At 36.4% G+C, this 115,343-nt stretch carries 101 protein-coding genes and 1 pseudogene (1 of these 102 cut by a window edge); 85 read left to right on the top strand and 17 right to left on the bottom strand.

Features of this window, described 5'->3' with window-relative positions:
• The 6 genes from WAX74_RS03850 to WAX74_RS03825 all read left to right on the top strand — a co-directional run.
• On the top strand, positions 1-1,138 hold the 3' portion of the coding sequence (locus tag WAX74_RS03850) for a glycosyltransferase family 4 protein (RefSeq protein ID WP_336496344.1). 101 nt of this gene lie to the left of the window's left edge; only the last 1,138 of its 1,239 coding nucleotides appear in the window; the start codon falls outside the window, past its left edge; its stop codon occupies positions 1,136-1,138.
• Positions 1,139-1,185: 47 nt separating this feature from the next.
• Entirely contained in the window at positions 1,186-2,310 is a 1,125-nt protein-coding gene (locus tag WAX74_RS03845; RefSeq protein ID WP_336496343.1) for a glycosyltransferase family 4 protein, read from the top strand.
• 11 nt (positions 2,311-2,321) lie between these two features.
• Entirely contained in the window at positions 2,322-3,506 is a 1,185-nt protein-coding gene (locus WAX74_RS03840; protein WP_336496342.1) for an O-antigen ligase family protein, read from the top strand.
• Positions 3,503-4,717, top strand: a complete 1,215-nt coding sequence (locus tag WAX74_RS03835) for a lipopolysaccharide biosynthesis protein (RefSeq protein ID WP_336496341.1) — start codon at positions 3,503-3,505, stop codon at positions 4,715-4,717. Before WAX74_RS03840 ends, WAX74_RS03835 begins: the two co-directional genes overlap by 4 nt.
• Positions 4,718-4,830: 113 nt before the next feature.
• The gene (locus WAX74_RS03830; protein WP_336496340.1) at positions 4,831-5,892 is read left to right on the top strand and encodes a sugar-transfer associated ATP-grasp domain-containing protein; all 1,062 of its coding nucleotides are present in this window, start codon (positions 4,831-4,833) and stop codon (positions 5,890-5,892) included.
• A gap of 545 nt (positions 5,893-6,437) precedes the next feature.
• A complete protein-coding gene (locus WAX74_RS03825) occupies positions 6,438-6,971 on the top strand; it encodes a hypothetical protein (RefSeq protein ID WP_336496339.1) in 534 nt (177 codons plus the stop codon).
• A 100-nt stretch (positions 6,972-7,071) separates the two neighbouring features.
• Here WAX74_RS03825 and WAX74_RS03820 read toward each other — a convergent pair whose 3' ends face one another.
• Positions 7,072-7,473, bottom strand: a complete 402-nt coding sequence (locus WAX74_RS03820; RefSeq protein ID WP_336496338.1) for a hypothetical protein — start codon at positions 7,471-7,473, stop codon at positions 7,072-7,074.
• Between the two features lie 229 nt (positions 7,474-7,702).
• Here WAX74_RS03820 and WAX74_RS03815 point away from each other — a divergent pair, with 229 nt between their 5' ends.
• The 11 genes from WAX74_RS03815 (at position 7,703) to dmpG (ending at position 19,762) form a co-directional block, all read left to right on the top strand.
• Positions 7,703-8,290: a YdcF family protein gene (locus tag WAX74_RS03815; protein WP_336496337.1), complete on the top strand. Its 588-nt coding sequence runs from the start codon at positions 7,703-7,705 to the stop codon at positions 8,288-8,290.
• 1,307 nt (positions 8,291-9,597) lie between these two features.
• Positions 9,598-10,371 (top strand): IclR family transcriptional regulator, encoded by a 774-nt coding sequence (locus tag WAX74_RS03810; protein ID WP_336496336.1) that lies wholly within the window; start codon positions 9,598-9,600, stop codon positions 10,369-10,371.
• Positions 10,372-10,383: 12 nt separating this feature from the next.
• Complete coding sequence (gene gucD, locus WAX74_RS03805; RefSeq protein ID WP_336496335.1) at positions 10,384-11,838, top strand: alpha-ketoglutaric semialdehyde dehydrogenase GucD; 1,455 nt, start codon at positions 10,384-10,386, stop codon at positions 11,836-11,838.
• Between the two features lie 120 nt (positions 11,839-11,958).
• Positions 11,959-12,906 (top strand): U32 family peptidase, encoded by a 948-nt coding sequence (locus WAX74_RS03800; RefSeq protein ID WP_336496334.1) that lies wholly within the window; start codon positions 11,959-11,961, stop codon positions 12,904-12,906.
• 69 nt (positions 12,907-12,975) lie between these two features.
• Complete coding sequence (locus WAX74_RS03795) at positions 12,976-14,124, top strand: 2-keto-3-deoxygluconate permease (RefSeq protein WP_336496333.1); 1,149 nt, start codon at positions 12,976-12,978, stop codon at positions 14,122-14,124.
• Positions 14,124-15,242 carry a UxaA family hydrolase gene (locus WAX74_RS03790; RefSeq protein WP_336496332.1) on the top strand — a complete coding sequence of 373 codons (1,119 nt, stop codon included), beginning with the start codon at positions 14,124-14,126 and terminating at the stop codon, positions 15,240-15,242. Before WAX74_RS03795 ends, WAX74_RS03790 begins: the two co-directional genes overlap by 1 nt.
• Positions 15,243-15,255: 13 nt before the next feature.
• The gene (locus tag WAX74_RS03785) at positions 15,256-15,591 is read left to right on the top strand and encodes a UxaA family hydrolase (RefSeq protein ID WP_336496331.1); all 336 of its coding nucleotides are present in this window, start codon (positions 15,256-15,258) and stop codon (positions 15,589-15,591) included.
• The gene (locus WAX74_RS03780) at positions 15,578-16,735 is read left to right on the top strand and encodes a UxaA family hydrolase (protein WP_336496330.1); all 1,158 of its coding nucleotides are present in this window, start codon (positions 15,578-15,580) and stop codon (positions 16,733-16,735) included. Before WAX74_RS03785 ends, WAX74_RS03780 begins: the two co-directional genes overlap by 14 nt.
• Before the next feature lie 95 nt (positions 16,736-16,830).
• Positions 16,831-17,712 (top strand): fumarylacetoacetate hydrolase family protein, encoded by an 882-nt coding sequence (locus WAX74_RS03775; protein ID WP_336496329.1) that lies wholly within the window; start codon positions 16,831-16,833, stop codon positions 17,710-17,712.
• 200 nt (positions 17,713-17,912) lie between these two features.
• Positions 17,913-18,755 (top strand): acetaldehyde dehydrogenase (acetylating), encoded by an 843-nt coding sequence (locus WAX74_RS03770; protein WP_413788925.1) that lies wholly within the window; start codon positions 17,913-17,915, stop codon positions 18,753-18,755.
• Positions 18,752-19,762, top strand: coding sequence for a 4-hydroxy-2-oxovalerate aldolase (dmpG, locus tag WAX74_RS03765; RefSeq protein WP_336496327.1), 1,011 nt, complete (start codon positions 18,752-18,754; stop codon positions 19,760-19,762). Before WAX74_RS03770 ends, dmpG begins: the two co-directional genes overlap by 4 nt.
• A gap of 410 nt (positions 19,763-20,172) precedes the next feature.
• Here dmpG and WAX74_RS03760 read toward each other — a convergent pair whose 3' ends face one another.
• The 4 genes from WAX74_RS03760 to WAX74_RS03745 form a co-directional block, all read right to left on the bottom strand.
• The gene (locus WAX74_RS03760) at positions 20,173-20,556 is read right to left on the bottom strand and encodes a carboxymuconolactone decarboxylase family protein (protein ID WP_336496326.1); all 384 of its coding nucleotides are present in this window, start codon (positions 20,554-20,556) and stop codon (positions 20,173-20,175) included.
• Position 20,557: 1 nt separating this feature from the next.
• Entirely contained in the window at positions 20,558-22,192 is a 1,635-nt protein-coding gene (locus WAX74_RS03755; protein ID WP_336496325.1) for a thiamine pyrophosphate-binding protein, read from the bottom strand.
• 12 nt (positions 22,193-22,204) lie between these two features.
• Positions 22,205-24,436, bottom strand: a complete 2,232-nt coding sequence (locus WAX74_RS03750; protein ID WP_336496324.1) for an EAL domain-containing protein — start codon at positions 24,434-24,436, stop codon at positions 22,205-22,207.
• A 936-nt stretch (positions 24,437-25,372) separates the two neighbouring features.
• Positions 25,373-26,260 carry a LysR family transcriptional regulator gene (locus WAX74_RS03745; protein ID WP_336496323.1) on the bottom strand — a complete coding sequence of 296 codons (888 nt, stop codon included), beginning with the start codon at positions 26,258-26,260 and terminating at the stop codon, positions 25,373-25,375.
• Between the two features lie 141 nt (positions 26,261-26,401).
• Here WAX74_RS03745 and WAX74_RS03740 point away from each other — a divergent pair, with 141 nt between their 5' ends.
• From WAX74_RS03740 to WAX74_RS03695, 10 genes are all read left to right on the top strand, one after another.
• Entirely contained in the window at positions 26,402-27,838 is a 1,437-nt protein-coding gene (locus tag WAX74_RS03740; RefSeq protein WP_336496322.1) for an MmgE/PrpD family protein, read from the top strand.
• 51 nt (positions 27,839-27,889) lie between these two features.
• Positions 27,890-28,927 carry a TRAP transporter substrate-binding protein gene (locus tag WAX74_RS03735; protein WP_336496321.1) on the top strand — a complete coding sequence of 346 codons (1,038 nt, stop codon included), beginning with the start codon at positions 27,890-27,892 and terminating at the stop codon, positions 28,925-28,927.
• Positions 28,928-29,028: 101 nt separating this feature from the next.
• Positions 29,029-29,532 (top strand): TRAP transporter small permease, encoded by a 504-nt coding sequence (locus WAX74_RS03730; protein WP_336496320.1) that lies wholly within the window; start codon positions 29,029-29,031, stop codon positions 29,530-29,532.
• On the top strand, positions 29,525-30,829 hold the full coding sequence (locus WAX74_RS03725) for a TRAP transporter large permease (RefSeq protein ID WP_336496319.1): 1,305 nt from the start codon (positions 29,525-29,527) through the stop codon (positions 30,827-30,829). The genes WAX74_RS03730 and WAX74_RS03725 overlap by 8 nt, the downstream gene beginning before the upstream one ends.
• A gap of 26 nt (positions 30,830-30,855) precedes the next feature.
• Positions 30,856-31,650, top strand: coding sequence for an enoyl-CoA hydratase/isomerase family protein (locus WAX74_RS03720; protein WP_336496318.1), 795 nt, complete (start codon positions 30,856-30,858; stop codon positions 31,648-31,650).
• Positions 31,651-31,670: 20 nt separating this feature from the next.
• The gene (locus WAX74_RS03715) at positions 31,671-32,825 is read left to right on the top strand and encodes a CaiB/BaiF CoA transferase family protein (RefSeq protein ID WP_336496317.1); all 1,155 of its coding nucleotides are present in this window, start codon (positions 31,671-31,673) and stop codon (positions 32,823-32,825) included.
• A gap of 52 nt (positions 32,826-32,877) precedes the next feature.
• Positions 32,878-33,807 (top strand): hydroxymethylglutaryl-CoA lyase, encoded by a 930-nt coding sequence (locus WAX74_RS03710; RefSeq protein WP_336496316.1) that lies wholly within the window; start codon positions 32,878-32,880, stop codon positions 33,805-33,807.
• 70 nt (positions 33,808-33,877) lie between these two features.
• Positions 33,878-35,044, top strand: coding sequence for an acyl-CoA dehydrogenase family protein (locus WAX74_RS03705; protein WP_336496315.1), 1,167 nt, complete (start codon positions 33,878-33,880; stop codon positions 35,042-35,044).
• Between the two features lie 14 nt (positions 35,045-35,058).
• Positions 35,059-35,343, top strand: a complete 285-nt coding sequence (locus tag WAX74_RS03700) for a hypothetical protein (RefSeq protein WP_336496314.1) — start codon at positions 35,059-35,061, stop codon at positions 35,341-35,343.
• A 306-nt stretch (positions 35,344-35,649) separates the two neighbouring features.
• Positions 35,650-36,915 carry an ATP-binding protein gene (locus WAX74_RS03695; protein ID WP_336496313.1) on the top strand — a complete coding sequence of 422 codons (1,266 nt, stop codon included), beginning with the start codon at positions 35,650-35,652 and terminating at the stop codon, positions 36,913-36,915.
• 565 nt (positions 36,916-37,480) lie between these two features.
• Here WAX74_RS03695 and WAX74_RS03690 read toward each other — a convergent pair.
• Positions 37,481-38,440, bottom strand: a complete 960-nt coding sequence (locus WAX74_RS03690) for a putative bifunctional diguanylate cyclase/phosphodiesterase (RefSeq protein WP_336496312.1) — start codon at positions 38,438-38,440, stop codon at positions 37,481-37,483.
• A gap of 73 nt (positions 38,441-38,513) precedes the next feature.
• Positions 38,514-38,639 carry a hypothetical protein gene (locus WAX74_RS03685; protein ID WP_336496311.1) on the bottom strand — a complete coding sequence of 42 codons (126 nt, stop codon included), beginning with the start codon at positions 38,637-38,639 and terminating at the stop codon, positions 38,514-38,516.
• 46 nt (positions 38,640-38,685) lie between these two features.
• Between WAX74_RS03685 and WAX74_RS03680 the strand changes: the two genes are divergently transcribed.
• Positions 38,686-39,561 (top strand): helix-turn-helix domain-containing protein, encoded by an 876-nt coding sequence (locus WAX74_RS03680; protein WP_336496730.1) that lies wholly within the window; start codon positions 38,686-38,688, stop codon positions 39,559-39,561.
• A gap of 394 nt (positions 39,562-39,955) precedes the next feature.
• Here WAX74_RS03680 and WAX74_RS03675 read toward each other — a convergent pair whose 3' ends face one another.
• Complete coding sequence (locus WAX74_RS03675) at positions 39,956-40,414, bottom strand: restriction endonuclease (RefSeq protein WP_336496310.1); 459 nt, start codon at positions 40,412-40,414, stop codon at positions 39,956-39,958.
• A gap of 227 nt (positions 40,415-40,641) precedes the next feature.
• On the opposite strand from WAX74_RS03675, the gene WAX74_RS03670 reads away from it, so the two are divergent.
• From WAX74_RS03670 to WAX74_RS03645, 6 genes are all read left to right on the top strand, one after another.
• Complete coding sequence (locus tag WAX74_RS03670; protein WP_336496309.1) at positions 40,642-41,253, top strand: NUDIX hydrolase; 612 nt, start codon at positions 40,642-40,644, stop codon at positions 41,251-41,253.
• 164 nt (positions 41,254-41,417) lie between these two features.
• On the top strand, positions 41,418-42,737 hold the full coding sequence (locus tag WAX74_RS03665; RefSeq protein WP_336496308.1) for an ABC transporter substrate-binding protein: 1,320 nt from the start codon (positions 41,418-41,420) through the stop codon (positions 42,735-42,737).
• Positions 42,738-42,800: 63 nt separating this feature from the next.
• A complete protein-coding gene (locus WAX74_RS03660) occupies positions 42,801-43,712 on the top strand; it encodes a carbohydrate ABC transporter permease (RefSeq protein ID WP_336496307.1) in 912 nt (303 codons plus the stop codon).
• Positions 43,709-44,566, top strand: coding sequence for a carbohydrate ABC transporter permease (locus WAX74_RS03655; protein ID WP_336496306.1), 858 nt, complete (start codon positions 43,709-43,711; stop codon positions 44,564-44,566). The genes WAX74_RS03660 and WAX74_RS03655 overlap by 4 nt, the downstream gene beginning before the upstream one ends.
• 332 nt (positions 44,567-44,898) lie before the next feature.
• Positions 44,899-45,558 carry an ABC transporter ATP-binding protein gene (locus WAX74_RS03650; protein ID WP_336496305.1) on the top strand — a complete coding sequence of 220 codons (660 nt, stop codon included), beginning with the start codon at positions 44,899-44,901 and terminating at the stop codon, positions 45,556-45,558.
• The gene (locus WAX74_RS03645; protein WP_336496304.1) at positions 45,555-46,877 is read left to right on the top strand and encodes an ABC transporter permease; all 1,323 of its coding nucleotides are present in this window, start codon (positions 45,555-45,557) and stop codon (positions 46,875-46,877) included. Before WAX74_RS03650 ends, WAX74_RS03645 begins: the two co-directional genes overlap by 4 nt.
• 355 nt (positions 46,878-47,232) lie before the next feature.
• Here the strand turns inward: WAX74_RS03645 and WAX74_RS03640 are convergent, their stop codons facing one another.
• Positions 47,233-48,105, bottom strand: coding sequence for a LysR family transcriptional regulator (locus WAX74_RS03640; RefSeq protein ID WP_336496303.1), 873 nt, complete (start codon positions 48,103-48,105; stop codon positions 47,233-47,235).
• Between the two features lie 188 nt (positions 48,106-48,293).
• Between WAX74_RS03640 and tcuA the strand changes: the two genes are divergently transcribed.
• The gene (tcuA, locus tag WAX74_RS03635; RefSeq protein WP_336496302.1) at positions 48,294-49,802 is read left to right on the top strand and encodes an FAD-dependent tricarballylate dehydrogenase TcuA; all 1,509 of its coding nucleotides are present in this window, start codon (positions 48,294-48,296) and stop codon (positions 49,800-49,802) included.
• A 92-nt stretch (positions 49,803-49,894) separates the two neighbouring features.
• Entirely contained in the window at positions 49,895-50,926 is a 1,032-nt protein-coding gene (locus tag WAX74_RS03630) for a tripartite tricarboxylate transporter substrate binding protein (RefSeq protein WP_336496301.1), read from the top strand.
• Positions 50,927-51,383: 457 nt separating this feature from the next.
• Here the strand turns inward: WAX74_RS03630 and WAX74_RS03625 are convergent, their stop codons facing one another.
• Complete coding sequence (locus tag WAX74_RS03625; protein WP_336496300.1) at positions 51,384-52,166, bottom strand: hypothetical protein; 783 nt, start codon at positions 52,164-52,166, stop codon at positions 51,384-51,386.
• Positions 52,167-52,410: 244 nt separating this feature from the next.
• Between WAX74_RS03625 and WAX74_RS03620 the strand changes: the two genes are divergently transcribed.
• The gene (locus WAX74_RS03620) at positions 52,411-53,076 is read left to right on the top strand and encodes a ribonuclease H family protein (RefSeq protein WP_336496729.1); all 666 of its coding nucleotides are present in this window, start codon (positions 52,411-52,413) and stop codon (positions 53,074-53,076) included.
• Between the two features lie 692 nt (positions 53,077-53,768).
• Here the strand turns inward: WAX74_RS03620 and WAX74_RS03615 are convergent.
• Both WAX74_RS03615 and WAX74_RS03610 read right to left on the bottom strand, forming a co-directional pair.
• Positions 53,769-55,034 carry a TRAP transporter large permease gene (locus tag WAX74_RS03615; RefSeq protein ID WP_336496299.1) on the bottom strand — a complete coding sequence of 422 codons (1,266 nt, stop codon included), beginning with the start codon at positions 55,032-55,034 and terminating at the stop codon, positions 53,769-53,771.
• On the bottom strand, positions 55,022-55,519 hold the full coding sequence (locus WAX74_RS03610; protein ID WP_336496298.1) for a TRAP transporter small permease: 498 nt from the start codon (positions 55,517-55,519) through the stop codon (positions 55,022-55,024). The genes WAX74_RS03615 and WAX74_RS03610 overlap by 13 nt, the downstream gene beginning before the upstream one ends.
• Positions 55,520-55,847: 328 nt before the next feature.
• Here WAX74_RS03610 and WAX74_RS03605 point away from each other — a divergent pair, with 328 nt between their 5' ends.
• The 18 genes from WAX74_RS03605 to WAX74_RS03520 all read left to right on the top strand — a co-directional run bounded on the left by WAX74_RS03605 (position 55,848) and on the right by WAX74_RS03520 (position 74,279).
• The gene (locus tag WAX74_RS03605; protein WP_336496297.1) at positions 55,848-56,876 is read left to right on the top strand and encodes a DctP family TRAP transporter solute-binding subunit; all 1,029 of its coding nucleotides are present in this window, start codon (positions 55,848-55,850) and stop codon (positions 56,874-56,876) included.
• A 93-nt stretch (positions 56,877-56,969) separates the two neighbouring features.
• On the top strand, positions 56,970-58,313 hold the full coding sequence (locus WAX74_RS03600; RefSeq protein WP_336496296.1) for an MmgE/PrpD family protein: 1,344 nt from the start codon (positions 56,970-56,972) through the stop codon (positions 58,311-58,313).
• Positions 58,314-58,334: 21 nt separating this feature from the next.
• On the top strand, positions 58,335-58,715 hold the full coding sequence (pcaC, locus tag WAX74_RS03595; protein ID WP_336496295.1) for a 4-carboxymuconolactone decarboxylase: 381 nt from the start codon (positions 58,335-58,337) through the stop codon (positions 58,713-58,715).
• 75 nt (positions 58,716-58,790) lie between these two features.
• Positions 58,791-59,723, top strand: a complete 933-nt coding sequence (locus WAX74_RS03590) for a hydroxymethylglutaryl-CoA lyase (protein WP_336496294.1) — start codon at positions 58,791-58,793, stop codon at positions 59,721-59,723.
• Positions 59,724-59,740: 17 nt separating this feature from the next.
• Positions 59,741-60,535, top strand: coding sequence for an enoyl-CoA hydratase/isomerase family protein (locus WAX74_RS03585; protein WP_336496293.1), 795 nt, complete (start codon positions 59,741-59,743; stop codon positions 60,533-60,535).
• 32 nt (positions 60,536-60,567) lie between these two features.
• Positions 60,568-61,728: an acyl-CoA dehydrogenase family protein gene (locus WAX74_RS03580; RefSeq protein WP_336496292.1), complete on the top strand. Its 1,161-nt coding sequence runs from the start codon at positions 60,568-60,570 to the stop codon at positions 61,726-61,728.
• A 971-nt stretch (positions 61,729-62,699) separates the two neighbouring features.
• Positions 62,700-64,040, top strand: coding sequence for an MmgE/PrpD family protein (locus tag WAX74_RS03575; protein ID WP_336496291.1), 1,341 nt, complete (start codon positions 62,700-62,702; stop codon positions 64,038-64,040).
• A gap of 32 nt (positions 64,041-64,072) precedes the next feature.
• Positions 64,073-64,600, top strand: a complete 528-nt coding sequence (locus tag WAX74_RS03570) for a PaaI family thioesterase (protein WP_336496290.1) — start codon at positions 64,073-64,075, stop codon at positions 64,598-64,600.
• A gap of 3 nt (positions 64,601-64,603) precedes the next feature.
• Complete coding sequence (locus WAX74_RS03565; RefSeq protein WP_336496289.1) at positions 64,604-65,449, top strand: fumarate hydratase; 846 nt, start codon at positions 64,604-64,606, stop codon at positions 65,447-65,449.
• Between the two features lie 12 nt (positions 65,450-65,461).
• The gene (locus WAX74_RS03560; protein ID WP_336496288.1) at positions 65,462-66,010 is read left to right on the top strand and encodes a Fe-S-containing hydro-lyase; all 549 of its coding nucleotides are present in this window, start codon (positions 65,462-65,464) and stop codon (positions 66,008-66,010) included.
• Between the two features lie 29 nt (positions 66,011-66,039).
• On the top strand, positions 66,040-66,954 hold the full coding sequence (locus tag WAX74_RS03555; RefSeq protein WP_336496287.1) for an NAD(P)-dependent oxidoreductase: 915 nt from the start codon (positions 66,040-66,042) through the stop codon (positions 66,952-66,954).
• A 20-nt stretch (positions 66,955-66,974) separates the two neighbouring features.
• Positions 66,975-67,649 (top strand): GntR family transcriptional regulator, encoded by a 675-nt coding sequence (locus tag WAX74_RS03550; RefSeq protein WP_336496286.1) that lies wholly within the window; start codon positions 66,975-66,977, stop codon positions 67,647-67,649.
• Between the two features lie 32 nt (positions 67,650-67,681).
• On the top strand, positions 67,682-68,743 hold the full coding sequence (locus WAX74_RS03545) for a tartrate dehydrogenase (RefSeq protein WP_336496285.1): 1,062 nt from the start codon (positions 67,682-67,684) through the stop codon (positions 68,741-68,743).
• A 105-nt stretch (positions 68,744-68,848) separates the two neighbouring features.
• Positions 68,849-69,700, top strand: a complete 852-nt coding sequence (locus WAX74_RS03540; protein WP_336496284.1) for an HpcH/HpaI aldolase/citrate lyase family protein — start codon at positions 68,849-68,851, stop codon at positions 69,698-69,700.
• Between the two features lie 56 nt (positions 69,701-69,756).
• A complete protein-coding gene (locus WAX74_RS03535) occupies positions 69,757-70,923 on the top strand; it encodes a mandelate racemase/muconate lactonizing enzyme family protein (RefSeq protein WP_336496283.1) in 1,167 nt (388 codons plus the stop codon).
• Positions 70,924-70,956: 33 nt separating this feature from the next.
• On the top strand, positions 70,957-71,649 hold the full coding sequence (locus tag WAX74_RS03530) for a class I SAM-dependent methyltransferase (RefSeq protein ID WP_336496282.1): 693 nt from the start codon (positions 70,957-70,959) through the stop codon (positions 71,647-71,649).
• Positions 71,639-73,087, top strand: coding sequence for an SLC13 family permease (locus WAX74_RS03525; protein WP_336496281.1), 1,449 nt, complete (start codon positions 71,639-71,641; stop codon positions 73,085-73,087). The genes WAX74_RS03530 and WAX74_RS03525 overlap by 11 nt, the downstream gene beginning before the upstream one ends.
• A gap of 19 nt (positions 73,088-73,106) precedes the next feature.
• Positions 73,107-74,279, top strand: a complete 1,173-nt coding sequence (locus WAX74_RS03520) for a CaiB/BaiF CoA transferase family protein (protein ID WP_336496280.1) — start codon at positions 73,107-73,109, stop codon at positions 74,277-74,279.
• Between the two features lie 300 nt (positions 74,280-74,579).
• Here WAX74_RS03520 and WAX74_RS03515 read toward each other — a convergent pair whose 3' ends face one another.
• Positions 74,580-75,068 (bottom strand): sigma-70 family RNA polymerase sigma factor, encoded by a 489-nt coding sequence (locus WAX74_RS03515; protein WP_336496279.1) that lies wholly within the window; start codon positions 75,066-75,068, stop codon positions 74,580-74,582.
• A 268-nt stretch (positions 75,069-75,336) separates the two neighbouring features.
• Here WAX74_RS03515 and WAX74_RS03510 point away from each other — a divergent pair, with 268 nt between their 5' ends.
• The 5 genes from WAX74_RS03510 to WAX74_RS03490 all read left to right on the top strand — a co-directional run bounded on the left by WAX74_RS03510 (position 75,337) and on the right by WAX74_RS03490 (position 84,929).
• Positions 75,337-75,789 carry a competence protein ComK gene (locus WAX74_RS03510; RefSeq protein ID WP_336496278.1) on the top strand — a complete coding sequence of 151 codons (453 nt, stop codon included), beginning with the start codon at positions 75,337-75,339 and terminating at the stop codon, positions 75,787-75,789.
• 340 nt (positions 75,790-76,129) lie between these two features.
• Complete coding sequence (locus WAX74_RS03505) at positions 76,130-77,191, top strand: GDSL-type esterase/lipase family protein (protein ID WP_336496277.1); 1,062 nt, start codon at positions 76,130-76,132, stop codon at positions 77,189-77,191.
• A gap of 104 nt (positions 77,192-77,295) precedes the next feature.
• Entirely contained in the window at positions 77,296-77,775 is a 480-nt protein-coding gene (locus WAX74_RS03500) for a metal-dependent hydrolase (protein ID WP_336496276.1), read from the top strand.
• 224 nt (positions 77,776-77,999) lie between these two features.
• The gene (locus WAX74_RS03495) at positions 78,000-80,081 is read left to right on the top strand and encodes a bifunctional metallophosphatase/5'-nucleotidase (protein WP_336496275.1); all 2,082 of its coding nucleotides are present in this window, start codon (positions 78,000-78,002) and stop codon (positions 80,079-80,081) included.
• A gap of 75 nt (positions 80,082-80,156) precedes the next feature.
• Positions 80,157-84,929: an endonuclease gene (locus WAX74_RS03490; RefSeq protein ID WP_336496274.1), complete on the top strand. Its 4,773-nt coding sequence runs from the start codon at positions 80,157-80,159 to the stop codon at positions 84,927-84,929.
• Positions 84,930-85,562: 633 nt separating this feature from the next.
• Here the strand turns inward: WAX74_RS03490 and WAX74_RS03485 are convergent.
• Together WAX74_RS03485 and WAX74_RS03480 are read right to left on the bottom strand one after the other, a co-directional pair.
• Entirely contained in the window at positions 85,563-86,894 is a 1,332-nt protein-coding gene (locus WAX74_RS03485) for an aspartate aminotransferase family protein (protein ID WP_336496273.1), read from the bottom strand.
• A 2-nt stretch (positions 86,895-86,896) separates the two neighbouring features.
• Complete coding sequence (locus tag WAX74_RS03480; RefSeq protein ID WP_336496272.1) at positions 86,897-88,621, bottom strand: sigma 54-interacting transcriptional regulator; 1,725 nt, start codon at positions 88,619-88,621, stop codon at positions 86,897-86,899.
• A gap of 178 nt (positions 88,622-88,799) precedes the next feature.
• Here WAX74_RS03480 and WAX74_RS03475 point away from each other — a divergent pair, with 178 nt between their 5' ends.
• From WAX74_RS03475 to WAX74_RS03450, 6 genes are all read left to right on the top strand, one after another.
• On the top strand, positions 88,800-89,957 hold the full coding sequence (locus WAX74_RS03475; protein ID WP_336496271.1) for an amidohydrolase family protein: 1,158 nt from the start codon (positions 88,800-88,802) through the stop codon (positions 89,955-89,957).
• Between the two features lie 19 nt (positions 89,958-89,976).
• Positions 89,977-91,359, top strand: coding sequence for an APC family permease (locus WAX74_RS03470; protein ID WP_336496270.1), 1,383 nt, complete (start codon positions 89,977-89,979; stop codon positions 91,357-91,359).
• Positions 91,337-92,518 carry a M20 metallopeptidase family protein gene (locus WAX74_RS03465; RefSeq protein WP_336496269.1) on the top strand — a complete coding sequence of 394 codons (1,182 nt, stop codon included), beginning with the start codon at positions 91,337-91,339 and terminating at the stop codon, positions 92,516-92,518. The genes WAX74_RS03470 and WAX74_RS03465 overlap by 23 nt, the downstream gene beginning before the upstream one ends.
• Before the next feature lie 8 nt (positions 92,519-92,526).
• Positions 92,527-93,870, top strand: coding sequence for a glutamine synthetase family protein (locus WAX74_RS03460; RefSeq protein ID WP_336496268.1), 1,344 nt, complete (start codon positions 92,527-92,529; stop codon positions 93,868-93,870).
• Between the two features lie 77 nt (positions 93,871-93,947).
• Positions 93,948-94,157 (top strand): hypothetical protein, encoded by a 210-nt coding sequence (locus WAX74_RS03455; RefSeq protein ID WP_336496267.1) that lies wholly within the window; start codon positions 93,948-93,950, stop codon positions 94,155-94,157.
• A 588-nt stretch (positions 94,158-94,745) separates the two neighbouring features.
• Entirely contained in the window at positions 94,746-95,627 is an 882-nt protein-coding gene (locus WAX74_RS03450; protein WP_336496266.1) for an NAD-dependent epimerase/dehydratase family protein, read from the top strand.
• A gap of 58 nt (positions 95,628-95,685) precedes the next feature.
• Here the strand turns inward: WAX74_RS03450 and WAX74_RS03445 are convergent, their stop codons facing one another.
• Positions 95,686-96,954: a S8 family peptidase gene (locus WAX74_RS03445; RefSeq protein WP_336496265.1), complete on the bottom strand. Its 1,269-nt coding sequence runs from the start codon at positions 96,952-96,954 to the stop codon at positions 95,686-95,688.
• 129 nt (positions 96,955-97,083) lie between these two features.
• On the opposite strand from WAX74_RS03445, the gene WAX74_RS03440 reads away from it, so the two are divergent.
• The 12 genes and pseudogenes from WAX74_RS03440 (at position 97,084) to hxlA (ending at position 107,611) form a co-directional block, all read left to right on the top strand.
• The gene (locus tag WAX74_RS03440; RefSeq protein WP_336496264.1) at positions 97,084-98,310 is read left to right on the top strand and encodes a helix-turn-helix domain-containing protein; all 1,227 of its coding nucleotides are present in this window, start codon (positions 97,084-97,086) and stop codon (positions 98,308-98,310) included.
• Positions 98,311-98,315: 5 nt separating this feature from the next.
• Complete coding sequence (locus WAX74_RS03435) at positions 98,316-98,447, top strand: hypothetical protein (protein ID WP_336496263.1); 132 nt, start codon at positions 98,316-98,318, stop codon at positions 98,445-98,447.
• Between the two features lie 348 nt (positions 98,448-98,795).
• The gene (locus WAX74_RS03430) at positions 98,796-99,800 is read left to right on the top strand and encodes a LacI family DNA-binding transcriptional regulator (protein WP_336496262.1); all 1,005 of its coding nucleotides are present in this window, start codon (positions 98,796-98,798) and stop codon (positions 99,798-99,800) included.
• A gap of 472 nt (positions 99,801-100,272) precedes the next feature.
• A complete protein-coding gene (locus WAX74_RS03425; protein ID WP_336496261.1) occupies positions 100,273-100,809 on the top strand; it encodes an SIS domain-containing protein in 537 nt (178 codons plus the stop codon).
• 9 nt (positions 100,810-100,818) lie between these two features.
• A complete protein-coding gene (allD, locus tag WAX74_RS03420; protein WP_336496260.1) occupies positions 100,819-101,829 on the top strand; it encodes an ureidoglycolate dehydrogenase in 1,011 nt (336 codons plus the stop codon).
• 94 nt (positions 101,830-101,923) lie between these two features.
• Positions 101,924-102,922 carry a TRAP transporter substrate-binding protein gene (locus tag WAX74_RS03415; protein ID WP_336496259.1) on the top strand — a complete coding sequence of 333 codons (999 nt, stop codon included), beginning with the start codon at positions 101,924-101,926 and terminating at the stop codon, positions 102,920-102,922.
• A 71-nt stretch (positions 102,923-102,993) separates the two neighbouring features.
• Positions 102,994-103,482, top strand: coding sequence for a TRAP transporter small permease (locus WAX74_RS03410; protein WP_336496258.1), 489 nt, complete (start codon positions 102,994-102,996; stop codon positions 103,480-103,482).
• Positions 103,479-104,753: a TRAP transporter large permease gene (locus WAX74_RS03405; protein ID WP_336496728.1), complete on the top strand. Its 1,275-nt coding sequence runs from the start codon at positions 103,479-103,481 to the stop codon at positions 104,751-104,753. Before WAX74_RS03410 ends, WAX74_RS03405 begins: the two co-directional genes overlap by 4 nt.
• Before the next feature lie 11 nt (positions 104,754-104,764).
• Positions 104,765-105,784, top strand: coding sequence for a zinc-binding alcohol dehydrogenase family protein (locus WAX74_RS03400; protein WP_336496257.1), 1,020 nt, complete (start codon positions 104,765-104,767; stop codon positions 105,782-105,784).
• 9 nt (positions 105,785-105,793) lie between these two features.
• Positions 105,794-106,118, top strand: a pseudogene (locus WAX74_RS03395) (mannonate dehydratase); the annotation flags it as partial.
• A 9-nt stretch (positions 106,119-106,127) separates the two neighbouring features.
• Positions 106,128-106,964: an SDR family oxidoreductase gene (locus WAX74_RS03390; RefSeq protein WP_336496256.1), complete on the top strand. Its 837-nt coding sequence runs from the start codon at positions 106,128-106,130 to the stop codon at positions 106,962-106,964.
• A complete protein-coding gene (gene hxlA, locus WAX74_RS03385; protein ID WP_336496255.1) occupies positions 106,964-107,611 on the top strand; it encodes a 3-hexulose-6-phosphate synthase in 648 nt (215 codons plus the stop codon). The genes WAX74_RS03390 and hxlA overlap by 1 nt, the downstream gene beginning before the upstream one ends.
• A 114-nt stretch (positions 107,612-107,725) precedes the next feature.
• Here hxlA and WAX74_RS03380 read toward each other — a convergent pair whose 3' ends face one another.
• The gene (locus tag WAX74_RS03380; RefSeq protein ID WP_336496254.1) at positions 107,726-108,535 is read right to left on the bottom strand and encodes an alpha/beta fold hydrolase; all 810 of its coding nucleotides are present in this window, start codon (positions 108,533-108,535) and stop codon (positions 107,726-107,728) included.
• Positions 108,536-108,793: 258 nt separating this feature from the next.
• On the opposite strand from WAX74_RS03380, the gene WAX74_RS03375 reads away from it, so the two are divergent.
• From WAX74_RS03375 to WAX74_RS03345, 7 genes are all read left to right on the top strand, one after another.
• On the top strand, positions 108,794-109,534 hold the full coding sequence (locus tag WAX74_RS03375; RefSeq protein ID WP_336496253.1) for a gluconate 2-dehydrogenase subunit 3 family protein: 741 nt from the start codon (positions 108,794-108,796) through the stop codon (positions 109,532-109,534).
• Between the two features lie 25 nt (positions 109,535-109,559).
• A complete protein-coding gene (locus tag WAX74_RS03370) occupies positions 109,560-111,272 on the top strand; it encodes a GMC family oxidoreductase (RefSeq protein WP_336496252.1) in 1,713 nt (570 codons plus the stop codon).
• A gap of 233 nt (positions 111,273-111,505) precedes the next feature.
• Positions 111,506-112,048: a peroxiredoxin gene (locus tag WAX74_RS03365; RefSeq protein ID WP_336496251.1), complete on the top strand. Its 543-nt coding sequence runs from the start codon at positions 111,506-111,508 to the stop codon at positions 112,046-112,048.
• A gap of 107 nt (positions 112,049-112,155) precedes the next feature.
• Positions 112,156-112,611 carry a TlpA family protein disulfide reductase gene (locus WAX74_RS03360; protein ID WP_336496250.1) on the top strand — a complete coding sequence of 152 codons (456 nt, stop codon included), beginning with the start codon at positions 112,156-112,158 and terminating at the stop codon, positions 112,609-112,611.
• Between the two features lie 234 nt (positions 112,612-112,845).
• Entirely contained in the window at positions 112,846-113,304 is a 459-nt protein-coding gene (locus WAX74_RS03355; RefSeq protein WP_336496249.1) for a nucleoside deaminase, read from the top strand.
• A gap of 99 nt (positions 113,305-113,403) precedes the next feature.
• Positions 113,404-114,105: a gamma-glutamyl-gamma-aminobutyrate hydrolase family protein gene (locus WAX74_RS03350; RefSeq protein ID WP_336496248.1), complete on the top strand. Its 702-nt coding sequence runs from the start codon at positions 113,404-113,406 to the stop codon at positions 114,103-114,105.
• Positions 114,106-114,259: 154 nt separating this feature from the next.
• Positions 114,260-115,258 carry a M23 family metallopeptidase gene (locus WAX74_RS03345; RefSeq protein ID WP_336496247.1) on the top strand — a complete coding sequence of 333 codons (999 nt, stop codon included), beginning with the start codon at positions 114,260-114,262 and terminating at the stop codon, positions 115,256-115,258.
• Positions 115,259-115,343: the final 85 nt, after the last annotated feature.

The raw sequence follows: 115,343 nt of genomic DNA, 5'->3' as shown, positions 1-115,343 counted from the left end.
AGGTTATGAGCCTACTATTTTTTGTGCAAATACTAGACATAATAGCGACTCTAGTATTCCCATACAAAATGGAACATACGAATTAAAGTATGCAGAAGGCATTCCTTATGCGTTTGTTAAGACTACTAAATATAAAAATGGCATAGAACGTATACGAAATATGTGGAATTTTTATAAAAATCTTTTTCCTTCTACAAATAAATATAGCAAAGAATTTGGTAAACCGGATATAATTTTGGCTTCAAGCGTGCATCCTCTTACTTTATTAGCCGGGATTAAAATAGCTAAAAAATATAACGTACCTTGTATTTGTGAAATAAGAGATTTATGGCCTGAGACTATTGTACAATACGGTTCTCTTAAAAAGAATAGTTATTTGGCTAGGCTTTTATACATGGGGGAGAAATGGTTATATAAGAAAGCAGACAAGCTGATTTTTACTATTCCAGGTGGAAAAGATTATGTGGAGGAAATTGGTCTTGATTCTTCTAAGGTTAGATATATAAACAATGGTGTAGATTTAGATGAGTATAATAAAAACAAAGAAGAGTTTGTTTATTCGGATGATCATTTGGACAATCCCTCCACGTTTAAGGTCCTTTATACTGGAAGTATGGGCGTTGCAAATGAACTAACATATTTAGTAAGTGCAGCGGAGGAAATTGAAAAAAGAGGGATTAACAATATTCAATTTATTTTGTTTGGCCATGGAAGCCAGAAAGAAAAATTGGAGAATTATGTAATAGAAAAAGGAATTAGTAATATAGTTTTTAAAGGTAAAGTTGATAAGAAACGAATTCCCAATATATTAAGTAAGTCTAATCTGAATGTTTTTACTGGAAAGCATATTCCGTTATATAAGTATGGGTTAAGCCTTAATAAACTATTCGATTATATGGCATCAGGTAAACCCACCTTGTCTAATATGGAAAATGGTTATGATATTTTATCTAAATATAATTGTGGGAAAACTGTAAAAGGTGGTTCTGTAGAAACCTTAGTAGAAGGAATCTTGGAATTCTACCATATGGAACAGGAAGAATATAACCGCTACTGCAGAAATTCATTATCTGCAATACAGTATTTTGATTTTAAAGTATTAACAGATAAATTAGAGGAAATTATTATTGAGAGTTAGATAATAATTTTTGTGCATAATGTGATGAAAACAAGGTGGTCGAAATTATGAGAATCTTACATGTAAATTCATATTACGGTGGTGGGATGTTATATAAAAATATATATGATCGACAAGTAAAAAATAACTTGCCTATTGATGTCTATGTTCCTACCCCTTACACTACCGATTTATCTCATTTACAGTTAGGGGAATACACGACTGTAAGAAAAAATCATAATAAATACGATCGTTATCTTTTTTATGTAAAGCATAAAAAGATATATAAAGATCTAATTAAAACCTTTAAAATCGAAAATTACTCTTTAGTACATGCTCATACTCTATTTTCTAATGGTTATATTGCTATGCAAATCAAAAAAAAATATGGCATTCCTTATGTGGTAGCTGTTAGAAATACAGACGTAAACCAATTTTTCAGAAGAAGAGTTTTACTACGCAATTTGGGTATTGAAATATTAAAAGAAGCAGATTGTATTATTTTTTTATCAGATTCCTATAAGCAGTATGTGGTAGATAAGTACATTCCGCAGAAAGATAAAGAAAATATTTTGCAAAAGGCTAAAATTATTCCCAATGGGATCGATCAATTTTGGTTTGATAATTTAGGGAAGCCCAAAATTCTCTCAAGTCAAAAAAGCTTAAATATAGTTTATATAGGTGCCATCAATAAGAATAAAAATTTACTAACCACTACGAAGGCACTTGAGATTCTTCAAGAAAAAGGATATGATGTAAAATTTACAGTTGTGGGTAGAGTTGGAGATGAACAAGTTCACGAGGAATTGATGAAGTTTTCTTTTGTTAACTATTTAAACCCACAGCCAAAGGAAAGCCTCTTAGAAATATATCGGACACACGATATATTTGTAATGCCGTCAATAACAGAGACTTTTGGTCTCGTTTATCCAGAAGCAATGAGTCAAGGCCTACCACTTATCTATTCAAAGGACCAAGGATTTGATGGTCAGTTTAAAGAGGGCGAAGTTGGGTATCATGTTGATTCTCTCGACCCTAAAATGTTAGCGGATCGAGTAATAGATATTGTGAACAACTACGAGGTCATATCGAAAAATTGCTTGGAATTGGTCGGAAATTTTAATTGGGATATACTACTGACTCTATATGATGAGGTTTATTCCAAAGCTTTAATAAAAGAATCCATTGAATAAGAGGAATGATTATGGTGCTAAATAAGTCAGATGATCAAAAAATAAGCATAGCAATAATGGCATCATTTGTAGTTCTTACTATACAATATTTTCTTTTGATTAATTTTAATTTAATTGGGACTTCAAATGGTTCAATAGTGCAGCTACTATCCAAGATACTTGTAGGAGTTCTTTTTTTGTATGCCTTGCCAGCAGTGTTAAAGAGAAGTTTACTGAAGTTTATAGGATTCTACTTTGTTGCTAGTCTTATTTTTATCTTAAATTATTTATTTTTCCCAAATAACCATCTGTATTTAAAGGGATTAATATTCCCGTTTTTCGGAATGTGTTTACCAGCGTTAGTTTACACACTAAGTCTTAGAGATTTGGATGTTTTTAAGCAAGTAATGAAAAAAGCAAGCTATCTTGTTTTCTTTTTTGGTGCTTTGTTAGGTTTAATCATTGTCTCAGGGAATGCTACAGCAGGATCGTATAGTATGGCTCTTTCCTATTATATGTTATTGCCAGCTATTCTTTTTTTGGACAGTTTAATAGATAAGTATTCCACAAGAGCTCTTCTTTTTTCTTTAATTTCAATTTTTGTCATCCTCGCATTAGGATCAAGAGGAGCATTATTATGTATTGTGGTTTTTGTCCTGTTAAAAATGGTTCGTGGAATTTTTAAGTTGTCCTATACTAAGGTGTTTTATAATCTTTTAGTTATCGTAAGTTTAGTTTTCTTAAGTCTAAATTTAGATAAATTGCTTAATATGTTATATGAAATTTTAAATAAATATGACATTAATAGTAGAAGTATCGAATTATTTTTAAGCGGAGAGGTACATTTGAGTGGTAGAGATTACATTTATGAAAATCTTGTTAAAGCTGTAATGGACAATCCCTTCTTTGGTCTTGGCTTTGGTGCAGATCGACGGATAATCGGTAAGGATGGAGGATATGCTCATAACCTTTTCCTCGAACTGGTTGTTAACTTTGGTATAGTAGCAGGAGGAATAGCTAGCATCATCTTCTTATTTTTATTAATAAGAAGTCTGTTTATAAAAGATATAAATAATTATCATTTAATAATTGTATGGATAAGCTTAGGCTTTGTCCATTTAATGGTAAGTAGTTCCTATATAACTGACATTAAATTTTGGATATTAATGGGATTGCTCATCAAATTAAACATAGAAACTGGTGACAGACTGACATGAAGACAAAGAAATTTCTCGTAGATTCACTTCTAAATATCATTTCAGCTGCTTTGCCATTGCTTGTTCTTCAGCTTATTTCCTATCCCTTAATCGCAAGGGTTTTAGGAGGCGAAGAATATGGAATGATTATTACCTTGATCAGCGTATTTACCGTTGTGAGTTTTCCACTAGGCAATGTGTTAAATAATATTCGATTATTGAAAGATAAGGAATACAAGGAAGCTAATGAAGAAGGAGATTTTAATCCTTTAATTTTAGGTTCCTCTTTTATAAGTATAGTTCTAATTATCACCGTTTCGTTGTACGTAGATTCTAGCTTAGATATTTTGGATTTAATTTTATTAAGCTTAATAACTGTTGGCTCATTATGGAAGGAATATTTAGTCGTAACCTTCCGTTTAGTTTTGAATTATAGAGGTATTCTATTAAATAATTTATTCATGAGTTTAGGTTACATAGTCGGTTCATTTATATTTTTGTACTTTGAAAGCTGGCAGTTGATTTATTTTATAGGACTTTTATTTAGTTTGGTTTATATTGTACGTCATACTAGTTTACACAAAGAACGGTATAAATTTTCTTCCTTATTTAAGGACACCGCTTCAAAAGGTATGTTATTGTATATCGCCAACCTATTAAAGAATATTCTTTCTTATGCGGACAAATTAATATTACTTCCATTACTGGGACCCGTTAGTGTAGCTATTTACTATAGCTCTACAATTTTAGGGAAAATAATATCAATGATGATTAACCCTGTGAACTCTGTAATTTTAAGCTATTTAGTTAAAGTGGAGAGTATCAGTTTAAAAAAAGTAATAAAAATGTTTAGTATTTCTTCCTTATTAGGACTGTTTGGTTATGTAGCTACCATATTGATAAGCCCCTACTTCTTAGAATTTTTCTATAAGGATTGGGCGGAACAGTCACTTGAATTGGTATATATCACTACAGCAACCGCTATTATAGGTGTCCTATCTACAGTACTTCAGCCCTTCAACATACGTTTTAATAAGATTTCCTGGCAAATATATATGAGTGGTCTCCATTTAATAGTTTATGTAGCTTCCTCTTTTTACTTTTTCAAAATAGGTGGATTAAAAGGTTTTACATTTGGAGTACTAATTGCCGCTGTTTTTAAATTAATTATGCAGTTAAGCGTATTTTTGCTTAACTATCGTAGAAACAACAGTACACATTCTAGTAGTTAAGGTATCTAATCCTAAGGAGATAGAATAAAATTAATAGGGCTTAGAAGTTAGGAACTGACTGTCGTTTTGTAATCAAAGCACCTTATTTGGTAGTCAGTTGACGGGAGGGTAACATGAAATTGAAGAGTAGAATATTACAAATTTATAGAGGAATTAAAATGAATAGAACTTTTATTCTTAAACAAAGAAAAAGTTCTGTTCCAACTGATTTGAAAAATAATATAAAATTAGCCAGAAAAGGTTTTTTGGGAGAATCAAAAACAATTTATAACTTCTCTAAAAATGAAATGAAATATTATTTATCTGATATTCAAAGGTTGCGAACTCGGTATATAAACGCACCATATTCCTTTATCTTGGATGAAAAAGTCGTTTTTGAATCTATGTATAAAAGCCGATTAAAAATTCCACAAAGTTTTTCTCTTATAAAAAAAGGAAAGCTAATTCCTCTGCATCAAGAATATAAGATGGAAAACATAAATGACTTGATTCGTTACTTAGACTCCAATGAGAAATGCGTAATAAAGCCAATTAGAAATGGTGGGGGTTACGGAATTCACATATTAAGTAAAATCGACAATGACTACTACGTCAATTCAAAACGTGTTACTTTTAATGAAATTTCTCGAATAGTTGAAGCTTTAGATGATTATTTTGTAAGTGAATTCATAACACAAGGTAAATTTGGGGCGTCTTTATATTCTGAAACTACCAATACCATAAGAATTGTAACTATGATAGATCCCGCAACTAATAAAGCATTTATTCCTATCGCAGTTCAAAGGATAGGCAATAAAGATTCTTCCCCTACTGATAATTGGACCCAAGGAGGACTTAGTGCCGAAATTGATTTGGAAACTGGCACACTAGGAAAAGGAGTCACTTATCCTAGAGAGGGGATTTTGACATATCATGATTATCATCCAGAAACCCAATCAAAGATAAGTAATGCCGTTATTCCTCATTGGGATATTATAAAGAAAGAAATTCTTGAAGCTGCTAATTTGTATCCATACATCTCTTACATCGGGTGGGATGTTGTTACAACTGACGAAGGTTATATGGTTCTAGAAGGAAATAATTTTACGGACGTAAATTTATTGCAGGTACACAAACCGCTATTAAAAGATGAAAGAGTTGTAGCTTTTTATAAAACACATGGAATAATAAAATGAATCTTTAAAAACAGAGATTGAATAGAATTCTTTGAAAGATATAGAATACTGGCTGTCGTTTCTTAGACAAGAATAAAATACCCTATTTTACAGCCAGTTGACAGTATTTGACCGAAGACATGCAAGTAGCGTCCTTGGATGGAAAAGTTTTATTTGAAATAGAAATAAAACAAGTAGCCGAAACTTGGTTTTCGGCTACTATTTTTGTTTATTTAGTAACAAATACTTATTCTATATTCTAATTCTTATCTAATAATTCTCAATTTAAAAAGAGTAGACTTATTTAATCTTGGTCCAGTTTGTTACAGGTCGAAAATCTTCTGTTTCTGATGATTTTCAATTAAATCGCAATAATTAAGGCTTCTCTCCTAGAAAGAAAGAGAATTACTTCAAAAGATAGATAATTCATACTATTTAAAATGTTTAAATTTGTCGATAAAATGTAAAAAGTGACTTTAAATAAAACTTTTTATCTATTACATTAGTAATGTGTTATTAACTATTTTTTAAAGTATTCGATTTAACTCATTAAAGGGGAGAAATATATGAAAATTTCTAATGTTTTTATTGATTTTCAAATTTTTTTAGAAGAAGGAACTTCTATTTTTAACGTGGTTGCAAAATGTTTAGTTTATATAGAGGAATTGAGTGAACCTATAAAAGTGGGAGAAGCATCGCTTTATATATTTAATCCGCAAAAGAGTTCTTTTTTAGATACTTGTATAGAAGGGAATTGTATTTCAGCAGATTTGAATACATTATTTATTAGTTTGCAAGATATATGTGAAATTGATGATATACCAGGAATGGTAGCGGCTTGTAATGATTTGTCAATAAAAGAAGAATGGCGGGAAAACGGATTGGGTCAAGGATTTCTAGAAAAAATAAAGAAACAGCTATCTTATTTAAATGTTCAGCTATTATTAGTAAAACTGTCTACCTTTATTTCTTCATCGTCTATTGAAAACTCAAAAGACGATTTAACAATAAATAATAGTTTCTATGAGTGTAAAAATGGAGAACAAGTAATAGTAACGTATAGATATTTAAATGATAGAAATATTGTTTTAGTTAAATGAAGTTAAAACCAGGATTTAAATACATAAACATAATATTTTATATATTATTTTCATTAATTCCTATAAGAAAGCCCTTTGCCTAAGCAAAGAGCCATTTATATTAATTCTTCAATTCGTGTTCCGTATGATTCTCCTGTTTAGCAGGAGAATCATTATTGTCTGCTTGTAACGATTCTTCCGATTCAGGCAACTTTTTTTTGTGTGATTTAGGGTAAGCTTTTTTCGATTCTGATTTTGAATTGTTGTCCTGGACGTTTTCGTTAAAATATTGAACACTTGTCATTGCACCTTCTTCAACCATGCGGTTGTCGTCTGGATCTTGTGGGTCGGAGAAGCCGGTTTTAGTTGCAAGGTTTGGTTTGTGTTTTTGGGAATCTATATAGGATTTTGCTTTTGTCTTCGTGTTTTTCATTTTCGTTTTCGAACTCTCTTTATTTATATACATAAGCGCCACGGCAGTTATTCCACCTAATAGAAATGCACGTTTGTTTCCTCTTTCCATTTCCAACACTCCCTTTTTTGGTTTTATATTATAATACCCACTTTTGATTTAAAGAAAACCGCATAAAAAATAAAAGAATTTTTTGTGGTCAGAATTGAATATTGTGTTTATATAAGACTTTGGTTGAGATTAATGAGTAAAGGTACTTTGTGACATTAATATTTGATAAACTTATTATTAACGAATTAACCAATAAGGACCCATAAAAAAAGGATGATGCTGTATAGCGATGTTAAAGAAAAAATGGATATTGTTTGTAGGGATACTGCTATTCATAGTGGTCTTTAACTCCGCTGGTGACTTTCTCGTTATTGATGAAAAACCAGTAAAATCCGATGTCATCATTGTTTTAAGTGGGGGTGATGGGCGTTTAGAAAAAGGTGTTCAGCTATATAAAGAAGGATATGCACCTTATCTAATGCTATCCAATGGTAGTGTTCAACAACTCTACGAACGGGCACTGGAGTTAGGTGTTCCAAATGAAGCTATTATAATGGAAGTGAAATCAGACAGTACTTTGGATAATGCTATTTTTTCTGAAGAGATCGTACGAAATCACAAGTTTGAGTCCGCTATTGTTGTTTCATCTGGTTTTCACATGAGAAGAGTTAAAATCTTATATGATAAAGTGTTTCAAAACAGCGGTGTACGGTTAACCTATGTCGCTGAAGATATGACTGCGTATAATCCTAAAATATGGTGGGCAGACGAGGTCAGTCGAGATAATACGTTTAGGGAATATATTAAGTTAGTTGGAAATTTAATTGGACTACATGGGTCGGATTCGAAGGAGTTTTTGAGGAAGTTTGATTTATGATAGATACGGTTCTCACGTTTCTGACTTTTACCTATTAAATATTATCTAATATATCTGCTTAAGAAGTAGCAGCAGTGTAACCGCTAATATAAAGTGAGCAGTTTTCCTCTTTAAAATTAACATAAAAAAGTTTGAATAAATTTAATAAAAGATGTTTAATCATTTTTAAGTGGGGTATATATAGTACAAGGCGGAACTACCGTAGGAAGGGACTGGTAAACTATGAGTTTACAAGGGACTCCAATGGATGATTTGCACAGCCTTTGCGGAAAATTTGTTTTACTGACGAAAGGTACTCTCGTCGGGAACCGATATATTTAGGTTTCGATCCAGCGTATTTTATCTGCAAGTGAAAGAAAAGTTTTTTGTGGAAGTGCACCTTAATGTCTGATGGTTCCATATCAGACGACAGAACTGCACTGACGAGATGAAGGTTGAAATTGTCAGTTACGGTTTAACTAAGCAACATTAACAAATTTTCTGAGTGTATTCCCTATTTAGGGAATGAAGAAAGCGTAGTCCTATAAGGATTACGCTTTTTTCTTTCCTTTTTTTGATCCTGTGTAAAAAACAGAATAGTGACTCATCACTGTGTTAGAAACAATTCTACACAGTTCTGACAAAAGACTACAATTAACTATTTTACCTTCTCTTGAAAAAGGAAGTAGCAGCCAATATTTTCGGGTGCATTCTTTATAAGATAGATCCTTACTTAGACTGTTTTTTCTATATCTAAGCAATTAGGTAAAAACGCTACATTAGAGACTACCATCCTTGAATCGTCCATAATTTGTTCCACACAACTATATATGCATCAAGTAGGGTACCTGGTTCCAGGGCAAGTAGAACCGGGTACCCGTTTTGGGGATGGTTGCTCTTAGGGGGAACTGATTGCTCTGGCCGATTATTTGGTTGCTTTTCCGGCATAATCGGTCGTATTTTGGATTGCTTTTTTCAAATAAAGGATGGGGTCGTGCCGCATTCACCAAAAAAAGTTTCATAATGATGAGTGATTTAAACTATACATAATAATGTACGGTATTTAGTTGATTGCGTGAGTGACTGGCACCAATAAAATTTTCAAGAAAGTATTGACAATAGATCTGTACAAGATATAAGATTATTCTGAAAACAAAAACTTTTTGGAACGGCGTTTTATATTGTAAAACAAGAGCTTCGTCGGGGTTAGAATTAACAATCAAAGGTTATTTAGGAAAATAAAGAAATTGAACTTTGGTGTAGAATGAAAACGGCGTTTTACATTATAAAACGAATCCTTTTTCTTTGAGTTTATAGGGGGGAAATCTATGCCAATCATACAATCCGTCACAAGAGCTTTAAATATTTTAGAATTATTTGATGAGCGTACTAGAGAATTATCTATAAAAGAAATCAGTAATAGAATGGATTTAAACAAAAGTACCGTTCACTCTCTTTTAAAAACATTAATGCATCACGGATACGTTTCACAAAACCATTCAACTAGCGAATATCATCTAGGTTGGAAACTTTATGAGCGTGGCAATTTAGTTACAAGTCAGTTAGATATACGTAAGTTGGCAAGAAGGCATTTAGAAGAATTAAATTCTCAAACAGATAAAACGGTTCATTTAGTCCAATTGATGGGGAAGGAAGCTATCTATATTGACAAAATTAATGGAAATGGATCATTAGTTGTTCAATCTCGGATTGGCAAAAGGGTTCATCTTCATTCATCAGCGGTTGGAAAAGTTTTAGTTGCAAATCTCACTGAGGATGATTTTGAAGGAATTTTTACTAAATATGATTTTGTTAAAAAGACCGATAATTCTATTTTAAGTTTAGAAGAATTTAAACTTGAGATGAATCGAGTTAGAAAAGAAAAGTATGCGATTGATAATGAAGAAAATGAAGAAGGAATTATTTGTTTTGCATTACCAATCAGAGACTATTCTAAAAAAGTTGTCGCTGCAGTAAGTGTCTCCACTCCAAAGGCGGTCTTTAATGAAGAGGTAGCCAATGTTAACAAGAGGTGTTTAAAAGTTTGTGCAACAAACATTTCGAAAGAATTAGGATTTATTTCAGATAACGAGAATGATTAGGAGATGGATAAAATGGCAGAGGTATTTAAAAACTTGATCAATGGGAAATGGAAAGAAAGTAGTAACGGCGAGCTAATGGAAAGTATTAATCCAGCAAATAGGCAGGAGGTAATAGGAATTCTTCAATCTTCTACAGCTGGAGATGTGGAAGAAGCGATTCAATCCTCCATAGACGCTAAAAGAGAATGGCGTAAATTGGGTCAATTTAATCGTGGGCAAATGTTATATCAAGTTGCAAATGAAGTAGAGCGTAATCTCACAGAAATTGCCGAGACACTAACGAAGGAAATGGGAAAAACACTTCCGGAGGCGATTGGAGAAACACAGCGTGGTATAGCTATACTTCGTTATTATGCATCAGAGGGCATGCGTAAAGATGGAGACGTAATTCCTTCATCGGATAAGGATGCATTGATGTTCACTAAGCGTACACCACTCGGAGTTGTGGGGATAATTACCCCATGGAACTTTCCCGTTGCTATACCTATTTGGAAGATTGCACCGGCTTTAGTTTATGGGAATACGGTAGTATTTAAACCAGCTTCTGAAAGTGCTGTCACTGCAGCTAAAATCGTACAATGTTTTGAAAAAGCAGGTATTCCTAAAGGGGTGCTAAACTTTGTTACTGGAAAAGGTTCTGTCGTAGGAAACACCATTATAAACAGTAAAAAAATCAATGGGATTACATTTACTGGATCTGAAGCTACGGGTAAGTTAGTTGCCAAGGCAGCAAGTGAAAATGGTGTCAAATTTCAACTGGAAATGGGCGGTAAAAACCCAGTCATTGTACTTAACGATGCTGATGTGAAAAGCGCAGTGGATGGAGTAATAAGTGGTGCATTTAAGTCTACTGGTCAAAAGTGTACGGCTTCAAGTCGTATTATTATCGAAGAGAGTATTTATGATGAGTTTAAGCAAGCATTAATAAAGGAAACGGAAAAAATTAAGGTTGATAATGGTATTACCGAAGATACTTGGATGGGCCCTTGTGCGAGTGAGAGCCAGTTAAATACGGTATTAGATTATATTAAAATAGGTCAAGAGGAAGGTGCACAGCTTATCTACGGAGGTAAGCAACTAAAAAATGCAAATTTGGCTGATGGCTTTTATGTAGAGCCTACAATTTTTGAAAATGTAGCTTCTCATATGCGGATTGCACAAGAAGAAATATTTGGCCCTGTTATTGCGTTGATCAAGGTCAAGGATATAGAAGAAGCAATCGATGTAGCAAATGATTCCGAATACGGTTTGAGTGCGTCATTGTATACAACCAATATTGGTGCAGCACTTACATTTATTGAAGATATTGAATCAGGATTAGTTCGAGTAAACGCAGAAAGTGCGGGAGTAGAGTTACACGCACCGTTTGGTGGCATGAAATCCTCAAGTACAGGTTCGCGTGAACAAGGTGAGGCAGCTAAAGAATTTTATACAGCGATTAAAACAGTTTTAATAAAAAGCAAGTAACAACAGCTAGAATTGTAATCTCTTTACATAGTAGGGAGATTACAATTCAAGTTTTAGATAAATAGCGTTTTAAATTTTCTGAATATTTTTTTAATTAAAATAATTGATGGGGTGTTTATTATGAATGAATCACAAAAACTACTAGAGAAACTTGGTTATCCAACTTCAGAGTTAAAGGACTTACCGACATCAACGAAAAGATTTCCTGATGGGGCGCAATACCGCGTGGAGATCCCTAGCGTCGAAGGTCCTGTAGCATTAAAAGAACTTTTAAAAGCTGTAGATGAATATGGTTTAACAATTCATCGTGTATCACAAGGAAGTGGAATTATGCTACAGACGGATGATGAGATCAAGGAAATGTGTCGGTTGACCGCTGAGCGTGGTATGGAACTTAGCTTGTTTGTGGGACCAAGAGGAACTTGGGATATTAGTGCAGGTCCTTTAACATCAGCAGGTAAATCACAAGCGTTACGTCATGAGGGAGTCGATCAATTAACATATGCGATGGAAGATTTGATTCGAGGTGCAAAGTTAGGATTAAAGGGGGCATTAGTTGCAGATGAAGGATTGTTATTGATGACAAAACATATGAAGGAGGAAGGTCTATTACCTAAAGACTTTGTGGTAAAAGTTTCAGTACAAATGGGTGCATGCAATCCAGTATCCGTTAAGTTAATGGAAGAAATCGGAGCAGATACTTATAATGTTCCGTCTAGTATGACACTCTCTAAATTAGCTGCTATTCGTCAAGCTACCAATTTACCAATAGATATATATATAGAAGTACCAGATAATTTCGGTGGGTTCTTACGATACTATGAAATTCCTGAAATCATTCGTGTGCTGTCACCAGTATATATTAAATTCGGATTAAAAAATCATCCGGACGTATATCCTTCAGGGAAGCAATGGGAGTCTACTAATATTTCCTTAGTTAGAGAGCGTGTGAGACGTGCATCCATCGGTATGGAAATGATCAATCGTTACTACCCAGATGCTATCACTTCTGAATTAGGGGCTGAAGGATTGGGCATTGCAGATATTTATGAAAGCGTTAACAAATGATAGTTGTGAAGTTTTGATAATTAAATCACATTCCTTAATATAAAAAACTAATTAAAAGGAGATTATTATATGAAAATAAAAGATACAATTGACCGTATTCCTGGTGGATTAATGATTGTTCCGCTTTTTTTAGGAGCATTAATTAACACAATAGACCAACTACACTTACCTTTTATTATGGATTTCTTGAAATCTTTAGGAGTATCTCCTACAGCAGATGGGAATTATGAATTCTTGAGAATAGGCGGATTTACGCAAGCCTTATTTAAAGACGGTGCAAATACACTTTGCGCATTATTCTTGTTCTGTGCTGGAAGTCAAATGAATCTAAAAGTAGGTGGAATCGCTTTAAAAAAGGGAGTTATATTAACTTCTTCTAAATACATTGCGGGTATAACAGTAGGTGTTCTTTGGGGGTTATTATCAGATCCTGTATCAGGTTTTTTAGGGTTATCTACAATGGCTATTATTGCAGCTATGACTAATGGCAATGGGGGAATGTTTGCTGCTTTAACTGGTCAATATGGAAATCGTTCAGATGTAGGGGCAACAGCAGTTCTTTCTCTTAATGACGGACCATTCTTTACTTTGATGGCTTTAGGAATGATGGGTGCGCAGTTCCCTGTTATTGCTTTTGTTGCAGTCCTTCTACCAATCGCGATAGGTATGCTCTTAGGGAATCTGGATCCAAAAATGCGAACATTTTTATCTAGTGCAGAAAATGTAGTTATTCCGTTCTTTGCTTTTGCATTAGGTGCCAATATGAACTTAAAGAACTTCTTAAATTCAGAAGTGGTTGGTGCAGGTGTTTTATTGGCAATTATGACGGTAATTATTTCCGGTGGATTCATGGTGGTTGCATTTAAAATATTTAGAGAAAAAAGTTACATTGCACCATTGGCAGAAGCATCTACAGCCGGTAATGCTGTTGCTACACCCGCAGCTATTGCAGCTGCAGCAACTGTGGCTGCTGGAACGGGCTTAATGTCAGCTGCAGAAGCACAGGTATATATTGATATTGCTGCAGTGGCGACTGCTCAAATTTCCGTAGCAACAATCAGTACAGCAGTCCTCGTTCCGATAGCGGTTATTCTTGCTGATAAATATCAACGAAGACGTGGAATTGATGGAACTTTAGAAGATGATGAATTACGTAAATCTTTAAAAGTAAAATCTGAAGCATTCATACCAAATAAGTTGGAGAAGGAGGTATCATAATGTCTAACCTAACGTTTAAGGGTTTTGCAAGATCGGATAGTTCGGTAGGCATCAGAAATTATATAGGAGTTGTCTCTACAGTTGTTTGCTCAAGTGTGGTAACAAGAGATATTGCCAAAACAGTCCCACAGGGTATCCCAGTCGTTCATGCAAATGGTTGTGCGCAACTAGGCGATGACTTTCTTTTAACAAAAAACACGTTAAAAGGTGTAGTTGCGAATCCAAATATCTATGCGTCTTTGCTAGTAGGTCTAGGATGTGAGACGAATCAGGTATCCATTTTACTTGATGAAACAGTAGAATCTAAACCAAAAGTAGGATTTAGTATACAACAAATGGCGGGTGGTACCAATACTTTACAAGCGGGATCTGAAATTGTAAAAAAGTGGTCTGAAGAAATTCATGAGATAGAAAGAACAGAACAGGGAATTGAAAAATTGACAATAGGAATCCTACCTATCGATTTAGATAAGAACGAATATCAAAGTGCTTCGCCGTCTGTTTCTACATTTATAAAAGAAATGGTAGAATCACGTGCTACTGTAATTTTAGGAATGACAGACAAGATGGAAAAAGTATTGGATAGAGCAACATCCCGTGCTGCAAATGAGCAAGTCAAAGCACAAATGCTTTCTATTAGTAGTAAAAATACACGTCAAACATGGGATAAGATGAATCCAAATGAGTCTGAGTATTTACAATATAGTGATGCCGATTTCCAATTAGGTTTGGAAGAATTAAAGTTGGCAGAAGGAATTGATGTAGCATCCATATTAAACTATGCTGAAATTCCTAATGCTAGTGGACTTCATTTGTCTATTATGCCTAATAACGTTATCGAAGCGGCATCAAATTTGGTAGCGAGTGGCTGTAATTTAATCGTATTCTTAACAAATCGAGCAATTTTTACAGGGACCATTGTAGTACCTTGTATGACAATTGGTGTGATGAATAAAGAGAATCAATCAGTAGAAATGATTGACCTAGTGATTGACGAACATGTTACTTCTTCTGATATTCTTCAAAAAGTAATTGATATTTCATCAGGACAATTAACGAAGTTAGAAGACTTTAAACTAGAGGAATTCGCCATTTCTCATATTGGAACTACATTTTAAGGGAGGGTTTGGCTTGAAACTAAATAACGCAATTCAACTTCATGCTGAAGATAATGTGGTAGTAGCATTAAATAGCTTTGAGATGAATGAAGAAGTTTATATTAAAGAAATCGGCTTAAATCTAAAAGTCGTTAACAAAATACCATATGGGCATAAAGTTTGTGTTAAAAAGATTAATGCCGGCGACAAAATTTTAAAATACGGTGAATGCATGGGCATTGCAACGGAAGATATTAACTTAGGGCAACATGTACATGTACACAATGTACGGGGGCTCAATGAAAGCGAAAGACTTGTATCCGTAAATGATTTCCAGTTAGAAGGGGTGGGAGTAAATGAAGACTATTAAAGGATATCCCAGAAAAAATGGAACCTATGGTGTTCGTAATCATGTCATTGTTATTAATACAGTAGGGGAACTTGCTGGTATTACAAATCGTTTGGCAGATTTAGTCCCGGGTGTTGTGCCGGTAGTACAGCAGGGAGGAACATCTCAATTCCCCGAAGATGCAATGCAAACTATACGTACTATCAAAGGGACTGTTGGTCACCCTAATGTAAATGCAGCACTTGTATTAGGAATGGGTGAAAATGATTTTGCTAACCAAATAGCTTCCGAATTAAACGAGGAGCATTGCAAAGTTAAATCGCTTGTACTAAATAGTGGGACCACCTTAGATAAAATCTTTTCTGAAGGTAGCCAGTGGTTAAAAGAAGCTTATGAGGAAAGTCTATTAGATGTTAGAGTAGACATTCCAATTACTGAACTAACTATAGGATTAGAATGCGGAGGATCGGATGCTTGGTCAGGAATTACCGCGAATCCAGCAATCGGAGTATGCTCAGATTTAATAGTAGAAGCTGGAGCAACAAGTATTTTAGCCGAAACAACGGAAGCAATTGGTGCTGAACATATTCTAGCAAGAAGAGCGACAAACAATGATGTGGCTAAACAATTTTTAACAATAGTGAAGAATTATGAACAACGTATTTTAGATACAGGTGAAGATATTCGTTCTGCAAATCCCACTCCTGGTAATATGGTTGGTGGTTTAACAACACTTGAAGAAAAATCATTAGGGTGTATTAAAAAAGGTGGAAATTCCGTTTTACAACAAGTACTAAAATACGCAGAAAAACCAGCTACCAAAGGATTTGTATTTATGGATACACCAGGTTATGACGTGGAATCTGTGGCTGGACTAGCTGCAGGGGGTGCCCAAATAGTATTATTTTCAACTGGAAAAGGATCTCCAACAGGATCACCTATTGTCCCTGTCATTAAAGTAGGAACGAATCCGAAACTTTATGAGATTATGTCTGAACATATTGATGTTAATGCGGGAACCATTGTCGAAGGTAAAAATTCTCTACAAGACGTCGGTGAGGAAATTTACAACCTAGTTTTCGATGTTGCAAACGGTGAAAAGACAAAAGCTGAAAATCATCGCAATCAAGAATTTGCCATCTGGCGCTTAGCGCAAAGTATTTAAAATGGTGTTCATTCAAATTGAATTTGGTATTAGATATGCCATCAATTTGAATGAACTTTTTTGGATAAAAACAGTACATTGGAGGGTAATTCATCATGAAATTAGTCAATTTTGAAGAGGAACAAGCTATTAAACTAGGAATAATAACAGAAAAAGGTGTAATTGATATAGAAAAAGCCTCTTTCTTGTTTAATAATCCTCTTAGTTTAACAATGGAAGAGGTTATTTCAGATCCCGAAAAAATGGAAAACATTCGATTATTATATGTATTAGTAGAAAAGAGTGCATTAGAGACGCTTTATATAAGTGAAAAGTCTATTAAAATAGCGCCTACGTTAACAAATCCAAATAAAATCATTTGCGTCGGTCTTAACTATAGAAAGCATGCAATTGAATCGAATCTTGCGATACCTACTAACCCTATATTATTTAACAAATTCACTAACAGTATCGCCGCATCAAACGAAATTATTTCATTGCCACCCTTAGCTTCAGAATACGATTTCGAAGCCGAACTAGCAATTGTTATAGGAAAAGAGGCGAAAAATATATCCAAAGAAGAAGCTTTGAACTATGTCTTTGGATATTGCAATGCCAATGATCTTTCCGCTAGAGATTTGCAATTCCAGTCTAGCCAATGGCTATTAGGAAAAGCATTAGATAAGTTTTGCCCTATAGGTCCTTATTTAGTTACTGCTGACGAAATCCCAAATCCTAATAAGCTATCCATAAAAACATACTATAACGGAAACATACAACAGGAATCCAATACAGCAGATATGATTTTTCATTGTGATGAAATTATAAGCTATATTTCGAACTATATAACACTCTCTCCCGGAGATATTATTTTAACAGGCACACCGGAAGGGGTTTTAATGGGATTGCCTGAAGAAGTTCGAGCATACATGTCAGCAGGCGACGAAGTTATCATAGAGATTGAAGGATTAGGGCAATTGAGAAATAGTTTTGTTTGAGGTTTTTAAGTTACCACAGTCACCAACACAACTATATATGCAACAAACAGGGTACCGGTTCTGGAGCAAGTTGAACCGGATACCCGTTTTTGGGATTGTTTTAAAAAGGCAACCATATTGCTACGAGAGGATGAAAATGAAAAGTGAAGACTAAAACAAATGTAGCTATCATAGGTTCTGGAAATATAGGAACGGATTTAATGTATAAATTGCTTAGAAGTGAAACACTTCAACCAGTAGTAATGATTGGGGTAGATTCGGAGTCTGAGGGGTTAGCCTTAGCTAGGGAAAATGGATTAAAAACATTTGATAATGGAATAAAAGGTTTTGAAAAAAATCCAAGTATTGCGGACATCCTTTTTGATGCAACTTCAGCAAAGGCTCATTATAAACACGCTGAAATCTTAAAAGGGTTAGAAAAGAAAGTAATTGATTTAACGCCTGCTGCAATTGGTCCTTATTATGTTCCCTCTGTTAGCTCAAATGCTGATTTAATAGGACAACATGATAATGTAAACATGGTTACATGTGGAGGCCAAGCTACTGTGCCAATAATGAAAGCGATTTCAAATATCGTCCCTGTTGAATATGGTGAAATCGTGTCTACCGTAGCTAGTAAGGGAGCGGGACCAGGGACTAGACAGAATATTGATGAGTTCACGAAAACAACAGCACTCGCCTTGGAGAAAGTCGGAGGAGCTAAGAAAGCAAAGGCTATTATTATATTAAATCCAGCGAATCCGCCACTTCTAATGAGAAATTCAATTTTCGCCAAAATCGAGGATGGTCATGAGTATGAAGAAAGTGAAATTATCGCTTCTATATTAAAGGTAGTAGAAGTCGTTCAGGGGTATGTCCCAGGTTATCGACTAATTTCAGCTCCAGAAATTAAAGACGGAATTGTAAAGGTGTTTGTTGAAGTTGAGGGTCTTGGAGATTTCCTGCCCAAATACGCTGGTAACCTCGATATAATCACCTCTGCGGCTGTAAAAACAGGGGAACTAATGGCTATGTCACTGGAGAAAAAGGAGAATGTTCGATGAGTGAAAAAATTACAATCAATGATGTAACCCTACGTGATGGAATGCATGCTATTTCTCATCAATACAGTAAAGAGCAGATTGCCCTGCTAACAGAAATAATCGATGATGCCGGTGCAGACATTATTGAAGTCACACATGGTGATGGTCTTGGTGGAAGCTCAATTCAGTATGGGTTTTCTAAGGTAACAGAATCAGACATGATCTCTACAGCTGTTTCAACTGCTAAAAATGCGAAAATTGGAGTTCTCCTAGTCCCTGGAATTGGAACTATCGATCAATTGAAAAATGTACATGATTTAGGTGCTTCAGTCGTTAGGGTTGCAACACACTGTACAGAGGCAGATGTATCGGAACAACACATAAAGGCTGCTAGATCATTGAATATGGATACAGTTGGGTTTCTAATGATGGCTCACAGAACTACGCCTGAAAATCTTCTTGAAGAAGCAAAAAAGATGGAAGCTTACGGAGCACAAACCATTTACGTTGTAGACTCAGCGGGGGCATTGACAATGGATGGTGTGCGCCGAAGGGTTTCATTATTTAAAGAGAACTTAGGTGTATCGATAGGTTTCCATGCACATAATAATCTCTCTCTCGGCGTTGCGAACTCAATTGTAGCAATAGAAGAAGGTGCAACTCGAATAGATGGGAGCCTCGCTGGTATGGGGGCTGGAGCAGGAAATGCATCACTGGAACAATTGATAGCAGTCATGAACAAGCTAGACATTTCACATAATATGGATTTATATAAAACAATGGATGCAGCAGAAAACATTATGAAACCCATGATGCCACGACCAGTTCAGATTGACAGACTCAGTTTAACACTTGGTTATACCGGCGTGTACTCATCGTTCTTATTATTTGCAGAACGTGCTGGAAAAGAATACGGAGTAGATGCTAGGGATATTTTGACTAGATTAGCAGAACTAGAAGCAGTTGGTGGTCAAGAAGATTGGATTATTACGGTAGCGCAAGAATTGGCTTTAGTTCAGAATAAATAAAAGAAAAGGAAGTGTTGATTTATGAAGAAAAATAAGTGTTGTTCTTTATGCTTGTGACATTAATAGTAATAATGTCAGCATGTTCTGGAACAGATTCAAGTGCGAGTTCAAATACTTAGGATGCTAAAGCATTAAATAACACTACTTATCTAATAAAGGTTGGATATGCAGTAAGGTGATAGTTGAGGAATTAGATGATAATGATACGTTGGACAAATCGGCTTTGAGTGATTCAGTTAAAATAAAGAACTCAACTGTTCTGAATTTAAAAAAAGTGTACTCTGTTAGAAACAAGTTAGTTGGGAATTTGTTTGGATGACATGGATCGAATTCGAAAGAATTTTTGAAGAAGTCGGATTTGTAGACAAAGGCAATGCCCACCTATTTTTTAGGTGGGCATTTGTGTTTGTCTATTTAGTTACCTCTGTTTCCTTAAAAATCTCTCCAGCTATTCCCATTGCCTGAACAGCTTTAGGAAACCCGACATATCCCGCACAATGCATGATTAGTTCGATAATTTCTTCTTTTGAAAGTCCGACGTTTAGCGCTGCCCGTAAGTGAACTTTCAGCTGATCGAATGCTCCTTGTGTGATTAGTGTTGTGAGTGTGATGACTTCTCGTTGTGCGTGGGAAAGCGTGTTTCTACCGTAAAGATCTCCAAATCCAAAGGACACAATCATCTCCCAAAAGTCAGGTGAAATATTTTTCATTCCAGCCATGCCATTTCTTACTTCTTCGGAAAATAATTCTTCCATTACATGTATACCGGACTCGTATCGTTTGTTATCTTCCATTTTACTGCCTCCCCATAGTTGGTGGAATTTCGTTTTCATCTACCAATGCTTCAATGACGATTGGCTTGTTTGTTTCTTCGATTCTATTTAATGCTTCTTTTATTCTATCATTCAAATCAAATGGGTTATAACAAGTGTATGCTTCTAGACCCATCGATTCGGCAAATCGGGTTACATCAAGAGGAGTCTCATAAACACCACCGATTGAAGTGCCAATCATTTTTTGCATTCCTTTTTCCACCATGTCCAATCGTCCATTATTCAACACGATGAACAGGACAGAGGAGTTATAATTGTACGCCGTGGAAAGCTCCGTACCGTGCATGAACATACATCCATCGCCAACCAAGCATACAATTGTTTCTTTAGGGGCTGCTAGTTTTGCACCGATGGCATAGCCAATTCCGTTGCCCATTGCACCGAATATATCATCAAAGAAGAAAGTCCCTGGCTTGTATATGTCAAAGTGTTTGATACCGTAAAAAGAGTGGCTCCCATCATCTCCAAAAATAATCGCGTCGTCTGGTAGTGAGTAACGCATCGCTCGTAATACTTGGATTGCGGACATGCGCTCTCCAGGATTATTTTCTTGAAGCGGAATAGATTCGATTGGTGCTATAAATGCTTCGCTATTAGTATTCGGTATATCCTTTAAAATAGCTGTCAGATTCGCTTTTATATCCCCGAGCACAGGAGTGGTTGGTACTTGGATTGATTTCCCAATAAAGGTTGGGTCATAATCGAAGTGAATGACGTGCTCCGGGTACATTGCTTCCGATAATCCCGGTATGGACATATCACTTAGTTTAGAACCAATGACTAGAAGTAGGTCAACCTTTTCATGTAAGTATTCGCTCGCTTCTACGGTACCACCCAATCCGAATGCTCCTAATGACATCGTATGATTGGAAGGAAATGTCCCTTTTCCTCCTGGTGTTGTGATGACAGGGATGTTCCAATGCTCCGCAAGATGCTGTACTTCTGCGTAGGACTTACTTGAGTGAACGCCTTTTCCTAGAAATAGAAGGGGGCGTTTGGCCATATTCAGTTTATCGATTACTTCACTCGTTTTTGGTGAAATCATGTCATGTGATACCGGTAACTCCAACTGGAACGGTTCAATCTCTTCTAATAAAATATCAAATGGGATGGACAGATGCACAGGTCCTTTTACACCGGATAACGCTTTTTCAAGCGCATGCTGCAGGAACGGCTGTAGCATATCCCCTCGTTCTATCCGTGCACTGAACTTCGTAACAGATTTGAACATATCTACAAGATCAGATCCAAATATGCTGGAGTCTTGTCCCATTGCTTTACCAGTGTCTTTCATCGAAGGATGTCCTGTGATAATTAATAATGGAAGATTAGACGCTTTCGCCTGTCCGGCAGCAGTAAGCAAGTTAGTCCCACCAGGACCAGACGTACCTACTGCGACCCCTATTTTCTGATTCATTAAAGCATAGCCAGCAGCTTCAAACCCTGCGGCTGCTTCGTGTTTACTTAATACAAATTCCATCTCATGGTGTAATATCTCGAATAGAATAGGAGATACTGCCTTTCCCGGAATGCCAAAAATATGATGGATTCCCCAATGTTTAAAATTTGCTACTAATACGGATGAAGTGGTTTTCATGATGTTCTCCCTCTATGGTCTAAGTTGTTTTAAATAAATCTTTTCAATTTCGCCCGCGGGAAGTGGTTTACTAAAGAAATAACCCTGAGAAATATCACACTTGTAGTTTTTTAGAAAATTAAGCTGTTCCTTTGTTTCGACACCTTCTGCTATTACCTCTTTATGAAGGTTATGTGCTAATGTGATAATGGCTTTTACAATTACAGCATCTTTCTCATTGTTCATTAATTCACCCACAAAGGATTTGTCGATCTTAATATAATCAATCGGAAAATTTTTAAGATAATTGAACGAGCTATAGCCTGTTCCAAAATCGTCAATACTGATGCCAATACCGAGAGCTTTTAGCTGTTCCAATACTTGAATGGAGTAATTGTACTCCATCGCCATATATTCGGTAATCTCCACTACAACATAGGCCGGATCGATAGCTGTACGTTTTAATACATCTTTCATAAATGGTATGAGATTTCCTGTAAGAAATTGCTGCGTGGATAGATTAACCGAGATTTTCACAGGTGTCATTCCAGCATCATGCCATTTTTTGTTTTGTGAACATGCCTCATCGATGACCCACTCTCCAATTTGAGTGATCAATCCGTTTTCTTCTGCTAATTTTATAAATTTTCCTGGAGGTATCAGACCTAACGTAGGATGCTGCCAACGAATTAACGCTTCGAATCCAACCAATTTACCGGTATCGTTATTAATTTGGGGCTGATAATGGAGAACAAACTCATTTTCCTCCAATGCTCTTCTTAAATCGATCTCGAGCATGTATTCGTCCATCATTACATCTAATAATTCAGATGTATGAACGACATAGCGATTTTTCCCTTGTGATTTTGCCTGGTACATCGCATTATCAGCGTAGACCATGAGATTTTCCATTGAAATTGGATAGTCGGGATAAATCGCAACCCCGATACTCACTGTCGTATGTAACTCTTTCTTCCCGACATGAAAAGGTTGTTGGAACAGTTGGAGTATCTCTTCTGCTTTTTTCGTGACATACTCAGGATCAACAAAATCTTTCAGTAGGAAAACAAATTCATCGCCACCCATTCGGCCAAGTATATCCTTTTCCCCAAGACAACCACTTAAACGCTTGCTTACTTCAATCAGGAATTTATCTCCGTAAGAATGATTAAAGTTATCATTAATAATTTTAAAACGGTCCAGATCGATGTATAAAAGAGCCAAAGTCCGAAGATGACCTGCGTGTAGTTCTTTTATAATGGATTCAAGTTCCTTTTTAATATATCGTCTGTTTGGTAGATTTGTTAAATCATCATGATAGGCCAAATAATTATATTTCTCTTGCAATAAGTAACGATCCGAAATGTCCCTAAACTGACCAAAGGCACCTATCATTTTGTCTTCTTCATAAATTGGTTGTGCATCGAACAGGCAGACCATAAGGTTACCCGCATGATCGTAAAATTTTAATTCTTCATTATTAACTATTTTTCCCTGTTCCAGTACTTTTTTAAAATACTCTCCCGTTAGAGATGATTCACAAATATTTCTTCCCACAACCGACTCTCTGCTGTTATTCGAAATTTTTTGGGCAAAACTATTAAACTCGGTAGTGATTCCATTCTCATCTGTAATAACAATTCCATTTCTTGTTCTGCTTAACATAATCTGATTCATAATATTAAGCTTCTTATTCTGTTTCCTTAATAATAGTTCTCTCTCAATGGAATCAACCGCCTGGGTTAGCATCGTTAAGAAAAGTTCATTCTGAAACTGGATAGGCATCATAATGCATACACTACCAAGCAAATTATTTTCATCAGTATAGTGAAATCTAGTCCCGTAACAAGCAATGCCATGAAGAAACGTATGATAATGTTGTTCGCCAATCAAACTGATCGGGTGCTTGTATTGCAAGGATAGACTAATCACATTCGTACCTGTATCTTCTTGGGTGAATAAGCTACCAGATTTAATCCCAAATTTTTCAATGGTAGATTTTATCGTTTCATCTCCTTCAATCTCAAGTAGATAACCAGTTGCATCCGAAACAACCACAAGTATAGGAGTTCCTTTTAGGGAATCCAGTAGCTTATTCGAGAAAAAACGCACAACTGAAAGTATTTCACTATATGATTTTCGCTTCTTTTCAAATTCCGCTTCGCTCAAAAACTTCTTTGGCCTTGATACCTCATGCGGATACATCCCTGCCTCAATGCACTTTTTCTTAGATTCTGTAATGTAGTATGGTTCTATCGTATTCATGTTCTCCTCCTAACGCTTTTATGTAAAATATTTGACCTGGACTAAAGGTTTCTTTTAATTGTTATTTTTTGTTAAATAATAATGAATAAAGAATCATTTTTGTTTAGAGCGAATCTAGACAAAGTAACCAGAATAAAAACTCTAATCTTACTTTACCGCATAATATTAGTAAGTTCAATGGAAGGAAGAAGGGGACGGTTTGGAAGGATTTCCTAGTATAAGGAACAATTCTGGTAATACGATACAATTTGATTTTCAAATACAAATTTTTAAAATGCATTTACTAATGAAGCGGATTTTCATTACTTGATTGCTTTACAATGTCTTTCTTATTCAGAAAAGCCACTTAGATTATGGATTATAAATAAAAGATGGGGAACCTAGGTGAGATTAGTTTGGCATCGGTAGTAGATTGTAAAATGAGTTAGATGGCTTGAATGGACATAATTAGTATCTTGCAAGGGGGAGAATCCTTACCGTTAAAAGACAAAGAAAACTAGAAGGCATGTGTAGAAAGACTAAAATGCATCTGATGAAGAAATAGTTCGTTTAGGTTAAGCAACATAAACACTGTGTGAGTCTAGGAGAGGATTCTGAATTACTCATCAAGTATTATGATCCCTGTTTTAGGCTTAGGTAGAGACGCTGTATTTTTTAAAGAATAGTACAGAAAACAGGAATCCATATTATAATGGCAACTGTTAATTATATTTAAAATGAAATTTCATTTCATTTTAAAAAACAAACAATCGATTATCTTACTGACTTGTTTTGCAGAGATATTGAAAAAAGGGAGGCAGAATACCGATAATATATTAGCAGTTTACTAGATGCTGATGTGTTTATTGGAATGGATAGATATGGACTTGAAAAATATGGAGCAAACGTGCCAACCAATTCCGACATGGAAAAAATCAGGGGATTATTAGTTGACTCTTATTTATATAATTCCCTCATGATATTAATAAAAGAACGCGCCGCTTTTGAAAGATATCGATTATTTTTGTAAGCAATTACGATTTCTCTCTTTGGATTAATATTCTCTGCTTTAATGGGTAAATAGACGGGGTTTTCTGACATTTTAAAATTGTCCACTATCATTCTTGGGACAAATGATATTCCTACACCAGCAGTGACAAGGGATTCGCAAGTATTAATATTGATACTATCAAAAACAATCTTAGGTTCAAATCCGGATTGTACACATAAATCATACGTATTTTTTCGGAAGTGGTAACCTTCTTTTATAAGTATAAATGACTCATCTTTGCAATCCTTCAAATCGGCTTCCTCATAACTTGCTAACCAATGATTTGGCGAAACAGCGAGTAAAATATCCTCTTCTAGAATAGTTTCTTTCTCGAGTTCAACATTTGAAATTGGCATCGACATTAACGCTATTTCTAACTGACCACGTGAAATCATCGATTGTAATTGGACACTTGTATCTTCGATTAGTACAAGTTCAATACCTGGAAATCGATCCTTAAATGTAGAAATCGTTTTAGGGAGTAGATAGGCTCCTGTGCTCGCTAAACTTCCAATCAGCAGTTGACCCTTTATCATCTCGGCTACGTCTATAATTTCAGATTTTAGTTGTTGAAATTGATCGATAATTTGTATGGCATGAGAAATGAACACCTTCCCTGCATAAGTGGGCGACACCTCATTTTCTCTATGAAATAACTGGACTCCTAAATCTTTTTCTAGCTTACTTATTTGGTAACTTAAAGAGGGCTGTGCCATGTGAAGTTTTCGGGCTGCCTTCGTAAAATTTTTTTCATTGGCTAGTGTTATCGCATAGTGGAGAATTTTAGGTTCCATCCTGATCACCCCTTAGCTATAGTTTTTTTCTATAGGTATTATTCAAACTATATATTAGACTGATTGAATTTTCAATGTTATAAATATACTTACAATTCAGAATTTAGAAGAGTGAGAGAATATCGATGGGAGGATAGGAATATGACAAGTAGTTTTATGGAAAGAATGACTCATTATATTGTATCAACTACCTACGAAAACTTGAGTCCTGAAATCATTAAAATCTCGAAATTTGCAATTATTGATACAGTAGCAGTTGCATTAGCGGGTTGGAACGAACCAAGTGTCGAAGTTGTAAAAAAAACGTATCTGAACAAATCTACAAATGATGCAATGGCTTCCATTTGGGGAGAGTCAGAACAAGTCCCATTGGAATATGCGGCGCTGATTAATGGAACAGCGACGCATGCGTTAGACTTTGATGATGTAACGCCAACCATTTTGGCTCATCCAAGTGCACCAATTGTGGCTTCTATTTTTACCTTGGGAGAATATTTGGAGAAATCCTCTAAGGAGGTCCTGACGGCCTATGTTGTAGGAACAGAAGTCATGATAATAGTAGGGAAAGTGATGGGATTCAAACATTATGATCTTGGTTGGCACGCTACTAGCACACTTGGAACGATTGGTGCAACTGCAGCTTGTGGACTCTTGATGGGGCTCGATAAAGAAACGTTACAAAATGCCATTGCCATTTCGGCTTCGATGGCAGGCGGTCTGCAAAAGAACTTTGGGACGATGACTAAACCCCTACATGTTGGTCTAGCTGCAAAGCATGCGATACAGTCTGTTTTATTGGCCAAAGAAGGATTAACGGGCAACAAAGAAGTTTTTGAAGAAAGAGGCTTTTTGCAGGCTTATACAGGTAGTGAATCATTTGAACATTTAGCTGAAATTATGAAAGATGTAACATTTGGTGGGCAGCATGACTACGAAGTTAATGGGTTAAGTGTAAAAAAATTCCCTTGTTGTTATTTTAACCACCGTTTTATAGCCGGAATGTTGGAAATAAGAAAGGAAAATAATATAAAGCTTGATGATGTAGTGCAAATTAATGTGTCGGTTCCGCCAAATGGATTATCAGCACTTATTCACCATAGGCCGACAACCGGACTACAAGGTAAGTTTAGTGCAGAATACACTTGTTTAGCTGCTTTAGAAGATGGTGAAATCCAATTGAATTCATTTACGGATCGCATGGTACAGAGGGACAAAATACAAAAACTGTTCGGCATCGTCCAACTAGAAGAATATGACGGTGAAATAACAGATTCCGAGGAAATCGAAAAGCTGCCTGTGTATGTGTCGGTAAAAACAAAAGAAGGTACAGTTATTGAAAAAGTAATACAGCATGCACCTGGTTCAAAAGGCAAGCCTATGAATTTAGAAGAATATGCAGCTAAATGGTCTGATTGTCTGTCTTTTGCTTGTGATTATAATGTGGACATTAAACTAAAAAATCAGATGGATCGTTTATTTCAACAAGGATTAGAAATGGAAAATTTACATTCCATCAAAGAGTGGATTAGAAATATTATAGATTTCATGAGTGAGGGAAAGAAAGAACACGTCATGTAACTATTCAAGGAAATAAATGTAAGCGTTACCATAAAAGGAGGTAAAACATTGATGAAGAGGCTTATATTCATAAGTTTAATTTTATTAACGATTTTAGCTGGCTGTGGTAAGGATAACGATTCTGTTGCAAAAGCAGGTGATACCAAAAATCAAAAAACGCAACCGATTAAGATTGCTTATAACTTGCCAAAAGAGCATGCTGCTGGTGTGTATTTTGAAGTATTGGCGGAAGAGATCGAAAAGAAAACCAAGGATACTTCTATTCAATTAATCCCTAGCACATTCCCAAATGGACAACTGTATAACGACACACAATTACCCGATGCACTTGCAACAGGGGGGGTACAAATAGGTCAGATTACAACTGGTTTCCTAGCAGGGGGGGAGGCAAAACCACTACAAGTTACAGATTTACCATTACTGTTTAATTCATGGGAGGCAATGTGGGCTGCAGAAGATGGGGAGTTTGGTGACATATTTGATGCCCAGTTTGAGAAATTGGGGATGAAATTAATTGGGTGGCCGTCTTATGGGACAGTCGAACTCTATGGGAACAAACCAATCAAAGTGCCAAATGATGTTTCAGGACTGATTATGAGGGGGTTTGGTCAAGGGGCATCCCTGATGTTGGAAGAGTTGGGTGCATCACCAGTAAGTATGAGTTCACAGGAAATATATCAAGCACTTGAGCATGGAGCAATAGATGGGTACACTACGGGTCCATCTTCCGTTATTGAACGAAGCTTGTATGAAGTAACAAAATATGGCACGGATATGACCTTATTAAGTCTTTCCTTCCAAGGTGCTACAAATCTTAATTGGTGGGAATCATTGCCGGAAGATGTACAAAAAGCTATAGGAGAGGCTTCTAAAATCGCCCAAGAACAGTCAAGAAAAGAAGCCAAGGAAAAAGATTTGATCTATAAAGAACAATTAACGGAGCATGGTCTAGAACTATATACACCATCTGATACCGAAATGGAATTATGGAAAGAAGCAGCTACTAGTCGTTTTGATGCATACATTGAATCTTCAGGTGAATTAGGTAAGAGATTATTAGATTTGGTTGAGAAAGCAAACGAACAATAATCTGGATGAAAAGGACATTAGGTTAAAACTCATAATCTTTAGTGACCTATGTCCTTTTTGATAAATCTGAAGAGAGTTGGTGAATTGTTATGAGGGGTGTATTGAAAAGCATTGACTACATACAAAAAACGATTGTTTTCTTATTAGCTATTTTAATGGGATTTCTAGCTATCATCGTTTTTTATGAAGTAATTTCAAGATATGGATTTAAGTCTCCGACTATATGGACAAATGAAATATCTTCGTATACTTTGCAATTTATCGTTTTCTTTTCTATGGGTTATTTACTGATTGAGGATGAACATCTAAAAGTTACTTTTTTTCTTGATAAGTTAAAAGGCAAAGCAAATAAGATTCTACGGATAATTAATGTAATGTTGGTAATCCCATACGCAACTATATTACTCATATACGGATGGAACATCACGGCCAGTTCCTACGACAGAGGTTCAGTTTCTCCAACGTTACTTTCAGTGCCTTTATGGATTCCATATTCATTTATTTGTATAGGCGGTGGACTGTTAATATTGGGTGGAATTGGCTCTGTTATTAAAATCATTTCAGAACCGCATGCCACCCCACAGGAGGTGAAAGTAATTGATTAGTACGAGCGCTATATTAATTTTATTGGCAGTACTATTTATTTCTTTATTTCTAGGTGTTCCGATTGGTTTCGCACTGGGCTTGTCCGGAGTAATCACTATTCTGTTTTCATCTGATACACAATTTTTAATACAGGTACCTATTACATTGAAAAATACTTTATCTGAATTTATTTTTGTTGCGATACCCTTGTATATAATAATGGGAAATCTGATGTACCATGGCAAAAGTGGAGAACGAATTTTTGCAGTAGCTCACCATTTACTTAGAAGAGTAAGAGGGGGGACAGGTGTAGCAAGTGTTGCAGCTTATACTCTTTTTGCCGCAATTGTTGGTTCCAGCATGACCTCCGTATTAACAATTGGACGAATCGCTATTCCTGAAATGTTGAAGCAAAACTATACAAAAAATCTTTCGTATGGTCTTTCAGCGCTAGGGGGGTCCTTAGGTATACTAATTCCTCCAAGTATTCCTTTAATCCTGTATGCATCTTTAAGCGGATCTTCACCTGGAGATTTATTTATGGCTGGAATTATTCCAGGATTGCTGATAGCCATTCTGTTATCCATATATACCGTTATTAAAGCTCCTAGTCTTAAGCCTTCAACTGAAAACCAAGAAATAGAAGAAAATTTAATTCCTGAAAAAGAAAAAGCAAACATCTTATTGAAAGCAATCCCTGATCTATTACTGCCTGTATTTATTTTAGGCGGTATTTATGCAGGCATATTCACACCTACGGAAGCAGCGGCAGTCGGAGTAATTTACGCTTTCGTTGTTACATCTTTCATACACCGGACGCTCCCTATGAAGTTGATTCCTACTGTTTTCATTGAATCAGTAAAAACGAGTGCTATGTTGCTAACGGTAGTAGTCGGTGCGGTTGTTTTTGGATCCGCACTAACTCTTTTAGGAATGCCACAATATCTGTCTAATTTTATATCTGAACTGTCTGTAGCGCCTTGGGTTGTTATATTAATCATGAGTATAATTTGGCTCATTATGGGATTTTTCTTAGAAGTTGTTTCAATTCTCTTGATCACAACACCTATCTTCTTTCCGATTGCGATGAGTTTAGGATTCGATCCAATTTGGTTTGGAATCATCATGGTGATCAATATGGAACTTGCGGTTATTACACCACCAGTTGGCATGAATTTGTTCGCCATTAAAACATTGGTACCGAAAGAATCGATGGGAACCATTATAAAAAGCGTGTTGCCTTTTGGGTTTATTATCATTTTAGTATTAGCTTTAGTATGGATATTTCCAGAAATTGCACTTTTCATTTTAGGATAAATTATTTAATAAACGGAGGAGACCACATGAAGAATTGGGAAACGATCACACTTACGGATGAACATAAAAAAGAAAATGTTTACGTTTTACAATTAAATCGTCCAGATTCTATGAATGCATTAAATACACAGATGGGAACTGAGCTAATAGAGTGTCTCAAATATTTAGAGACGCTAAAAGATGTGCGAGTGTTGATCTTGACTGGGTCTGGTGAAAAAAGCTTTTGCGTAGGAGGAGATTTAAAAGAAAGAAAAGGAATGTCTCAAAAGGACTGGAAACTTCAGCATGATATTTTTGAAGAAGCGTATGAAGCAATCAGGAATTTTTCTTTCCCAACTGTTGCTGCTGTAAACGGTTTTGCATTAGGCGGAGGACTGGAAATGGCTCTTAGCTGTGATCTTTGTTATGTGGCAGAACATGCAAAGATGGGACTACCAGAAGTGAAGATTGGAATTATTCCAGGTGCAGGAGGTACTCAGCTTTTACCAAGAACAATTCCGGTTAAAGTGGCGAAAGAATTCTTATATTCAGGGAGACAAATGACCGCAGCCGAGTCACGTGAACTCGGTCTTGCTAATGGTGTATTTCCTAGTGATCGTTTACTTGAGGAAACATTGAAAGTTGCGAAAGGAATCGCGAAAAATGCCCCCCTTTCATTAAAGGCACTTAAACAATCAATCGATAAAGGTATTCAAACAGATTTGGAGAAAGCATTATCAATTGAATTGGAACAATATTATAAATGCGCTAATTCGCAAGATAGGGAAGAAGGAATACAAGCTTTTAATGAAAAAAGAGAGCCAGTTTGGCAAGGTGTTTAAAATGATGAAGGAGGAGTTCAATGTTACCGCTAAAAGGGATTACAGTTGTTTCATTAGAACAAGCAGTAGCTGCACCTTACGCGACTAGGCAATTGGCTGATTTAGGAGCACGCGTCATTAAAGTCGAAAGACCAGGTGGGGACTTTGCTAGACATTATGATGAAACAGTCCACGGAATGTCTAGTGCTTTTGTTTGGTTAAATCGTTCAAAAGAATCGCTGACACTTGACCTAAAAGAGTCGGAAGGAAAAAGAGTTTTGGATAAGATTCTTTCCAAAGCGGATGTGTTCATTCAAAACTTGGCTCCCGGAGCGATAAATCGACTTGGTTTCAATCCGGAGGAATTAAAGAAGAAATATCCGCAACTAATCATTTGTGGTATTTCTGGATACGGCACAGATGGACCTTACAAAGACAAAAAAGCGTACGATTTACTTATACAATGTGAGGCTGGACTAATGTCCATCACTGGAACAGAAGATACGCCCTCAAGAGCGGGGATTTCAATCGCAGATATAGCAGCAGGAATGTATGCTTATACAGGTATTTTAACTGCATTGTTTGTAAGAAAGGAAACAAATAAAGGGACAGTAATCGAAATATCCATGCTAGAAGCACTGAGTGAATGGCTGGGTTATCCGCTTCTTTACTCTGAATACGGGGGTTCTGATCCAAAAAGGACTGGCTCAAGTCACGCAGCAATTTACCCTTATGGCCCGTTTAAGGTGAAAAATGCAGAACAGGTATTTCTGGCCATTCAAAATGAACGAGAATGGAAACAGTTTTGTGAAAAACTCTTAAAGAATCCGTCTCTTACAAATGATCCACGTTTTAATACAAATAGTAGTCGTGTCCAACATAAAGAAGTTTTAAAGGAAATAGTAGAAGAAACGTTCAAAAATTCAAGTGCCGAAGAAATTATTACTCAGTTGGAAAATACTAATATCGCTAACGCACAATTAAATACATTAAAAGAAGTAAACAACCATCCTCAACTAAAATACAGGGAACGTTGGAGAGAGATAGACACTCCTAGAGGAGTAGTAAAAGCACTAATTCCACCTGTTACATCAAGGGAATTTCATATTGTGATGAACCCGGTTCCTGAATTAGGTGAACATACGAAGGCGATATTAAAAGAATTTGGTTTCCAGCAACAACTGGTTGAAAAATAATACTCCACTTCACATTCTCGAGTGGAAACAAAATTGGAGGAAAGAATTTGGTATGAATTTTCCGGAGAAAGTATATATCAATGAAGTAGTACTACGCGATGGACTTCAACTGGAAAAGAAATTAGTCAATGTGGAGGACAAAGAACTACTATTTAAAGGATTAAGAAATGCTGGTGTAAATACATTTGAATTTGGATCGTTTGTTCATCCTATAAGAGTTCCACAAATGGCAAACAGTGGAGAGTTGTATTCGAAAATACAACAAGAAGCTGGTACTGCAAACTTGATTGCTTTAGTTCCTAATTTAAAGGGAGCAGAAAGAGCGTCCCAACTGGGCGTCAACAATATCAACTATGTCTTTTCGGCGAGTGAAACTCATAATTTACAAAATGTGCAAAAAACTACTTTGCAATCCTTAGAAGAGTTGAGGAAAATAAATGAATTTTGTATTGAAAACAAGATTTTATTGGATGTGTCATTGGCCACCACTTTTGGATGCCCATTTGAAGGGGAAATATCTAAAGATCGTATTCGATCAATAATACAACATGTTACCGAATTGAATATAAACATGCTGACATTAGCTGATACGACCGGAATGGCTAATCCAAAAATGGTTTTTCAATTGATCTCATTAATACGTTTTGAGTTTCCAAAACAAAAACTCCGACTTCATTTTCATAATACGAGAGATATGGGTCTTTCCAATATTTTAGCAGGTATTAATACAGGAGTTACTCATTTTGATACAGCATTAGGAGGACTTGGTGGATGTCCGTTTGCACCAGGAGCTACCGGAAATGTTTGTACAGAAGACGTTGTTCATATGCTTCATAGCATGGACATACAAACGAATATAGACATAGAAGAATTATTGAATGCTTCACGATTGTTAGAAGAAATAGTGGGACATCAAACTCCTAGCTATTTATTAAAAGCTGGACCGTATGATAGGAAGTATCCAATCCCAGTTTCTTCTTGAGGAATTAAGTTATTTGTAATCTTTTTAAAATGATTTTAAAGCTCATAAATTGTTAGGAGGAATGGTTCATTTGGTAACCGCAAAAAGTTCAATCGAGGAAATCGAGCTAATTAGAAAAAGTATACGCGCATTATGTGAGAAATATCCAGAAGATTACTGGAGAAAAGTCGATGAAAAAGGTGAATACCCAAAAGAGTTTATAAAAGCGCTAACAGATGAAGGATGGCTTTCCATATTGATACCAGAAGAATATGGAGGTGCCGGACTTGGTATGGCGGAGGCTAGTGTCATTTTAGAAGAAATTAATCGGTCCGGAGGGAATGCTGCAGCAGGACATGCTCAAATGTACACGATGGGCGCACTGCTCAATCATGGAAATGAAGAACAGAAGCAACGTTATTTACCAAAAATTGCATCTGGTGAATTACGACTGCAAGCATTTGGTGTAACAGAGCCAACCGCCGGCAGTGATACTACCAATATTATTACATCCGCTGTTCGTCAAGGCGATAAGTACATCGTAAACGGACAGAAAATATGGATTTCGCGTACCAAATATTCAGATCTAATGCTTCTATTAGCCAGAACAACTCCAAAAGAACAGGTTGCTAAAAAGACGGATGGATTGAGTTTATTTATTTTAGATATGAATGATCAAAAAGATAATATTACGATTCGTACAATCGATACGATGGTCAACCACGCAACAACGGAAGTTTTTTTCGAGAATGTAGAAATTCCGATAGAAAACCTGATTGGGGAAGAAGGTAAAGGGTTCCGCTATGTATTAAGTGGGATGAATGCCGAGCGTATTTTAGTAGCATCCGAAAGCATTGGAGATGGTTTTTACTTTGTAGATAAAGCAGTTCAATATGCAAATGAGCGGGTTGTCTTTAATCGCCCAATCGGTCAAAATCAAGGAGTTCAGTTCCCAATTGCGAAAGCCTATATGGATATTGAAGCAGCGAAGCTTATGAGAGATAAAGCCGCAGCCCTATTTGATGCCGACCAAAAAGGGGGAGCAGAAGCAAACATGTCAAAATATTTAGCTTCGGAAGCAGCATGGAAAGCCGCAAATGCCGCTATGGATACGTATGGCGGATATGGATTTGCATCGGAATACCATATTGAAAGAAAGTTTAGAGAGGCACGATTATTTATGATAGCGCCTATTTCAAACAACTTAGTTGTAAGTTTTGTTGCACAGCATGTATTAGGTTTACCAAGATCATTTTAATATAGTCATTGAGAATGAAGCAGCCCGGTCAAGAAATTGTCAGACACAACCTTCCTGAAGGAGACATTTCATGTGATAAATACTTATCGTTTCTTTCAGGGGCAAGTGTTGCAGATGAAAGCGCTTATGAAAGCTTTGATTTGACAGAGGAAGATCTTGCCCATTTAATAGAAGGAACAAACGTATTAGCGGCAGAAATACACCAAGATCGTCCAACCAGTTCTGATGTCTATTGGGATATGGAACTTGTTACGACAGTGACGAATGATACTGGTGATAAAAAGAATAAAAACAAATAAAAGAATTTCATAACTCTAAAAAGGCCTCGAATAGTGAGGAATATCCACTATTCGGGGTTTTGTCGCGTAGGCAGGACGTTTTGTCGTGTTCATAATCCGAGTTGACTCGTTTAGCCAATTACTAGGAGATATGTATTTGTGCATTGTCCTATGCAATTCGGAAACTGTAAATTGACTTTTTGCTGAATACTTCTATCGCTTCTAGCGATAAAATACCCACCTATATTCTGTTGCTGAATCTTGTCGAATATGTGACAATATAACTAAACATTATCAGATTTCGAATTGTATTAAGGGGACAGAACAATGAAAATAAAAACTGATTTTTTCCGAATAATACCTTTTTTATATGTAATATTAGGACCTATTTGGATCGTTGGTACTGATTATTTCTTAAGCATTTCTAACCTTTCTGATGAAAAGATTCTCTTTCTGGATCGATTTAAAGGTTTTGTGTTCATTCTCCTTACAGCTATTCTTTTATTTGTTTTAATAAATAAGTTAAGAGATTCCAAACAAATTGAAGAAGAAAAAGAGAAACTTTCTTTTTTAATTGATACGATGCCCGACTTTGTTTCATTTAAAGATGGTGAAGGAAAGTGGCTTCAAATAAATAAATTTGGTGCTCAGTTATTCGAGCTTCAAGGCATCGATTATAAAGGGAAAACAGATAAAGAAATGGCAGAATATACAGACTTTTATCGCGATGCTTTGATTTATTGTATAGAAACGGACGAAGAGGCGTGGAAGGTTGGAAAGGTAAGTCGATGCGAAGAAATAATCCCAACGAGAGATGGTTCCAATAAAATTTTTGATGCATTCAAAGTGCCTATTTTTAATAATGATGGTTCCAGAAAAGGATTAGTCGTTATTGGGAGAGAAATAACCGCTTTAAAAGAAACAGAGCGCAAGTTAAGGCAATCCGAAAAAATGTCTGCTTTAGGTGAACTTTCTGCAGGTATAGCCCACGAAATACGAAATCCACTTGCAATTATTAAAGGATATTTGCAAATGGGACAAGAGAAAACAATTAAACTTGATCAGCATATAAACCTGTTAGTAACTGAAATTGATCGAATCAATAGTATTGTGAATGAACTATTAATGATCGCAAAACCAACAGATTATATGTTTGAAAATAAAAACATCAATACCATTGTGAAAGAAGTCGTTCAATTGTTTTCAATAGAAGCATCCCAACAAAAAACGAAAATAAACTTGATGGAACTCGATCAATTCAATACATACTGCAATGAAAGTAAATTAAAACAAGTATTTATTAACATACTGAAAAACGCTTTAGAAGCAATTACTACAAATGGAGAAATCAACATCTCTATATATGAGAAAAATGAAAACTATTTTGCCGTTAAGATTGAGGATAATGGCTGCGGAATCGGAGAAAGTCATTTACAACACATTGGTGATCCTTTCTATAGCTTAAAAGAAAAAGGAATTGGTTTAGGTATGACTGTAAGCCTTAGTATTATAGAATCACACAAAGGATCTATCCAAATTACAAGCCAAGTTAATGCAGGAACTAGCATAGAAGTATTGTTACCGAAATTGTAGATTGTGTGCCTGTGTCAGAAAAAAAGAGAGTACTGGGCCTAGTAGTAGATTCAAGGGATAATTTTCAATGAGTTTCTAGCAACAGGTAACCAAATTTATATAATAAAAGCCGCACTTTTATGGAACGGCTCGATGCTTCTCATATAATACTTAAGTAAATAGCAGCCGAAATTGCTTGCAACTTCGGCTGCTATTCATTTTGAAGAAAATTAGCTTTCTTTCATATATTAGAGGGTTTTCCTAATGTTTTGTGAGAAAAGGAAAAGAAGAGATAAATATATCAAAGGATCTTAGACCTGAAGAATATATATGTGTTCATGAAAGAGAATAGCAGTATGGCATCCCGTGAATTGAAATCAGAAGCATTCTTTTTCATTTATAACAAGGAAAAGTGAGACATGGTTGGAAGAGATTGAGGTGTTAGAGAATAAGGAGAGTTTGGAGGGCGTCCCGTTGTTGTAAAATATGCCTCGTTTAACACCCCTGTGATATTTACAAATAAATGAACATTTGAATTTATCACAGGGAAGTTATACATAGCACAACCTTTAAAGAATAATCATTCTTAAATATCATTTTCTACAGCCTCTAATCTACCTTTTTCTAAAAGTTTGGCAAATTCATTTGCAGGAACAGGCTTAGAGAACAAGTAGCCTTGTATCGTGTTGCAATTATACTTTTGTAGCACTTGCAGTTGTTCCTTTTTTTCTACGCCTTCCGCAATCACGCTCATCTTCAATTGGTGAGACAATTGGATAATCATATTTACAATAAAATTGGAATCTTCTTGGTGTGAACTACTTAAGTCTTGAATAAACGAACGATCTATTTTAAGTGTATCTATTTTTCCTTTAAATCGGTTTAAATAAGAAAGTGATGAGTAACCTGTACCAAAATCATCGAGGGCGATTTTGATTCCTAAATCTCTTAGCTCATCTAATACAGAGAATACGACTTCTTCATCTTCTAAAAGTGATGTTTCTGTTATTTCAATTTCTAAGTATTGCGCTTCTAATTTCGTTTCTTTTAATGTCTCCACTATGTTTGTGATTAAATCCTTCTCTAAAAAACGTGTAGCTGATAGATTAACGGAAATTGGAATTGCCGGTAGCTTAGCATCTTGCCATGCTTTGTTTTGCTTACATGCAGTATATTTAACCCATTTCCCAATCTCATTTATTAATCCAGTGGTTTCTGCTATCGGAATAAATTCATTGGGTGAAATAATTCCCCATTTTGGGTGATTCCATCTTAACAGAGCTTCTGCACCTATTATTTGGTTCGTTTTTCCGAAAATTTTTGGCTGATAATACAATTCTAACTCGTTTCGCTCAATTGCAAATGCTAGATCATGAAACAGGGAGAGCGATTTATTTGTTTCTATATTCAAAGATGGCGCAAATACCTGATAGTTAGAATCACTGTTTTCAATTGATGAAAAACTATCTTTTTGAAATTTTTTAAAATCTAAGCTATGCTTAAATAACGAAGGATTATATGTATCAAGATTTGCTTTTGTCTGCATGGTTTTTTCTCCTTTCATAATTTTAGAAAAATCCAATAAAATTAAACTAATAACTTTATTGGATTTCTACTACTTAAAAGATAAGAGGTAAATCTAAAGTAGTAATAGGTTCTTTAACTTTCGCAGCATTTTCTGTTCCTGCATTTGGATAAAGTACTACTGCTAAAACGATTATAAAGATAATGGATAATTTTTTCATGTTGTTACCGTCCTTTTTTATTTGATTTGGAGTGATTCGTTTGGAAATGAAATACTTAGGATTAGAGATAAGTAAACTTAGAGCTGAAATGGAAATGTCCCAAAAGGAGCTCGCAAAAGATATTTGTACTCAGTCGACAATTAGTCGAATTGAAGCAGGTGAAGTTTATCCAGCAATAGATACGTTATTAAAGATAGCATTAAAGTTACAAGTGCCAGTCGAATATTTTATCGAAATGTTATTTCATAAGAATGTCTTAGAAAGTGAGCAATTAATCAAAGAAATTGAATTTAACTTAAAAGGACATAACTATAAAAAAGTTATCTCGATCATTAAAAAGAGTAAAATAGATACCGATAATATATGGTTAAACCTTTACTTAGAGCACATTCTACATACTGCTCATTACAAACTAAAAATGATTACACCCGAAGAATGTATAAGTAATTTAAAGAATATTTTAAACTTTTCCAACCAAACGACTATTCAGTTCCGTTTTTTACATATAAAAATTAGTAATGCGATTGCCAATGTATATGGTGGGAATGGTGAATATCAAAAAAGTATATACTACTATAATAAAATCTTAAAAGAGCATTTTCATAAAAATTATACCGATCATAAAATTTATGAAACACTTATTACAGTATTATTTAATAAATGTAATATTCTTTATGAATTACAGGACTACGATGCCGCCCTAGAAACTGCAAATCAAGGGATACAAAAATTGAAAGAGACATCTTATGTCTTTTTGCTTGGACAATTTCTATACTATAAAGGGCAATGTTTAGAAAAAATGAATTCTCCCATTATAGAAATCAAAGAAGTCTACAAACAAGCTTTGTTTGTATTTGAATTTATGGAACTTCCTTTTTACATTAAAGCCATTAAGGAAAACAAAAAGCAGTACTTAAAGTAAGTTATTAATCTGTTTTGGATGTGATTTTAATAATTTTTCTATTTGCGAGACCCTCCATATCTGATTACTTTGCTCTATTCTCTAATAATGTATTAGGTGAAATTGTAAACATTCTAAAACTGATAGAAAATTGAATTTCACTTTTTTTCACATTTACTAAGCAGTTGTACGGAGTACTAATTACTTATAAATGCGTGGTTTACTTTTAAAATATACTATATTTATCCTATGAAATCTTCAAGATATGCATAAATGGATAATTTTTTGGAAAAGCGGTCTTTTGCTCATGACATTTGAACTGCTACTAAAGGAAAATTTTGCTTGCGGTTGTTATATGAGTTTTTCTATCAGGTCCGGAGGATCGGTGCGTGTTAATTGTAGAGAAAAAAGTTCTTTATAGGTAATTTATAAGAAGTAGTTTATAGCCATAAATAAATTTAATCCCTCGTTCTTCGGCAAACTTTTTAGCTTGAGGTGAATAGTCACTTGTTGTTACAAAATATGCCCCATCTGCCTTGCGAGTAACCATATTAGAGTGTAATACAGCTAGAGGATCCAACTTTATTACGTTCTCTGGTTTGTAACATTTCACCTGTACTAAATATATATCTCGATTTGGTAGGATATGTACAATGTCCACTCCTAAATCGTCTGACGAAGGAGTAACTTTCGTTTTTCCACCTAAAACGTTTTCCATTATATTCGCTACAAATGTTTCGAATAAAATCGAGTTCTCTAATTTAAGTGGGATTCCTGCTTTTTTCTCCCTACGCTTTTCCTGAATATCATCTTCTTTAAAGCGATGATAAATTCCCAAAGACAAAGTTTCGTATATTTTTTCTTCACTATGCATAACAAATAATCCCCTTCGCCAATCATTTGCTTTATTCAATCCAACTGCTAGGGAATGCAAACTTGTTTAAGGTCTCTGTGAAAATTATTTTGTTTCAGAGAAGTAACTATTGAAGAAAGAATGATACTTGGTAGATTTAATAAAAATTAGAGTGGTATAGCATTTTAGTAAGAAAATATTTCATGATACGATAGAGGTATGTAATTGAATTGAACGGGGGAGATTTCATGTTTTTAGATAAAATTAAGAATGATTTAAAACAACGTCAACCTTTGTTTATAGGTGAGGATACAGCGAGGCGATATGCTGTTTTGATTCCGCTTGTGCAAGTAGAAGACGAATGGCATGTCCTTTTTGAAGTACGCTCCATGACGATGAGAAGTCAGCCGGGGGATATTAGTTTTCCAGGTGGTCGAATAGATCCAACAGATGCATCCCCTGTAGATGCAGCCATCCGAGAAACGCATGAAGAGCTAGGGGTGGATCCAACATCCATTTCCGTACTGGGACCAATGAGTGTTTTTATTCCATCTTCTTCTTTTATTGTCTATCCATTTGTAGCAACCATTGATGAGCAAACATATTCCATTAACAAACAAGAGGTGGAAGAAACATTCACAATTCCAGTCAAATGGCTTTTAAATCATGAGCCATATGTTCATTATGTACCCGTCCAACCTATGCCACCAGCTGATTTCCCTTATCATAGAATAGCGAATGGTAATCAGTACCAATGGCGAGCAAGAAAGATTGAAGAATGGTTTTATGATTACGATAATTATACAATTTGGGGCTTGACTGCCCGGATCTTAAAACATTTTATTGAGACGATAAAATAGATTATATTAATAGAAATTTAATGAAAAATGACCCGTTCCGACATTTCGGTTCGGGTTTTTCTTTGATTTCAAAGATTTTAGCGAAATAAAGTTTATATTCAAATAAAAGAGGGAAAAGGGGTTTGTATTTCTATTTTTCTATTATTCAAGAGGAGGAGAATGGGTTGATTAAAAAGAGAATATTGTTATCACTTGTTGCTGTGATGCTGATACTCTCGGGTTGTGCTGGCTTCCAGGTTGGGGGAGATAAAGCAAAAACTGTTGAGGCAGAGGCAGAAGGAAAGGTGGTTGTCGATTTCTGGAGTTTTTGGGGATCGGAAATCAGACGTCCAGTCATAGATAAGATAATAGAAGACTTCAATAAATCTCAGGATGACATCGTTGTAAAGCATACTTTTATCCCTTGGGGAGATATTTGGACGAAAGAGCTTGCGGCTATTGCAGCTGGAGATCCACCAGATGTAGTCATTAATGATATTAATGCGACTGCACTCCGCGGAGAAAAAAAGCAGGCGATGAATTTATCTGAGTTCTTAGAGAAAGACGACATTTCGGAGCGTTTCTATCCGGAACTTTGGGATGCAACTTTATATGAAGGGGATTCATACGGAATTCCATTTAATACAGATACACGAATTCTTTATTACAACAAAGCTGCTTTCAAAGAAGTCGGGCTTGACCCAGAAAAGCCACCAACTACATGGACTGAGCTTGAAAAGTATGCAGCTAAATTGGATAAGAAGAACGGCAATACATATGACCGTTTAGGTTTCTATCCACTATTCGGTATCAATTACGACGTATGGATGTTAAACGCTTCTGGCAAGAACTTCGTCGATGTGGAAGGAAATGTCGAAGTCGATACAGATGTTAATCAAGAGACATTAAATTGGTTATTAAAGTGGAAGGAACGTTATGGCGATAATGTGGTCAATTCCTATAAATCACAAATTGACAGCCAACAATCAAACCCGTTTTTTACTGGGAAATTGGGGATGTTTATCAATACGCCAACATTCTATACACAAATTAGAGATTATGCACCTGAACTTGATTTTGGTGTAGCGATGTTGCCGGAACGTGAACCGGGTAATGGCCATACAAGCTGGGGAGGAGGCTTCGTAGCTGAAATCCCTGAAGGATCAAGCCACCCAGAAGAAGCTTGGGAATTTATAAAATACTTGACTGATAAGGAAGCGCAAGAATACTGGGCAGTCAAAAACTATGACAACGTAGCAAATGTCGAGGCTGCAGAAGCAGCAGCCAAGAGCTCCGAAATGTCGGAGAAAGACCAAGTAGTCTATCAAATGGCAGTCGATAACATGGAGCATACATTATTGACCCCAACGCCTCTTGACGCACCAGACTTCCCAACGCTTATCAATCCAGAGATTGATAATGTGATGCTAGGAAATAAGACTCCTGAACAAGCATTGAAGGATGCACAAGCAGCTGTCGAACAATTAGTGGAAGAAAACAAATAAAGAGAGATAAAAGGGGAGCAGAAATGCTCTCCTCCTTTTCTAATTCATAAGGGGAGAGTTGCATTGAAAAAGAAAAAGTTCAACTATAAGCGACAAGAGGGTCTTGTCGGATACATATTCATCCTTCCATGGATCTTCGGTTTCCTCGTCTTTACGGCAGGGCCGCTTTTATTTTCTTTAGTTGCCAGTTTCACGAACTATAATATTACTTCACAGATGGATTTTATCGGGACTAATAATTACGAGAAATTACTATTTAACGATCAGCTTTTCTGGACATCGCTCTACAATACGTTGTATTACGTAGCCTTTTCTGTTCCACTCACGACAATTGGAGCAATATTCCTGTCCGTCCTACTCAATCAGGATGTACCAGGTCTACGATTCTTCCGTACCATTTATTATTTACCGGCAGTCCTATCGGGCGTCGGTGTTTATCTTCTTTGGATGCAATTACTCGACCCGGGCACAGGCTTTATCAACATGTTTCTTGGCTGGTTTGGGATTGACGGGCCAAATTGGCTGTTTGATCCGGAATGGACGAAACCTTCGCTTATTCTAATGAAGCTTTGGAGTGTCGGTGGAGGGATGTTGTTATACTTGGCAAGTTTGCAGGGCGTTCCAAAGTCACTATATGAAGCAGCAGAAATCGACGGTGCAAGTAAATGGCAGCAATTTTGCTATATTACCCTTCCGATGATCACGCCGGTGATCTTTTTTGATGTGGTGACAAGTCTTATAGGGGGCTTCCAAATTTTCCAGGAAGCATACGTTATGACTAATGGAGGTGGTGGACCAGTTAATTCACTGCTTTTCTATAATTACTACATGTGGAATAAAGCTTTTAAAGTTTTTGATATGGGCTATGCTATGGCGATGTCGTGGATCCTGTTCATTATCATTTTCATACTCACGATGATTAATTTGAAACTCGCTCCTCGCTGGGTTCATTATGAAGGAGAGTCGAAACGATGAGAGAATCCTATTTTAATAGTATGGCAAATCGGAAGAAAGTACTGAAAATCGTAAACTTCCTTTTATTGTGCGTCGGTAGTCTTTTATTCCTTTCTCCACTCTGGTGGATGATTTCTACTTCATTAAAAACTATGCAAGAAGTAATGAGCTTTCCGCCGACATTCTTCCCAAAAGATTGGAAGTGGGAGAACTTCGCTAAGACATGGGAAGCGGCGCCATTTGATTTGTACACGGTAAATACGTTGACGATAACTGTACTGGTCGTTATTGGGCAAGTGTTTGTCAACTCATTCGTTGCCTATGGCTTTGCAAAGATTCCATTTAGAGGTAGGAATGTTTTATTCACCATAGTCCTTTCGACGATGATGATTCCCGGTTTCGTAACACTTATCCCACAGTATGTGCTGTTCTCAAAATTAGGGTGGATTAATACATACTTTCCACTAGTTGTGCCTGCATTTTTCGGGAGTGCGTTCAATATTTTCCTGCTTCGTCAATTCTATATGACGATTCCGAACGAAATGATCGAGGCGGCAAGAATGGAAGGGGCTAGTCACTTCTTAATTTGGAGAAAGATTGGAATCCCATTAACGAAGCCGGCACTCGCGACCGTAGCTATCTTTTCATTTAACGGAGCTTGGAATGACTTTTTAGGGCCGCTTCTTTATGTTAACAATGAAAACATTTATACACTTCAGTTGGGCCTTCAGGTGTTTAAAGGAGAGATGAATACCCAATGGAACTACTTGATGGCAGGATCGTTGCTTGTCCTCTTACCGGTTATTATATTATTTTTCTTCTTCCAGAAGTATTTTATTGAAGGTATCAATTTACAGTCGGGTGGAAAATCTTGATTTGAATTATTGGTCACGATAAAGAGCCGAAGGGATTCATATTCCGCTGCTCTTTATCTTACGACTAGTCTCAAAAGGTAATAATAAAAATACTTGTTGTTTAACAAATATCTATATTAACAAGGATTAAGGCTTATTAATTATCTTATTTAATTGAAAGCGTAAATAATGACAATTTGTAACAAGGTCATAATACATATACGATTGTTGCTGTTATAGTAGGATAGTTTTGATTTTTCATTTTCAAAAGGATTTTGAAGGAATTTGTCGAATCTTGCGGTAGGGAATATAAAAATGCAGATAATTCCCTATGGTGGAATGGAGGTATTTGGATGATTGAGCTTCGTGATGTTCGTAAGCATTTTCGTACCGGTAGTGGAAAGACAGAGATCTTACGTGGAGTGAACTTGACTGTAGAGCAGGGTGAGTATGTAGCAATCATGGGAAAGTCCGGATCTGGGAAAAGCACCATGTTGAATTTATTGGGTACATTGGATGTGGTCGATTCAGGGGCATATGAGTTGGCAGGGAAAAAAGTACATAAAATGAGAAAGGGTCGTCGTGCTCGACTTCGAAATGAAGAAATAGGTTTTGTTTTTCAACATTTTCAATTGATTGCAAATTTGTCGGTGTATCAAAATGTGTTGCTTCCATTAACATATGGACGAAAACGTTTAAGAAGAAAAAGATCACGTGTCCTGGAACTTCTTGACGAAATGGGGATATTAGATAAGAAAAATCAAAAACCGGATCGATTGTCAGGTGGAGAAAAGCAGCGTGTTGCAATTGCGAGGGCCCTGGTGAATGAGCCGAGCGTGATTTTGGCCGACGAGCCGACGGGTAGTCTTGATGAGGAAACTACAGAAAGTATTCTCAGTTTGTTTGATCGGGTACATAAAAAAGGAGCGACTATTATTGTAATTACACATGACATGGAAGTAGCGGAGCGGGCTGACCGCATTTTGCGCTTGCAGAATGGAGTGCTTGTATGAAACTATTGAAAGCTTTTAAACTGGCTTGCTTCGGACTATGGTCGAATCGGTTTCGCGTCCTATCAGCAATGATGGGTGTTGTGATTGGTATGTTTGCAGTGATTGTGCTAACAGCTATTGCAATAGGTGTTAAGGATACGCTGATGAAACAAATGGGCAGTCTTGGTGCCGAGCAGATTTTGGTTTTGCCCGGAAGAGTGCTAGATACGGCAAATGGACAAAAAGATTTACTGAGCGGCTTGACGAGTGTGCCAAGTACGCTTACGTATGATGATGCAAAAGCAGTCGAGGGAGTGCCAAATGTAAAATCAGTTACTCCACAATTGGAAACGATAACGATTGCAAAGTACGATGATAAAAAGGTCCAGTCCTCGTTAGTCGGCACAACAGACCAGTATAGTCGTATTCAGCATGCAGAACTTTTGGAAGGACGATTCTTTACAAAAGAAGAACAAGCTGCTAAAGCAAAAGTAATTGTCCTTGGGAATAACATACATGATGCTCTATTAGGTAAACAAGAAAATCCGGTGGAAAATGGGGAAGGTTCTTCTGAAACGGGTCAGCCGAAACCACTGTGGAAGCGTGTGCTGGATAAATTGTTAGGAGAATCTGCATCAGCCGAAGAGAAATCGTTAGTTGGAAAAACAGTGACGATCAAAGAGGAATCGTATGAGGTAATTGGTGTGCTCGCGCCGAATGCAACGCTCGGTTCTAGTACAGACAATAATATTGTGCTTCCGATTGAGACTGCATTAGCTATGTCAGATATGAAAAATTTGACGAAGATGATTGTGGAAGCCTCTAGTTTAGATATGGTAGATCAAGTTGATGGAGAAATATTTAAAGCTATAAAAGCGAATCATTCCGAAATTGATTTCAGTGTTGTCAAACAGGATCAAATGTTAGGAGCGCTCGGAAAGGTCACGTCTATATTACAGATGATGCTATTCGGGATAACGGTAACTGCATTGTTGATTAGCGGAACTGGGATCATGAATGTGATGGTGATGTCCGTTCGAGAGCGGACACGAGAAATCGGCATCCGAAAAGCACTTGGTGCAAGCACATTTGAGGTAATGGCTCAGTTTTTCTTTGAAACATTGCTTCTTTGTCTTATTGGTGGTGCAGTCGGTATTGGTCTTGGGTATGCATTTGCTGAAGCGTGGAACAGTAATATAGAGATATTCTCGCTCGTTTTACCAATGTGGGCGGTGAAGTTGGCATTGTACACTTCTTTTGGAATTGGAAGCTTGTTTGGTATTTACCCTGCGTTGAAAGCAGCTAGGATGAATCCGAGTAAGGCTTTGAGGTTTGAATGATGTAAAAACAATCAGATAGTATACCAAGCAGTCGAGATTTATTATTCGGCTGCTGTTTTTATTGTTAGATTATGTGTTTGTCGTGTTCGAGTGGGTAATTTGCTACGTTCGATGTGTAAGTTGTCGCGTTTACAGTGAGTTTTGTCTCGTTAAGTCATTTACTGGTAAACAAAATGTTGCTTGCAACAAGTAAAAAACATGAAAAGGTCGAAGGCTATAGAAAAAGTGTCTGCCGTAATGCTAAATCCATTCGGTGGACACTTTTTTCTCGAACAATTACTTGATTATAAATGCTCTTACTAGATCTCCTCAATTTTATCATTATCACTATGCTAATAGTGAAATTCCAAAACACTTATTGTATCTCTTTCTGTTTTAATTCATTTAGAAAATGTATAAATGCCTTTACCTGAGCTAGTTCCAAGGTAACATCTCGATAAAATATCCAAGTGTTTCTGAGCAAAAATCTGTTGTTATCTATCTTAATGGGTGACACATACAATTTATCGTCTTTTTGAATACAGATCTCCGGGAGAATGGCGTATCCTAGACCGTTTAGGACTAATTCCTTGCATGTATCGATTCGATCAACCTCCATGGACATCAAGGGGGGGACGGTATAGGTTTCCTGCCACCAGTTATCAATTGTACTTTTTAAGGATGGGTCTGTCTTGTAATTTACTCTTGGAAGGGAAGGAAGGTCATTGAAATCTATTTTCTTACTAGAAGCAACGCAAATCTTTTCCTCACGTAATAATATTTTATGTTCCTTCCAGTTATAATCACCTCTAACAATGCCAAGATGTGCTTCTTCTTTTAGAAGCATTTGTTGAATTTCTGTACTCCAACCTGTTTTTAAATTTATGTCTACTTGCGGGTACTCTGTCAAAAAATCCTTCAATAATGAAGGAAGTTCATATCTGGCGAACAAGCCAGAAACACCCAATCGCAGTGTACCTTTTACGGTCTCATCCATATTAGAGATATGTTCCTTCGTATGGCGCAGTTGGTAGATCATTTGATTCGCATATTGAACGAGATATTCTCCTATAACCGTAAATTCTACCCCTTTTTTTCTTCTGGAAATTATCTTGGAATCAAACTCTTTTTCTAATTGTTGTATTCGATATGTTAATGCTGGTTGTGAGATATAGAGACGTTGGGCTGTCTTCGTTATGTTTCTTTCTTCATGAAGTGTAGTTAAGATATGCCAATCTTTTTCGTCCAAATAAAACTTCCTCCCTAATTTGAAGAATATTCTATCAATTTTAACATGAAATGAGATGCAAAACCCACTAGACTTCCAATTATAAGATATTTTTATGGATCAAAATAGAAAAGTAGTATTTTTATAATCTAAACTGAATGTTTATTATAAATTTAAAGACTTACTATTACTAAACAGGAGGAGTTAGCATGGTATATAAACAAAGTTATGATGTAGTTGTAATTGGAGCGGGAAACGCAGCTTTATGTGCAGCAATTGCAGCAAAAGAGGGTGGAGCTAATGTCCTTGTTTTAGAAAAAGGACCAGTAGAAAAACGGGGAGGTAACTCTTTCTTTACTGATGGGGCCATTCGAGTTGCCTACAATAATTTAGATGCTATCAGAAAAATAATACTTGAGCTGTCGGAAGAAGAGGCTGCTAATATTGTAATGCCAGAATACAGTGAACAAGATTATTATGACGATTTAATGCGTGTTACTAATGGAAAAAGTGATCCAGGACTTGGCCGACAACTCGTATCTAAATCCTATGAAACAATTGAGTGGATGCGAGATCAAGGTATCAAGTTTGAATTAAATTATGAGAATCAATCTTTTATACAAGAGGGTAAACGCCATTTTTGGGGAGGATTGCCCCTAAAAACGGAAGACAAAGGGGTTGGATTAATCAAACAGCTTTTTCAAAGAGCGCAAGAAATCGGCATAGATATTTGGTATAGCTCGAGAGCTGTGAAATTAATAAAAGAAAATCAACAAATAACAGGTGTTGTGGTGGAGAAAGATGAAAAAGCAATTACCGTAAATACATCTGGGGTTATTTTAGCTTGCGGAAGTTTTGAGGCAAATAAAGGCTGGAGAAGAGAATATATCGGTGAGGAATGGGAAGCAGCGATTGTCCGTGGAACTGAATTCAATACAGGGGACGGTATTACCATGGCTTTGGAAGTAGGTGCTCAAAAATATGGAGAGTGGTCCGGCTGTCATTCAATTGGTACTGATTATAATGCACCAAAAGTAGGGGATTTTACAAAACCCGGAGATATATTTAAAAAACACTCTTATCCATACAGTATCATGTTAAACAAAGAAGGAAAGCGTTTTGTTGATGAAGGAGCAGATTTACGGAATTACACGTATGCCAAATATGGGCGTGAAGTTTTGAAGCAGCCTGGACATGTAGCGTTCCAAATATATGATGCGCAGGTACGTCCGATGTTAAGGAAAGAATATGACCTGGAAGAAGCGACTTTCTATCAAGCAGATACGCTTGAAGAACTTGCGAATTTATTGCCGGTGGATAAACAACAATTTTTAGACACTATTAAGGAGTATAACAATTCTGTACAGGATGGCGAATACAAACCAGCAGAAAAAGATGGAAAGGGGACCATCGGAATCACTCCTCCAAAATCGAACTGGGCACTGAAAATTGAACAAGGTCCATTCTACGCTTTTCCGGTAACATGTGGTATTACCTTCTCGTTTGGCGGATTGCATGTGGATCCGGTAGGTCAAGTGCTAGACGTAAAAGAAGAGCCGATAAATGGACTCTTTGCTGCTGGTGAAATGATAGGTGGAATATTTTATGAGAACTATCCAGGAGGGTCGGGGTTAATGTCAGGGGCTGTATATGGAAAATTAGCAGGTGCCTCAGCGGCAAAATATATTACAAGGGAAAAGGCAGAGCTAGCCAAATAATATAAAGTTTCTCCTCGTGACGGGAGCCGAGGAGAATTCATTTAAATAAAATATGTATGCGCTTTCAAACTATTCTAAGGGGTGAAGGAATAATGAAGATAACTGCAAAATGGAAAAGTATTTTACTAGGTGTTGCAATGGTGCTGACTCTAGCAGGCTGTAGCGGATCAAGCAATACCGTAAGCAGCGCTGAAAAAGATAGTAAGGGGAACTATCCGGAAAAACCAATCGTTGTTGTTGCACCATCAGGTCCAGGTGGAGGCTGGGATCGGACAGCCCGAACCTTTTCAAAGGTAATGGCGGAATCTAATCTTGTGAAAAATCCGATGACAGTCGAAAATAAACCAGGCGGTGGCGGCACAGTTTTTATAGCTAGTTATGCCACACAAGATGTTAAAAATGATTACAAATTATTCACAGGCTCGCCGCCTGTATTAATTAATCATTTGAAAAAAGAGGGAAATAGCCCATTTGGTCACAACGATACTACACCTCTTGCACAATTGACGAAAGACTATGGATCTATCGTCGTTAGATCTGATTCTAAGTATAACGACCTGCCATCCTTATTGGAAGATTTGAAAAAAGATCCCACCTCGGTAACATTTGCGGGGGGATCGGGACCAGGATCCATGTATCATTTAGTTTCCATATTGCCGGCGTATAAGTCTGGAATCGATCATAAATCCATAAAATATGTCTCGTATGATGGCACTGGTGAAGCAATGACTGCATTACTTGGTGGAAACTCAGATGCGATTGCAACAGATGCTTCCTCCGTTACAGAGTATTTAAAAGCAGGAAAAGTAAAAGTACTTGCTGTTGCTTCCCCTGAGCGAATAGGTGGGGAACTCAGCGATGTCCCTACTATGAAGGAGCTGGGAATCGATGCTGAATTTATGATATGGCGAGGAATTTTCGGACCAAAAGAGATGAGTGAAGAAGCACTTAGTTTTTGGGAAGACAAAATTCAGCAAATGGTAGAAACAAAAGAGTGGAAATCAGCGATGGAAAGTTCAGGATGGGAAAGTGAATATAAAAACTCAAAGGACTTTAAAGTATTTTTAGATGAGCAAAGTAATCAAATAGCTGAGTTACTTCAAGCGCTCGATATGGCTAAATAACAAGATTAAGGGAAGAATGTATCGCTACTGACAGATTCATCTAGCTATTCGCCTTTAGCGAATAGCTTTTTGTCACTTTGATCAGCAATAAGTCGTTCCTCGTGTTTTTTGTTCCATAGCCAATTAATGGTAATTATTTCCCAGGGAATTAGTGATTATTCAAAGTTGAAATACCCCTGGCTGTTCCAGGATGTGATATTGCTGCCTTAATAAATGAAGTTAAAAAGGTGGCATTGGAAGTAATGGAGGAAGAATAATATAGTATGAACAAAAGAGAATTCCTGTGATAGTGGTAAATTGAGCCTATCAGAGGGTTTTTTTTTGCTAATTTTTTTTAGAAGTATTACGTTATTGAAGAAGTGTTGTTTCTCTCTTTTAACAAGCCAAAAGCCGTCGAAATTATATCTTCGACGGCTCTTCTTTTAAAAGAATGTTTACTTTTCTTTAATTAAAAATATTAATATTGTTTTTGAATTTCTACAATCTTGTATGTCTTGTTGTCTATTTTCAGTAATTTAATAGTATACGTATGGGGTTTTACAAATTCATCCCAATTTCGATATTCGCTAATTTTCACGAGATTTTCAGTACCTTTGTTGTTGTCCTTATCTACACTCGGGGCTTGGTAGTGCATGATGGACGTTTTTTCTGTCCAAGCAAAATTACCTTCCACTAAAAAGTTATCATTAATATTATCCGTGTTTTGTGGGAAGTGATAATGTGTTACACCGTTAATATCTTTAGTTAACATGCTGTTAGATATGAACTGTGACGTAAATTCTTCTGTGAAATATGGATTGAAAAGAGTAAGTATGTCTTGTTTTGTGTGATAACCTGTTATTGTAGTGAGTTGTTTTGCTCTCGCTTCTTGGAAAAGCTTTTGAAAGCCTAGTATTTCAAGTTTTTTCTTAGAAGGTGTTTCGTATTTAAGTTTTGAGTTTTTTTGTACAAAGCTTCCTGCACCGACACCATACAAACCATTAAAGGTAGATTTGTAGCTATATACTCGGTACTCGTCCCCTTTTTTCAAAGTTCTAACGGTTGTTAGCTTACCATCGGAAGTAATTTTTACTAAAGGGGTATCTTCCAAAATCGTTACTTTCCCAATTTGGCCAATCTTTAATTCCGTTTTCCCCCACATGATTTTCGCAGGTGTAGAGGCGCTTGCTGAACCCACATGTGCAATCGTTAACGAAAGAAGTAGGACTGTTGCTGCAATAATTTTTACTAAATTCTTCACTATATAATTCACTCCTTTAAGCTTCAGTGAAATATTATCATAACATCCCATTTTGGTAATATGTAGATGAAAAGGAACTATAAACTAGGTAAACAGGGGTGCCAAAAGAAGGAAATATTACGATTGTGTAACAGGTGCCTGGCACGTGTAATGTATTTGTAACCTTCAAGGCGAATATATGTGTTGGGAAGGCTTATGTAAGGGTAAGATGTTTTATAAGGATCAACTGATGAGGAGGATTGGAATGAAGATTCGAATGGAATGGGTCTACAAAACACCTAAAGGTGCGGAAATGGTCTTTCGCTCAGATGAGATGCCAGCAGCGCAGGCGCTCATGCTTGCGGAAGACATGGATCGTATTGGGCGTACGAAGAGTTTGGTGTTTCTGGATAGTTATGATAGTAGTTGGACCATTAAAGAGTTGAAGAAGTATCTTAAGGGAATTGAAACGGAGCCGCATAATATTATAGTGTATTTTGATGGCGGATTCGATCGTGAAACTCGGAGTTCAGGGCTAGGTTGCGTTATTTATTATGAGCAAAGCGGGAAATCATATAGGCTGCGAAGAAATGCTCCAGCCGCTGGGCTTATGTCAAATAATGAGGCGGAATATGCGGCACTTCATCTGTGCTTGCAAGAATTGGAGCTTTTGGGTGCTCATCATATTCCAGTTTTATTTATTGGAGATTCCCAAGTAGTTATAAATCATCTAAGCGAGGAATGGCCGGTTGTGGAGAAGGATTTGTTCAATTGGGCGGACCGAATTGAATCGAAAATAAAAGACCTTGGCATTCAACCAGAGTATGAGTTGGTGCCTCGAAAGGCTAATTCTGAAGCGGATCGCTTGGCTACGCAGGCGTTGAATGGGATCGAAATTATTGCTACTAGTGAAGTTGTGGGTGAATCGTGAAGGATTAGGATAAAAATGGTTGAATGAGAACTTTTATGCTGAGAACGCGACAAATTAGTATGTGAGAGCGACAGACTGAACATCGAACGCGACAAACAACCCTATGAAAACGACAAATCTAGCGTCCCTGCATAAATCGCAAAAAAGGGACGTTTTTTGCTAGATTTTTTTTATCGCAAGATGCCTATCGAAAACCGCAAGATCAATTCTTTATATAGCAAGATGCCTATCGATTACCGCAAGATCAACTCTTTATATCGCAAAATGCCTATCGATTACCGCAAGATCAACTCTTTATATCGCAAGATGCTCATCGAATACCGCAAGATCAACTCTTTATATCGCAAGATGCCTATCGAATACCGCAAGATCAACTCTCTATATCGCAAAATGCCTATCGAATACCGCAAGATCAACTCTGTATATCGCAAGATGCTCATCGAATACCGCAAGATCAACTCTGTATATCGCAAGATGCTCATCGATTACCGCAAGATCAACTCTCTATATCGCAAAATGCCCATCGAATACCGAAAGATCAATTCTTTATATCGCAAGTTGCTCAACGAATACCGCAAGATCAACTCTTTATATCGCAAGATGCTAATCGAATACCTCAAAATCAAATATCTTCTCTCTTCAAACCAAAAAGGAAGCCAAGAACATATAAGTTCTTGGCTTCCTATAAAAAATCACTTTGCAAGTAGTAAGGAGATTTCTGGGAATAGAATAATGATCACGAGTACGATCGCAAATATTGCGAAAAAAGGGATGACTCCTCTTATTACCTTTTCTACTTTTTCCTCTGCTATGGCACTGACGACGAAGAGATTCAGTCCTACAGGTGGAGTGATCATGCCAAGTTCCATATTCACTACCATGATTATTGCAAAATGGATGACATTGATATCTAAAGCTGAAATAATTGGTAGCAATATAGGGAGCGTGATTAATATAATCGCAGTTGGTTCTAAGAACATTCCAAGGATAAAAAATAAAATGCTTATAATTATTAAGAAGGTCCATTTATTAAAGCCACTATCGCTTACCCATGAAGCAAACCCTTGAGGAATTTGTTCGGTAGTTAAAAACATTCCTAATATGAGTGCGGCAGCGATAATTAAAAATATCATGGAAGTTGTGTTGATCGATTCATTTAGAATTTGTTTTAATTTAACCCAATCCAATTCCCTGTATACAAAAATAGATATGATTATCGCGTAAAGTGATGCTAGAAAAGATGCTTCTGTAGGTGTAACGACACCGCTATAGATTCCCCCTAATATTACAACAGGCATTATTAGTCCCCATACTGCTTTTAAAGTAGGTTTCCATCGCTCGTTAACAGGTACTTTTTCTAAACCACCATAACCCTTTCGATGTGCAACTATTACCGCATAAACCATTAATGCGAAACCTAATAATATACCTGGTAAAATCCCTGCAGAAAATAGTTTTCCAGTTGATTGTTCAGATACGGAACCATAGAGAATGAGTGGGATGGAAGGAGGAATTAATATTCCAAGTGTTCCAGCAGCAGCTACCAATCCCATTGAATATGTTTTATCGTATCCTGCTTTCACCATCATAGGAATCATGATTGCTCCAATAGCGGCTGCAGTAGCAGGGCTTGATCCAGAAATAGCGGCAAAAACCATACAAGTTAGAACGGTTACAACAGATAGCCCGCCTTTTGTATGTCCAACCCATGACTTGATACATTCTATTAAATATTTTGATATTCCACCCTTAGCCATTACTAATCCTGCAAACACGAAGCCTGGTATGGCCATAAGGGTCGTACTATTCACGCCGGTAAACATTTTTTGAATGACTGTATTAAGCGAAAAGTCTACTAAATAGAGACCGACAATACTGGATACTACTAAGCTTATAGCAATAGGAACTCTTAGAAATGCCAGAACAAACAATAAAACTAATACTATTACTGCTTCCACTCAACATCACCTCCATGCGTAACTTCTTCATGTTTAACAAAATATTTATACGCTTTTTCACAGAAACGAATAAATAACAAGATTCCAGCAATCGGCATAATTAAGTAGTTAATCCAAATAGGAAAACCAAGATCTATTGTTTTAATTTGTTGACTGTACGCAGTTAGAACCATGTTAAATCCTGTCCAGATAATAAATAAACTAAAACCAATCCCAATGATAAAAACGATAACTTGGGAAACCTTTTTCATCGTAGGACCAGATTTGTCGTATAGAAATTCAATGGCAATATGTTTATCTTCTTTTAATGCGGTAGAAAATCCTATAAAAATTGCCCATACAAGAAGCATGGTATAAACCTCTGTTGCCCAGCTTTGAGAAGCTCCAAGGACGTATCGCATAAAGACGGAGTATAGGCTAATTACAATCCCTAAAAGGAATAAAAAACCAGATAAAGCGCTTTCAATAGTATTTAAAATTCTCAACAAAATTCCTCCCTTACAGTTTATGTATTTCGGATACAGGATTACAAACTAAATCATAATATAGTATTTTTAAAAAAACAATATTAAATTCTAATTATACCAAATATTATAATTTTTCTTTACATTCAGTTTTTAGTGTGATAATTTGTATGTGAGTTGTATCCAAAGTACAAGATTAATAGAATATGATTCAACTTGTTTTGTAGAAGTTCATCTGAAAGCGTGGTGTGCTGTATAAGATGTATTTACTTTTTTGAAAGCCCTTTCAATATTGCTAGGTGTAATGTGGATTTATTCTTATTAAAAAAAATCTTTAGGGGGAAATAGAATGAAAAAGTTTGCGATATCTTTATTTGTATTAATTTCCATGATTTTTCTAGTAGCTTGCCAAAGTGACGAAGCAATTCCGGTATCAGGTGAAAGTAGTAATGAAGTGCAAGAATTAAAGATTAAATTTGCACATGTTGTTGCTGAAAATACCCCGAAACATAAAGGGGCTGTAGCAATGAAGGAATATATTGAAAAAGAATCAGGTGGAAAAATAGAAGTAGAAATTTATCCGAATAGTTCATTATTCGGTGATCAAGATGAATATCAAAATTTAGTAGCTAATAATATTCAGTTTATAGCTCCCGATTTAACAAAATTCGTAGGGAATAACCCACAATTCAATGTTCCAGCTCTACCTTTTATGTTTGATAATGATGAAGAAGCAATTGCGTTTTGGGATGGGGAAAAAGGTAAAGAAGTTTTAAGCAGCCTTAAAAATGATGGAGTTCTTGGGTTGTCTATGTGGCCAAATGGAGGTAAGCATCTGACAAATGCTAAACATGCGATTAGTTCTCCAGAGGATTTAAAAGGATTAAAATTCCGTACACAAGGTGGGCAAGTACTTGAATCCATTTATACTGCTCTAGGAGCGGGTTCAGAGTCTATACCATTTGGAGAATTATATACTGCACTTGACCAAGGGGTAGTTGATGGACAAGAAAATACATTTAGTAATATTGAATCGAAAAAATTTGATGAAGTTCAAAAATATATGACAATAATGAATCATACACGCGTGGATTATGCTGTTTTCACAAATACAAAATTCTGGGACAGCATGAATGCTGAAACGAAAAAAATAGTTGAGGCTGGATTGGCAGCAGGTACAGAAGTGGCACGAGCAGAAGCTAAAAGCCTAAATGAGAAAGCGCTTGAAACAATCAAGGAAAGAGGAAATGTGGAAATTGTTGAATTAACACCAGAACAAATTGAAGAATTCAGAAAAGTGTTGGAACCAATTTACGAAGAATATAAAGATGAAATTGGTGCAGATGTAATCGAAGCGGCACGTCAAGCTGCAGAATAGATTATTCGACCTGTTAATAGAATTGAAAAAGTTGGTGAAAAATTAACCAACTTTTTCAATTTATACAGAGCGTAAAAAGGACGGAGAGAAAAGATGATAACGAAAACTCTAGTAGATCATTGCTTATCAACTTCATATGAACATATACCTGACGAAGTAAAGCTTCATGGAAAAAGAAGCTTACTTAATTGGTTGGGTGTTGCAATTGGTGCTTCCCAACATCCTTCTATTGACATGCTACTTGAGGTAACAAAAGATCTGCAAACTGCAGAACAAGTTTCTGTATTTGGACGAGAAGAAAAAGTGGATTTATTAATGGCAGCATTAATAAATGGAACGTCCTCTCATATTTTTGATTATGATGATACGCATTTAGATACAATCCATCATCCTAGTGGACCAGTGGCCCCAGTCGTTTTAGCATTAGGCGAGCATTTAGGGTTAAGTGGGGAGGAAATATTGCATGCGTTTATTTTAGGTTGCGAAGCAGAATTAAGGATAGCGAATGCAGTTTATCCAAGTCATTACCAACTAGGGTGGCATATTACAAGTTCGACGGGAGTATTTGGTGCAGCAATCGCTGCGGGTGTTTTATTGAAATTAGATTCAGAAAAGTTAGTATGGGCATTAGGAATTGCAGGGACACAATCATTTGGTCTGAGAGAAGTATTTGGAACAATGACAAAACCATTCCACCCAGGAAAGGCTGCACAAAATGGATTATTAGCAGCATTATTGGCTAAGAAAGGTTTTACAAGCTCTGAAAAGATTTTAGAAGCAAAACGTGGCTTTGCCAATGTATTGGCTCCAGAGCATGATTTAGAAAAAGTGAATGTTAACTGGGGAGAAGATTGGGAACTATTAAAAAATAGTTTTAAACCATATGCTTGTGGGATTGTTCTTCACCCTTCCATTGATGCTTGCGTTTATTTACATAAACGAGTTTCACCTGATCATCTTGAGTCGATTGAGCTAAAGGTTAATCCTTATGTGCTTGAATTGACCGGTAAGGAAACCCCGCAGACAGGGTTAGAAGGAAAGTTTAGTGTTTATTTTACTGCTGCAATAGCGTTTCTAGATGGTAACGCCAGTGAAAAACAATACACAGATGAAAAAGTTAAAGATGAAAAAATTATAGAAATACAAAAGAAAATACGTATAGTGGTGGATGAAAGCCTGAAAGAAGACGAGGTCGAAGTGACTGCATTATTAAAAGACGGTTCTAATATAACGCACAAAGTTCTACATGCAAAAGGCAGTATTGATAATCCAATGCAGGAAGAAGAACTTTTGACTAAATTCAGTAGCCTGGTGGAAGAGCATATGGGGAAAAGCATCTCAGATAATATGGCTCATTTCCTTTTAAACTTAGAGCAATATTCTAATATAAACGAACTTATCGTACTGAATCAACAGAAAAAATTGATATCCAAATAAAAAAAAGATAGGAGAATGGCTATGAACAAAGAAAAGTTTGAAAAAGGCTTAGAAATTCGACGAAGTGTTTTGGGAGCAGATTACGTTGATAATTCTATCAATAATGCAACTGATTTTAATATGCCGATGCAAGAATTAGTAACGGAATACTGTTGGGGAGAAGTATGGGCTAGACCAGGTCTTCCCAAGAAAACAAGAAGTATGATAAACCTTGCGATGATTACTGCATTAAATAGACCGCATGAATTAAAGCTGCATGTACGAGGAGCGATTAATAACGGTGTAACGAAAGAAGAAATTCAAGAGGTATTATTACAGACTGCTATATATTGTGGTGTGCCAGCAGCGATTGATAGTTTTAGAACTGCAAAAGAAGTATTAGATGAAATAGATAAAGAATAAGAAAATTTTTTATGTTAGTTTTGGATACAAAATACAAAAAATGATAAAACTCTGTTTTTATTAAGGAGGTATTAGGTGAACTTTCCAAAACGTATTCAAATAAATGAAGTGGTTTTACGAGATGGTTTACAACTGGAGAAAAAAATAGTAAGCGTGAAAGAAAAAAAGATGCTTTTCGATCAGTTGGTAAAAGCTCGATTAGAAACCATCGAGTTTGGATCATTCGTCCATCCTAGATTAGTACCTCAAATGGCAAATAGCGGTGAATTATATTCGCTTATTTCGGATGAATACAAACTTCTCACGATGATTGCATTAATACCAAATTTAAAAGGTGCAGTAAATGCTTATTCCCATGGAGTGAAACAAGTCAACTTTGTTTTTTCCGCAAGTGATACGCACAATTTGCAAAATGTGCATAAACGAACGGAAGAATCATTAAAGGAATTAGAAACCATTCAAGCCTTTTGTACACAAAAAAATATTGAATTAAATGTATCCATTGCAACTACATTTGGATGTCCTTTTGAAGGGGAAGTACCAACGGAAAGAATTAAAAGTGTATTAACAAAAGTAATATCTATGCATGTTAAAACGATTACTTTAGCCGACACCACTGGTATGGCAAATCCGCAACAGGTTTATGATTTATTGGTAAGTTTGCGTAGTGATTTTCCTGAACAGAAATTCAACCTACATTTTCATAACACAAGGGGAATGGGACTTTCCAATATTCTTGCAGGTATGCAAGCTGGAGTAGATAGCTATGATACATCATTAGGGGGGCTAGGAGGTTGTCCATTTGCACCAGGTGCAACCGGAAACGTCTGCACGGAGGATGTTGTTCACATGCTCCACAGTATGGGGATTGAAACAGGATTATCCTTAGATGAATTAATAACGGCATCCGAAACACTTACTAAAATTGTGGAACATGAAACTCCAAGCTATATAAGAAAAGCCGGACCTTATAATCGTAAATATCCAATTCCTACAACAATTAAATAATTTCGGAGGATACAGTCATGACAAATTGGCAAACGATATTATTGAACGAAGAGTACAGTTCTGAAAATGTTTATATCATTGAATTGAATAGACCAGAAGCAATGAATTCCTTAAATACATTAATGGCAAACGAACTGATTGAATGCTTAAAGGAATTACATGAAAAAGAGGATTTACGTGTTTTGATCCTAACAGGAAGTGGTGAAAAAAGTTTCTGCGTAGGAGCTGATTTAAAAGAAAGAAAAGGTATGACGAACAAACAGTGGAAACAGCAACACGACATTTTTGAGGAAGCATACGGATTATTACGTAACTTTCCATTTCCAGTTATTGCAGCAGTAAATGGTTTTGCTCTTGGTGGTGGGATGGAAATGCTCTTAAGCTGTGACCTTCGCTATGTATCGGAACATGTGAAGATGGGATTACCTGAAGTAAAATTAGGAATTATTCCAGGGGTTGGTGGAACTCAACTATTACCACGAGCTATTCCGGTTGGATTGGCGAAAGAATTTTTATTTAGAGGGAACCAAATAGATGCACAAAGAGCATTAGAAGCAGGAATAGTAAATGGTCTATTCGTTAAAGAGGAGTTATTGCTGAATACTTTGGAAATCGCAAAGGAAATTGCAAGAAATGCGCCGTTATCTCTAAAAGCACTTAAACAGTCCATTAATAATGGGCTTCAAACAGATATTAATACAGCCTTAACTATTGAATTAGATCAATATTATAAATGTGCCAATTCAGAAGATAGATTGGAAGGAATTTTATCTTTTAATGAAAAACGAAAACCAAATTGGCAAGGAAAATAACTACACGTAATAGATGAATAGGAGGAAGTTAGATGGTATTAAGCACAAAGGAAGATATAGATCTTATTAGAAAAAGCGTACGTTCTCTATGTGAAAAATTTCCGGAGGATTATTGGAAAGAAGTAGATAAAAAGCAAGAATATCCGGAGAAATTTATAAAAGCTTTAACAGATGAAGGATGGTTATCCGTATTAATACCCGAAGAATATGGAGGTGCGGGTCTTGGAATGGTAGAAGCGGGAATTATATTAGAAGAAATTAACCGCTCTGGAGGAAATGCAGGTGCAGGTCATGCCCAAATGTACACAATGGGAGCAGTTCTTCGCCATGGAAATGAAGAACAAAAGAAACGGTTCCTGCCGAAAATTGCAAGTGGTGAATTGCGTCTTCAAGCCTTTGGTATTACAGAACCAACTGCTGGAAGTGATACAACCAGTATAATTACTACAGCCGAGCGCCAGGGAGACAAATATATTGTAAATGGACAAAAAATTTGGACGTCACGAGCTAATTACTCGGACTTAATGCTTTTACTGGCAAGAACTACACCGAAAGATAAAGTTTCGAAAAAGACTGATGGATTAAGTTTATTTATTTTAGATATGCAAGATCAAAAAGATAGAATTACTATACGTGATATTGACACGATGATTAATCATGCAACAACGGAAGTGTTCTTTGAGAATGTAGAGATTCCAATTGAAAACTTAATAGGCGAAGAAGGAAAAGGATTCCGCTACGTCTTAAGCGGGATGAATGCAGAGCGAATTTTGATTGCTTCGGAAAGTGTTGGGGATGGTTTATATTTTATCGATAAGTCAGTGAAATATGCGAACGAACGTGAAGTTTTTGGAAGACCTATTGGCCAAAATCAAGGAGTCCAGTTCCCGATTTCCCGTTCTTATATGGAAATTGAAGCAGCTAAGCTAATGAGAGATAAAGCAGCTAAAATGTTTGATGCAAATGAAAACTGTGGTGCAGAGGCAAATATTGCAAAGTACCTAGCTTCCGAAGCAACATGGAAAGCAGCGAACGCTGCCATGGATACATTTGGTGGTTACGGATTTGCTACAGAATATCATATTGAGCGGAAGTTTAGAGAGGCACGTCTATTTGTGATTGCTCCGGTAACGAATAATCTCGTAGTTAGCTATGTAGGTCAGCACGTTCTAGGACTTCCTAGATCCTTTTAAGGCATACAGGGTTCTTGATACGGGAACTCAGATTGAAGATAAGGCAGTTAGCTCCTGCGGGAAAGCGAGACAGACGAGACCCTGGACGAAGCCAGAGCGAGGGCACTGAAAAACTTACATTTTTTATAGCGTATTGGTCTTCAAAACAAATAGCACTTTCTTTCTTTGTATATTTCTTACTCTTTTCGTTTATTAGCTTCAATACTAGCTTTAGATTCAATGCAAATATCGTTATGGATCCTTGTATCTCCATGGCAATTAGCCCCGCAGACGATGACGTATCTGCGATATGTATCCGATGTGGACTTAGTTGAGCGTTCCAAATACGATATGTCCTTTAAATACTTCATAGATATGGCACTAGAAGATGACTTCAACTTGATGATTTTTTAGATAGGAGATTCTTTCTGTAGACATACACTGTTGATTGTAGTGAAAGGCGGCGACTCCGACGGGATCAGAGAGACAGATGAAACATCACAACGTACCCAAAGGGGCGGTGATGGTTCATCGCTCACCCCGCGGAACGCGACCGCCTGGAACGGAAATCAACTAGTTCCATCTTCAAAAGCGAGTAAGTAAACAATAAATCGTTCTTTACTCGTTATGACATCCTTGAAGACTTTTTCAGTGCCCTCAGCGGAGCGAAGGAGGAGGCTCTTCACTCGCCAACGGAAAGCGAGCGGTAAGCTTCGGAAAGCCTGATTTTTCCTATGTAGACATACACTAGTTGATTGTAGTGGAAGGCGGCGACTCCGGCGGGATAAGTGAGACAGATGAAACATCACAACGTACCCAAAGGGGCGGTGATGGTTCATCGCTCACCCCGCGGAACGCGACCGCCTGGAACGGAAATCAACGAGTTCCATCTACAATAGCGAGTAAGTAAATAATAAATCGTTCACTTACTTACTATGCTGGGTCCTCAATACAAGGACCTTCCATCTTATTTCCAAAAGGAGAGTCAGATAATGGACTTAAGCAAGGTTTTGGCGAAATACAGTGTTGGTATGACTTATGAAATGCTTTCTCCTGAAGTAATCTCCTTTACTAAGCTTTGTATTTTGGACTATTTTGGATCAGCTATAGCTGGTTCGAATAAACAGCCAATCCAAATGATTAGTAATTTAGTGAAAGAACTGGGAGGAACAGAGCAAGCAAGCCTCTTTACTGGAGGGAAAACCTCCGTCTTACAAGCTGCTTTAGTGAATGGGGCATCAAGTCATGTTGTGGAGCTAGACGACATCCATAAAGGATCTATTATCCATGCTGCTACGGTAGTTATTCCAGCAGCTCTAGCCATTGCAGAATGGAAAGAAATATCTGGAAAAGAGTTAATTACTGCTATCGTTTTAGGCTATGAAGTTTGTTATAGAATCGGAGAAGCTGTTTCACCTTCTCATTATTACTATTGGCATAATACAGCTACATGCGGGACATTTGGTGCGGCCATTGCTGCAGCTAAATTACTACAATTAACAGAAGAAGAAACAATACATGCATTAGGAAATGCAGGTACACAAGCCGCTGGACTGTGGGAATTTATAGTGGATGGAGCGATGACTAAACAACTTCATTCTGGAAAAGCATCAATGAACGGTGTTCTTGCGGCACTCTTAGCTCAAAAAGGTTTTACAGGTCCGCATAAAATTCTCGAAGGTGACCGTGGTTTTTTTAAAGCAATGAGTGATAAGTATGATTCATCTAAAATTACAGATGGTTTAGGAAGTGAGTTTAAAATTTTGGAGAATTCCTTTAAAATTCATGCTTCCTGCCGTCATACACATCATACTATTGATTTATTAATTGAAGTCTTTAATGAGCGTAAGCCTAAATTCGAGGAAATTGAATCAATAACTGTTAAATCATATAAAGCTGCTATAGATATAACAGATAACGGTGATCCAAAAACAGAGTATGCAGCAAAATTTAGTCTACAATTTTGTTCAGCCTTAGCCATTTTACAAGGTAGTGCTGGTTTAGCTGATTTTAATGAATCCAATTTGTGGGACAGTCAAATAAGAGCACTTTTGAAGAGAGTGAATGTAGGGATAGATCCCCAAATCAATGCGAGTTATCCAGAAAAATGGGGTTCAACAGTCGAAGTTGTTTTGACAAATGGAGAAATTATTACTAAAGAGACCGATTTTCCAAAAGGAGATCCCGAAAATTCTGTAACGTCAGAGGAACTCATTGAAAAGTTTATGCATATGACTGGACAGCTTCCATTGGAGAATAAACAACTGATTATTAAAAACATATTAGAGCTAGAGCTCATGGAAAATTTGACAACCTTGATGGCTGATGTATAAAAGATACTTTGGATAAAGAGGGGGAATGAAGGATGGAAGAAAAAGATATGAACAGAAATGAAATTATACAATCTATTCAAACGAATCTTCAAACGCTGAGCAGTAATGAGTTAACTCAGATATCTTATTTGCTCTCTCTTTATCAAGCGTCTTATACGAATGTAAATACAAACGATATACCAATGCATTTATTAGGTAGATTTTTAGGGATTACACAAAATTCAGATGGAACTACTGAAATGAAACTTGGAATTCAAAATGAGAATACATATGGAGTTGCGCAAGGAGGATCAATTTATACGCTTTGCGATGTTGCAATTGGGTTTAGTATTTTAAAAAATTTAAAAGAGGAGGAAAAGGTTTTTACTCTTGAATTGAAAATAAATTTTATTAAAAAGGGTCAGGGAAGTTATCTGTTAGCGAGTCCTTCTATACTTTACCAAGGAAAAAACACAGTCGTTACTGAGTGTAGTATCACAGATGATAATGGGAATCTAGTTGCCAAGGGGCTCGGTACCTTTTATATCGTTCGGGAGAAAAAGGAAGAAAAGGGAGGATGAAGCATGGGCGAAATTCTTTATCAAACGATCGTTGAACAAGTTTCGGAGATGTGTAAGAAATCTAATTATAATTTAGGTGATGATGTTTATTCTGCTTTTAAGCAAGCATTAAACACAGAACAATCTGAAACTGGCAAAGAGGTTCTTTCCCAATTGATTGAAAATGCCGATATTGCAAAAGCAGAACAAGTTCCAATGTGTCAGGACACCGGAACAGCGGTCTTTATCGTAGAGCTAGGTCAAAGCTGTCATATAGTTGGGGGAAGCTTGGTTCGAGCTATTAATGAAGGAGTTGCAAAAGGATACGGTGAGGGATACTTGAGAAGTTCAATGATTTATAATCCTTTAAATCGAAAAAATACAGGAGATAATACACCTGCAGTTATCCATATTGAACTTGTTGAAGGAGACTTTCTTACGATTCATATGACTGCCAAGGGTGGTGGGGCGGAAAATATGAGTGATTTGAAAATGTTAAAACCTTCTGACGGTATGGATGGAGTTAAAAAATATATTCTATCTATCGTGAAAGAAGCGGGACCAAATGCATGTCCTCCACTCGTAGTTGGCGTTGGTATTGGTGGAAACTTCGAGCGTTGCGCATATCTGGCAAAAAAATCTTTGTTTAGACCATTAAGTATACGACATGAGGACCCTGTTATTGCTGAATTAGAAGAAGAACTAATGCTTGAAATTAATCGACTTGGTATTGGTCCTCAAGGTATGGGAGGTAGTACTACAGCGTTAGATGTAAAGGTAGAAGTAGAGTCTTGCCACATAGCTGCATTACCTGTAGCCGTCAATCTTAACTGTCATGCCAGTCGCCATCAAACTATTACTTTAAAGTGAGGAGAGCATGCTGTGCAGAAAAAAATTAACCTACCTTTACAAGAGGCAGATCTTATTTCTTTAAAAGCAGGAGATCGTGTTTTATTATCAGGCGTTGTTTATACTGCCAGAGATGCGGCACACAAAAGAATGATCGAACAAGAAAAAGAAGGGATTCCTTTTCCAATCAATTTGACCAATCAAGTTCTTTATTATGTTGGTCCTACCCCCGGTAGACCTGGAGAAGTTATTGGCTCAGCAGGACCTACTACTAGCGGAAGAATGGATTTATATACTCCAAGATTACTTGAAGCGGGATTAAAAGGCATGATTGGAAAGGGATATCGCAGTGAAGAAGTGAAGAAGGCGATGAAAACGAATAAAGCTATTTACTTCGGAGCAGTTGGAGGGGCTGCTGCATTGATCGCTCGTTCTATTAAGTCCTCTGAAGTTGTTGCTTATGAAGACTTAGGGACAGAAGCAATTAGAAAATTAACAGTTGAGAACTTTCCGGTATTTGTTATTAATGATATTCACGGTGGAGATCTTTACGAAGAGGGAGTTTCCGAATATAAGCAATGAAATCTATTTTAAATAGAGGGGATTAACTTATGATGAGAGTTGGAATTATTGGCTTAGGTAACATGGGTGGCAGAATGGCTAAGAGGCTTTTAGAGCAAGGAGTAGAAGTTGGGGTCTTTGATTTAAATAAAGAATTTATGCGAACTTATGCAAGTTTAGGTGCAGAGGAAGCAGAGAGTCCAGCTGATTTGGCATCAAAATTTCAATATGTTATAACAGTCCTTCCTAATGTATATATCGTGAAAGAAATATTGATTGGTGAGGATGGATTGATGAAAGGTTTAAATCCAAATAGCTTACTAATAGAAATGACTACCTCTATTCCTTCTGAGACGAAAGAAATAAACAAAATGTTGAAAAATGCAGGATTTAGAATGATAGATGCTCCAGTCAGTGGAGGAGTAAAAAAAGCAGAAGATGGCACATTGTCCATAATGGTTGGGGGGGAAGTATCAGATTTTGAAGAAGCTAAGCCACTCTTAAGTAATATTGGACAGAATATTATTCACGTAGGGGAAGTTGGAGCAGGCCATACGATAAAAGCGCTAAACAATATGATTTCAGCAGCGACATTAGCAGTAACGGGAGAAGCAATCGCTCTTGGTGTAAAGCTTGGTCTAGAACCAACTAAAATGTTAAGTGTAATCAATTCAAGCACAGGAAAAAGTTTTTCAAGTGACTTTAAATTTCCAAACCAAGTACTTACAAGAAACTTCGAGGTAGGATTTACATTAGATTTGATGGTGAAAGACTTGAAAATTGCGATGAGTATGGCTGAAGAAGAAAAGGTACCTTTGTTTATATCAAGTGCTTCTTTTCAGTTATGGAAACAAGCGTGGTCACAAGGTAAAGGCAGTCAGGACCATACAACTATCGTAAAACATATAGAAGAAATGTTTAATGTTGAAATAAAAGCAGAAATGACTTTACTTCCAGGAGAATAGGGAAAATTAAGGAGTGCAGCATGGAGAAATTCAAACTAACAGAGATAGATAGAGCAACTTTACAGTTTAAAGTTACTACTAAGTTAAGAGATTTAATATTAAAAGGCGAATTTAAGATGGGCGATCGTCTTATGCAAGAAGAATGGGCAGCGAAACTGGGAGTAAGCAGAATGCCTCTTCGAGAAGCTTTGAAACAGCTTGAGGTGGAAGGACTCGTTCGTATTGAACCAAGAAGAGGGGCAATTGTAACACCTGTATCTACGGATGATATAGAAGAAATCTACCAGCTAAGAGCCATGCTTGAAGGGGAAGCGGTAGTGAAAGCTCTTCCTTTTTTAGACGAAGAAGATATTAGCGAACTAGAAAATTTATATGAGCAAATGATTCGATTAAAAAATAGTGAGACAGACATGGAAATGTACATGAAAATAAATGCAGAATTCCATCAAATTATTATAGAAGCTTGTCCGTGGAGAAGGATTAAAGGATATATTGATACATTGTGGAAAGGTATACCTCCTTATACACCAAGTTTACTAGTGGATCATCTATCAGAATCTCATAAGGAACATAGCCTAATGGTGAAATATATTAAAGAAAAAGATGCCATCAAAATAAAAGAAGTAACAGAAAAGCATATTATTAGAACGAAAGAAAACTTAATAAGAATGATTGAAAAGAACGGAAGACAGTAAGCAAAAAATTCGTATGGCGAGGGGAGATTATAATGAAAAAGTTGGACATATCCGTTATTCCTGGAGATGGTATAGGGAAAGAAGTAGTACCGGAAGCGCTTCGAGTTTTAGATACAATAGCAAAGGTTCACGGAGGGTTAACACTTAATTATACACATTATCCTTGGAGTTCTGAGTATTATGTCGAGCACGGCAAAATGATGCCTGACAACGGTTTAGACTTACTAAGTCAAAGTGATGCTATTTTTTTGGGAGCAGTAGGTGACCCATCTCTCGTAAAGGATCATATTTCCTTGGGAGGTCTTTTGTTAAAAATTCGTCGAGAATTTGAACAAGTTATTAATATACGGCCCGCTAAACAAATAAAAGGAATAGTTTCCCCATTAACGAATCCAAGAGATTTCGATATTATGATTGTCAGAGAAAATAGCGAAGGTGAATATAGCAGTAGTGGTGGCAGAGTTCATCATGGTATAGATGAGATAGTAGTTCAAAACTCTATTTTCACTAAAAAAGCAGTTTCACGGGTCATGGAATATGCTTTTGAACTAGCAAGAAAGAGAAATGGTCATTTAACGAGTGCAACCAAATCGAATGGAATCGTTCACTCTATGCCATTCTGGGATGACGTATTAGCTGAAGTTTCCCAAAACTATAAGGATATTCCAACCAAAAGTGAACATATAGATGCACTTTCAGCTTTTTTCATTACAAAACCCCACACATTGGATGTAGTTGTGGCTAGTAATTTATTTGGAGATATTTTAAGTGATATTGGAGCAGCAATTATGGGGAGTATTGGTATTGCCCCTGCTGGAAATATAAATTTAAACGGTAAATACCCTTCCATGTTTGAACCCGTTCATGGTTCGGCACCTGATATTTATGGAAAAGGAATAGCGAATCCAGTTGGCCAAATTTGGACAGCCAAGATGATGTTGGATCACTTTGATGAGATGGAAATGGGAACAGTCTTGTTACATGCGATTGAACAAACTTTACAGTCAGGAATAAAGACTCCTGATATTGGTGGGAACTCTAACACAACCGAGGTGACGGATGCTATTATTGCCAAAATAGAAGAACTTGCATAAAGAGTTACTTACTGTTTGTATGAAAAATATTCGGAGCATTATGTGTGACATTTATCAATGAGAATACCCAATTTTACCATAACTGTATTAAAAGAGGGGACGTCAATGAATCTAGCAAGATCTTATTTATTTGTACCTGGAACTAACATGGATATTATCAAAAAAGCAGTTCTTTCCAATGCCGACTCTGTCATTCTGGACTTAGAAGATGCTGTTGCATTATCTGAAAAAGAAAGTGCAAGAGAAATAGTTAAAGAATCATTAATTAGGTTTGGTAATGAAAAAGAAATGATCGTAAGAATAAATGACTTGGATACACCTTTTTGGGAGATGGATTTAAAGTGCGCGTTATCCAGTGGGGCATCTGGTGTTATGGTTCCGAAATCGGAAAGTTTCCATGGTATAAGAAGTGTTTGTAATAAAGTACGTGAATTTTCTTCCAATCACTCACGTCCTATTCAAGTGATTCCATTGATAGAAACAGCAAAAGGAATTCAATTTGCGCATTCTATTGCTACATCAGATAAGTTGATTGCTCGAATGGCTTTTGGTTCTATTGATTTTTCGTTAGACATCGATTGCGAGCTTACACCAAATGGGTTGGAATTATTATTCGCTCGGTCACAAATTGTCATTGCTTCAAGAGCTGCTGGCATTGGGTCTCCTATCGATACAGTCTATCCTGAATTAAACAATGAAACGGGTTTGGAAAATGATGCGAAACTCGCTAAACAACTTGGCTTTAAAGGAAAATTAATTATTCATCCTAAGCAAATACAAGCCGTACACCAAACATTTTCCCCATCCAAAACAGAGATTGATCAAGCGACAGCTATTGTAAAAGCATTTGAAGAGGCAGAAAATAACGGAATAGCATCTATAGAGGTAAATGATCAGTTTGTAGATTATCCAGTTTACAAAAAAGCGAAAAGCATTTTATTTCATACCAATTCTTAAAAAACTGCAAGAAAATAATTCAGAATATTTAAAAATAAATATAAAGGATGAGTGCTTTGAAAATAACGAATGTTGAAGTTAAGACTGTACCTATTAGTAGTCCAATCAGAAATGCTTATATCGATTTTAGTAAAATGACTGCATCCGCAATAGCTATAACAACAGATGTTATTAGAGATGGAAAGCCAGTTGTCGGTTATGGATTTAATTCAAATGGTCGTTATGCTCCTACCTCCCTTTTAAATGAACGATTTATTCCTAGATTGCTAGAGGCAGAAGCGAAAGACATTATAACGGATGATGGGACTAATCTAGATCCACATAAAATACATGCCATAATTATGTCGAATGAAAAACCAGGTGGACACGGTGAAAGAACCGTTGCTGTCGGTGTTATAGACATGGCTATTTGGGATGCAGTATCAAAAATAGAAGGAAAGCCTTTATACCAATTGCTTGCCGAAAAATATGGAAATGGCCAAGTGGACGAGAAGGTATACATTTATGCGGCTGGTGGTTACTATTTTCCAGACAAAGGTTTGAAGGAACTTCAAGATGAAATGAAGGGATATCTGGAATTAGGTTATAAAGATGTGAAAATGAAAGTCGGCGGTGCTTCTTTAAAAGAGGATCTACATCGTATTGAAGCTGTTCTGGATATTTTACCTTCAGGAAGTGGATTAATGGTCGATGCAAATGGTCGCTTTGACTTGAAATACGCGATTGAATTCGGAGAGAAAATTAAAGACTATGAATTGATTTGGTATGAAGAAGCAGGAGACCCACTTGATTTTCATTTACAAGCAGAGCTCTCTAAGAGATACCCACATGCAATCGCAACAGGGGAAAATATATTTTCATTACAAGATGCAACGAACTTAATTCGATATGCTGGTATGAATCCCGAGAAAGACTTTCTTCAATTTGATTGTGCACTTAGTTATGGATTAGTGGAATATTTACGTATTCTCGAGATGCTAGATGAACATGGGTGGTCCTCAAGACGTTGTATCCCTCATGGAGGACACCAAATGTCACTAAACATAGCTGCTGGATTGGCACTTCATGGAAATGAATCTTACCCGGGGGTATTCCAACCATTTGGTGGATTTGCAGATAATTATGCAGTTGAAGACGGTTATGTAAAGCTTCCGGAAGTTCCGGGCATCGGCTTTGAAGCAAAATCCGATTTGTATAATTTACTATTAACTATTGGGAAATAAGGTGCTTATATCAAATAGAAGGAAGTTGAAAGGATGACTAAAAAACTGGAATTCGATCACGTGATTGCCGCTGAATATGACAAAGGGATAAGACGAAATCTTCCTACTTATGATCCGATGCTTCGGCTTTCGCAAACTTTTCTACGAGCGAACCTAATAGATAATGCTTCACTCCTAATTGTTGGGGGTGGAGGTGGTAATGAGCTAAATGCTTTTGGACCTACAAATACAGAATGGAAGTTTACAGTCGTTGACCCATCAAAAGCTATGCTTGAAGTGGCGAAGATGAAGGCTGAACAAATGGAAATGGATAATCGGGTTGAATTTTTCAATGGAACGATAGAAAAAGTTCCCTCTGATTACACTTTTGATGCTGCAACATGTATCTTAGTTCTTCATTTCATTCCCGATATAAATGAAAAGCTTGCACTTCTTAAAAATGTAAGATCTTATTTGAAACCAGGTGCACCATTTGTTCTCGTTAGCAAATATGGTGATCCTGATACTCCAGAGTTTAAAGAACTTGTTAATCTTTGGAAAGACTATTGGCTGGATACGACAAAAATGTCTGAAGAGAAAGTGGAAGAATTAATGAAGGCGACCTTAACAGAGTCATCTGTTTCGGAAGAAGTAATTCAAGATTTGCTGTCAGAGGCTGGATTTCATCGAATTGCAAACTTTTTTAAGACTAATCATTTTGGTGGTTGGATTTGTCATGCTCTATAAATGGGAAAGTTTTAGACGAAGAAAGTTAGTTAAGGAAGACTTAAAAACTTTTACATCTATTTCTCTTGCTATATTAGGATTCTTCTTGGTGTTTCTCTGTTTACCAGATACATTTTCATACTCAGCCAAAATTATGACGAGCATTATAACGCTCGGAATCATTTTATGGTCTTTAGAGCCTATTCCTATGGGACTTACAGGGCTGATTATATTATTACTAATGCTTATTTTTAAGGTTGCAGATTCTTCCGTCATATTTAGTGGATTTGCTTCGCCTGCTACCTTTTTGATTGTTGCTGGTATGATGCTTGCAATAGCTGTAAATGAAACTTCTCTCATTAGGAGGTTGACATACAAAATCTTAATGAGATGGGGAAGTCATGCTAAGGGATTATTAGGAAGTATTATTGTTATTCAGCAAATTCAAGCGTTCTTTATTCCATCCACCGCTGTTCGAACAGCCTTAATGTTACCTGTTTCTACAATGATTATAGAAGTTGTAAATGCTAAACCAGGAAGTAATTTAAGAAAAATGATTATGTTGGGAGTTGCTTATGGGGGTGTCGTTAGCGGAACGGCAGTCATGACTGCGGCAATTGGAAATATATTAACGGTGGAAATTCTTAATCGTTTTGCAGATGTTAATATAACTTATTTTCAATGGTTTATTTATACGCTCCCATTATGGCTTATATTAATTCCTTCTATATGGATTCTCTTATTAAAAGTATTTCCATTACCAAAAGAGCAACAATACTTTCCTATGATTGAAAATGAAATGAAAGAGAGATTAGAAGAATTAGGTCCAGTGAATAAAAAAGAAATCAACTGTCTAGTCATCTTAATTTTAATAGTTGGTCTATGGCTAACCGAACCGCTTCATGGGATGCATCCCAGTATTCCTGCTTCATTAGGTGTAGTGCTAATGACATTACCTAAAATAGGTGTTGCTTCTTGGGAACCGGTTATTCAAATTAATTACAATACAGTTTTGCTATTAAGTGTAACTTTATCAATGGGATATGCGTTTGTAGACTCTGGAGCCGCGGATACAATTAGTGATTATTTAAGTGTAAATTGGTTTATGGATATTATTCAAGATCCATTATTGGCGGTATTTATAGTCATTGTAATGGCACAATTGTTTCATAAAATGATATCGAATGTTTCCACTGCGGTTGTCGTTTTGGTTCCTATTATTATCAGCGTGGCCCAGAATGCAGGGATAGACCCATTAGCAATTGGATTCGCAACTGGATTGACTTGTGTTTTCGGATTTATGTTAGTTGTTGAATCCATGTCAAATATACTCGCACATAGCAGTGGAATGATTACACAAAAAGACTTTTTGAAACCTGGTTTATACGCAACTATTATAACGATCATAGCAACAGTAGTTGTTGCATCGACGTGGTGGAGATGGATTGGATTGGTTTAAAATGTAAGGAGGAATGTATATGTTGCCGTTACAAGGTATAACCGTTGTATCATTAGAGCAAGCCGTTGCTGCACCATTTGCTACAAGACAGCTAGCAGACTTAGGTGCACGTGTTATAAAAGTGGAGAGACCAGGAACAGGTGATTTTGCTCGTAACTATGATAAAACAGTTAAAGGAATGGCCAGTCACTTCGTATGGGCAAATCGTTCAAAAGAATCTATTGCACTTGACTTAAAACAAGATGAAGCGAAAATAGTTTTAGAAAAACTACTGTCAAAAGCAGATGTTTTCATTCACAATTTAGCACCTGGTGCTGTAGATCGTCTTGGTTTTAGTGCTACAGAGTTAAAAGAAAAGTTTCCAAAGCTTATTATTTGTGGAATATCTGGATACGGAAGTTACGGTCCTTATATGAACAAAAAAGCTTATGATTTGCTAATTCAATGCGAGGCTGGCCTCGTTTCTGTAACCGGTACAGAAGATACCCCGTCTAAATCAGGTATCTCAATTGCCGATATTGCAGCTGGTATGTATGCATATACTGGTATCTTAACAGCTATTATTGCTCGTTACAAAACGGGTAAAGGAGCAATTTTAGAAGTATCGATGTTAGAGGCATTAGCAGAATGGATGGGCTATCCTATGTATTATTCTGGATACGGAGAAAATGAACCAAAACGAACAGGTGCCAGTCATGCTACTATCTATCCTTATGGTCCTTTCAAGGCAGGTGAGCAAAAGTTAGTCTTTATGGGCATACAAAATGAAAGAGAGTGGGTTCGGTTTTGCGAAAATGTACTGGTTAATCCTGACCTAGCAATAGATTCCCGCTTTAACAATAATTCTAACCGTGTAGCAAATAAAGATTCATTGAAAGCTATAATTGAAAGTGTTTTTCAAAAGATGGAGCCCAATCAAATCATAAACCTTCTGGAAAAAGAGAAAATAGCGAATGCACGATTAAATAAGGTAAACGATTTAATCGATCATCCTCAACTAGAAGCGCGTAATCGTTGGAGAGAGGTAGAATCTCCAGTTGGAAAATTAAAAGCATTGATACCACCTGTAACTTTTGATGAGATAGAGACAGTCATGAATCCAATTCCAACCGTAGGAGAGCATACAAAAGGAATTTTAAAAGAGCTAGGTTATGAAGATGATGAAATAAGCAAATATACTTACCAGGCTTAAAGGTGTGTTGGAAAAAAATCCACTAGTGTAGTAGTCGTTTATGATTATTAATATTTATGGATAAAAATGGCTGAACAAGACCTCTTACACCTCGTACGCGACAAATCAAGGAACGCGACAAAGTAACCTAAATATACAAGCGCCCCCTGTAGAATCCACATTTACAGGGGGCTTTTTATCGTATCGGAAGGTCAAGTTCTATTCGCAAGTTTATTTACACATATCGGAAGTCTATATAGAATTATCGTATGCTCCCCCTTAATAGCAAAATTCAATCCAACTCTAAGGTGACTTTCCTTATTATTTTTTCACTTTTAATGAATTTCTCAATTTATTCAACATCCGCTCACGTCTTTTCTTAATCCCTGGAATGGTGATCCCTGCTCGTGTAGCTGCTTGTTGAAGGGAGATGCCTTCGACGAAAATCCAGAGGATTAATTCGCGTTCGTTTGTTGTTAGGGTCTCGAGTGCGAGACTCAGGTCTTCATTTTGGATGCTTTTTACTAATGCTTGCTCTAGAAGAAAGGATAGCTTTTCATCTTCTATGGGGTTAATTGTTTCCTCCTCATGTTTTTCTTTTTTTAATTCATCAAGCATGGATCCGTATATGCAGCGGTATGCATACGGAGCAAATTCACCTTTTTCCGCTTCGAATTTTACCCATGCCCTCCATAAAGCGATTCTCCCAGCTTGTCTGTATAATTCGTGGTTTTTGTAGATATTTAATTTTCTAATGCAGGAAGAAATCATAGGCTCGTACTGATTTAATGTGTCTTCAAACGTGTTCAATGGACGTTCCTTTGGAGTCGTGCACGATTCGTTTATTCCTAGGTAGCAATAGCATAATTGCTATTGGAATATATATCTAATTGGTAAAAAGAACGTTTGATTAGAGAAAACACTATGTATATGACATTCAAACTAATTGTTTTATATTGGAAGACATACCTAATATATATTAATAATTCAAACTATTACATATTTTCAGTATAATTAGACTATACAAGCATATGGTTATTTGGTAGGATATTACTATAGGAGGAAAAGGAGGATTTTATTGAAGAAATGTTTCTTTATAAACAAAGACACGTTATTACTTGCATCCGTATTTACAGGTGAACACAAAGCAAAAATCATTAAGACACATGGAATTTATTATTCACCATTATCAGTTCAACAACTATTGGGAAATGCGTGCATTCAATATGCATCTACTCTAGAGGGACGAATTCAAGCGATTAAAATGTTGATGAATTATTTTGTTAAAACACCACTTCTTATTGATCCAAATGGCGTAGGGGCATTCCCAACAATGTCATCCAAAAACCTGGAGTGTATTTGGATCTTTAATCATCATTTTGAAGTTGAATCCCTTGGAAAAGGAAAATCAAAAATAACCTTTAGTAATGGCGAAACTTATATCGTTAATGTTTCTAAAAATGTACTATTAAAACAAAAACAGAGGCTTCACGCCACGATTGATACCTACCGCACGATCCATCGTGATTAAAAAAATACATAGGTAACAATCCTATTAAGAAGAACTCACGATACTTTTCGTTTTAAAAAAGATCTACCACTAAAAAATATCTCCTATAAAAATGAGAATGTTAAAGTGTAATAGATAGAGATTAGAAAAGAGATATAAGGACGTGCGACTAGAGTATATATACTTCGGTCGCTTTTTTGCGTTGGAAGGAAAAGTTACAAGTATGTAACTGGTGCCTGGCACCAGTAACATACTTGTAACACTAAGCAACAGAACAACAAATTTAAAACTTTAAAGTGATATTGGAATGTGGATTTGCGTGGGGTAAAATGAAGAAAATGGATGGGAAGGGGATTGTGCATTGAGAAAGTGTTTGCTGTTTTTGGTGGCTTTTATGTTTTTCTTGTTTAGTTTGGGAGCTCCGATTGTACAGGCGGAGAATGCCAAAATTGATTATGTTGCTTTAGGGGATTCGTTGGCTTCTGGCCATACGCCTTATGGAGACAAAGTTGGCAGGGGTTTTACGGATATGATTAGTGAAGCTATTGCAAAGGAAAATATGCTAGGTTCTTTTACAAAGGAATATGCGACTTCTGGTGAAACGAGCGTTGGTTTGTTGGAGACGTTAAAGCGTGGGGATGTGCAGCAATCATTAAAAAATGCAGAGCTCATTACGATCATTAGTGGAGCGAATGATTTTATTGATGAAATGTATAATCCAAATGATGAAAGTATCAATACAGATCTTACAAAAGCAACAGCACTTTTAAATAAGGTCGCTGGTAATATGACTACTGCGATTCAACAGGTGAAAGCTTTAAATCCAGAAGCAGATATTTATTTGTTTGGTTATTATTTTCCTCTTCCTCATTTGAAAAATACAGAGTCAAAAAAACAGATACAACTTGCTTTTAGTATTGTAAATAATCGCTTGGCAACTCTAGCTAAAAATGAGGGAGTCCATTTCGTGGAGGTAGCTTCAGCCTTTGATAAAAACGGTGCCTCTTATTTGGAAAATCCAAAAGACATTCATCCAAATGAAGCGGGTTATAAGGTATTGGCTGATCAATTTTTATTAAACTATTCAATTCCCGTTAATGGTCCTTTTCCCAATCACACAGGTGAATGGGGAAACAAAATAGATAAACCGGAATTAGTGGCAGCAGACAAAATGTGGACGGTAACTTTAACTAAAGGAATAAATCCTGCAAGTGTAAAAGAAGCTGTTTATGTAGTTAAGGATGACACTAAGCTAGTACCGGTTGGGATAGAAGTATCAATAGATAATAAGCAAATCCTTATTTCGCCGCCTAAACAGGGGTATAAGCCTGGTGCATATCAGTTGATGATCACAAATAAACTCACAGATAAATCTGGCGGAGCACTTCAAAAGACAGTTTTGGTAAATTTTAAAGTTAAATAGAATGAAGAAAGAGTTATCGAATATAGGTTCGATGGCTCTTTATTTCGTTTGTATACATAGTGTAAAGTGATAATTGAATTATTGACTAAAGGAGAATTACAAGCATGACAGGAAACACACACATCGTAGGCGGTATAGCAGCAAGTCTTGCTTTTGCACAAGTCTCCCATTATGATCCGGTTATTTTGCTGGGGGCAGGTGTCGTAGGGGCACTAATACCGGATATTTGCCATGGAGGGAGCACCATCGGTCGGAAGCTTCCGATAGTTTCAAAGGTTATTAATACAATCTTTGGGCATCGATCTTTTACGCATAGTTTGTTATTTTTATTTCTAATCGAGGTTTTATTAACAACATTCTTGAAAAACGAGTCGGTGACAGTAGGGATACTAGTTGGGATGGTTAGTCATTATATTTTGGACATGGCAACTAAAAATGGGATCAAACTATTGTTTCCTTTGAAAGTAACGATTCGTTTCCCACTTACGACTAAAACTGGGGGAAAGATAGAGTATTTAGTTTTTGCTGCGTTATCTCTGCTATCTGTCTATTTTGGTTATGAAGCGTTTGTAAATAATTATTAACAATGAAAAGTGCTATTCTTTGGATAAAAATCCAGTAGAGTAGCACTTTTTTATGTGATTTTTACTTTAAAGTTCTTATAGTTTATACAATTGTAAATATTAGTTTACTTACTTTTAACAATTTTCAGATTGTACTTAATATTTAAAATAATTATCTTTAAGAGGTTCTGTACTAATTTAAATTTCTATGAATAAAATTTACAAATACCAGTAGGAGGGAAACTATGAAAAAAAATACGATTAAAAAGTCTGTAATCGCCACAGTTCTTGCTACAACCCTATTAACTTCTACAAATGTTGGCTATGCAAATACCACGTTAGAACAATTGGTGGACCAGGCAAGAGCAGGCTTGAAGGTTGCTAAAGACAACAATGGTGGAAGTAACAATGGCGGAAGCAATAATGGTGGGAGTAATAACGGTGGAAGCAATAACGGTGGGAATAACAATGGTGGAGGAAATAATGGTGGTGGTAACAATACAACATTTGAATTGTCATTGATGCATACTAACGATACCCATGCAAAAGTGGAAACTGCTACTAAACGAATTACAGCGATTAAAGAATTTCGTAAGCAAAAACCGAATGCTCTTCTTATAGATGCTGGAGATGTTTTCTCCGGAACACTTTATTTTAACGAGTATAAGGGTCAAGCAGATTTAGAGTTAATGAATCTAGCAGGCTATGACTTGATGACATTTGGTAACCACGAGTTCGATCTTGGCTCTACTCCAGAAGGACATCAAGCATTAGCAGAATTCATTAAAGGTGCTAAGTTCCCTTTTGTTAGTGCAAATGCAGATTTTTCAGCAGATGATAAATTCAAAGGATTATTCAGTGATTTGATCTCAAGTAAGCCAAAAGATGGGGAAATTTATAATGGAATTGTGAAAGAAATTAATGGGCAAAAAGTTGGTTTCTTCGGGTTAACCACTGCTGAAACAAAAGGTCTTTCAAGTCCAGGGAAAGTAACTTTTTCAAACTATATGGAAGAAGCAGAAAAAGCAGTTAAAGCATTTGAAAAAATGGGAGTGAACAAAATTGTAGCTGTGACTCATATTGGATACGATGACAATCCTGAAGTGGATAATGATCTATCATTGGCTGCTTATGTTGATGGAATTGATGTCATTATTGGTGGACATAGTCATACAAAACTAGATGCTCCTGTAATTATAGATAAGGATGAAAAGGGAGTAGCGAAGGACAAAACAATTATCGTTCAAGCATCTTCTCAAGGGGATTACCTAGGAACGCTAAATATAGAGTTTGATAAAAAGGGTAAAATTGTTGGACAAGACGGAAAGTTGATTGAGGTTGGAAAACTAGCAGAGGACCCTGAAGCTAAAACAATTCTTGGCAAATACAAACCAAGAGTGGATGAGATAGCTAAAACCGAGATAGGAGTGTCTACAGATGTAGTGCTAGAAAATCCTCGTACAAATGGGGACAATACAAAACCAAGTGTGCGTAAAAATGAAACAATATTAGGAAATCTTATAGCAGATGGTATGTTGGCAAAAGCTAAATCAATTAATCCTAAGGTTATCATGGCGTTCCAAAACGGTGGAGGAATTCGTTCAGAGATTGGAGTAGGTCCAATAACTGTTGGTGAAGTAATCACAGTTTTACCTTTTGGAAATACTTTATCAACAATGGGGATTACGGGTGCTGAATTAAAACAAGCATTTGAAACTAGTTTTGGTGTATACCCATTAGAAAATGGTGGCTTCTTACATGTTGCTGGAGCAAAAGTAGAATTTGATTCCTCTAAGCCAAAAGGGGAACGCGTAGTGTCAATTTCTTATGAAAAAGGTAAAGGTGAATATGTTGAAATTCAAGATAATGAAACTTACACAGTTGCAACTAACTACTTTACAGCACAAGGTGGAGACAATTACACAGTTTTCAAAAAACTCTACGATGCTGGTAAAGTAAATGACCTTGGCCTTTCCGATTGGGAAAACTTTAGAGATCATTTAAAGTCTTTAGAAAAAATACCTACTAAAATTGAAGGAAGAATTGTAGATGTTAAAGATCGAGTGAAAGAACCTATTGCTGCGGAAGATTTCTCAGGAACAGTAGAAACACCAAAGGTTTATGAGGGTGACGTTACCGTAATTGTTACAGATGCGGAGAAACTAGAAAATGCAGTTATAAAAGGTAATTTAATATTAATTGGTACTCCAAAAGAAACATTATCTATTTCAAACGTAAAGGTTACTGGAAATGTAGACCTATCAGGGATAGAAGGAATAAATTTTGACTTAGAAAGTTTAACAGTAGATGGGGAAATGATTCTATAGATTCTATACAAAGCCTTCTAGGAGGCTTTCTATATTGATTACAAAAATCGTTAATATAAAAGGAGAATTATATAGATGAGGAAAAGTACTTGGAAAAAACCCTTAAATGCTTTTTTATCTGCTAGTTTAATAGTGAGTCTAGTCTTACCAGTGTTTCCATCAACTACAGTTGCTGCAACTAATGCTTCAGATTTAATTATTTCAGAGTATATTGAGGGAAGTGGTTTTAATAAAGCTATTGAACTTTATAATGGCACAGGTAAATCTATTAACTTAAGCGATTATTCACTTGAGCTTTATGCAAATGGTGCTACTGCAGCTACCGCTACATTAAAATTATCAGGTGCATTGGATAATGACAAGACATATGTTCTTTATCACAATGATGCAAATACAGATATTAAAAGCAAAGGAAATTTAGAAAATGTTAGCGTTATAAATTTTAATGGTGATGATGCTCTTGTATTAAGAAAATCAGGTGCAGTAGTCGATTCCTTTGGTCAAGTTGGACAAAGAGGCAATTATGGAACAGATACTACATTAGTTCGAAATAGCAACATTACAAGTGGCGATAAAATAATAAATGATTCCTTTTCGGCATCGGCTGAATGGACATCATTTGCAAAAGATATTTCTTCGAATTTAGGTACTCACACAATGGATACCGGGGGAACAATTCCAGGTGAAAACAAAGTTGAAGCAGTTACACCATCAATTCCTGCTTCTAGTGTTGCAGCAGGAACTGAAATTACATTATCTACAAAAACCGAGGGGGCTGTGATCTACTATACTACTGATGGAACAGAGCCTACTACTTCAAGTAAAGAATATGAGGCTCCAATTGTCATCGATAAAAACATGACAATTAAAGCTATTGCGGTAAAAGAGGGATTCGAAAATAGTCCTAAAGCAGAATTTACTTATACTGTGATTGGTGAATCAAATGTCCTTTCAATTGCAGATGCTCGCAAAACTACATTAGGTTCAAAAGTTACAATTAAAGGAATTGTGGCTGCTAATTTGAAAAATTCTATTTCTGTACAAGATGCTACAGGAGGAATTGCTGTACGTCCTACAAGTCTCACAATAAAAGCAGGGGAAGAAGTAACTCTTTCTGGTACATTAGCAGAATTTCGTGGGTTGCTGCAATTAGACAGTGCAACAGTAGTTGAAAATAAAGGTAATGTTGGCGTACCAGCACCAAAAGTTGTAACAGGTGCAGATATGAATGAAGAAAATGAATCACTTCTAGTTCAGGCAAAAAATGTTACATTAACTGCTGTAGATTCTAATAATAACTATACTGCTACCGATGGAACTGTAAATTTTGTTATTCGTGATGAAAGAGGAGATTTAGGATTAAAAGTTGGAAATACGTATGAATCAATTATAGGGATCGTGCAGCAATTTGATACAGCATATCAAATTATTCCTCGTTCGATTCAAGATATTATAGTAGACAGTTCCTCATTAAAACAAGCGGTTGCAACACCAGGAAGTGGGACATATATTGGTGGAACTACTGTGACTTTATCAACTTCTACTGCTAATGCAGAAATTTATTACACATTGGATGACACTGAACCAACAGTTGCTAGTACTAAATATGTTAATCCAATTGAAATTAAAGAAAGCAAAACACTGAAGGCGATCGTAAAAGGGCAAGACGGTACTTTAAGTGAGGTGTCCACATTTAACTACACAGTTACTGGTAAATTGGAAATCCACGATATTCAAGGAGAAGGGCATACTTCACAATTCGATGATCAAACAGTTGAGGGAATTGAGGGAATCGTTACCTATTCATTTAAATTAGGAAACGCAAATTATTATACGATTCAAACTCCTGATGAATTTGCAGATAATAATCCAAACACTTCTGAAGCAATTTTACTTTACAGTGGAAATAGTGCTTGGCCTATTCAGGTTGGAGATTTAGTATCTGTAACAGGTAAAGTTGATGAATATGCATATGATGGTTATTCAGATCGTCAAGAGACTGATTTAAAGACAACACAAATCAACGTTCGTAATGATCAAGGTGGTAAAGTTGTAGTGAAAAAAAGTGGTTTAGCATTACCAGCTACAATCATTATCGATGAAGCAAAAATGTCATTAGAGAAAATTGATAGCGATAATCTTTCCGTTTTCAATCCAACTGTTGATGCAATTGATTTCTGGGAAAGTATTGAAGGAATGCGAGTAGAGGTTGGTAATGTGAAAGCTGTTGCTCCTCAAGAGCATGGCGACTTGATTACCGTACTAGAAAATGCTCCAACAAATTCACTACACGGCGGGGTATTGTATGAAGAGGGGAACCAAAATCCAAATCGCATACAATTCCGATTAGAACCAAATGGACCTGGGCGTGATTTTGAAGTAGCAACTGGAGATAAATTTAAAGGGCCGATTACGGGTATTGTTGGTTATTCGTTTCAAAACTTTAAAATCTATGCATCTTTAGACGAAATGAAAAAAGCTTATACAAAAGGTTCTTCAACACCTGAAAGAACAACAATTGAAAAAGCAGAAGATAAATTAACGATTGCTTCTTATAACTTAGAGAACTTCTCGAATAACACGAGCGAAACTTCAAACGATAAAGCGAATAAACTAGCAAGAGCTTTTGCTCAAGATATGAAAAATCCTGATATTATTGGGGTAACGGAAGTTCAAGATAATAACGGAGAGGGCTCTGGTGACTCAAAAGCGAATCAAAGTTATGAAAGATTAATAGCTGCTATTAAAGCTGCTGGCGGTGTCGACTACAAGTATGTAAACATCGACCCAGTCAACAATCAAGACGGCGGAGCACCAAATGCAAATATTCGTGTTGGGTTCCTTTACAATCCAGAACGTGTAAAACTTACTGAAGGTATTTCTGCGGGAACTGCTACTACTGCGGTTGGTTACGAAAATGGTAAGTTAACGCATAATCCAGGTCGTATTGATCCTACTAATGAGGCTTTCATAAGCAGTCGTAAACCTTTAGCCGCTCAATTTGACTTCAAAGGTGAGAGTGTAATCGTTATTGCTAACCACTGGAACTCTAAATCTGGCGATACTCCTTTATTTGGAGCAATTCAACCGCCAATTTACGATAGTGAAATACAACGTCATAAAATTGCGAATGTCGTTTATAACTTTGTAGAAGATATTAAAACTAAAAATCCTGATGCAAATATTGTTTCGCTAGGTGACTTTAATGATTACCAATTCTCAGAATCACTTAAGATTCATGAAGGTGCTTTAATGACGAATTTGATTAATAAAGTGGAAACTTCTGATCGTTACACGTATCTGTATCAAGGTAACTCACAAGTATTAGATCATATTTTAGTTACGAAGAATTTAGAAAATAAAACTAAAATTGATATTCTTCATATAAATGCAGACTTTACAGATATGGCTGGTCGAGCAAGTGACCATGATCCGGTAATGGTACAAATTGATTTATTAGCTGATGACGAAGTTGTAACTCCAATTACAGCTGAAAAAACATATAACTTTAAGAAGCTTCATACAAAAAAAATAATTATAGGTAAACCAAGTGTGTCTATTGCACTGGATGGAGATTCACAGATTACAGAGGGCATAATCTTTAATGGTGCAGCTTATGCAGAATTTACAGGAGTGGGGTTTGAAAATACAAATGTAACATTAAAGCCTTCTCAAGCTGGAGCTATCGTTGATTTTAAAGGAACGAAAGTACAAAAAGTTATTATCGATGGTAAAAATGTTAAGGAAATCCGTGGAGCAGAAAATATTCAAGAAATTGAATATTTAAACGAAGCGAGTGCAGGAACAGTTTTATTTACAAATGTAAAAGGGGAACCAATTGTGGTTCCTTCTTTGCCCGGTGAGAATAAAGCACCTATCGTAAAAAAAATCATCCCTAACTCAAACGTTAAAACGGGAGAAACTTTAGCGATTTTGCTAACAGACCATTTCTCGGATCCAGAAAATGACGTTCTAACTTATACTTCTACAAAAGGAACAATAGACAATAATACGTTAAAACTAAATCTTGCAGAAGGCAGCCACATTGTAGGGGTTACTGCAAGTGATGGGAAAAATACTTCTACATTGAGCTTTACAGTAACATTTAAAACGGATTCACAAGGAGAAACACCACTTGATATATATTATAAAGATGCATTCGGTAAAGAAGGGCTATCTTTAAAAGCAGCACTTCATGAGATTATAGATGACCATACTCAGCTATCTTATGATAAAGCATGGGAAGCACTTCGTGAAACTGATGAGGACCCTCAAAATCCAAACAATGTCATTTTGTTTTACTCCGGAATCTCACGTTCTAAAAATAGTAATGGTGGTAATGTTGGTCAGTGGAACCGAGAACATACTTGGGCCCAATCACACGGAGGTTTTGGAACAAGTATGGGTCCAGGAACGGATATCCACCATTTACGCCCAACAGACGTACAAGTGAATAGTTCTAGAGGAAACTTAGATTTTGATATTGGAGGAAGTCCTGTTAGTGGTTGTAATGGATGTTATAAGGATTCCAATTCATTCGAACCACCTGATCGAGTAAAGGGTGACGTTGCGCGTATTTTATTCTATATGGCAACACGTTATGAACAAGGCGATAAAGTGGACCTAGAGTTAAACGATAAGGTAGACAATGGAAGTGTTCCATTTCATGGCAAGCTGTCCGTTTTATTAGAGTGGAATGAGTCAGATCCGGTAGATGAATTCGAGAGAAATAGAAACAAGGTCATCCAAAAATGGCAAGGGAATCGCAATCCATTTATCGATCACCCAGAATGGGCTAATCTCATTTGGAAAAAATCAGTATCCACAAACACTCAAAAAGCTTCCTAAAATTATAAAGATTTGATTAAATGTTACAGGAGTGTTACTGGTGCCAGGCACCAGTAACACTCCTGTCATACATTCTACTGTTTATCCCCAGCAAGTGTATTCTTTGAATTTTTATTATTGGTTCCGTTAGTTTCGGGTCTATGTGCATCTGCACATATGTGCTATGGCGAAATAGATCCGTTCTAGCGAGTGTTCTAGAAGCACGAAGAGAAAGAAGACTTGAATACTGTGGAGCAACTAGCACATGTAACCTATACCTTTTATCTCCCGCACACTTATCGCTGTAGAATTGCATGGTATCCAACAAAGAATAGGTTCAGGAGCTCCATTAGAGAAAGATGCCGGATATTTATCCGAGCAGGACTTGAAGCACTAGGCGTTGAATGGATTCCGCGTAATTTGAAAGAAGCTCTAGACCATCTCTCTAAGGATATTGTATCGGCAGAAAGAATTGGACGACCATTTGGCAAGAGTTCATCAAAGTTAAAGAGGAAGAGTGGAACAAACACTTCTATCGTGTGAATGAATGGGAACGTAAATAGTATTCTGAACTTTATAAAAGAAAATTAACCAAATAAAAAAGAAGCTGCCCGAGTCTCGATTAGACTTTGGACAGATTCTTTACATTGGTATTCATCCCCAACCGGCGTATTCTTTCAGTTTTTCTAATTGGAAGTTTCCATTTTCAATGTCTTGGAATGCTTGATCTAAAAAGCTTAGTGCTTCGTTCACTTCATCGGTAGTTATAGAAAGCGGTGGAGTGATTTCTAACACATTTCCGTAAATTCCTACATTATAAATTAGTAAGCCTATTTCATAGCAATGGTAACAAAGGGCTGCCGTTTTTATGGCATCTGGTTTTTTTGAGTCTCGGTCAGTGACAATTTCTACACCAATGGAAAGCCCTTTTCCTCGCACGTCTCCAATACACTCATATTTCTCTTTTAGCTTATGTAGGCCAGTTAAGAACAGATTCCCTTGTTTATCTGCGTTTTCTATCAAGTTTTCCTCTTTGATGATTCGAATGTTTTCGATAGCTGCAGAGGTAGAAATAGGATTTCCACTCGTTGTAAACATATGGCCGGCAGCAACCGTATCCAATATTTCTTTTCTCCCTACTACGGCGCTGATTGGCAGTCCTGCCCCAAGTGATTTACCTAACACTACTGCGTCAGGAATAATTCCGGTATGTTCAAAAGAAAACCATTTTCCTGTTCGGCCCATACCAACTTTAACCTCATCCACTATCAAATAAATTCCATGACGGTCACAGATTTCTCGCAGCTCCTTCAAAAATTGTTCTGGTGGAAGGACAATTCCTCCATCACTTTGAATCGCTTCAATAATAACACCTGCCGTATCTTCAGCAGGGCAAATAGTGGCAAAGACTTCTTCTAAGAAATGCATTGTTTGTTCAGTCAAGTTATCACTTATCCCACTAAAAGGTCTATATACATTCGGGTAAGGAATTTTTACTACATTTCCTTTCCCTTCAAATTTAGCCTGTGCACTATGCCCCGAAAGAGAAGAGGCACCCATCGTTTGCCCATGATAAGAACCGATAAATGAAATCATCTTATTTCGACCTGTAGAGACCGGAAGAAACTTACTAATTAAATCATTTGCATCAGAACCGGAGTGTCCGAACCATACTTTCTTTTCAAAATTACCTGGAACAATCTCCACCAGTTTATCCGCTAATTGAATCATTGTTTCGCTTGGAGCACTTAATTGTGTCGTAAAAGAGAGTTTTACATATTGATCATGAATAACTTTTGCAATAGATTCTCTCCCATAGCCAACGTTTGCTACTGCCCATCCAGCTGTTAAATCAAGGTATCGTTGATCATTGGTATCGGTAATATAACAACCTTTTGCCTCTTTCACTGTAATTGGATGGAAACGAAGCTTCAAGCCTTCCGAAATAAGCTCTTTATCTTTTTGGAGCAGCTCTTCTTGATTCATTTCTAAATCTCTCCTCGCATAATGGTAATTTCGTATTTTTTGATTTTATAATTTAAACTTTGTCGTGTAATACCAAGCTTCTCAGCAGCATTTGTAATATGGAAATTGGTGTTTTTAAGTGTGTTAGCGATAATCTCTTTTTCAAAAGATTCTACTTGCTCAGTTAACGACAGGGAAGAAGGTTTATAAGTAATGGTGGAATCAACAACTGCTAATGCAGATTGTTCTTTTAGTATATAAACCGGCAAATGTTCAGCAGTTATTATTGTGCCGTTACCCAATAGAGCAGTGGCACCTTCAATGATGTACTCTAGCTGTCTTATATTACCTGGGAAATTATATTTTAATAAGATTTCAAGTGCTTCTTCCGAAATGCTAATGGAATTTTCATGGAGCATAAATTGTTTTTTCAGGAAGTGTTCGATAAGTAATGGGATATCCTCTTTTCTTTCACGAAGGGAGGGAACTCGCATAGACACTCCTGCCAAAATATAAAACATTTCCTCTAACAAGTGATTGTTTTTAAGCGCTATTTCGGGTTTTTCGTTCATTAAAGAGATAAACCTAATGTTAATTGGTACCTCTGAGGTTCCATTATCTACAAGTAATTTATGATCACGCAATACTCTTAATAGTTTTTCTTGCAATGAAACATCAATAGCATTTACCTCATCTAATAATATAGTTCCCCCATTTGCTAGTGCTAATAATAATCCAGTGGATTTACTATCTCCAAATAATGTTTTTTCCAATAATGGACTTGATATTGCTCCGCAATTCAAGTTAAAGAAAGGTCTATTTTTCGTAATATGACTAGCGATAAAATTTTTCCCTACACCTTTTTCTCCATAAACTAGAACATTTGAGGACGAATTGGAAACACTTTCTATATCCCCAAAAATTTTTTGCATTGTTTTATTTATACTAGTTAGGGAAGGGGGAGTAATTATCTCTTGATCTATTTCTTTTACAGCTTGCGTATAGCTTTCTTCAAATTTCATTTGTATCATGTCACTAACTATCATATCGGTTTTTGAAAAGTCTCGAACTATTGATAATGCACCTATTTTTTTGTTCCCCAAAAAAAGAGGCTCACTTGTATTACTAACCGTGTATTTCTTGCCACTATTCGAAAAAAAAGATTCGTTTTGTATTACTTTTCTTTCTTCCACTAAAGAGTTTAATAGTGGATCGACTTTAAATGTTGCTTTTTTAAACACCGATTCATAAGGTTCTTCTCTCACACCAGATGGTTCTTTAGAATCTAACTCTCCCAATTTTTTATTATAAAAAACGATTTTTTGATTGTTATCAATAAAACAAACACCTTCTTCTACCCTATCTAAAATGTTATGGAACAATCGTAATTGATTATTTGCTTCGTTTAATTCATTAAGAGTGTTTTGAAGAGCTGTAATATTTTTAAACACAATTAATATATTTTCTTTGTCTATGCAACGAAAGTTTGCAAGTAAGTGATTTAAACCGATTGAAATTGTGATATTTCGCATATCTTGTTTGTTTACCATAAATAAATCTAAGTCTTTCGAATGAATGAGGAAATTAAGTGGTTTTCCGATCAAATCACTTTTTGTTAGTTTTGGAAAATAATCAAGAACTGCTTTATTTACCGATGTTATAAAACCCTCCAGATCCGCAATAATAACCCCTTCAAAAAGGGAAGGAGCGATCTTTTCAAAACCAATATTTGTTGAGAGATGTTTCAATTTTTGTCACCTCCGAAAAATTTCTTTCGACTAGTTGTCTATAAACTCTGAATAATCTTATAATCGAGTCTATCATACTTAATAATTTAGTTGTACAGTATTTTTTACAAATTTTATTAAGTGAAGAAAGATATTTTTCGCAAAATTTTTTTCGTAAATAGTAAGGAGGAAAATATTAGTGGGAAAAGTTAGTTTAAGTGGAATCAAAGTAGTGGATGTACATGCACACCCATTTTCGGCTAGTAAAGAGTTGGAAACACCGGTTAGTTTTTTAAGAAAGTTATCTCTTTCTGTTATTCCAGAAATGTTTTCAAGCATTGATAGGATTGAGAAGCACCAGCCTTATCCAGGGTCAAATATGTGGATTCAACTACTCCTTAGAAGTATGTCCAACTACTATGGATGTGAAGAAGATCTGAAGTCTATTGTGGATATTCGTAATAAAAAAGCAAAAGATTATAGCGCTTATTCAATAGAATTGTTTGAAGATGTAAATCTAGTTGGAACCATTATGGATTTTGGTTATCCTCAACCACCTTTAAATCGAAAAGAGTTTGAAAAACTTTGCGGAACACAGGTTTGGGAGATAAGTCGAATTGAACCAGTAATGACTTCTCTTGGAAAGCAAAATCTGTCGTTTGACGATTTTATGGAAAAATATCAAAATCAATTGACCCGGGATTTGAGTAAGGAAGAAGTAGTTGGTCTAAAAACAATTATTGCGTATCGTAGCGGGCTTGAAGTTCAAGAGATGAACAAAGAAGATGCGGAAAAAGCATATCAAGAATTTCTGGAAAATGATCGTTCTCCAGCTAAAGCATTTAGAGATTACTGCTTTCACATAGCGATGGAAGCGTGTACAAAAGCGGATAAGTTTATGCATATTCATACGGGAATCGGCGATGGAGAAGTTGTCATGACGAAAGCTAGCCCAAGTTTCTTGCTAGATACACTTCGAAAAGAAAAGTATAAAAATACGAAGGTTCATTTAGTGCATGGAGGGTATCCGTGGATGGAAGAAGCAGCTTTTATTGTTAGTATTCTTCCAAATGTTTATATGGATATCTCCTTGCAAAATCCATTTACAGGTCATGGGGTGGAGCGAATTATTTCACAAGTTCTGGAGTTGGCTCCTTTTGACAAAGTAATGTACGGTTCCGATGCATTTACTGTTCCAGAAATGAATTGGATGGGAGTTAAGCTGTTCATCGAATGTTTTGAACGTGTATTAAATGGCTGGGTGGAAAAAGATTATATGAGTGCTGAAAAGGCGCGATACATCGGGGAAATGATTTTATACAAAAATTTTGAAGAAGCTTATCAAATAAAATTATAAAGTACTAGGGGGATAAGAAATGAGTCAAAAACTAACGTTAGACTTAGAGCCTAAAAGAACATTGAAGTTTTGGCATATTTGGGCTTTAGGGGTTGGAGCGGTTGTCGGTGATGGAATCTTTTTATTGATGGGCCAAGGAATAGCGATTGCAGGACCGAGTTCTATAGTATCGTATATGCTCGCAGGTTTTTCTCAGTTGTTTCTAATTATTGCGTTAACTGAAATGGCAGTTGCAATGCCAAATGCCGGGGCTATGTCCATGTGGGTAGAGAGATTTATGGGTAAATCGTGGGGTTTCTTAGCTGGTATTACGTTTGCTATTGGATGGATTATTGCAGGGGGGAGTGTAGGTCTTGCTCTAGGAAAAATCACTATGTGGTACTTTCCTAATTTGACAGGTGAGTGGTGGCCAGCTTTCTTTGCTATTTTATTTATTACTATATTTGCTGGTATTAATATGTTAGGTACAGTGATAGCAGCTCGTACGCAGTTATATTTAGTCCTTGCATTAGTAGGGGTAATGGTTTTATTTGCAATTCTTGGTTTTAAAGAAGTAGATTTTAATAACTTTACACCGTTTATGCCACATGGTTTAGAAGGATTCTTCGGAGCAATTCCGCTTGGAACATATGCTTATTTAGGAGCACTGACACTAGTAACCGCAGGTGCAGAAGCAATTAATCCAGAAAGAGATTTACCAAGAGGATTAATTTGGTCAAGCATAACTTTTATAGCGATTTATTCGTTCGCACATTTTGTCCTACAAGGTATCATCCCTTGGAATCAAGTTACAATAGAAAGTTCTCCATTTACTGTAGCCGCTGGAAAAGTATTTGGAGTAGCAGGTGCGTTTATCATGAATACTGCTGCATGGATTGCTGCTGCAACTACTATTTTAATGGGAACAATTTATGCTACATCTCGTATTTTCTATCAACAGGCACGAGAAGGAATGCTTCCAAAATTTTTGGGAACTATTCATCCTAAAACTTATACACCAGTAAACGCAATTATTGTGATATGGGCGGCTACTATTGTATTAATTTTGATTGGTCAAATCAATCCAGATTTTATTTATATTGAGTTATCAAATCAGTTAGTAATTGCATGGTTATTCTCTTGGTTCCTTGCGCTGATTGCTGGGGTTATATATCGAGTTAAGTGTAAAGAAGAGATTAGTAAATTATCTTGGAAGCAGCCGTTATTTCCGTTGTTTCCTATATTGGGATTTATTAGTATAGTAGGGATTCTATATGGATCTTTCATCAGTTCATTGATGACTCTAATACGAGGCGGAATCTGGTTAACCATATTATTCGTTTTATTTATTATTTTTAATAAAAATGCCTTTAAAGATAAGAAAGAAAAGGAAGCTACAAATGAATCAACCAATTTTAACTGAACTAAGTGATGAAATAGTTAATATACGTAGATTTTTGCATCAATATCCAGAGTTGTCTTTCAAAGAATTTGAAACTTCTGCATATATCCAAAGCTTGTTGGAAGGCTGGGGAATCCCCTATCAAATTATTGGTGATACAGGCGTATTTGTAGATATTGTAGGATCAAGTAGAGGTCCTGCAATCGGGTTAAGAGCAGACATTGATGCTTTACCGATCAAAGAGGAATCGGATGTTGAGTTTATTTCGAAAAGAGATCATGTGATGCATGCTTGTGGTCATGATGGCCATACAGCAATATTACTAGGAACGGTGTATGAATTGTATAAGCATAAAGAGCTTCTAAAAGGAACAGTTCGTTGCATTTTTCAACCAGGTGAAGAGGCTGATGGAGCAGCTTTAGCCCTTATTGAAAAAGGAATTTTAATGAATCCAACTATTGAGGCTGTAGTAGGGCTGCATGTGTGGCCGTATGTTCCATTCGGAGCAGTTGGCATAAAAGAAGGAAGTATAACCGCTTCTTGTGATGATTTTAAAATTGTCATCAAAGGGCAGGGTGGACATAGTGCTCGACCTCATCAAGCAGTGGATGCGATTGCGATTTCTGCACAGCTGATACAGAATCTCCACACGATTACTGCCAAAAGCTTTAATCCCGTGCATCCCAGGGTTATTCACGTTGGAAAGATAAGTGGGGGAGAAGCAAGTAATGTAGTAGCGGATATGGTGGTTTTAGAAGGCACAGTTCGAGCATTACAACCAGATGTGAGAAAAAAGCTAAGAACAGAAATTGAAAAAGTATGTAAAGCTGCTGAAGTTCAGTGGGATGCAAAGGTAAAGGTAGAATTTATTTTAGGTGCACCACCAATTGAAAATGATCGTTTTATTACAAAAGAGTTTGAAGAATTGGCGACACAATTACTTGGAGCGGAAAAAGTATATAAATTAAAAGACCCTTCCATGGGAGCTGATGATTTTGGGTACTTTTCCGAAGCGGTACCAAGTTTGTATTTTCGCTTAGGAATAAAAAAAGATCATGAAGTATCCTATGATTTACATCATCCTAAATTCCATTTCGATGATACAGTTTTAGCTACAGGAGTTAATCTTTACGTTAACTTTGCTATGAAATTATTAAAGAATATTAGTTTAATGGAGTGAGGTATTAAGTGACAACTAGAGAACAAGTACTAGAGAGAATTGAAAAAGAAGGAATTGAATATATTCGCATTGAGTTTTTAGATTATACAGGCGTAACTAGAGCTCGTACTATAAAAAAATCAAGCATTAAAAGTGCTATGGAAGATGGTGTGAATTTTAGCGCAGCTATTATGGACTTTACTATGTTTGATACGTATGTTCCAAATCCTTTATATGGACCAAATGATGGAGATTTTTTTGCTATTCCGGACCCTGATACTTTCGTCGTTTTACCACATCGCAGAAATACGGCAAGAATGTTTTGTGATTTAGTAGATGAAAATGGAAACCCATGGGAAGGTTGCCCACGTGGTGTTTTGAAAAAATTATTAAAAGAAGCAGAGGAAGTTTTAGGCGGAAAATTATTTATGGTTTATGAGCAGGAAGCATATTTATTAAAAGAAGAAAACGGAAATTTAGTACCAGCTGATAGTAGTGCATGTTTTTCTTCTGATGGTTTAGATATTCAAGAAGCGTTTACGCAAAAGTTTATAGAAACGATGGCTAAAATGGGCGTGGAAACGGAACAAATGTCTAGCGAATTTGGACCAGGACAAGTGGAAATTAACTTGAAATACGATGAGTGTTTAAAAGCAACGGATGATCAAGTAACCTTTAAGCAATTGTTTAAACATTTGGCAAGAGATATGGGAATGGTAGGGACACTAGCGCCTAAGCCTTTCAATCATTTGGCGGGAAGCGGACTTCATATTCATATTAGTCTGTTCGATGGAGCAAAGAACTTATTCAAGGATTTAAATGACGAAAGAGGTTTAGCTCTTTCAGAAAAGGCGTATCATTTCATGGGTGGTATTTTGCATCATGGGAAATCATTAGCTGCTATTGGGGCACCGACAATGAATTCATATAAACGTATGGTTCCAGGATCATGGGCACCTGCACATGTGTGCTATGGCGCAGGAAATAGATCTGTTCTGGTGCGTGTTCTAGAACCACGTAGAGAGAGAAGATTTGAATACCGTGGAGCAGATGGCACATGTAACCCATATCTTCTATCTGCAGCACTTATCGCTGCTGGATTACATGGCATTCAACAAAGAATGGATCCAGGAGCTCCATTAGAAAAAGACGCAGGTTCACTATCAGAACAAGAACTAGAAGCGCTAGGGATTGAATGGATTCCACGTAATTTGAAAGAAGCTCTAGACCATCTCTCAAAAGATACAGTACTGGCAGATAGAATTGGACGACCAATTTGGCAAGAATTCATCAAAGTAAAAGAGGAAGAATGGAACAAACACTTCTATCGCGTGGATGAATGGGAACGTAAATTATATGCTGAACTTTTTTAAAAAAAATTAACCAAATAAAAGGGGGCTGTCCCAAAGTCGAATAGCGGATCGACTTTGTAGGGCAGCCCTTTTATGGGTTGTGGAAGATTATATTAGATTGGACGATATCACGGACAGTGATTTGTCCCAGGTATCGTCCAGAGTTTGTAGCATATCCGACGACAGTAGGTGAAGTAACTGATGCATCTACGAATATTCGTGCAGTGTTACCAGTACGCCAGCAACTAGCAGAGCGCCTCCAGATACAATGGCTTCACCTTGTGGATCTCCAGAATTTGCATCTGTGAATAAAGAAATACTTAAAACTATGATTTCTAATAGGTTTACTATCTCCTAAGTAGCAATTACAGTAGCAATCTCATTTGCAGCATTCGCATAGAAAAACATCTAATTGGTAAAGTTACATCTAAGGTTGGAAGTCCATGAGGAGCAAATGTGGTCCTGAACGTAACGGTTTGATTGAACGCTGAATTTGGCGCAAAATATAAGCGTTACTACCATCGATCAGTGGGGAAATTATAGACGGTGGGGTAGGCACTTTCGGTGAGGAAGCGTTCTAGGTGACGCTGCAGTGTCAGCAATAACTACTGTTTTAGCTGGAGTCAAAGAACCAATCTTAGTAATAAAAAAGGGCTGTTCCAGAGTCGGTTAGCGGATCGACTCTAGGAACAGCTCTTTGTGGTAGTTCATGGGTGTGAAAGATTTTAATAGATTTACCAAAGTTGGCATACAATAACTTATGGTTTATTAAATTGAAGAGCTGGTCCAATTGATTAGTTTATTAAAAATTTAATAGATTTTGGTTAAAAACTTTGTTGTAAGGAAGATTCAAATTATAATAGTAGAAAAACGAAACAGTTAAAGGGGATTAGAAAATGAAAAAGGCTTTAGTTTTAGGAGGCACACGGTTTTTTGGGGTGCATTTAGTAGAAGCTTTATTAGAAAAAGGATTTGAGGTTACGATTGCGACAAGAGGGAAAACAGAGGATCCATTTTCAACTAGAGTGAATAGAATCGTAGTAGATCGACTGAATCTGTTGGAAAATAAGCAACTCCTAGATAACGTGACTTGGGATATTGTATTTGACCAAATCTGTTATTCTTCACAGGAGGCATTGGCTGCAATTGAGGTTTTCAAAGACAATACGAAGAAATATGTTTTCACTTCCTCTAAGTCCGTATATGACGAAGGGAATGCAGAAACAGGATATGTAGAAGAGGATTTTATTCCAATTGAGCATCCTATTGTTATTGGGCCAAAAGAAGATTTTACTTATAATGAAGGAAAACGACAGGCTGAAGCGGTGTTTTTCCAAAAAGCTCCTTTCCCTGTCGTCGCTGTTAGATTTCCAATAGTGATTGGTTTGAATGATTACACGGAACGACTTAAATTTTATGTGGAGAGAATAGTCAATCAAGAGGAAATCAATTTAGTGAATCTAGATGCTGCTATAGATTTTATCTCGGAAGAGGAAGCAGGGCAATTCTTAGCTTGGATAGGTCTTTCTGAATTCACTGGGCCAATAAATGCAACTTCCAATGGAAGCGTAATATTACAAGATATGATTAATATAATAGAAGAAAAAGCAAAAACTTCTGCAAAAATAATTTCTACCAAAATTGAAAGTAGTGTTTCTCCCTTTAATATTTCGGAGACTTGGTTAATTCGAAATGAACAAGCAAAGGAATTAGGGTTTGAATTTAGAGAGTTAAAGGAATATTTACCTGAGTTAGTAGAGGATTTATTAAAGCATTAAAATAATTAGCCCTCCACTTGGTATAGTGGAGGGAGGGGGGATTATTTAAGTAAATCTTTTATTGCACACGAGCAAATCCAAAACCGGAAGCGTAATCATCGCCAGTTGATGCGCCGATTCCACCTTTAATATCAACTTCTTTAGCACGGCTTTGTAGATTTGTACGAAGTTGTGTATTGGACCAAGTTGGATTTTGAGCCCAAACTTTAGCAGCAAGTCCTGCAACGTGAGGAGTTGCCATGGATGTACCACTTATTGTGTTATATCCACCATTATTCCAAGTAGAATAAATGGAAGCCCCTGGTGAAGAGATTTCTATATCACCTTGTTGGATAACATAGTCACCATCTGTCGAGTTATATCCTCGAGATGAAAAGTCTGCTACACGGTATGTTCCGTTTTGCTGACGATTTTCAAGTGCTGCTACTGCTATTGCATTTACAAGTGCTCCTGGATATCCAATGGAGCCTTGTGCTGGTCCAGAATTTCCAGCGGCTGCAACGATAAGCACACCTTTGCCGTATGCATAGTTTACTGCGTTAGTAATTAAGCTATTGCTTACAGAAGAGCCTAGAGACATATTGATAACTGTTTTTGTACCTGTTGCCACCGCTTGATCTGCAGTGTGTTGAATAGCTGCAGCGATATCATCGGAATATCCTGACCCATCACTTCCTAAAACTTTATACGCCCAAAGGTCAGCTTCAGGAGCTACTCCATAAATACCTGCTTTGTCACTTCCACCATCTGCTAATGCGGTACCAGCTACATGGGTTCCATGACCATTACCATCGGTACAGCTACCATTAACTAAAGGGGTAGATCCTGTAAAGTCTTTACATTGCTCTACTGTGTTAACTAAATCATAATGGCTAGTGTTTACTCCCGAGTCTAGAACTGCGATATTTATACCTTGTCCACCTGAAGTGGTAGTAAGATTGCTATTATTATAGATTGCTTTTATACCCCAAGGGACTTGTTGTGTCGGATACTCTCCTGCAAGTGCTTCAAATTCGGAGGCACGTACATCCGTATCCAATGTTACAATGTCCACTTTTGTTACAGTTACATTTTTATTCTTTTGCAATGCTTCAAATTGTTTTTGATTCATATTTGTTGAGAATCCGTTCTCTGTTAATTCCCAGCGAGCGTTATACTGGTCTTTTAAAGTAGATTTCGTTGTTTTGTTGTTTGCTTCCACGTAAACGCGGAAAGTTTCCGAGGAGTTTTTGTCTTCACTAGGTGGTGTAGCGCCTGCGACTTGAATTGGTGCGGATAAAGTCCCTGCAATTAGTGCACTTAGTACGAGCATTTTTACTTTTCTCATTCTTCTTGACTCCTTTTCGGTTGGTTTTTTAGTACACTTTTAAACTATCACATAATAAATCTTTTGTTTATTGGGAAAATTTCGATTATTATATAATGATAGTAGATTTTAAGTGTAGGGGTTGAGATTGTGCAGATTGGCTCATTGATCAAGTACCACCGAACGAAAAAGGGAATAACGCAGAGGGAGCTAGCGATGGGGATTTGTTCAATTCCTCATCTCAGTAAAATAGAGAATAATGCGAAGGATGCCAACAAAGAAACGTTACGATTGTTGCTAGAGAGATTGTCCATTAACTTGCAGGATGTTGAAAAAAGTGAGCAAAATATTCGACATTTACTTAAAGAGTTTTTAGATCATATTCAGTATTATGAGAAAGAAAAAATAACAGAGGCACTTAATCAATTAGAAAACTATGAAGATATCATTATTTTTACTGACTATGCTTATATGTATGAGCTATATAGGTTAAGATATTATATATTTATTAACGATTATAATAAGGGCGAGGAACAGTTAAAGTGGTTGCAGACACAGAAGCAGAATTTTTCCCAACAAGAGCAGTTTTTACTTTCTTATTTTGAGGGGTTACTTTTAATATTAAGAGGAAAATATTTTGAAGGTGATGAACTACTATCTCTCCTAGTTCAGGAGGACCGCAGATTAGGATCTTTAGAAGGTGAATTTTACTATCATTTAAGTTTTGTTAAGGGATATTTAAAGCAGCATAGTCAAGCAATACATTACGGAAAAATATCTTTGCAAGCATATAATGAACACTATAATTTTAAGAGAATTCTTCATGTCCTTATGATGTTAGCAATTAACTATTCTCACGCTAAACTGTATGATGAGGCTCTTGAAATGTATAGTCATTTAATTAGAAATGCGGAAATGTTCAATCAGTTGGATCTTCTGCCGCGGATATATAATAATATAGGAAATCTTCATGAGGCGATGGATAATCTTTCTATTGCGCTCGCTTATTTTAAGAAAAGTATATCCTTAATGCCAAAAGAAAACGAAAGCTATCTATTTTGTTTATATAATGTTGCTTATACCGAGTACGCGTTAGAACTTTGGGAAGAATCCAAAGACAGCTTTGAATTATTAAAAGAAGAAGCTACAAAAATGAGGGTAATACATATTCGTTTATTCTCACTTTTTTACTTAAAATTATTAAACGATAAAAAAAACGATGCTATGGCGTTTCTGGAAGAAAAGGTTATTCCTTATACAGCTAATCTTGTGGAGTTAAGAGGCGCACATGAACATTTTTCAAATTTGCTAGCTGATTATTATAAAAAAGAAAATAAGTTTGAAAAGGCTGTCCAATTTATTGTTAAAGGGGAATGAAGTATATGAAGAAATCTATTTTAATCATAATAATTTTTGCCGTGTCTATTATGGCATATTCGAATAGTGAAATTATTGTAACTGCTGTTGATTCAATCGACGGATATAGAACGATTACAGTTCCTCCGCCATTGTAATCACAGTTGGAAACTAAGCTAATAATGAGCAGCTCAAAACTTTTATGTTTTGAGCTGTTTTTTATATCAGCAAAATTATTTGGCGTCCGATAAAAGGGATTCAGCCATTCATTTCTCTTATAACATTATCAATATTTCGTATATAAGTTAAGAGGTTAACTATTATTGAACAATAAAGTGAAGGAGGAGACTAATACTTATTTAAGAAATTGAGTTAATTAAGTCTCAAAAGTATTTTGAACTTGAAGAATATTCTTAAGATTTAGTATTGATTTTGAAAGGGCTTTCAACTATACTTTTAATAAATCGATTTAGTAAATCGGTTTAATATTTGAAAAGAGGATTAATATGAAGAAAGTTACAATGGCCGATGTCGCGTTAAAGGCTGGATGTTCCAAAAGCACGATCTCACAGTTTATAAATAATCGATTTGAGTATATGGCCCCTTCCACTCAGGATAGAATTCGTGAAGCTATTAGTGAACTTGGATATATACCAAACTTTGCTGCGAAAAGTCTTAAGCAAAAAAAATCTGCTACTATTGGTGTCATTGTGGCAAACATTCTCCATACTTTTTCTACTGAAATAATACGTGCTATTGAAGATGAGTGTGGAGTGAATAATTTCCATTTGTTTGTATGTAATGCCGATGATAACCCTGAAAAAGAGCGTGATTACATTGATATGCTTATGGCAAAGCAAGTAGATGGACTAATAATATTTCCTACAAATGGGAATTTAGATCTATATGAACGTCTAAAAAAAGATAACTTTCCTATAGTCTTTGTGGATAGAAAAATTGATGAACCATTGTATCCAGCAATATTATTGGACAATAAAAAAGCTGCACATCTGGCTGTTGAATCCATTCTTCAAAAAAATAGAAAAGAAATTGCCATTGTTGCAACTTCTATAATTCGGAATGTTACACCTCGAGTTGAGCGAATAGAAGGGTTTAAAGAAGCATTGTTAAAACATAATATAGAGCCTGTTAGTGAATGGATTGTTGCTGTTAAGAGAACGGATATTATTAATCGACTTGAGAAGATATGGTCTTCGCACAATAGACCAAAAGCATTTTTTGCTACAAATGACTTGTCGCTGATAGAATTATTAAAATTTATTAAAGATAAAAATATCCAAGTTCCACAGGAGGTAAGTGTAATTGCAATAGATGATTCTCCATTCTTAGAGATATGGACTCCATCGATTACTGTTATTAAACAGCCTACCTTTGAAATGGGTAAGGATGCTGTAAAAAGTCTATTGCTTCTGTTAAATGATGATGAATTAGATACTGAGTACCAAATCAAACGGTATCCTCCGACTCTAATCGAGCGGAAATCATTATAGATGCAAGGAGAAAGTCGTTATGACAACCAATTTTCAGGTTTTAACAATTGGAGATCTATCATAACGATGAACCACGCGAGAAACCTATGAGAAAATATTCTCTTCTGTAGTTATATTATTGACTGGACTTGATGTAATTAAATTAATTACTGGTTTGGAATCAAAGTTTGACTCGGAAAATTTTTTAAAAATATAAGTTTAATAATTTTGAAAAGATGGTGAAAAGAGTTCAAGGCTATATCGGAATGGTGAATGGATAGAAGTAAAAGCATTTAATGTTAGTGTAATAGATCCAGTCGATGCAGGATTTATCTAAAGTTATCTTCATAATTTTTCACCGTTAGAGACGCTGAAATTGCAAATGATTTAGGTTCTCTTGTCACAAGAGTTCCAGGTGATAATGAAGGACTTCCATACTTCGAATAGGTGAACGCTTTCATTCATAATTAAACCATTATTGGAAGGTGATTCTATGAATACAATTTCAACTGTTATTGGCGAAATAAATGAAGTTTGCTCACAAATAAATGAGATGGAATATTCTTACCTTGTAGATTTATTACGAAGTAAAGATCGATTTTTCTTTAGTGGAGAAGGTAGATCAGGACTCATTGCTAAAGCGGTAGCGATGAGACTAATGCATACTGGAAAGACGGTTTTTGTAATTGGTGAGACAACGACCCCAGCTATTGAAACGTCAGATGTGTTGATAGTCCTTTCGGGTTCAGGAAAAACCTCTAATACACTACATATGTTAGAAAACACTTTAAAAATAGGAGCATTAGCCTTTCTAGTGACCGCTAATAAAGAAAAACTTAAAACTTATAAGGGGCTATTTTTACATGCCGCAACAAAAGATCGAGTGTTAGGTGAACCTAACACGATACAGCCATTAGGAAATCAGTTTGATCAAGCTGCACATATAATTTTAGATGCGGCAATTATTGATAGTTTGAATAATAATTGGTCAAATGAAATACTGAAAAACAAACATTACAATTTGGAATAGGGGGGCCCTATGTCGACGGTTACTATAAATCATGAGGAAGCAAAAAGACATGCTGTCAAGAAACTATTAAATGTTGGTTTAAAAGAAGACCATGCTAATAAAGTAGCAGAAATTCTTGTACATGCAGATTTAAGAAATGTAAATTCACATGGACTTTTGAGAATAGAACATTATGTCAATCGTTTGATGGCAGGAGGAATAAATGCGAATGCAAATATTTCTTTTCATCAAACAGGACCTGTGACAGGTATTGTTGACGGTGATGATGGATTTGGTCATGTTATAGGTGATATAGCAATGAATCATGCTATACAGATGGCAAAAGCAAATGGAGTAGGAATGGTCACTGCATTGAATAGTAGTCATTGCGGTGCACTAAGCTATTTCGTACAAAAAGCTGCTGAATTGAATTTAATCGGAATAGCGATGACTCATACAGATAAAATTGTTGTTCCATTTGGGGGAAAAAATTCATTCTTAGGTACAAACCCAATAGCATACGGTGTTCCCGCTAAAAGACACAAGCCGTTCATTTTGGACATGGCTACTTCCACCGTCGCTCTCGGAAAAATACTGCAATACAAAGCAGAGGGTAAATCTATTCCGCAGGGGTGGGGAGTCGATAAAGATGGTAACCAAGTTACAGATCCTTCAGAAGTAGTTTCTTTAATCCCTTTTGGTGGACCTAAAGGCTACGGGTTATCTCTAATGGTAGATATTTTTTCTGGGTTACTTGCAGGTGCTGCATTTGGTCCACATATTGGAAAAATGTATGAGAATCTTGATAAGAAACGGAAGCTTGGGCATTACTTCTGCGTTATAAATCCAGAATATTTCACTAATTCAGAGGGATTTTTAAGGAATATGGACTTAATGATAGATGAACTTCATGCCTCCGAACCTGCTCCAGGATTCTCCCAAGTATATATTCCAGGTGAGTTAGAGCAATTAAATGAAGAAGCAAATAGAAAGAATGGCATAACCATTGCTGCATCAGTTTTAGAATATTTAACAAACTAATAAAATTTGAAAGGGGTGATATTACTTACATTGGGAAATAAGGTTTGTATATCTATTAGAAATAAAAAATATAAATAGAAAAGGGGAAATAAAAATGAAAAAAATAAAGTTATTTTCTGGTATTTTAGCAGCTACACTTTTATTATCGGCATGTAGTTCTGATGGAGGAAGCACAAGCAATTCAAATGAAGAAGTAATTAAATGGAAGTTTGGTCACCTAGCTGATGAAAATCATATTTGGCATAAAACAGCAGAAGAATTTGCAAGATTAGTAGATGAAAAAACAGATGGTCAAATTCAAATCACGATTTTCCCTAATAACTCACTTGGTGGAGAAACAGATACAATTAACGCGATAGAAGCAGGTACAGCGGATATGGTAATTTCAGGAGAAACAATGCAAAACTGGGCCCCAAAAGCCGCATTAATGGCAGTTCCGTATGCTTTCCGTGATTTAGGACACGTGAAATCAGTAGTCGAAGGTGAAATTGGAGACGAAATTGAAGCAGAGATTAAAGAAAAAGTAAAATTAACACCTCTATACTACCATACACGTGCACCACGAAATTTAACTTCGAAAGAGAAGATTGAAACTCCAGCTGACTTAAAGGGGTTTAGTATGCGTGTACCTAACGTGCCATTGTTCCTTAAAGTATGGGAAGCTGCTGGGGCTAAGCCACAAGTTATGGACTTTAACGAAGTATTTACAGGGTTACAGCAAGGAGTTATTGATGGTCAAGAAAATCCAGTTGATTTAATTCAAAGTGGTGGTCTATATGAAGTGCAAGATTTTGTTAACCGTACAGAACATGTTTATTCTTGGATTTATGTATTAGTAGGAAACAAGCAGTTTGAAGCATTAAATGAAGAGCAACAAAAAGCAGTTTTAGAAGCTTCAGAAGAAGCACAAAAGTTCGGTGATGATTTATATGAAGAAACAATTGAAAGTGTTGAAGCAGATTTAAAAGAAAAAGGAATGGAATTTGTTGATGTTGATCAAGATGCTTTCCGCGAAATCATGTTACCAGCAATTAAATCAACTCTTGCTCCAGAACAGTTTGAAATGTACGAGAAAATATTAAACACTAAGTAAAAATTTGTAAAGGCACCTCTGATGATTATCGTCAGCTGTGCCTTTCTTGAAAAATGGAAAGGAGTTGTACTATGGCTAAATTAATAGAGCGTGTATTAGGAATAATCACTGTTCTAAGTTTTGCAGGTGTAATTATAACAGTAACAATTCAAATTTTGTCAAGATACTTACCATATACAGCAATATGGACAGAGGAGTTAACTCGTTATTTCTTCTTATATGCTATTTGTTTCGGAGCACCACTTGCATTATTAAGAAATGAGTTTATAAATGTAGATTTAATTTTAAACAAGATGACCAGTTCTTTCCGTCGTTACTATGAAATTGTGATTTATGCAGCAATTTTATTATTAAGTGTAGTAATGATTAAGGAAGGATACAGGTTTATGATAATTGGACATAATCAAACATCCGCTACTATGCCATTTCAAATGTCATTTGTTCATGCATCAATTTTTATAATGTCTATATTTTTAGTTATTTACTCAATTGTAAAAATTGTTGACTTAGTAAGGCATGAACAAGATTATAGTCAAAACTTTGGAGGTGAAGATTTATAATGGCCTTATTACTATTTCTGTCCTTTATCGCACTTATTTTTCTAGGAGTTCCTGTAGCGTTTAGTCTTGGTCTTTCCTCTTTGTTTTACTTGTTTCTAAATGATATTCCACTAACAATCATTCCGCAGAAAATGTTTGGTGGATTGAATTCCTTCGTTTTATTATGTATACCAGGTTTTATATTAGCGGGTAACTTAATGAACGCAGGTGGGATTACTGATCGTATTATTCATTTTGCGAATAATTTTATTGGTCATATTCGAGGTGGTCTAGGTTTAGCTAATGTTGGCTCATCAATGGGATTTGCAGGTATATCAGGTACAGCTTTAGCCGATGTGTCAAGTATTGGCGCAATATTAATACCTGCAATGAAAAAGGAAGGATATGGAGCTGGTTTTTCAGCTGCTGTAACAGCATCATCTTCAACCGTAGGACCAATTATACCTCCATCTTTACCAATGATTATAGTAGGTACGCTTGCATCCGTTTCCATTGGAGACTTATTTTTAGCTGGTGCTTTACCTGGAGTATTACTAGGATTAGGTTTAATGATTCCTACATATATAATTTCAGTAAAACGTAATTATCCAAAGGGTGAACGTAAATCATTAAAACAGATTGGAAAAAGTTTTACAGGTGCATTTTGGGCATTATTTATGACGGTTATCATTTTGTTCGGAATCTTGGGTGGATATTTTACTCCAACAGAAGCTTCAATTATTGCAGTTTTATATGCATTTGTTGTAGGAATCTTTATCTACAAAGAACTACCAATTAAAAAAATCCCATCAATTATGCTAGATTCTATGACTAGTACTGCTTCTATTATGTTATTAGTAGGATTTGCAAATCTATTTGGTTGGATTATGGTAAGTGAACAAATTCCCCAATTAGTAGCGGATGTAATCTTAGGAATTTCTAATAATCCAATTATCGTTATTTTATTAATAAATATTTTGTTGTTATTTGTAGGTACTTTTATGGAAACAATTGCAGCATTAGTAATACTGTTCCCAGTTTTATTACCAGTTGCAGTTAATATTGGAATGGATCCTGTCCATTTTGGTGTCATGATGGTACTTAATTTGGTGATTGGATTAATTACACCTCCAGTAGGTGTTTGTTTATTCGTTGCTTCTCAAATTGGAAAAGTTTCGATAGGGAAAACTACTAGGGAGCTACTACCATTTTTAGGTGTTAGTTTGATAGTTTTATTACTTGTTGCTTATGTACCACAAATAACGCTATTTTTACCAAGTCTATTTAAGTAGGTGAATGACTAATGAAAGCTGTGTTAATACAAAAAGCATTCAATTTAGAGTTAGTTGATATTATAAAGCCACAAATTAAGACTCCTACGGATGTACTTGTGAAAGTTAAGAGAGTAGGGATTTGTGGATCTGATATGCATATTTATCATGGAACAAATCCACTTGCAACATATCCAAGAGTTGTTGGACATGAAGTTACAGGGGAAGTTGTAGAAGTAGGGCAAGATATAGTTAGTGTTCAAATAGGGGACCATATAGTTGTGGAACCAATCCGGTCTTGCGGAACATGCTACGCATGTCGAAAAGGAAGACCTAATGTTTGTAAGGAACTCTCCGTTTTTGGAGTTCATGAAGACGGAGGTATGCAAGAGTATATTGTTTTACCAGTGAACCAATTACATGTAGTGAAATCAAATATAGATTGGGACGAGGCAGTATTGGCGGAGCCGTATACTATTGGAGCCCAAGCAGTTTGGCGTGGAGGCATAACAGAAGGAGATACCGTTTTAATTCAAGGTTGTGGACCAATAGGAATTTGTATATTAAAAATGGCTAAACTTCACGGTGCGAAAGTATTAATGACGGATTTAAATTTCGAACGTTTGCAATTCGCTAAAGAAAATGGTGCTGATTTCGTTATTGACGCTGGAAAAGAGTCAGTTGTTGAAAAAGTATTTGAATTAACAGATGGAGAAGGTGCTAATGTTGTGATTGATGCTGTTTGTTTGCCATCTACTTTTGAATTGAGCGTGCAAGCTGCTTCGGTTGCAGGGACAATTGTTGTTCTTGGTTTTGATGAAAGACCTTCCTCAATTCCACAATTACCAATTACAAAAAAAGAGCTGACAATTGTGGGGTCACGTCTTCAAACAAAACAATTTAGTAAAGTTGTCGCTCTATTAAATGATGCAAAGTTAACACATGATGGATTAATTACTCATCAATTCTCAATTAATGATGTGCAGGAAGCTTTCAAGTTTGTGGAAGATAATCCTGATAAGGTTAGAAAAGCAGTTATTGTATTCGAGTAAGGAGATTTGAATGGTTTAACGTTTTGTACTGCTCCTTAGGTGCAATTCCATTAAATAATATGGTAAGTCTAGAATCTAAATATGCACAATATTCACCTTTTGCACATATCCGAAATGTAAAGATATTCGATAATGGAGACTTCATTGAAACTTCTCACTACACTTCGGATGGAACGTTAAGGAATTAGCAACCATTAGACATGAAAGTTATGTTCGACCAGACCACGGACGTCAATGGGGAGAAGAGTGCCGTCCAGGATATGGATTATATGATAGGGCATTTGGAATTATGTATCTCCACGGCTTGTGGGATGCTTTTATAGCTAGTAAATAGGAGGTAAGTATGAAACCCATACATGAAAATCTGTCTGGAAAAGTTGCAGTTATAACAGGTGGAAGCGGAGTACTTTGCTCACGAATGGCAATAGAATTATCGAGGCATGGTGTAAAAGTAGCTATATTGAATCGAACGGAAGAAAAAGGGAAAAGTATAGCAGATCAAATTATTGCAAATGGGGGTGAAGCGCTCGCTGTTGTAGCGAATGTACTTGATCGTATTTCATTAGAAAACGCAAGGGATATGATCATTGAAAAGTTTGGTCGTGTTGATATTCTTTTAAATGGAGCTGGAGGGAATCATCAAGATGCAATAACTTCCGAAGAAACATTTGGTGGAGAAAATGTGAAAAAGTCATTTTTTGATTTGGAGGAAAATGGGTTTTATCAAGTCTTTGCATCTAATTTTACTGGCTCTTTTTTAGCTAGCCAAGTGTTTGGTAGTGATTTGTTGAAACATAAATCAGCTGTCATATTGAATATTTCTTCAATGAGTTCATATTCTCCTATGACTAAGGTTCCTGCCTATAGTGCAGCTAAAGCTTCTATTAACAACTTCACTATGTGGATGGCGGTTCATTTTGCAGAAACTGGATTACGGGTAAATGCAATTGCACCAGGATTCTTTTTAACTACTCAAAATCGTGAACTATTAATGAATGAAGATGGAACTTATACTTCAAGATCTGAAAAGATTTTAACAAATACACCAATGAAAAGATTCGGAACACCCGATGATTTACTTGGAACGATGCTTTGGTTAGTGGATGATACTTATTCAGGGTTTGTAACCGGTATTACGGTACCGATAGACGGCGGATTTATGGCATATTCCGGAGTATAATGAAGAAATTCAAAATACAGTTAGCACTTGATAGAATGACTATAGATGAGTCAATTAAACTAATAAAACAAACAAAAGATTATGTTGATTGGATTGAAATTGGAACTAGTATAATTAAGGATTATGGAATGAGTGCTTTACGAGAAATTAGAGGTCATTTTCCAAAAAGTGTGATAGTTGCTGATATGAAAACATGTGATGCAGGAATTTACGAATGCTTGCAGGCTTTTGGTGCCGGTGCAAATATCACAACGGTTATGGGCTTTGCAACAAATAAAACAATTGAACAATCTTTAAAAGTAGCAGCTGAAAAACATGGGGAGGTCATGATCGACTTGCTTGGAATTGAAGATTCTATTCGAGTGAGGGAAATTTACTCGCTTGGTGCACGGCTATTTTGTCTTCATGTAGGCAAGGATATGCAGAAAAGCGGGGAAGTTGCTTCTTATTCTCTTTTTAATCTTGTTGAAGGTTTAGAGAATATACAGGTTGCAGTTGCAGGTGGTATTAACTTAGAAACAGCACCAGAACTTATAAAGGCAGGAGCTGATTTATTAGTTGTTGGTGGCTATTTAACAAATAGTAAGTTTCCAAAAGAGAGTGCAAAAAAACTTGCTCAATTGAATCAGAATACATTCGATAGTTAGTAGTATAGGTAATTTACATACTTAGTTATAACAAAGATTAATCGACATTTGCATTGTAAATAAAATAAGCTGCTTCAGTGTTATATGCTGAGCAGCAGCTATTTTATTTTCCTTTCATCCTATAAACCTCACAAGCTCCTGATTAAACTTTTCTACTTCGCAATAAAACAATCCGTGCCCGCTATATTCAAAAGGAATTAATACAGAGTTACTAATACCTTGATGCAATAACTCTCCTAAAACAAAAGGACATATTTTATCATGTTTACCGTGCAAAATAGCGGTCGGTACTTGAATGAAAGGTAAATCATTGCGCAAGTCTTCATCTCGGAGAGAAACCAAACATTTTGCTGTTGCGTTTCCAGACGCCATTAATCCAAGTCCATGGAACCAGTCGATAAAGTCTTTTGTCACATAACGAGCGAAAAAGATATCTCCAAAGCCACTTAACATATTCGGTCGATCGGCGTAAGTTTCTTCTATTAATTTATTGACTTCTTCGGCCGTTATTCCGTATGGGTAATCGGAGCGTCTTGTGAAAACAGGTGCTGCAGCTCCAATTAATGCAAGTTTAGCTACTTTATGTCCACCATGAAGTGCCATATATCGAATCGAAATGGCACCACCCATCGAATGCCCCGCTAGCGTAATTTCCTCTAAACCTAAAGTATCAATTACGATACGAATATCATTCGCCATACGATCGTACGAATAGCTCTCCCAAGGTTTGCTCGATTTACCGAAACCTCTCAAGTCGACTCCAATGCACCGATACCCCATAGCAGGAAGCTGATTGAACTGATATTCAAACATCTGATGATTTGCCGGCCAACCGTGGATGAACAAAATTGTTTTGCTTCCTGTCGGATTAACATCCTCCACATATACATTCACACCTTTTTCCACTCTGATGTAATACCCCATATAGTTCCTCCCTTACACAGCAGCTTTACTATTGTATGGGAAATTTGGGGGAGATATTCGAGATCTTCTTTCTACTGATTTGTTAAGGGGTGTTACTGGTGCCAGGCACCAGTAACACCCCTGTAACAATTCATAACTTCAGTGAGTAGTAAATAATTCAAGAAATATTTAGCTTGGATGATTGAGTTTGGTTAGATTTGTCAATGCTTTGGTATAGAAGAAAAATTCCAAATCAATATTTTTAAGGAGACTATGAGTATGTCAGAAGGAAAGAAAAACATTACAAGAAGAGACTTTTTAAAAACGACAGGTGTTGCTACTGGGGCTTTAATCGGTGGGGGGATCATCGGAGGATTAGTTGGATTTAATATGGATAAGACTGACCAAGGTGTGTCCAATGTAGGAAAGGAAAATCATGCAATGCCTACACCTCGCGGAATGCAATTCTTTCAAAATACTCGTGATTTTGAAGTGCTCTCTAATGCGACGGAGCGTATTTTTCCTAAAGATGATTTAGGACCAGGGGCAATTGAGTTAGGTGTACCTTATTTTATTGACCATCAATTGGCAGGGCAGTATGGAAGTAATTCGAGGGAATATATGCACGGCCCATTTGCAGTGGGAGCGGCTACGCAAGGGTATCAAAGTCGTTTGACACGAGGGGCAATTTTTAGACAAGGAATTACATTGTTAGAAGCTGAGGCGAATAAAAGATTTGACACAGGGTTTTCTAGTTTAGAAGGTGAGCAAATGGATGAAATTTTAACTGCTTTTCAAAATGATGAAATCCCAATGGCCGGAACAACGTCAGCATTCTTCTTTCGTTTGTTAAGGTCTGCTACTTTGGAAGGTGCTTATTCAGATCCTATGTACGGTGGAAATAATAACATGGATGCTTGGAGAATGAAGGAATTTCCTGGTCATCAGATGGCCTATATTAATTTAATTGAAGATGAAAAATTCCAAAAAATTGAGCCAATGTCACTTGGCGAAATGTAGAGAATGAGAAGAGGGGTATAATTTTATGGCTACGAACTTACCAAAAGTAGATGTTATTGTAGTTGGTTTAGGTTGGACGGGTGGCATAATTGCTGCCGAATGTGCTAAAGCCGGATTAAAAGTGATTGGTTTAGAGCGAGGCCGATCACGAGGGACTGAAGATTATCTAAGGATTCATGACGAATATCGTTATGCCCTTCGTTATGAATTAATGCAAGACTTATCAAAAGAGACAATCACCATTCGGAATAATCGAAAGATGCCTGCATTACCTATGCGCCAATTAAGTTCTTTTTTACTTGGTGAAGGGCTAGGTGGATCTGGAACGCACTGGAATGGACATACATGGAGATTTTATCCTTATGATTTCCAAATTAAAACGATGACCGACCAAAAGTATGGTCCAAATAAATTATCTAAAGAATATCTTCTTCAAGACTGGGGTGTAACTTACGATGAATTAGAGCCGTATTTTTATAAGTATGAACAAACAGCTGGGATTTCTGGGGAAGATAAAAATCCTTTTTGGGGAAAAAGAGCTCAACAGTTTCCAACTCCACCTATGAAGAAGACACCAATATTGAAGAAGTTTGAAGGAGCAACTCAAAAACTTGGTTATACTCCTTTTATGTTACCTTCTGCAAATCTTTCGGAAGCTTATACTAATCCAGATGGTGAAGTTATTAATGCTTGTCAATATTGTGGTTTCTGTGAAAGATTCGGTTGTGAGTATGGTGCTAAGACGTCACCTGAAATAACAGTTATTCCTACTGCTAGAAAGACAGGAAACTTTGAAGAGAGGTTTCATGCCAATGTAGTGGAAGTAATTAAAAATGGAAATAAAGTATCCGGTGTTAAATATATTGATACTCAGTCTGGTGAAGAATTTATTCAACCAGCAGAAGTAGTCGTGTTGGCAAGTTATGTGATGAACAATGCTAAACTTCTAATGGTTTCTAAAATTGGAGAACAATATGATCCTGATACGGGAAGAGGAACACTTGGGAAAAACTATTGCTACCAAATACTTCCTGGAGCTACTGGTTATTTTGATGAACAGATGAATGTTTTCATGGGTGCAGGAGCACTTGGTATGACGATCGATGATTTCAACGGGGATAACTTTGACCATAGTGATTTAGACTTTATACACGGCGGCAGTATTTCTATCACACAGACGGGGTATAGACCTATTGAAACAAACCCGATACAAAGTGATACACCTACATGGGGCCCAGAATTTAAAAAGAATTCTATCTATAATTACACTCGTACATTAGGAATTGGTGGACAAGGCGCATCCATGCCTCATAAAGAGAACTACCTTTCATTAGACGGTAATTATAAGGATGCTTATGGCGTACCACTTCTTCAAATGACGTATAATTTTACGGATCAGGACCGAGCTCTGCATAAACATTTATCAGAGGTATGCTCCAATATTATGAAGGAAATGGGTGCTAAAACGGTAGATATTAAAAAACCTATTACAGACTACGATATAGTAGGTTACCAAACAACGCATAATACAGGTGGAACAATTATGGGAAGTAGTCCAGATAATAGTGTAGTGAATTCTTATCTACAGCATTGGGATGCTGAGAATTTATTTGTAGTTGGTGCAGGAAACTTCCCTCATAATGGTGGTTATAATCCGACAGGAACGGTAGCAGCTTTAGCCTATAGAAGTGCGGAAGGAATTGTGAATTATAGTAAAAATGGTGGTTCACTTGTTTAATTAGGCCTAACGAGCATGATTTTATAAAAAACTTTATATTGTGACAAATTAAAATGTTATTCCCCGGGAAATACTCATGGAATAGCATTTTTCTTCTTAATTTATTCACATAGATGACAAATTATTATTCATTTCGACATAATACGAGTGCGAAAAATTGATTTGAAAGGGATATTTTGCTATCCTTTAATGCGTGAGTAAATTTATATAAAAAACACTTTGGAGGGATTTACATGGCAGAACGTATGGTAGGTAAACAAGCGCCAAAATTTACAATGGAAGCAGTAATGGCGGACAAATCTTTTGGTAAAGTAAACTTAGAAGAGATTATGAAAGAAGATAAATGGACAGTATTATTCTTTTATCCAATGGACTTTACTTTTGTTTGTCCGACTGAAATCACAGCAATGTCAGATCGTTACGATGAATTCCAAGATTTAGATGCAGAAGTTATCGGAGTTTCAACTGATACAATCCACACACATTTAGCTTGGATCAACACATCTCGTGAAGACAACGGTTTAGGTGATTTAAAATACCCACTTGCAGCAGATCACAACCAACAAGTTGCTCGTGAATATGGCGTTCTAATTGAAGAAGAAGGAGTAGCTCTTCGCGGTCTATTCATCATCAACCCAGAAGGTGAACTTCAATATCAAGTAGTAAATCACAACAACATTGGCCGTGACGTAGATGAAACACTTCGTGTATTACAAGCTCTTCAAACTGGCGGTCTTTGCCCAGCAAACTGGCGTCCAGGTCAAAAAACACTTTAATCTAAAAGCCTCTAGCGGATGTTCTATTTTTTGTATGCACAATACAAAAAAATGGACTCAAATGCGCCAAGGTGAATTTGATTAATTAAGTAACGGAGGAACTTTAAATGAAATTACGTACACCGATGCCAGAACTAGAAGGTGCTACTACATGGTTAAATGGAGAAGTATCCACTAGCGATTTAGTCGGCGAGAAACCTACATTGGTTCACTTCTGGTCAATCAGCTGTGGATTATGTAAGGAAGCAATGCCAAATGTAAACGAATTCCGTGATCAATATAAAGATGAACTAAACGTTGTTGCTGTTCATATGCCACGTTCCGAAAAAGACGTGGATTTGGATGAAATTAAAAAAGTAGCAGCGGAACACAATATTTCACAACCTATTTTTGTTGATAGCGAAATGAAGCTTACAGACACGTTTGAAAATCAATACGTACCTGCTTATTACGTTTTCGACAAAGATGGACAACTTCGTCATTTCCAAGCTGGCGGAAGCGGCATGAAAATGCTAGAAAAACGTGTAAATCGTGTATTAGATGAAATGCGTAACGCAGAATAATACTTAATATGTAAGCCAAGAACAGCGGATTTTCAAATCCGTTTTAGTTCTTGGCTTTTTTATATAGGGTTGCTTTGCAAGATTAGAAATGGTTAAGAGAAATTGATCTCGAAACTGGTTGGGATTGGTTGAGCGTTGCCATGCCATATAAATGGGAAATCTCCTTAATTATTAGGTATCGTACGCTTCTTTAATTATGTTAAAATTGCTTCAAAAGGAGGGGAGACAATCGAGATGGAGAAGTTTATGAAGAGAGCGGTGGAGCTAGCGGTCGAGAACGTGGAAAACGGAGGGCAGCCATTTGGAGCAGTGCTTGTGAAGGATGGTGAAATCGTTAGCGAGGGTGTAAATGAATTACATATCAAACATGATGTTAGTGGACACGCGGAGCTACTTGCAATTCGACGTGCCCAGGAGAAGTTGCAACTCAATGACTTGTCTGGATTTACTATGTATGCAAGTGGTATGCCTTGCCCCATGTGTTTTGCAGCAATGAACTTTGTTGGTGTGGATAAAGCGTATTATTGTGCAACGCTTGATGAGGCGAAAGCAGTGGGGCTCGATAAATCAGCAATTATCTATGAAGATTTACAGAAACCTGAAGAGAAACGTACATTTTTAATGGGACATATGAAACTTGCAGACGAAATGCAAAATCCAATGAAATTATGGAAGAAAAAAATGGATAGATGATTGTGACAATAGTATTACAGGTGCCTGGCACCAGAAATACTATTGTCATAAAGAGGGCGATGGGGTGAAAGAATCGTGGGAATGAAAAGGGGGATTTATGTGAAGCCGATTATTGGTGTTTCTTCTAGTTTGAAAGAGGAAACTCTTACTGTTTCTATGGATAATATTGAGGCGGTTGCTGCGTTTGGTGGGGTTCCGTTCGTGTTGCCTAATCAAGTTGGGGATGCAATTGATTCTATTGTTGAAAAGATTGATGGGTTACTTTTGACAGGAGGCGGGGATATTGACCCGACTTTGTTTGGGGAAGAGCCTTATAATGGTCTTGGAAGTATCACTCCTGAAAGAGATGCTTTTGAAATAGCTATTATTGAAAAAATGCTTACATTAGATAAGCCGATATTAGGGATTTGTCGAGGTGCTCAAATTTTAAATATTGCGGTTGGTGGAGATATGTACCAGGATATTTATTCTCAAACGGAGAAAAAGCTTTTGCAGCATGATCAAAAAGCACCTCGTTGGCACGCATCTCATTTTGTACAGGTTACAAAGGGTTCTTTGTTACATGAAATTACGCAATCAGAAGGGTTTAAAGTAAATAGCTTTCACCATCAGGCGAATCGGATGGTACCCACTGGTTTTGAGGTTAGCGCTGTTTCGAGTGATGGGATTGTGGAGGCATTTGAAAGTAAAAGTCACAAGTTTGTCCTGGGGGTTCAATGGCATCCTGAGTATTTATTATTGAAAAATGAGACTACATCTGCTGCAATTTTTAGAGCATTTATAGAAGCTTGTGTTAAATAATTTGAAGGAAAACGACTGTTTTATGGAGCAGTCGTTTTTATTTTGCTCGGAAATGTCATAAATATTTATTTGTAGGAAAGGTAAAATTTATTATTCATGATTGTGTTTTAATTGGGGAAGATAGATGGAGTATTAAAAAAGGAGGTTTTTGCGAATGCTGCGTTTAATTACTCTCATAAGCTCCCTAAGTGCATTTCTCTTTCTTTATTCCTCCGAAGTTATGGCTGCTGAAGAGCCAACTCGAGAACAAATTTTGGAAATGCGAATGGATTACTATATAAAGTACTCGAGTGTAACGTTGCCATGGTACTATTTAGCAGCAGTTGACCAATACGAACGGAATATCCAACAAGTTAGGAACGACATTCCTACACGAGAGGGTGTCGTGGCAATTCAATTTTCGGATGATTATTGGACGGGCATCCTTAATCCTGAAATGAATGATATAGACATAACCTCCATCGTTTTATTTGACGGAAATGGGGCGGATGGAAATAAAGACGGATACGCGGATCGTAATAATGACGATGATGTGATGTATGCGATGTCTGAATATTTGAGTAGATATGGACCAACAGAAAAAGATTTCAAACGAGCATTAAAGGATTATTATCATAAAGATGAAACCATTAGGCAAATTTTGACGATTGCAAAGATCTATAAAGAGTTTGAAACGATCAATTTAGATAAAAATGCTTTTCCTTTGGCACTTCAACATAATTATAGTTATCGTAGCACATGGGGTGACAGAAGAGGATGGGGTGGCCGAAGAATGCATGAAGGTACCGACTTGTTTGCATCTCATGGTGTTCCAGTGAAATCAACTACGTATGGAATGGTGGAAACGATGGGCTGGAATGATTATGGTGGCTGGCGTATCGGTATTCGTGACATGCATAACAATTATCATTATTATGCACACTTGGCTAATTATAATAAAGGGATTAAGGAAGGCGACATCCTTGAACCAGGAACGGTGATTGGATTCGTAGGAAGTACTGGATACGGGAAAAAGTGGACATCTGGAAAATTCCCTCCACATTTACATTATGGAATTTATAAATATAACGGACGAATTGAATGGGCGTATGATCCATTTCCATCACTGAAACGCTGGGAACAAGAAGAACGAAAAGCTAAAAAAAGCAAATAAGAAAGCTCAAAGATGGTTTTGTTACAGGGTTGTTTGTGTTGGGGGGGGGCCCGAGAAAAACCGAAAAAAAATTATTAAAATGAAG

The organism is Psychrobacillus mangrovi (assembly GCF_037104765.1).
GTDB lineage: Bacteria > Bacillota > Bacilli > Bacillales_A > Planococcaceae > Psychrobacillus > Psychrobacillus mangrovi.
Note: the sequence above shows the minus strand (reverse complement) of the source record. Positions and strands in the feature narration are given on the sequence as shown.

Coding starts and splice junctions, on each gene's coding strand:
- WAX74_RS03605 (WP_336496297.1), top strand. CDS start 55,848: ATGAAAAAGTTTGCGATATCTTTATTTGTATTAATTTCCATGATTTTT.
- WAX74_RS03685 (WP_336496311.1), bottom strand. CDS start 38,639: ATGAAAAAATTATCCATTATCTTTATAATCGTTTTAGCAGTAGTACTT.
- WAX74_RS03465 (WP_336496269.1), top strand. CDS start 91,337: ATGAATCAACCAATTTTAACTGAACTAAGTGATGAAATAGTTAATATA.
- WAX74_RS03670 (WP_336496309.1), top strand. CDS start 40,642: ATGTTTTTAGATAAAATTAAGAATGATTTAAAACAACGTCAACCTTTG.
- WAX74_RS03770 (WP_413788925.1), top strand. CDS start 17,913: ATGTATAAATTGCTTAGAAGTGAAACACTTCAACCAGTAGTAATGATT.
- WAX74_RS03845 (WP_336496343.1), top strand. CDS start 1,186: ATGAGAATCTTACATGTAAATTCATATTACGGTGGTGGGATGTTATAT.
- WAX74_RS03600 (WP_336496296.1), top strand. CDS start 56,970: ATGATAACGAAAACTCTAGTAGATCATTGCTTATCAACTTCATATGAA.
- tcuA (WP_336496302.1), top strand. CDS start 48,294: ATGGTATATAAACAAAGTTATGATGTAGTTGTAATTGGAGCGGGAAAC.
- WAX74_RS03710 (WP_336496316.1), top strand. CDS start 32,878: ATGAATTTTCCGGAGAAAGTATATATCAATGAAGTAGTACTACGCGAT.
- WAX74_RS03655 (WP_336496306.1), top strand. CDS start 43,709: ATGAGAGAATCCTATTTTAATAGTATGGCAAATCGGAAGAAAGTACTG.
- WAX74_RS03435 (WP_336496263.1), top strand. CDS start 98,316: ATGAAGAAATCTATTTTAATCATAATAATTTTTGCCGTGTCTATTATG.
- WAX74_RS03645 (WP_336496304.1), top strand. CDS start 45,555: ATGAAACTATTGAAAGCTTTTAAACTGGCTTGCTTCGGACTATGGTCG.
- WAX74_RS03555 (WP_336496287.1), top strand. CDS start 66,040: ATGATGAGAGTTGGAATTATTGGCTTAGGTAACATGGGTGGCAGAATG.
- WAX74_RS03495 (WP_336496275.1), top strand. CDS start 78,000: ATGAAAAAAAATACGATTAAAAAGTCTGTAATCGCCACAGTTCTTGCT.
- WAX74_RS03820 (WP_336496338.1), bottom strand. CDS start 7,473: ATGGAAAGAGGAAACAAACGTGCATTTCTATTAGGTGGAATAACTGCC.
- WAX74_RS03470 (WP_336496270.1), top strand. CDS start 89,977: ATGAGTCAAAAACTAACGTTAGACTTAGAGCCTAAAAGAACATTGAAG.
- pcaC (WP_336496295.1), top strand. CDS start 58,335: ATGAACAAAGAAAAGTTTGAAAAAGGCTTAGAAATTCGACGAAGTGTT.
- WAX74_RS03790 (WP_336496332.1), top strand. CDS start 14,124: ATGTCTAACCTAACGTTTAAGGGTTTTGCAAGATCGGATAGTTCGGTA.
- WAX74_RS03415 (WP_336496259.1), top strand. CDS start 101,924: ATGAAAAAAATAAAGTTATTTTCTGGTATTTTAGCAGCTACACTTTTA.
- WAX74_RS03755 (WP_336496325.1), bottom strand. CDS start 22,192: ATGAAAACCACTTCATCCGTATTAGTAGCAAATTTTAAACATTGGGGA.
- WAX74_RS03525 (WP_336496281.1), top strand. CDS start 71,639: ATGCTCTATAAATGGGAAAGTTTTAGACGAAGAAAGTTAGTTAAGGAA.
- WAX74_RS03570 (WP_336496290.1), top strand. CDS start 64,073: ATGGAAGAAAAAGATATGAACAGAAATGAAATTATACAATCTATTCAA.
- WAX74_RS03715 (WP_336496317.1), top strand. CDS start 31,671: ATGTTACCGCTAAAAGGGATTACAGTTGTTTCATTAGAACAAGCAGTA.
- WAX74_RS03690 (WP_336496312.1), bottom strand. CDS start 38,440: ATGCAGACAAAAGCAAATCTTGATACATATAATCCTTCGTTATTTAAG.
- WAX74_RS03585 (WP_336496293.1), top strand. CDS start 59,741: ATGACAAATTGGCAAACGATATTATTGAACGAAGAGTACAGTTCTGAA.
- WAX74_RS03580 (WP_336496292.1), top strand. CDS start 60,568: ATGGTATTAAGCACAAAGGAAGATATAGATCTTATTAGAAAAAGCGTA.
- WAX74_RS03380 (WP_336496254.1), bottom strand. CDS start 108,535: ATGGGGTATTACATCAGAGTGGAAAAAGGTGTGAATGTATATGTGGAG.
- WAX74_RS03700 (WP_336496314.1), top strand. CDS start 35,059: ATGAAGCAGCCCGGTCAAGAAATTGTCAGACACAACCTTCCTGAAGGA.
- WAX74_RS03430 (WP_336496262.1), top strand. CDS start 98,796: ATGAAGAAAGTTACAATGGCCGATGTCGCGTTAAAGGCTGGATGTTCC.
- WAX74_RS03745 (WP_336496323.1), bottom strand. CDS start 26,260: ATGGAACCTAAAATTCTCCACTATGCGATAACACTAGCCAATGAAAAA.
- WAX74_RS03575 (WP_336496291.1), top strand. CDS start 62,700: ATGGACTTAAGCAAGGTTTTGGCGAAATACAGTGTTGGTATGACTTAT.
- WAX74_RS03650 (WP_336496305.1), top strand. CDS start 44,899: ATGATTGAGCTTCGTGATGTTCGTAAGCATTTTCGTACCGGTAGTGGA.
- WAX74_RS03740 (WP_336496322.1), top strand. CDS start 26,402: ATGACAAGTAGTTTTATGGAAAGAATGACTCATTATATTGTATCAACT.
- WAX74_RS03800 (WP_336496334.1), top strand. CDS start 11,959: ATGAATGAATCACAAAAACTACTAGAGAAACTTGGTTATCCAACTTCA.
- WAX74_RS03760 (WP_336496326.1), bottom strand. CDS start 20,556: ATGGAAGATAACAAACGATACGAGTCCGGTATACATGTAATGGAAGAA.
- WAX74_RS03370 (WP_336496252.1), top strand. CDS start 109,560: ATGGCTACGAACTTACCAAAAGTAGATGTTATTGTAGTTGGTTTAGGT.
- WAX74_RS03565 (WP_336496289.1), top strand. CDS start 64,604: ATGGGCGAAATTCTTTATCAAACGATCGTTGAACAAGTTTCGGAGATG.
- WAX74_RS03360 (WP_336496250.1), top strand. CDS start 112,156: ATGAAATTACGTACACCGATGCCAGAACTAGAAGGTGCTACTACATGG.
- WAX74_RS03390 (WP_336496256.1), top strand. CDS start 106,128: ATGAAACCCATACATGAAAATCTGTCTGGAAAAGTTGCAGTTATAACA.
- WAX74_RS03400 (WP_336496257.1), top strand. CDS start 104,765: ATGAAAGCTGTGTTAATACAAAAAGCATTCAATTTAGAGTTAGTTGAT.
- WAX74_RS03720 (WP_336496318.1), top strand. CDS start 30,856: ATGAAGAATTGGGAAACGATCACACTTACGGATGAACATAAAAAAGAA.
- dmpG (WP_336496327.1), top strand. CDS start 18,752: ATGAGTGAAAAAATTACAATCAATGATGTAACCCTACGTGATGGAATG.
- WAX74_RS03540 (WP_336496284.1), top strand. CDS start 68,849: ATGAATCTAGCAAGATCTTATTTATTTGTACCTGGAACTAACATGGAT.
- WAX74_RS03500 (WP_336496276.1), top strand. CDS start 77,296: ATGACAGGAAACACACACATCGTAGGCGGTATAGCAGCAAGTCTTGCT.
- WAX74_RS03375 (WP_336496253.1), top strand. CDS start 108,794: ATGTCAGAAGGAAAGAAAAACATTACAAGAAGAGACTTTTTAAAAACG.
- WAX74_RS03825 (WP_336496339.1), top strand. CDS start 6,438: ATGAAAATTTCTAATGTTTTTATTGATTTTCAAATTTTTTTAGAAGAA.
- WAX74_RS03620 (WP_336496729.1), top strand. CDS start 52,411: ATGAAGATTCGAATGGAATGGGTCTACAAAACACCTAAAGGTGCGGAA.
- WAX74_RS03550 (WP_336496286.1), top strand. CDS start 66,975: ATGGAGAAATTCAAACTAACAGAGATAGATAGAGCAACTTTACAGTTT.
- allD (WP_336496260.1), top strand. CDS start 100,819: ATGTCGACGGTTACTATAAATCATGAGGAAGCAAAAAGACATGCTGTC.
- WAX74_RS03425 (WP_336496261.1), top strand. CDS start 100,273: ATGAATACAATTTCAACTGTTATTGGCGAAATAAATGAAGTTTGCTCA.
- WAX74_RS03485 (WP_336496273.1), bottom strand. CDS start 86,894: ATGAATCAAGAAGAGCTGCTCCAAAAAGATAAAGAGCTTATTTCGGAA.
- WAX74_RS03830 (WP_336496340.1), top strand. CDS start 4,831: ATGAAATTGAAGAGTAGAATATTACAAATTTATAGAGGAATTAAAATG.
- WAX74_RS03630 (WP_336496301.1), top strand. CDS start 49,895: ATGAAGATAACTGCAAAATGGAAAAGTATTTTACTAGGTGTTGCAATG.
- gucD (WP_336496335.1), top strand. CDS start 10,384: ATGGCAGAGGTATTTAAAAACTTGATCAATGGGAAATGGAAAGAAAGT.
- WAX74_RS03530 (WP_336496282.1), top strand. CDS start 70,957: ATGACTAAAAAACTGGAATTCGATCACGTGATTGCCGCTGAATATGAC.
- WAX74_RS03835 (WP_336496341.1), top strand. CDS start 3,503: ATGAAGACAAAGAAATTTCTCGTAGATTCACTTCTAAATATCATTTCA.
- WAX74_RS03545 (WP_336496285.1), top strand. CDS start 67,682: ATGAAAAAGTTGGACATATCCGTTATTCCTGGAGATGGTATAGGGAAA.
- WAX74_RS03780 (WP_336496330.1), top strand. CDS start 15,578: ATGAAGACTATTAAAGGATATCCCAGAAAAAATGGAACCTATGGTGTT.
- WAX74_RS03775 (WP_336496329.1), top strand. CDS start 16,831: ATGAAATTAGTCAATTTTGAAGAGGAACAAGCTATTAAACTAGGAATA.
- WAX74_RS03345 (WP_336496247.1), top strand. CDS start 114,260: ATGCTGCGTTTAATTACTCTCATAAGCTCCCTAAGTGCATTTCTCTTT.
- WAX74_RS03750 (WP_336496324.1), bottom strand. CDS start 24,436: ATGAATACGATAGAACCATACTACATTACAGAATCTAAGAAAAAGTGC.
- WAX74_RS03490 (WP_336496274.1), top strand. CDS start 80,157: ATGAGGAAAAGTACTTGGAAAAAACCCTTAAATGCTTTTTTATCTGCT.
- WAX74_RS03675 (WP_336496310.1), bottom strand. CDS start 40,414: ATGCATAGTGAAGAAAAAATATACGAAACTTTGTCTTTGGGAATTTAT.
- WAX74_RS03695 (WP_336496313.1), top strand. CDS start 35,650: ATGAAAATAAAAACTGATTTTTTCCGAATAATACCTTTTTTATATGTA.
- WAX74_RS03365 (WP_336496251.1), top strand. CDS start 111,506: ATGGCAGAACGTATGGTAGGTAAACAAGCGCCAAAATTTACAATGGAA.
- WAX74_RS03445 (WP_336496265.1), bottom strand. CDS start 96,954: ATGAGAAAAGTAAAAATGCTCGTACTAAGTGCACTAATTGCAGGGACT.
- WAX74_RS03735 (WP_336496321.1), top strand. CDS start 27,890: ATGAAGAGGCTTATATTCATAAGTTTAATTTTATTAACGATTTTAGCT.
- WAX74_RS03410 (WP_336496258.1), top strand. CDS start 102,994: ATGGCTAAATTAATAGAGCGTGTATTAGGAATAATCACTGTTCTAAGT.
- WAX74_RS03520 (WP_336496280.1), top strand. CDS start 73,107: ATGTTGCCGTTACAAGGTATAACCGTTGTATCATTAGAGCAAGCCGTT.
- hxlA (WP_336496255.1), top strand. CDS start 106,964: ATGAAGAAATTCAAAATACAGTTAGCACTTGATAGAATGACTATAGAT.
- WAX74_RS03795 (WP_336496333.1), top strand. CDS start 12,976: ATGAAAATAAAAGATACAATTGACCGTATTCCTGGTGGATTAATGATT.
- WAX74_RS03840 (WP_336496342.1), top strand. CDS start 2,322: ATGGTGCTAAATAAGTCAGATGATCAAAAAATAAGCATAGCAATAATG.
- WAX74_RS03450 (WP_336496266.1), top strand. CDS start 94,746: ATGAAAAAGGCTTTAGTTTTAGGAGGCACACGGTTTTTTGGGGTGCAT.
- WAX74_RS03355 (WP_336496249.1), top strand. CDS start 112,846: ATGGAGAAGTTTATGAAGAGAGCGGTGGAGCTAGCGGTCGAGAACGTG.
- WAX74_RS03810 (WP_336496336.1), top strand. CDS start 9,598: ATGCCAATCATACAATCCGTCACAAGAGCTTTAAATATTTTAGAATTA.
- WAX74_RS03815 (WP_336496337.1), top strand. CDS start 7,703: ATGTTAAAGAAAAAATGGATATTGTTTGTAGGGATACTGCTATTCATA.
- WAX74_RS03680 (WP_336496730.1), top strand. CDS start 38,686: ATGAAATACTTAGGATTAGAGATAAGTAAACTTAGAGCTGAAATGGAA.